This window comes from Microbacterium trichothecenolyticum, from assembly GCF_041938625.1.
GTDB classification, from domain to species: Bacteria; Actinomycetota; Actinomycetes; order Actinomycetales; family Microbacteriaceae; genus Microbacterium; species Microbacterium trichothecenolyticum_D.
The window spans coordinates 1084866-1199548 of record NZ_CP169427.1; the positions used below are offsets into that span (position 1 = coordinate 1084866).

Annotated in this window: 105 protein-coding genes and 1 tRNA gene (2 of these 106 cut by a window edge); 72 read left to right on the forward strand and 34 right to left on the reverse strand. The window is 69.5% G+C overall.

Annotated elements, in window-relative coordinates:
- The 7 genes from ACEYYH_RS04855 to ACEYYH_RS04885 form a co-directional block, all read left to right on the forward strand.
- Nucleotides 1-1074, forward strand: partial view of a fibronectin type III domain-containing protein gene (locus ACEYYH_RS04855; RefSeq protein ID WP_374977131.1) — the 3' portion only. The gene continues 882 nt to the left of window position 1, outside the view; only the last 1074 of its 1956 coding nucleotides appear in the window; its start codon lies beyond the left edge, outside the window; it ends in the stop codon at nt 1072-1074.
- 3 nt (nt 1075-1077) lie between these two features.
- Nucleotides 1078-4344: a metallophosphoesterase gene (locus ACEYYH_RS04860; protein ID WP_374977132.1), complete on the forward strand. Its 3267-nt coding sequence runs from the start codon at nt 1078-1080 to the stop codon at nt 4342-4344.
- A 103-nt stretch (nt 4345-4447) separates the two neighbouring features.
- The gene (locus ACEYYH_RS04865) at nt 4448-4948 is read left to right on the forward strand and encodes a DUF3817 domain-containing protein (RefSeq protein ID WP_374977133.1); all 501 of its coding nucleotides are present in this window, start codon (nt 4448-4450) and stop codon (nt 4946-4948) included.
- A complete protein-coding gene (guaA, locus tag ACEYYH_RS04870; RefSeq protein ID WP_374977134.1) occupies nt 4945-6528 on the forward strand; it encodes a glutamine-hydrolyzing GMP synthase in 1584 nt (527 codons plus the stop codon). Before ACEYYH_RS04865 ends, guaA begins: the two co-directional genes overlap by 4 nt.
- A 76-nt stretch (nt 6529-6604) precedes the next feature.
- Nucleotides 6605-8008, forward strand: coding sequence for a glycosyltransferase (locus ACEYYH_RS04875; protein WP_374977135.1), 1404 nt, complete (start codon nt 6605-6607; stop codon nt 8006-8008).
- A gap of 335 nt (nt 8009-8343) precedes the next feature.
- Nucleotides 8344-8973 carry a ClpP family protease gene (locus ACEYYH_RS04880; protein WP_374978161.1) on the forward strand — a complete coding sequence of 210 codons (630 nt, stop codon included), beginning with the start codon at nt 8344-8346 and terminating at the stop codon, nt 8971-8973.
- The gene (locus ACEYYH_RS04885; RefSeq protein ID WP_374977136.1) at nt 8970-9572 is read left to right on the forward strand and encodes a ClpP family protease; all 603 of its coding nucleotides are present in this window, start codon (nt 8970-8972) and stop codon (nt 9570-9572) included. Before ACEYYH_RS04880 ends, ACEYYH_RS04885 begins: the two co-directional genes overlap by 4 nt.
- A 6-nt stretch (nt 9573-9578) precedes the next feature.
- Here ACEYYH_RS04885 and ligD read toward each other — a convergent pair whose 3' ends face one another.
- Nucleotides 9579-10826: a non-homologous end-joining DNA ligase gene (ligD, locus tag ACEYYH_RS04890; RefSeq protein ID WP_374977137.1), complete on the reverse strand. Its 1248-nt coding sequence runs from the start codon at nt 10824-10826 to the stop codon at nt 9579-9581.
- Nucleotides 10827-10884: 58 nt separating this feature from the next.
- Complete coding sequence (locus tag ACEYYH_RS04895; RefSeq protein ID WP_374977138.1) at nt 10885-11223, reverse strand: helix-turn-helix domain-containing protein; 339 nt, start codon at nt 11221-11223, stop codon at nt 10885-10887.
- Between the two features lie 253 nt (nt 11224-11476).
- Between ACEYYH_RS04895 and ACEYYH_RS04900 the strand changes: the two genes are divergently transcribed.
- A complete protein-coding gene (locus ACEYYH_RS04900; RefSeq protein WP_374977139.1) occupies nt 11477-14599 on the forward strand; it encodes a S8 family serine peptidase in 3123 nt (1040 codons plus the stop codon).
- Nucleotides 14600-14705: 106 nt separating this feature from the next.
- Here ACEYYH_RS04900 and ACEYYH_RS04905 read toward each other — a convergent pair whose 3' ends face one another.
- Complete coding sequence (locus ACEYYH_RS04905; protein WP_374977140.1) at nt 14706-15122, reverse strand: hypothetical protein; 417 nt, start codon at nt 15120-15122, stop codon at nt 14706-14708.
- Nucleotides 15123-15222: 100 nt separating this feature from the next.
- On the reverse strand, nt 15223-16146 hold the full coding sequence (locus ACEYYH_RS04910; protein ID WP_374977141.1) for a Bax inhibitor-1/YccA family protein: 924 nt from the start codon (nt 16144-16146) through the stop codon (nt 15223-15225).
- Between the two features lie 167 nt (nt 16147-16313).
- On the opposite strand from ACEYYH_RS04910, the gene ACEYYH_RS04915 reads away from it, so the two are divergent.
- The 3 genes from ACEYYH_RS04915 (at nt 16314) to ACEYYH_RS04925 (ending at nt 19530) form a co-directional block, all read left to right on the forward strand.
- Complete coding sequence (locus tag ACEYYH_RS04915) at nt 16314-17324, forward strand: glycerophosphodiester phosphodiesterase family protein (protein ID WP_374977142.1); 1011 nt, start codon at nt 16314-16316, stop codon at nt 17322-17324.
- Between the two features lie 95 nt (nt 17325-17419).
- Entirely contained in the window at nt 17420-18442 is a 1023-nt protein-coding gene (locus ACEYYH_RS04920; protein WP_374978162.1) for an ABC transporter ATP-binding protein, read from the forward strand.
- Complete coding sequence (locus ACEYYH_RS04925) at nt 18439-19530, forward strand: ABC transporter permease (RefSeq protein ID WP_374977143.1); 1092 nt, start codon at nt 18439-18441, stop codon at nt 19528-19530. Before ACEYYH_RS04920 ends, ACEYYH_RS04925 begins: the two co-directional genes overlap by 4 nt.
- Before the next feature lie 23 nt (nt 19531-19553).
- Here ACEYYH_RS04925 and ACEYYH_RS04930 read toward each other — a convergent pair whose 3' ends face one another.
- Nucleotides 19554-20129: an NADPH-dependent F420 reductase gene (locus ACEYYH_RS04930; protein WP_374977144.1), complete on the reverse strand. Its 576-nt coding sequence runs from the start codon at nt 20127-20129 to the stop codon at nt 19554-19556.
- Nucleotides 20130-20220: 91 nt separating this feature from the next.
- Here ACEYYH_RS04930 and ACEYYH_RS04935 point away from each other — a divergent pair, with 91 nt between their 5' ends.
- Nucleotides 20221-20706, forward strand: coding sequence for a MarR family winged helix-turn-helix transcriptional regulator (locus ACEYYH_RS04935; protein ID WP_374977145.1), 486 nt, complete (start codon nt 20221-20223; stop codon nt 20704-20706).
- A gap of 279 nt (nt 20707-20985) precedes the next feature.
- Nucleotides 20986-22176 (forward strand): glycosyltransferase, encoded by a 1191-nt coding sequence (locus tag ACEYYH_RS04940; protein WP_374977146.1) that lies wholly within the window; start codon nt 20986-20988, stop codon nt 22174-22176.
- A 172-nt stretch (nt 22177-22348) separates the two neighbouring features.
- On the opposite strand, the gene ACEYYH_RS04945 is transcribed toward ACEYYH_RS04940, so the two are convergent.
- The 9 genes from ACEYYH_RS04945 to glnT all read right to left on the reverse strand — a co-directional run bounded on the left by ACEYYH_RS04945 (nt 22349) and on the right by glnT (nt 31314).
- Nucleotides 22349-23134 (reverse strand): alpha/beta fold hydrolase, encoded by a 786-nt coding sequence (locus tag ACEYYH_RS04945; protein ID WP_374977147.1) that lies wholly within the window; start codon nt 23132-23134, stop codon nt 22349-22351.
- 95 nt (nt 23135-23229) lie between these two features.
- The gene (locus tag ACEYYH_RS04950; protein ID WP_374977148.1) at nt 23230-23823 is read right to left on the reverse strand and encodes a helix-turn-helix domain-containing protein; all 594 of its coding nucleotides are present in this window, start codon (nt 23821-23823) and stop codon (nt 23230-23232) included.
- Nucleotides 23820-25046: an allantoate amidohydrolase gene (locus ACEYYH_RS04955; RefSeq protein ID WP_374977149.1), complete on the reverse strand. Its 1227-nt coding sequence runs from the start codon at nt 25044-25046 to the stop codon at nt 23820-23822. Before ACEYYH_RS04955 ends, ACEYYH_RS04950 begins: the two co-directional genes overlap by 4 nt.
- Before the next feature lie 116 nt (nt 25047-25162).
- Nucleotides 25163-26296 (reverse strand): FAD-dependent oxidoreductase, encoded by a 1134-nt coding sequence (locus ACEYYH_RS04960; RefSeq protein ID WP_374977150.1) that lies wholly within the window; start codon nt 26294-26296, stop codon nt 25163-25165.
- A gap of 10 nt (nt 26297-26306) precedes the next feature.
- Nucleotides 26307-26894: a HutD family protein gene (locus ACEYYH_RS04965; protein ID WP_374977151.1), complete on the reverse strand. Its 588-nt coding sequence runs from the start codon at nt 26892-26894 to the stop codon at nt 26307-26309.
- A gap of 4 nt (nt 26895-26898) precedes the next feature.
- The gene (locus ACEYYH_RS04970) at nt 26899-28224 is read right to left on the reverse strand and encodes an FMN-binding glutamate synthase family protein (RefSeq protein WP_374977152.1); all 1326 of its coding nucleotides are present in this window, start codon (nt 28222-28224) and stop codon (nt 26899-26901) included.
- Nucleotides 28225-28262: 38 nt separating this feature from the next.
- Nucleotides 28263-28985: a protein glxC gene (locus ACEYYH_RS04975; RefSeq protein WP_374977153.1), complete on the reverse strand. Its 723-nt coding sequence runs from the start codon at nt 28983-28985 to the stop codon at nt 28263-28265.
- A complete protein-coding gene (locus ACEYYH_RS04980; protein WP_374977154.1) occupies nt 28982-29908 on the reverse strand; it encodes a glutamine amidotransferase in 927 nt (308 codons plus the stop codon). Before ACEYYH_RS04980 ends, ACEYYH_RS04975 begins: the two co-directional genes overlap by 4 nt.
- A gap of 38 nt (nt 29909-29946) precedes the next feature.
- The gene (gene glnT, locus ACEYYH_RS04985; RefSeq protein ID WP_374977155.1) at nt 29947-31314 is read right to left on the reverse strand and encodes a type III glutamate--ammonia ligase; all 1368 of its coding nucleotides are present in this window, start codon (nt 31312-31314) and stop codon (nt 29947-29949) included.
- Between the two features lie 268 nt (nt 31315-31582).
- Here glnT and ACEYYH_RS04990 point away from each other — a divergent pair, with 268 nt between their 5' ends.
- On the forward strand, nt 31583-32854 hold the full coding sequence (locus ACEYYH_RS04990; RefSeq protein ID WP_374977156.1) for an ammonium transporter: 1272 nt from the start codon (nt 31583-31585) through the stop codon (nt 32852-32854).
- Nucleotides 32855-32956: 102 nt separating this feature from the next.
- Here the strand turns inward: ACEYYH_RS04990 and ACEYYH_RS04995 are convergent, their stop codons facing one another.
- Nucleotides 32957-34000, reverse strand: a complete 1044-nt coding sequence (locus ACEYYH_RS04995; protein WP_374977157.1) for a LacI family DNA-binding transcriptional regulator — start codon at nt 33998-34000, stop codon at nt 32957-32959.
- Between the two features lie 105 nt (nt 34001-34105).
- On the opposite strand from ACEYYH_RS04995, the gene ACEYYH_RS05000 reads away from it, so the two are divergent.
- The 5 genes from ACEYYH_RS05000 to ppk2 all read left to right on the forward strand — a co-directional run bounded on the left by ACEYYH_RS05000 (nt 34106) and on the right by ppk2 (nt 40537).
- Nucleotides 34106-36196, forward strand: a complete 2091-nt coding sequence (locus ACEYYH_RS05000) for a beta-galactosidase (RefSeq protein ID WP_374977158.1) — start codon at nt 34106-34108, stop codon at nt 36194-36196.
- 44 nt (nt 36197-36240) lie between these two features.
- Entirely contained in the window at nt 36241-37590 is a 1350-nt protein-coding gene (locus ACEYYH_RS05005; RefSeq protein ID WP_374977159.1) for an ABC transporter substrate-binding protein, read from the forward strand.
- 107 nt (nt 37591-37697) lie between these two features.
- Nucleotides 37698-38657, forward strand: coding sequence for a carbohydrate ABC transporter permease (locus tag ACEYYH_RS05010; RefSeq protein ID WP_374977160.1), 960 nt, complete (start codon nt 37698-37700; stop codon nt 38655-38657).
- Nucleotides 38654-39571 carry a carbohydrate ABC transporter permease gene (locus ACEYYH_RS05015; RefSeq protein ID WP_374977161.1) on the forward strand — a complete coding sequence of 306 codons (918 nt, stop codon included), beginning with the start codon at nt 38654-38656 and terminating at the stop codon, nt 39569-39571. Before ACEYYH_RS05010 ends, ACEYYH_RS05015 begins: the two co-directional genes overlap by 4 nt.
- Nucleotides 39572-39721: 150 nt before the next feature.
- Nucleotides 39722-40537, forward strand: coding sequence for a polyphosphate kinase 2 (gene ppk2 / locus ACEYYH_RS05020; RefSeq protein WP_374977162.1), 816 nt, complete (start codon nt 39722-39724; stop codon nt 40535-40537).
- On the opposite strand, the gene ACEYYH_RS05025 is transcribed toward ppk2, so the two are convergent.
- A complete protein-coding gene (locus ACEYYH_RS05025) occupies nt 40486-41184 on the reverse strand; it encodes a TetR family transcriptional regulator (protein ID WP_374977163.1) in 699 nt (232 codons plus the stop codon). The genes ppk2 and ACEYYH_RS05025 overlap by 52 nt on opposite strands.
- A 74-nt stretch (nt 41185-41258) precedes the next feature.
- Here ACEYYH_RS05025 and ACEYYH_RS05030 point away from each other — a divergent pair, with 74 nt between their 5' ends.
- A complete protein-coding gene (locus ACEYYH_RS05030) occupies nt 41259-42692 on the forward strand; it encodes a purine-cytosine permease family protein (protein ID WP_374977164.1) in 1434 nt (477 codons plus the stop codon).
- Nucleotides 42689-44299 (forward strand): amidohydrolase, encoded by a 1611-nt coding sequence (locus tag ACEYYH_RS05035; protein ID WP_374977165.1) that lies wholly within the window; start codon nt 42689-42691, stop codon nt 44297-44299. The genes ACEYYH_RS05030 and ACEYYH_RS05035 overlap by 4 nt, the downstream gene beginning before the upstream one ends.
- 69 nt (nt 44300-44368) lie before the next feature.
- Here the strand turns inward: ACEYYH_RS05035 and ACEYYH_RS05040 are convergent, their stop codons facing one another.
- Both ACEYYH_RS05040 and ACEYYH_RS05045 read right to left on the reverse strand, forming a co-directional pair.
- Nucleotides 44369-44851: a hypothetical protein gene (locus tag ACEYYH_RS05040; RefSeq protein WP_374977166.1), complete on the reverse strand. Its 483-nt coding sequence runs from the start codon at nt 44849-44851 to the stop codon at nt 44369-44371.
- 51 nt (nt 44852-44902) lie between these two features.
- A complete protein-coding gene (locus tag ACEYYH_RS05045; protein WP_374977167.1) occupies nt 44903-45370 on the reverse strand; it encodes an Hcp family type VI secretion system effector in 468 nt (155 codons plus the stop codon).
- A 175-nt stretch (nt 45371-45545) separates the two neighbouring features.
- On the opposite strand from ACEYYH_RS05045, the gene ACEYYH_RS05050 reads away from it, so the two are divergent.
- Genes ACEYYH_RS05050 through ACEYYH_RS05060 form a run of 3 tightly spaced genes read left to right on the forward strand, consistent with a single transcriptional unit; the run spans nt 45546 to nt 48320 of the window.
- Entirely contained in the window at nt 45546-46223 is a 678-nt protein-coding gene (locus ACEYYH_RS05050) for a response regulator transcription factor (RefSeq protein ID WP_374977168.1), read from the forward strand.
- A complete protein-coding gene (locus ACEYYH_RS05055) occupies nt 46216-47517 on the forward strand; it encodes a sensor histidine kinase (protein WP_374977169.1) in 1302 nt (433 codons plus the stop codon). The genes ACEYYH_RS05050 and ACEYYH_RS05055 overlap by 8 nt, the downstream gene beginning before the upstream one ends.
- A gap of 56 nt (nt 47518-47573) precedes the next feature.
- The gene (locus tag ACEYYH_RS05060; protein WP_374977170.1) at nt 47574-48320 is read left to right on the forward strand and encodes a PepSY domain-containing protein; all 747 of its coding nucleotides are present in this window, start codon (nt 47574-47576) and stop codon (nt 48318-48320) included.
- 102 nt (nt 48321-48422) lie between these two features.
- Here ACEYYH_RS05060 and ACEYYH_RS05065 read toward each other — a convergent pair whose 3' ends face one another.
- Complete coding sequence (locus tag ACEYYH_RS05065) at nt 48423-49145, reverse strand: alpha/beta fold hydrolase (RefSeq protein ID WP_374977171.1); 723 nt, start codon at nt 49143-49145, stop codon at nt 48423-48425.
- Between the two features lie 132 nt (nt 49146-49277).
- Between ACEYYH_RS05065 and ACEYYH_RS05070 the strand changes: the two genes are divergently transcribed.
- The 10 genes from ACEYYH_RS05070 to ACEYYH_RS05115 all read left to right on the forward strand — a co-directional run bounded on the left by ACEYYH_RS05070 (nt 49278) and on the right by ACEYYH_RS05115 (nt 59352).
- Nucleotides 49278-49925, forward strand: a complete 648-nt coding sequence (locus ACEYYH_RS05070) for a GntR family transcriptional regulator (RefSeq protein ID WP_374977172.1) — start codon at nt 49278-49280, stop codon at nt 49923-49925.
- Nucleotides 49926-50014: 89 nt separating this feature from the next.
- On the forward strand, nt 50015-51403 hold the full coding sequence (locus tag ACEYYH_RS05075) for an AAA family ATPase (RefSeq protein ID WP_374977173.1): 1389 nt from the start codon (nt 50015-50017) through the stop codon (nt 51401-51403).
- Nucleotides 51404-51574: 171 nt separating this feature from the next.
- Nucleotides 51575-53617, forward strand: a complete 2043-nt coding sequence (locus tag ACEYYH_RS05080; RefSeq protein WP_374977174.1) for a VWA domain-containing protein — start codon at nt 51575-51577, stop codon at nt 53615-53617.
- 440 nt (nt 53618-54057) lie between these two features.
- Nucleotides 54058-54651: a hypothetical protein gene (locus tag ACEYYH_RS05085; protein ID WP_374977175.1), complete on the forward strand. Its 594-nt coding sequence runs from the start codon at nt 54058-54060 to the stop codon at nt 54649-54651.
- The gene (locus ACEYYH_RS05090) at nt 54648-55565 is read left to right on the forward strand and encodes a hypothetical protein (RefSeq protein WP_374977176.1); all 918 of its coding nucleotides are present in this window, start codon (nt 54648-54650) and stop codon (nt 55563-55565) included. The genes ACEYYH_RS05085 and ACEYYH_RS05090 overlap by 4 nt, the downstream gene beginning before the upstream one ends.
- Nucleotides 55562-56248, forward strand: a complete 687-nt coding sequence (locus ACEYYH_RS05095; protein ID WP_374977177.1) for a signal peptidase I — start codon at nt 55562-55564, stop codon at nt 56246-56248. The genes ACEYYH_RS05090 and ACEYYH_RS05095 overlap by 4 nt, the downstream gene beginning before the upstream one ends.
- 640 nt (nt 56249-56888) lie before the next feature.
- Entirely contained in the window at nt 56889-57203 is a 315-nt protein-coding gene (locus ACEYYH_RS05100; protein WP_374977178.1) for a TraR/DksA family transcriptional regulator, read from the forward strand.
- The gene (locus tag ACEYYH_RS05105; RefSeq protein ID WP_374977179.1) at nt 57187-57480 is read left to right on the forward strand and encodes a hypothetical protein; all 294 of its coding nucleotides are present in this window, start codon (nt 57187-57189) and stop codon (nt 57478-57480) included. Before ACEYYH_RS05100 ends, ACEYYH_RS05105 begins: the two co-directional genes overlap by 17 nt.
- Before the next feature lie 100 nt (nt 57481-57580).
- A complete protein-coding gene (locus ACEYYH_RS05110) occupies nt 57581-58477 on the forward strand; it encodes an alpha/beta hydrolase (RefSeq protein ID WP_374977180.1) in 897 nt (298 codons plus the stop codon).
- A 161-nt stretch (nt 58478-58638) separates the two neighbouring features.
- Nucleotides 58639-59352 (forward strand): head GIN domain-containing protein, encoded by a 714-nt coding sequence (locus tag ACEYYH_RS05115; RefSeq protein WP_374977181.1) that lies wholly within the window; start codon nt 58639-58641, stop codon nt 59350-59352.
- An 80-nt stretch (nt 59353-59432) separates the two neighbouring features.
- Here ACEYYH_RS05115 and ACEYYH_RS05120 read toward each other — a convergent pair whose 3' ends face one another.
- The 3 genes from ACEYYH_RS05120 to ACEYYH_RS05130 all read right to left on the reverse strand — a co-directional run bounded on the left by ACEYYH_RS05120 (nt 59433) and on the right by ACEYYH_RS05130 (nt 63542).
- The gene (locus ACEYYH_RS05120; protein WP_374977182.1) at nt 59433-59702 is read right to left on the reverse strand and encodes a hypothetical protein; all 270 of its coding nucleotides are present in this window, start codon (nt 59700-59702) and stop codon (nt 59433-59435) included.
- 104 nt (nt 59703-59806) lie between these two features.
- Nucleotides 59807-60517: an ABC transporter substrate-binding protein gene (locus ACEYYH_RS05125; RefSeq protein WP_374977183.1), complete on the reverse strand. Its 711-nt coding sequence runs from the start codon at nt 60515-60517 to the stop codon at nt 59807-59809.
- A 316-nt stretch (nt 60518-60833) separates the two neighbouring features.
- A complete protein-coding gene (locus ACEYYH_RS05130) occupies nt 60834-63542 on the reverse strand; it encodes an AAA family ATPase (protein WP_374977184.1) in 2709 nt (902 codons plus the stop codon).
- 159 nt (nt 63543-63701) lie between these two features.
- Here ACEYYH_RS05130 and ACEYYH_RS05135 point away from each other — a divergent pair, with 159 nt between their 5' ends.
- The 6 genes from ACEYYH_RS05135 to ACEYYH_RS05160 all read left to right on the forward strand — a co-directional run bounded on the left by ACEYYH_RS05135 (nt 63702) and on the right by ACEYYH_RS05160 (nt 69346).
- On the forward strand, nt 63702-64526 hold the full coding sequence (locus tag ACEYYH_RS05135; protein WP_374977185.1) for an alpha/beta fold hydrolase: 825 nt from the start codon (nt 63702-63704) through the stop codon (nt 64524-64526).
- A gap of 32 nt (nt 64527-64558) precedes the next feature.
- Nucleotides 64559-65392 (forward strand): alpha/beta hydrolase, encoded by an 834-nt coding sequence (locus ACEYYH_RS05140; protein ID WP_374977186.1) that lies wholly within the window; start codon nt 64559-64561, stop codon nt 65390-65392.
- Nucleotides 65393-65424: 32 nt separating this feature from the next.
- The gene (locus tag ACEYYH_RS05145; protein ID WP_374977187.1) at nt 65425-66240 is read left to right on the forward strand and encodes an MBL fold metallo-hydrolase; all 816 of its coding nucleotides are present in this window, start codon (nt 65425-65427) and stop codon (nt 66238-66240) included.
- Nucleotides 66237-67067: an alpha/beta fold hydrolase gene (locus tag ACEYYH_RS05150; RefSeq protein WP_374977188.1), complete on the forward strand. Its 831-nt coding sequence runs from the start codon at nt 66237-66239 to the stop codon at nt 67065-67067. Before ACEYYH_RS05145 ends, ACEYYH_RS05150 begins: the two co-directional genes overlap by 4 nt.
- Before the next feature lie 175 nt (nt 67068-67242).
- Entirely contained in the window at nt 67243-67653 is a 411-nt protein-coding gene (locus ACEYYH_RS05155; RefSeq protein ID WP_374977189.1) for a hypothetical protein, read from the forward strand.
- 301 nt (nt 67654-67954) lie between these two features.
- Complete coding sequence (locus ACEYYH_RS05160; protein ID WP_374977190.1) at nt 67955-69346, forward strand: DUF2252 domain-containing protein; 1392 nt, start codon at nt 67955-67957, stop codon at nt 69344-69346.
- 174 nt (nt 69347-69520) lie between these two features.
- On the opposite strand, the gene ACEYYH_RS05165 is transcribed toward ACEYYH_RS05160, so the two are convergent.
- A complete protein-coding gene (locus ACEYYH_RS05165; protein ID WP_374977191.1) occupies nt 69521-70273 on the reverse strand; it encodes a hypothetical protein in 753 nt (250 codons plus the stop codon).
- A gap of 226 nt (nt 70274-70499) precedes the next feature.
- On the opposite strand from ACEYYH_RS05165, the gene ACEYYH_RS05170 reads away from it, so the two are divergent.
- From ACEYYH_RS05170 to ACEYYH_RS05180, 3 genes are all read left to right on the forward strand, one after another.
- Nucleotides 70500-71138 (forward strand): hypothetical protein, encoded by a 639-nt coding sequence (locus ACEYYH_RS05170; RefSeq protein ID WP_374977192.1) that lies wholly within the window; start codon nt 70500-70502, stop codon nt 71136-71138.
- Between the two features lie 216 nt (nt 71139-71354).
- Nucleotides 71355-71858: a VOC family protein gene (locus ACEYYH_RS05175; protein ID WP_374977193.1), complete on the forward strand. Its 504-nt coding sequence runs from the start codon at nt 71355-71357 to the stop codon at nt 71856-71858.
- A 101-nt stretch (nt 71859-71959) separates the two neighbouring features.
- Nucleotides 71960-72511: an AAA family ATPase gene (locus ACEYYH_RS05180; RefSeq protein ID WP_374977194.1), complete on the forward strand. Its 552-nt coding sequence runs from the start codon at nt 71960-71962 to the stop codon at nt 72509-72511.
- A gap of 751 nt (nt 72512-73262) precedes the next feature.
- Here the strand turns inward: ACEYYH_RS05180 and ACEYYH_RS05185 are convergent.
- From ACEYYH_RS05185 to ACEYYH_RS05200, 4 genes are read right to left on the reverse strand one after another with little or no spacing between them, the layout of a single operon-like run.
- Complete coding sequence (locus ACEYYH_RS05185) at nt 73263-73961, reverse strand: SGNH/GDSL hydrolase family protein (RefSeq protein ID WP_374977195.1); 699 nt, start codon at nt 73959-73961, stop codon at nt 73263-73265.
- A gap of 55 nt (nt 73962-74016) precedes the next feature.
- Nucleotides 74017-74949, reverse strand: coding sequence for an ROK family protein (locus ACEYYH_RS05190; protein WP_374977196.1), 933 nt, complete (start codon nt 74947-74949; stop codon nt 74017-74019).
- A complete protein-coding gene (locus ACEYYH_RS05195) occupies nt 74946-75683 on the reverse strand; it encodes an NAD-dependent epimerase/dehydratase family protein (protein ID WP_374977197.1) in 738 nt (245 codons plus the stop codon). Before ACEYYH_RS05195 ends, ACEYYH_RS05190 begins: the two co-directional genes overlap by 4 nt.
- A 36-nt stretch (nt 75684-75719) precedes the next feature.
- Complete coding sequence (locus ACEYYH_RS05200; RefSeq protein WP_374977198.1) at nt 75720-76637, reverse strand: GntR family transcriptional regulator; 918 nt, start codon at nt 76635-76637, stop codon at nt 75720-75722.
- Here ACEYYH_RS05200 and ACEYYH_RS05205 point away from each other — a divergent pair.
- The 9 genes from ACEYYH_RS05205 to ACEYYH_RS05245 all read left to right on the forward strand — a co-directional run bounded on the left by ACEYYH_RS05205 (nt 76611) and on the right by ACEYYH_RS05245 (nt 86583).
- On the forward strand, nt 76611-77309 hold the full coding sequence (locus ACEYYH_RS05205) for an N-acetylmannosamine-6-phosphate 2-epimerase (protein WP_374977199.1): 699 nt from the start codon (nt 76611-76613) through the stop codon (nt 77307-77309). The genes ACEYYH_RS05200 and ACEYYH_RS05205 overlap by 27 nt on opposite strands.
- Before the next feature lie 61 nt (nt 77310-77370).
- Complete coding sequence (locus ACEYYH_RS05210; RefSeq protein WP_374977200.1) at nt 77371-78600, forward strand: ABC transporter substrate-binding protein; 1230 nt, start codon at nt 77371-77373, stop codon at nt 78598-78600.
- Nucleotides 78601-78732: 132 nt separating this feature from the next.
- Nucleotides 78733-79563: a carbohydrate ABC transporter permease gene (locus tag ACEYYH_RS05215; protein WP_374977201.1), complete on the forward strand. Its 831-nt coding sequence runs from the start codon at nt 78733-78735 to the stop codon at nt 79561-79563.
- Nucleotides 79560-80372 (forward strand): carbohydrate ABC transporter permease, encoded by an 813-nt coding sequence (locus ACEYYH_RS05220; protein WP_374977202.1) that lies wholly within the window; start codon nt 79560-79562, stop codon nt 80370-80372. The genes ACEYYH_RS05215 and ACEYYH_RS05220 overlap by 4 nt, the downstream gene beginning before the upstream one ends.
- Nucleotides 80372-81250 carry a hypothetical protein gene (locus ACEYYH_RS05225; RefSeq protein ID WP_374977203.1) on the forward strand — a complete coding sequence of 293 codons (879 nt, stop codon included), beginning with the start codon at nt 80372-80374 and terminating at the stop codon, nt 81248-81250. The genes ACEYYH_RS05220 and ACEYYH_RS05225 overlap by 1 nt, the downstream gene beginning before the upstream one ends.
- A 44-nt stretch (nt 81251-81294) precedes the next feature.
- Nucleotides 81295-82281 carry an NAD-dependent epimerase/dehydratase family protein gene (locus ACEYYH_RS05230; protein ID WP_374977204.1) on the forward strand — a complete coding sequence of 329 codons (987 nt, stop codon included), beginning with the start codon at nt 81295-81297 and terminating at the stop codon, nt 82279-82281.
- Between the two features lie 16 nt (nt 82282-82297).
- A complete protein-coding gene (locus tag ACEYYH_RS05235; protein WP_374977205.1) occupies nt 82298-83299 on the forward strand; it encodes a dihydrodipicolinate synthase family protein in 1002 nt (333 codons plus the stop codon).
- Between the two features lie 102 nt (nt 83300-83401).
- On the forward strand, nt 83402-86323 hold the full coding sequence (locus ACEYYH_RS05240; protein WP_374977206.1) for a hypothetical protein: 2922 nt from the start codon (nt 83402-83404) through the stop codon (nt 86321-86323).
- Between the two features lie 74 nt (nt 86324-86397).
- Nucleotides 86398-86583: a serine dehydratase beta chain gene (locus ACEYYH_RS05245; RefSeq protein ID WP_374978163.1), complete on the forward strand. Its 186-nt coding sequence runs from the start codon at nt 86398-86400 to the stop codon at nt 86581-86583.
- A 73-nt stretch (nt 86584-86656) separates the two neighbouring features.
- Here the strand turns inward: ACEYYH_RS05245 and ACEYYH_RS05250 are convergent, their stop codons facing one another.
- Nucleotides 86657-88339, reverse strand: a complete 1683-nt coding sequence (locus tag ACEYYH_RS05250; RefSeq protein ID WP_374978164.1) for a 2-isopropylmalate synthase — start codon at nt 88337-88339, stop codon at nt 86657-86659.
- Between the two features lie 280 nt (nt 88340-88619).
- On the opposite strand from ACEYYH_RS05250, the gene ACEYYH_RS05255 reads away from it, so the two are divergent.
- Nucleotides 88620-89288 carry a FadR/GntR family transcriptional regulator gene (locus tag ACEYYH_RS05255; protein ID WP_374977207.1) on the forward strand — a complete coding sequence of 223 codons (669 nt, stop codon included), beginning with the start codon at nt 88620-88622 and terminating at the stop codon, nt 89286-89288.
- A 351-nt stretch (nt 89289-89639) separates the two neighbouring features.
- On the opposite strand, the gene ACEYYH_RS05260 is transcribed toward ACEYYH_RS05255, so the two are convergent.
- The 3 genes from ACEYYH_RS05260 to ACEYYH_RS05270 all read right to left on the reverse strand — a co-directional run bounded on the left by ACEYYH_RS05260 (nt 89640) and on the right by ACEYYH_RS05270 (nt 90764).
- A tRNA-Met gene (locus tag ACEYYH_RS05260) sits at nt 89640-89712 on the reverse strand.
- A 117-nt stretch (nt 89713-89829) separates the two neighbouring features.
- Complete coding sequence (locus ACEYYH_RS05265) at nt 89830-90360, reverse strand: hypothetical protein (RefSeq protein ID WP_374977208.1); 531 nt, start codon at nt 90358-90360, stop codon at nt 89830-89832.
- On the reverse strand, nt 90357-90764 hold the full coding sequence (locus ACEYYH_RS05270; protein ID WP_374977209.1) for a DUF4383 domain-containing protein: 408 nt from the start codon (nt 90762-90764) through the stop codon (nt 90357-90359). The genes ACEYYH_RS05265 and ACEYYH_RS05270 overlap by 4 nt, the downstream gene beginning before the upstream one ends.
- Nucleotides 90765-90962: 198 nt before the next feature.
- Here ACEYYH_RS05270 and ACEYYH_RS05275 point away from each other — a divergent pair, with 198 nt between their 5' ends.
- The 16 genes from ACEYYH_RS05275 to ACEYYH_RS05350 all read left to right on the forward strand — a co-directional run bounded on the left by ACEYYH_RS05275 (nt 90963) and on the right by ACEYYH_RS05350 (nt 107970).
- Complete coding sequence (locus tag ACEYYH_RS05275; protein WP_374977210.1) at nt 90963-92261, forward strand: MFS transporter; 1299 nt, start codon at nt 90963-90965, stop codon at nt 92259-92261.
- Between the two features lie 136 nt (nt 92262-92397).
- Nucleotides 92398-93387, forward strand: coding sequence for an NADP-dependent oxidoreductase (locus tag ACEYYH_RS05280; RefSeq protein WP_374977211.1), 990 nt, complete (start codon nt 92398-92400; stop codon nt 93385-93387).
- A gap of 193 nt (nt 93388-93580) precedes the next feature.
- Nucleotides 93581-94597, forward strand: a complete 1017-nt coding sequence (locus tag ACEYYH_RS05285; RefSeq protein ID WP_374977212.1) for a LacI family DNA-binding transcriptional regulator — start codon at nt 93581-93583, stop codon at nt 94595-94597.
- A gap of 65 nt (nt 94598-94662) precedes the next feature.
- Nucleotides 94663-96333: an ABC transporter substrate-binding protein gene (locus ACEYYH_RS05290; protein WP_374977213.1), complete on the forward strand. Its 1671-nt coding sequence runs from the start codon at nt 94663-94665 to the stop codon at nt 96331-96333.
- A 62-nt stretch (nt 96334-96395) separates the two neighbouring features.
- Nucleotides 96396-97373, forward strand: coding sequence for an ABC transporter permease (locus ACEYYH_RS05295; RefSeq protein WP_374977214.1), 978 nt, complete (start codon nt 96396-96398; stop codon nt 97371-97373).
- A gap of 41 nt (nt 97374-97414) precedes the next feature.
- Nucleotides 97415-98398: an ABC transporter permease gene (locus tag ACEYYH_RS05300; protein ID WP_374977215.1), complete on the forward strand. Its 984-nt coding sequence runs from the start codon at nt 97415-97417 to the stop codon at nt 98396-98398.
- Nucleotides 98395-99312: an ABC transporter ATP-binding protein gene (locus ACEYYH_RS05305; RefSeq protein WP_374977216.1), complete on the forward strand. Its 918-nt coding sequence runs from the start codon at nt 98395-98397 to the stop codon at nt 99310-99312. Before ACEYYH_RS05300 ends, ACEYYH_RS05305 begins: the two co-directional genes overlap by 4 nt.
- Complete coding sequence (locus ACEYYH_RS05310; protein WP_374977217.1) at nt 99309-100343, forward strand: ATP-binding cassette domain-containing protein; 1035 nt, start codon at nt 99309-99311, stop codon at nt 100341-100343. The genes ACEYYH_RS05305 and ACEYYH_RS05310 overlap by 4 nt, the downstream gene beginning before the upstream one ends.
- The gene (locus ACEYYH_RS05315) at nt 100340-101833 is read left to right on the forward strand and encodes a glycoside hydrolase family 32 protein (protein ID WP_374977218.1); all 1494 of its coding nucleotides are present in this window, start codon (nt 100340-100342) and stop codon (nt 101831-101833) included. Before ACEYYH_RS05310 ends, ACEYYH_RS05315 begins: the two co-directional genes overlap by 4 nt.
- Nucleotides 101830-103323: a glycoside hydrolase family 32 protein gene (locus ACEYYH_RS05320; RefSeq protein WP_374977219.1), complete on the forward strand. Its 1494-nt coding sequence runs from the start codon at nt 101830-101832 to the stop codon at nt 103321-103323. Before ACEYYH_RS05315 ends, ACEYYH_RS05320 begins: the two co-directional genes overlap by 4 nt.
- A gap of 176 nt (nt 103324-103499) precedes the next feature.
- Nucleotides 103500-104324, forward strand: a complete 825-nt coding sequence (locus ACEYYH_RS05325) for a DUF4397 domain-containing protein (protein ID WP_374977220.1) — start codon at nt 103500-103502, stop codon at nt 104322-104324.
- 11 nt (nt 104325-104335) lie between these two features.
- Complete coding sequence (locus ACEYYH_RS05330) at nt 104336-104965, forward strand: class F sortase (protein ID WP_374977221.1); 630 nt, start codon at nt 104336-104338, stop codon at nt 104963-104965.
- Nucleotides 104966-105002: 37 nt separating this feature from the next.
- Nucleotides 105003-105554, forward strand: coding sequence for an RNA polymerase sigma factor (locus ACEYYH_RS05335; protein WP_374977222.1), 552 nt, complete (start codon nt 105003-105005; stop codon nt 105552-105554).
- Nucleotides 105541-106284 (forward strand): anti-sigma factor, encoded by a 744-nt coding sequence (locus tag ACEYYH_RS05340; protein WP_374977223.1) that lies wholly within the window; start codon nt 105541-105543, stop codon nt 106282-106284. The genes ACEYYH_RS05335 and ACEYYH_RS05340 overlap by 14 nt, the downstream gene beginning before the upstream one ends.
- 167 nt (nt 106285-106451) lie before the next feature.
- A complete protein-coding gene (locus ACEYYH_RS05345; protein WP_374977224.1) occupies nt 106452-107042 on the forward strand; it encodes a fasciclin domain-containing protein in 591 nt (196 codons plus the stop codon).
- Between the two features lie 133 nt (nt 107043-107175).
- A complete protein-coding gene (locus ACEYYH_RS05350) occupies nt 107176-107970 on the forward strand; it encodes an IclR family transcriptional regulator (protein ID WP_374977225.1) in 795 nt (264 codons plus the stop codon).
- Nucleotides 107971-107982: 12 nt separating this feature from the next.
- Here ACEYYH_RS05350 and ACEYYH_RS05355 read toward each other — a convergent pair whose 3' ends face one another.
- Genes ACEYYH_RS05355 through ACEYYH_RS05365 form a run of 3 tightly spaced genes read right to left on the reverse strand, consistent with a single transcriptional unit; the run spans nt 107983 to nt 111456 of the window.
- Nucleotides 107983-108735, reverse strand: coding sequence for an IclR family transcriptional regulator (locus tag ACEYYH_RS05355; RefSeq protein WP_374977226.1), 753 nt, complete (start codon nt 108733-108735; stop codon nt 107983-107985).
- 36 nt (nt 108736-108771) lie between these two features.
- Entirely contained in the window at nt 108772-109917 is a 1146-nt protein-coding gene (gene alr, locus ACEYYH_RS05360; RefSeq protein WP_374977227.1) for an alanine racemase, read from the reverse strand.
- A gap of 24 nt (nt 109918-109941) precedes the next feature.
- Nucleotides 109942-111456, reverse strand: coding sequence for an amino acid permease (locus tag ACEYYH_RS05365; protein ID WP_374977228.1), 1515 nt, complete (start codon nt 111454-111456; stop codon nt 109942-109944).
- Nucleotides 111457-111747: 291 nt separating this feature from the next.
- On the opposite strand from ACEYYH_RS05365, the gene ACEYYH_RS05370 reads away from it, so the two are divergent.
- The 3 genes in view from ACEYYH_RS05370 to ACEYYH_RS05380 are tightly spaced (each overlapping or abutting the next) and all read left to right on the forward strand, a layout consistent with a single transcriptional unit that may run on beyond the window.
- Nucleotides 111748-112803 (forward strand): homoserine dehydrogenase, encoded by a 1056-nt coding sequence (locus ACEYYH_RS05370; RefSeq protein ID WP_374977229.1) that lies wholly within the window; start codon nt 111748-111750, stop codon nt 112801-112803.
- On the forward strand, nt 112800-114212 hold the full coding sequence (locus ACEYYH_RS05375; RefSeq protein WP_374977230.1) for an aldehyde dehydrogenase family protein: 1413 nt from the start codon (nt 112800-112802) through the stop codon (nt 114210-114212). The genes ACEYYH_RS05370 and ACEYYH_RS05375 overlap by 4 nt, the downstream gene beginning before the upstream one ends.
- On the forward strand, nt 114209-114683 hold the start of the coding sequence (locus ACEYYH_RS05380) for an aspartate ammonia-lyase (protein ID WP_374977231.1). 905 nt of this gene lie beyond the right edge of the window; 475 of the gene's 1380 nt are visible here — the first part of the coding sequence; the start codon lies at nt 114209-114211; its stop codon lies off the right edge, out of view. Before ACEYYH_RS05375 ends, ACEYYH_RS05380 begins: the two co-directional genes overlap by 4 nt.

Genomic DNA, 114683 nt, shown 5'->3' on the forward strand with positions numbered 1-114683 from the left:
CAGGTGCTCGCCGACAACCCGAACCCGTGGACCGTCGTCAGCTTCCACCACCCGGTGTTCTCGGTCACGAGCGGCCGCGACAACGCGCAGCTGCGCGAGTCGTGGCTGCCGATCTTCGAGGAGTACGACGTCGACCTGGTCGTGCAAGGTCATGACCACGCCTACGGGCGCGGCAACCTCGTCGCGAACGAGCAGAACCTTCCGGAGGGGACGGATGCTGCGACCAGCCACACCGGACCCGTCTACCTGGTCAGCGTCGCGGGGCCGAAGATGTACGTGCCGGATCCCGAGGACGACAACAACTGGAGCAACAACGGCGCGAACCTCCGGGTGATGGGCCGCGACGTGCAGCTGTTCCAGACGGTCGACGTGACCGACGACGGGCGCATGCACGTCGAGGCGCGCACCGTCGACGGCGCGCTGTTCGACGCGTTCACGATCACGAAGGACGCCGACGGCGACAAGGTCGTGACCGATGACGAGCTGTGGGCGGGCGGCCCCGGATCGAGCCGCGACGGCGTCGAGCCCCCGGCGCTGCCGACCGAGCCCGGTGAGCCGGGAGAGCCCGGTCAGCCCGGTGAGCCCGGTGAGCCTGGTGAGCCCGGAGAACCCGGTGAGCCTGGAGAACCCGGTGAGCCCGGAGAGCCGGGAGAACCCGGTGAGACCGGCAAGCCCACGCTGACCCTGAGCGACTCGTCGGTCGCACCCGGCGACACGCTCTCGGTCACGGCGGCTGGATTCCTGGCGGGTGAGCGCGTCTCGATCGAGCTGCACTCGACGCCGGTCACGCTCGCGCTGTCAACCGCGACCGACGCCGGCGCCGTGTCGGCGACGGTCACGATCCCGCAGGACACGACCGCCGGCGAACACCGGATCGTGATGCGCGGGCTCGAGTCGCAGCGCACCGTGAGCGCCGACATCATCGTGACCCGCCCCGCGGGAAGCGGCGCCGCCCAGCTCGCCACCACCGGCACCGAGCTGCCGATCGCGCTCATCGCGATCGGCGGCCTCCTCGCCGCCGGCGGCGGCGTCCTCATCACCCGCACCGTCCTCCGCAACCGAAAGGCCTCCTGAGCCATGGCTCGTCATCGCACATCCCGGCGCCTTCTCGCCGGCGGCCTCGCACTGGGCGTGATCGCGGCCGGCGTGCTTGTCGCAGCGCCTGCGCACGCGGCATCCGTCCCTGCCGCGGAGCGGTACGCCGCCTCGCGCGTACCCGATCGCATCACCCTCACCCCCGGTGAGGATCCCACCACCGAGCAGGTCGTCGCGTGGCGCACCTCGACCGACGTCACCGACGGCATCGTCGAGTTCCGCACGCTCACCCCGGCTCCCTACCCGGGCGGCGTGCAGCAGCTCGTCGCGCAGCAGCGCACCGAGCAAACGGCCGACCTCGGCTACACGCAGGCGGTGCACACCGCGACGCTGTCGGGGCTGCTCCCCGGCGTCGCCTACATGTACCGTGTCGGCGACGGCACGAACTTCAGCGAGTGGCAGGACTTCGAGACGGCCTCGGCGACCGCCGACAAGTTCTCGTTCGTGTACCTCGGCGACATCCAGAACGGCATCTCGAGCGACGCGTCGCGGGTCATCCGCAACGCGTTCCGCGACCGGCCGAACGCCGATCTGGTGCTGCAGATCGGCGACATGGTCGACGACGCCGAGTCCGACGCGCAGTGGGGCGAGGTGTACGACGCGTTCTCGTACACGCTCGGCACGCAGAACATCCTGACGACGCCGGGCAACCACGAGTACGAGGGTGGGCTCTCGGAGCAGTGGCGGAGCCAGTTCACGTTCCCCGACAACGGCCCCGAGGGTGAGGGCGGTGTCTACGACGAGCTCGAGGGCACCGTCTACTACACCGACCACCAGGGCGTGCGCTTCGTCTCGCTCAACAGCAACATCGTCGACACCGAGGGGCTCAAGGTCCAGGCCGAGTGGCTCGAGGGCGTGCTGGACGACAACCCGTCCGAGTGGACGGTCGTGTTCTTCCACCACCCCGTCTACTCGCTCGACGAGGGTCGCAACAACCTCGGCATCCGCCAGACGTGGGGGCCGATCTTCGAGGAACACGACGTCGACCTCGTCCTCACCGGCCACGACCACGCCTACGGGCGCGGCAACACCCTGGCCAGCGAGGCCGACCTGCCCGCCGGCGCCGACCCGGAGCTCAGCCACACCGGCCCGGTGTACGTGACCTCGAGCGTCGGCTCGAAGTTCTACGAGGCGGGTCCGCGTCACTGGAACGAGAACGACGCGCACCTGCGTCGCCTGGTGACCGGCATGCAGACCTACCAGGTCGTCGACGTCGCTTCGGGCACCCTCCGCTTCGAGTCGCGGACGGCCGACGGATCGTTCCTCGACGGCTTCACGATCACGAAGAAGGATGGGGAGAAGCTCGTCGTCGACGGCGTAGAGCCGCAGGTCATCGACCCGGGCACGCCGTCGCCCTGTCTCGGCTGCGAGCCGGGCGGACCCGATCCCGAGGAGCCTGAGCAGCCGGAGGAGCCGACCGGCGAGTTCGACTACGAGCAGACCGCTCAGCTCGACGCCGTGACGCCGAACAGCGTCGGAGGCGACCACACGGCGGCCCTCCCGGCGGGCGTCGCGTACGACCAGGCGCGCGATGTGCTGTACCTGGGCGATCAGAACAGCCGGAAGATCTTCGAGATCGACCCCGACACGGATGCGGTGCTGCGTGAGATGACGCTGCCCGAAAACATCCGCGACCTTGGTGTCGACGAAGAGAACGAGCTGTTGTACGTCGGGCAGCAGAACCGCAATTGGGTGGTCGTCTCGACGGCCGACGCCACGTTCGGCGAGGTGGTGCGCGGGTCGTACCCGGTGATCGAGTCCAACCGTTCGATCGACGTCGACCCCGTCAACGACTACGTCTATGTCGCAGTGCCGGCGCGCGGTGTCGAGGTGTTCCGTGCCTCGACGGGCGAGTCGCTCGGTGTGATCAATGGCACGGCCGACGCGTACTACGTCGCGGCCGACCCGGAGACGGGCTGGATCGTCACCACGTCGTTCACCGACGTCGAGGAGAACCCCGGCATCCAGGCGTTCGACGCGAAGAACGGGTTCGTCAAGAAGTGGGAGAAGGCGGTGCGCCCGAACGCGCGCCAGCTCGACATCGACAGCACGAACGGGCTGCTCTACATCGGCTACACGGGCACGTCCGCGGACCGCGGCGGCTTCTCGGTGCACTCGCTCGCGACCGGCGAGCTGCTGGTCGACCAGGTGGGCCCGGCGTTCGGCAAGGACGGGTACGGCATCGTCGTGGACGAGGAGGACCAGCGCGTCTTCGTCGCCAACCGCGACTTCCGCCTCAACCCTCCCGGTGAGGAGCTCGACCCGAAGGCCGTGACGGTCAGCATCCGCGTGACGGACGACCCGACCGACCCGACGGACCCGACGGACCCGACGGACCCGACGGACCCGACGGACCCGACCGACCCGACCGAACCGGGTGCCGAGCCGTGGGCGGCGCGCGCCCTGACGGCGATCCCGACGGAGCCGACCGACCCCGAGGTGCGTCCGGTGGGCTCGGCGGTGGACCCGGCCACGGGGCACGTGTTCGTCGCCGACGAGATGCGCCCGGCGCGGGTGCACGTGGTCGACCCGGAGACCGATGAGGTCGTGCGAACGATGAGCGCGCCCACCACCGATCCGGTCGAGGACGGTCTGCGAGACATCGCCTATGACGCGGCGAACGGCTGGCTGTACGTCGGGTTCGGCAGCAACTGGGTCGTGATGGACGCCGACACCGGTGAGCGGGTCCGCGGACCGTACGCCTTCAGCGGCGGGGTGCGGGGTCTGGACGTCGACGTCGAGCGGGGTCTGGTCTACGGCGGCGTGCGCGGCACGGGCTACGACGTCGCCGACGCGGTCACCGGGGAACTGCTGCGCACCGTCCAGGGGCCAGCTGACGCCGGCGCATGGCGCACGCACGGTATCGCCGTCGACCCGGTGCACGACCGGCTGTACGTCAGCAACAGCGATGCGACGGGCTCGACCGAGGGCGTGCACGTGTACGACCTCGCGACCGACACCCTCGTCGCGCGTCAGCTGATCGCCGCGGCCGACTACCGCTCGATCGCGGTGGACGGCGAGGCGGGCATCGTCGTGGCCGGCAACCAGACCGACCTGTACGAGAAGTCCGGGATCACGGTGCTCCGCGCGGGGGACCTGAGCCTGGTGCAGCGTCTGTCGGCGCACGCCTACGGCAACAAGGTCTACGGCGTCTCGATCGACACCGAGCGCGACCGCGTGTACGTGTCGGCGCGCGAGCGGTACCCCGCAGGTCTGATCGAGGTGACGCTGCCGGCATCGATCGACTGAGCCGCAGCATCCGGAACCGCCCTCTCCCGAACCGGGGGAGGGCGGTTCCTCGTCGCGCGCCTCGCGGGAAACGCCCCGGAACCCCGCGGGTAGACTGGGGGTCATGCCCCGCGCCCCGAAGCTCGCTTCCTTTCCGGCGATCCGCGGAGCCCTGAAGTTCTACCAGATCTGCTCGATCATCACGGGCACGATGCTGCTGCTGCTCGTCGCTGAGATGATCATGAAGTACGCGGTCGGCTACGAGCTGTTCCTCGGTGGGTCCGGCGGGTTCCTGTGGTTCGCCCCCGTCGTCGAGACGGCCTCCGGCCTCGAGTCGACCGGCGACGGGTTCAACCTGTCGCTCGGCATCCTCGTCGCCCACGGCTGGTTCTACGTCGTCTACCTGATCTCGTGCTTCCGCGTCTGGAGCCTCATGCGCTGGAACCTCCTGCGCCTGGGCATGCTCGCCGCGGGCGGCATCGTGCCGCTGCTCTCCTTCTTCATGGAGGCGCGCGTCGGCCGCGACGTCAAGACCTACCTGGCCGGGCGTGAGGCAGCCGAGCTGCACTCCCAGGCCGGGCACTCGACCCTCACCCACTCGATCCCGACGGAGAACAAGCGTTGACCGCACAGACCGAGACCTCCCAGCGCCCCGTGCTCGTCGTCGACTTCGGCGCCCAGTATGCGCAGCTGATCGCGCGCCGCGTGCGCGAGGCCGGCGTCTACAGCGAGATCGTGCCGCACACCGCGACCGCCGCCGACATCGCGGCGAAGAACCCGGTCGGCATCATCCTGTCGGGCGGCCCGTCGTCGGTGTACGAAGACGGCGCCCCCGCGCTCGACACCGGCGTCTTCGACCTCGGCGTGCCGACGCTCGGCATCTGCTACGGCTTCCAGGTCATGGCGCAGGCGCTGGGCGGCGAGGTCGCGAACACGGGACTGCGGGAATACGGCGCGACGGATGCTGCGGTCACCGGTGACGGCGGAGTTCTGCTGGGCGGTCAGCCGGCCGAGCAGAACGTGTGGATGAGCCACGGAGACCAGGTCTCGAAGGCGCCCGAGGGCTTCCAGGTGCTCGCCTCGACGGGCGCGACCCCGGTCGCCGCCTTCGGCAGCGACGAGCGCCGCTTCTACGGCGTGCAGTGGCACCCCGAGGTGAAGCACTCCGACCACGGCCAGCAGGTCATCGAGAACTTCCTCCACAAGGCGGCGGGTCTGCCCGCCGATTGGAACAGTGGCAATGTCATCGCCGAGCAGGTGGCGAAGATCCAGGCGCAGGTCGGTTCCGGCCGTGTCATCTGCGGTCTGTCGGGCGGCGTCGACTCGGCCGTGGCAGCGGCCCTCGTGCACAAGGCCGTCGGCGACCAGCTCGTCTGCATCTTCGTCGACCACGGCCTCCTCCGTAAGGACGAGCGCGAGCAGGTCGAGCAGGATTACGTCGCCTCGACCGGCGTGCGCCTCGTGACCGTCGACGCGCGCGAGCAGTTCCTGAACGCGCTCGCCGGCGTCAGCGACCCCGAGCAGAAGCGCAAGATCATCGGCCGCGAGTTCATCCGCACCTTCGAGCAGGCCGAGGCCGCCCTCGTGGCGGAAGCCGAGGCCGACGGCGAGCCGATCCGCTTCCTCGTGCAGGGCACGCTCTACCCCGACGTCGTCGAGTCGGGCGGCGGCACCGGCACCGCGAACATCAAGTCGCACCACAACGTGGGCGGCCTTCCCGAGGACCTGCAGTTCGAGCTCGTCGAGCCGCTGCGCACCCTGTTCAAGGACGAGGTGCGCGCGATCGGCCGCGAACTCGGGCTCCCCGAGGTGATCGTCGGCCGCCAGCCGTTTCCGGGCCCCGGCCTCGGCATCCGGATCGTGGGTGAGGTCACCGCTGACCGCCTCGAGATTCTGCGCGATGCCGACGCCATCGCCCGCGAAGAGCTGACACGCGCGGGCCTCGACGGCGAGATCTGGCAGTGCCCGGTGGTACTGCTCGCCGACGTGCGCTCGGTGGGCGTGCAGGGAGACGGCCGCACCTACGGCCACCCGATCGTGCTGCGTCCCGTCTCGAGCGAAGACGCGATGACCGCCGACTGGACGCGCCTGCCCTACGACGTGCTCTCGAAGATCTCGAACCGCATCACCAACGAGGTGCGCGAGGTCAACCGGGTCGTGCTCGACGTCACGTCGAAGCCCCCGGGGACCATCGAATGGGAGTGAGCATGTGTGCGCCTCGGACTTCGGTCCGGGGCGCCGCTGTTTCTTCCGGCCGTGCGCTCGTGGCAGCGGAGGCGTGGTGAGGAAAGATGGACGGGTGACGGATGCTGCGGACTCACTGCCCGACGCCGACTACGTGTTGCTGGGCAGCCGCGTCGCACTGGGACTCGACGGCGGGTTCGCCGTAGCCGTACCCGCACGGCTACGCCTGCTCGAATCGTCAGGGGCTCGCGAGCCGCTCCTGTTGAGCGTCGACGGGCAGTCTCCCGACGCGCACGCGGCGCAGCGACAGACGTTCGTCGAGGGCGGCCATGTGCCCGACGCGTCGCGCGTGCGCAATCTCTTCGACGACCTCCTGGATCGCGGGGAGTGGCTCGAGCGCGTCGGCGAGCCCGGGGGTCGCACGCCCGGTCTCACCTACCGGATGATCACGGATGCTGCGTCCCGCCCTATCGTCTCGCTTCCGGTCTTCGAGAACGACCCCGAGTGGCACCTGCGCGATGCGGCCGTCGTCGTGCATGCGGAGGCGGGCGACCGCGTGCTCCCCGGCTTCCGCGGGCTCTACATCGCATGGTTGAAGGCGATCGCCGATGAGCGCCGACGGGCCGGCGGCGATCCCGCGCGGCTGTTCGTCGTGGTGTGCGAATCGCGGCAGATCGGCGAGGCCCTCGTGGGATGGGACGATCCCCGGGTAAGGCTCGTGCACACCGTCCACAACTCGCATCTGCCCGCACCCTACGACGACCCCGGCGCGCCGGTCGCCGGACTGTGGCAGCGCTGGCTCCGGACTCTCGACGCGTATGACGCGGTGCTGTGGCCGACGGCCGCGCAGCGGGACGAGGTGGCCGCCCGGTTCGGCGACCCCGGCACGTTCAACGTCGTGCCCAACACGATCGAACTCGGCACCGAGCCGCCGGGCGTGGAGTCGCGCGACCCGCACCGCGTCGTGATGCTCAACCGGCTCGCCCCGCAGAAGCGCGTCGACCTCGCGATCCGCGCCTGGGCGCGGGTCGCCATGGCGGTGCCCGACGCCCGCCTCGACGTGTACGGCGACGGCCCGTTGCGGGACGAGCTGCAGGAGCTGATCGACGAGCACGGGGTGGCAGCATCCGTGACCCTCCACGGGGCCACCGCCGGTCGCGACGCGATCTTCGACCGCGCGGCGCTGTTCGTCACGTCGACGGCGTTCGAGGGCCAGGGGCTGTCGATCGCCGAGGCGCTCGCCCGCGGACTGCCCGTGGTCTCGTTCGACGCCCGGTACGGGCCGCGCGAGGCGATCGCCGGCGCCGGCATCGTCGTGCCGCCGGGCGACGTCGACTCCTTCGCCGACGCGATCATCCACCTGCTGCGCGACGACGCCCGCCGTGCCGAGCTGGCGTCGCGCGCGAGGGCTGCCGCCGCCGCGTTCACGCCCGACGCGGTGCGTCCCGCGCTGGTCGCTGCCCTTCGCGCCGCGGTCGAGAACCCCTCGCGGCGCGCCTGAGCGCTCCCCGGCACTTTTGGCGAGTCGCCAGGGTCTAGGCCCCGCGTGGGCCGTTCTTGGCGAGTCGCCGCCGGCGCCATCCCGGCGGGTCATCTTGGCTGGTTTGGCGACTCGCCATGTCGCGGTCATGCGCGCCCTCGTTCATGGCGAGTCGCCAAGATCGCCGCGGGTGGGGCGTCGTGGCGGCCTTTGGCGAGTCGCCAGGGTCTCGCCCTGGGTGGGTAGGTCATGGCGAGTCGCCAAAATCGGCGGTGTGCGAGAGGGATCCGCTGATGGCAGAGCCGCCGGGAGCGGAAACGGATGCTGCGGCCCGGGCGGGCGCGCAGGCTGAGGGCATGGCTGAAGACAACCGCATCCCCCACTTCGGGGCCGAGGCGCGACGCGAGCTGTTCCATCAGCGCGTGCTCGTGCTCGACGGCCCGCTCGACGACGACAACGGCACTCTGATCGCGACGCAGCTGCTGGCGCTCGCGGCCGAGGACGAGGCATCCGATATCGCCCTCTGGATCCACTCGCCCGGCGGATCCGTTCCCTCGATGCTTGCGATCCGCGACGTCATGCACCTCATCCCCAACGACGTCGCGACCCTCGCCCTCGGCCTCGCGTGCAGCGCGGGCCAGTTCCTGCTGTCGGCGGGGACTCGGGGCAAACGGCGTGCGCTGCCGCACGCGCGGATCCTGATGCACCAGGGCTCCGCGGGCATCGGCGGGTCGGCGGTCGAGGTCGAAGTGCAGGCCGACGACCTCCGCCACATGCGGGACACCGTGCTCGGACTCATCGCCGCCGACACCGGGCAGAGCGTCGAGCGCATCTTCGAGGACTCGCTGCACGACCGCTGGTACACGGCGGCCGAGGCCCGCGACTACGGGTTCATCGACGGGATCGTCGATTCCTTCGCCCAGGTCGTGCCGCGGCGGCGACGGCCCGCGGGGCTCGGACTCGGCCGGGCGGAGGTGGCGGCGTGAGCGCGTACACGATTCCCAACGTGGTGGCACAGCACCCCCGCGGCGACCGCGTCATGGACGTCTACTCGCACCTGCTCGCCGAACGGGTCGTGTACCTCGGCACGGGCATCGACGCGGGCGTCGCGAACGCGCTGATCGCACAGTTGCTGCACCTCGACGCCGACAGTCCTGAGCGTGACATCCAGCTCTACATCAACTGCGAGGGCGGAGACCCGTCGGCGATGCTCGCGGTGTACGACACGATGCAGCACGTGCGGCCCGACGTCGCGACGACGGTCGTGGGGCAGGCGATCGGCGTCGGCGCGGTGATGCTCGCCGCGGGCGCGGCAGGCAAGCGGTCCGTGCTGCCGCACGCCCGCATCGTGCTGCACCAGCCCGCCGGACAGGGGAGGGGCGCGATCCCCGACCTCATCCTCCAGGCCGACGAACTGGTGCGCGTGCGCGGCGAGGTGGAGGAGATCCTCGCGAGGCATACGGGACAGGATGCTGCGAAGCTCAGGTCCGACACCGACCGCGACCGCGTCTTCACCGCCGCCGACGCGGTGGCGTACGGCCTCGCCGACACGGTGCTCGAACGGGCGTCGACGCCCGCTCGCTGAGCGGAGTCAGCGCTCGCTCAGCGGGCCGGGCCAGGTCTTGCCCTCCCAGGGGTCGTAGTCGGCGAGGAGCTCCTCCTGAGGAGGACGCTCGGCTTCGGGCACGTGCTGGAGGTTGACGCGCACGCGGTACCAGAGCGAGCTCGAGCCGCGCATCCCGTCGATGAGCACGTCGGCGGGGTGCAGCTGCGTCACCACGGACTCGTGGCGGCCCTTCCACACCTCGAGGGCGTGGACCGCTTCGGGCTTGGTCTTCGTACGGGCGATCTCGATGAGCGGCATCGTCGACTGGCGCCGCCCCGACCCGTCGCCGCCGCGGGGCGGCTTCTCGGCCGGTCCAAGTTCCTCGGCGAGGCGGAGGAGGCCGTCGAGCGTGCCGACCGCACTGTCGATGCCGGCATGCGGGTCTCCGACTTCGGCATACCGGGTGGGCACGGTGAGCACGGTGAACTCGGCAGGGCGGCGTGAGCGGACCTCGTCCCAGTCGAGCGGTGTCGAGACGCGCGCGTCGGGCAGAGGGCGGATGGAGTAGGCGGACGCCACGGTGCGGTCCTTGGCGTTCTGGTTGAAGTCGACGAACACGCTCTCGCCGCGCTCCTCCTTCCACCAGCGGGCGGTCGCAAGACCGGGAGCGCGGTTCTCGACCTCGCGGGCCAGCGTCTCGGCGGCGAGGCGCACCTGCTTGTAGTCCCAGTCCGGCGTGATGCGCACCAGGATGTGCATCCCCCGCGAGCCGCTCGTCTTCGGCCAGCCCACGAGTCCGACGTCGTCGAGAACCTCGCGCGCGACGAAGGCGACGTCGACGATCTGCGACCAATCCACGCCCGGCATCGGGTCGAGGTCGATCCGCAGCTCGTCGGGGTGGTCGAGATCCTCGGCGCGGACGGGATGCGGGTTCAGGTCGAGGCACCCGAGGTTGACGATCCAGGCGAGGCCCGCAGCATCCCGGATCACCGCCTCTTCGGCCGACGTGCCTCGCGCGTACTGCAGCGTCGCCGTGTCGATGAAGTCGGGGTGGTTCTCGGGCACGCGCTTCTGGAAGAACGGCTCCTGGTCGATGCCCCTCGGGAAGCGCTTGAGCACCATCGGGCGGCCGCCCGCGCCGCGGAGCGCGCCGTCGGCGACGGCGAGGTAGTACCGCACGATGTCGAGTTTCGTGATCCCCGGCTCGGGGAAGACGATCTTGGTCGGGCTCGAGATGCGCACCTCGTTCCCGCCGATGTCGAGGATCTCGGCTTCCGACTTCGCGGGCGTCACTCGGCCAGGCTAGCGACGCCCCAGGACATCGACCAGAGGCAAGGCACCGCCGGGGCCGTCACGCCGCGAGGGCGTAAGTGGCGCGGCATCCGACCACCGCTCGCTCGGTCGCGCGCGAACGGAGGTCGTCGACGACACCCGCCGTCAGCTCGATCAACGTGACCTCGAGCGCACCGGCGACCGCCGCGATCATCTCGCTCGACGGCTCCTTGAGTCCCCGCTCGATCTCGGACAGGTATTGCGGCGAGACCCCGGCGCGGTCGGCCGTGTCGGCGAGACGCTCGCCGCGTTCATGGCGCAGGTTGCGCAGGCGCTCGCCCAGCGCGTCGCGCCAGAGCGGCTCGGGCTCACGAGAGGGGCGCGCGGCTTTCGCCGGCAGCGGGATGATCTCGGCCATGCGATCACGATAGGACGTGAAAGCACCGGAAGCCGAGACCGTTCCGCTCTGAGCAGAATGCGGTGGGACAACGCTCGCCGGCGATGCGCGGTGCGTCCACGGATGTGCGTCGTGCATGAAACGCCGAGTGCCAAACCGGCTCGATTGAGCGGATTGCTCAACCTGGGAGGTCCCTGTTGATCTTTTGAGAGTTCGCGCATAGCGTGCCGCCGTACCCTCGCCGTTCCCCAGTGACGAGAAAGCAGGCCCCCACTTGTACCGACGTTCCCTGGCAGTCGTCAGCGCCCTCGCGCTGGCGATCGCGACCCCCACCGCGGCGATGGCCGCCACCCCTGACGACGACCCGTCGTCGCGCTTCGAGAAGTCAGACACGCAGGGTCCGGTCGGCACGACCGCCCGGCCGCTGAGCGTCGGTGCCGACGGTCGGGTCACCGTCATCGTCGAGATGGCCGGCGATCCGGTCGCCGTGGCTCAGGCGAAGAAAGGCAGCGACCTGACCGCCGCCGAGCGCAAGGCCATAAAGAGTTCCCTGAAGAAGAATCAGGATGCGATCGCCGGGCCGCTCGAGGCCAAGGACGGCGAGATCCAGGCGACGATGCAGTCGGCCTACAACGGCATCCAGGTCTCGATCCCCGCCGAGCAGGTCGATGCGGTCGCCGCCCTCCCCAACGTCGTCGCCGTTCACCCGGTCAAGACGTACACGCTCGACAACGCCGTCTCGGTGCCGTTCCTCGGCGTCCCGCAGGTGTGGCAGGACACCGGCTACACAGGTGAGAACATCAAGGTCGCCATCATCGACACGGGTGTGGACTACACGCACGCCAACTTCGGCGGCCCCGGCACCACCGACGCATTCGCCGCGGCCAGTGCGGCCGAGGCCCAGCCGGCCGACCCCGCGCAGTTCGGCCCGGGCGCGCCGCGCGTCAAGGGCGGGTACGACTTCGTCGGCGACTCGTACAACGCCGATCCGTCGTCGGCGGACTACCAGCCGACGCCGATGCCCGATGACAACCCGCTCGACTGCAACGGCCACGGCAGCCACGTCGCCGGCACCGCTGCGGGCAGCGGCGTCACGGCGGAGGGCGAGACCTACACCGGTCCGTACGACTCCTCGACGGCGTCCGCCGAGTGGACGATCGGCCCGGGCGTCGCACCACAGGCCGACCTCTACGCGCTCCGCGTCTTCGGCTGCGGCGGGTCGACGGACATCGTTGTTCCGGCCATCGACTGGGCCGTCGACAACGGCATGGACGTCATCAACATGTCGCTGGGCTCGCCGTTCGGCCGCGGTGACGACCCGGACGAGGTCGCGGCGGCGAACGCGATCGGCGCCGGTGTCGTCGTCGTGAAGTCCGCGGGCAACGAGGGACCGAGCCCCTACCTCGCCGGCAACGGCAACGGGGTCGTCTCGGTCGCCGCCGTCGACAGCACGGCGACGTTCCCCGGCGCACTGATCACCGTCGACGGGGTCCAGGTGCCCGCCATCAACGCGAACGGCGCGGTGCTGACAGGCCTTCCGGCCATGACCGTCGTGCGGCTCACCGATAACCCCGCCACGCCCGAAGAGAACGAGGCGCTCGGCTGCTCGGTCGCGGCGTACAACTACGCCGGGGTCACCGTCGGCGGCAACCAGCTCGCGGTCTCTACCCGCGGAGTCTGCGCCCGCGTCGCGAAGGCGATCTTCGCTCAGCAGGCGGGTGCGGCGGCTGCGGTGATGGTCAACACCACGAACGACTACCCGCCGTTCGAGGGTGAGATCACCGAGAACCCCGACACCGGCGACGACTACACGGTCACCATCCCGTTCCTCGGCGTGCGTATGTCTGACGGGCCGAAGCTCGTCGACGATGCCGAGGCGAGCATCGCCCCGGCGCCGCTCGAGAACCCCGGCTTCCGCGGCTACGCGTCGTTCAGCTCCAGCGGTCCCCGCAGCGGTGACAGCGCTCTCGGCGTGGACGTCGCGGCGCCCGGTGTCTCGATCGTCTCGACCGGCGTCGGCACCGGCAACGGCCCTGCGACGATCTCGGGAACGTCGATGGCCGCGCCGCACGTGGCAGGTGTCGCGGCGCTCGCCGTCGAGGCCCACCCGGCCTGGTCGGCCGCTGAGGTCTCGTCGGTGCTCATCTCGACCGCCGACCCGGAGAAGGTCGCCGGTCAGAACCTCGTGCGCGGCGGCGTCGGTCTGGTCGACACCGCTCAGGCCGTGTCGCAGCAGGTCACCGCAACCGGCGACTCGTTCCGGACGGATGACGGCAAGCTGCGCGAGACCGCGTTGAGCTTCGGGTTCCAGGAGACCGCGAAGACGTTCCAGGGCACGAAGACGGTGACGGTGACGAACTACGGCACCGAGCCGGTGACGTACGCCGTGAGCACCGCGGCATCCGCCCAGTCGGAGCCGGCGACGGTCACGGCCAGCCCGGCCCAGGTCACGGTCAAGCCCGGTCGGTCCGAGAGGATCTCGGTCGACCTCACTGCCCCCGCGACCGCGGTGGGCAGCTCGGGTGCCGGAGGATTCGCGTTCTACGAGTTCTCGGGCGATGTGGTGCTCACGTCTGCGACCGACACGCTGCGGGTGCCGTACCTGCTCGTGCCGCGCGCCACGACCGACGTGACCGCCTCCGGCGATCTCAAGGTGACGAAGAAGAACACGCCGGTCGACGGCGAGGTGGCGGTCACGCTGAAGAACAACCGGGGTGCCTTCGCCGGCGCCGCGGACTTCTACACGTGGGGCCTCGAAGACAAGAAGGACGCGCCGAAGTCGTTCACCGACACCGGCTACGACCTCCGCGCCGCCGGTGTGCAGTCGTTCCCGTGGGACGACACCGGCGACCAGCTGCTCGTCTTCGCGGTCAACACCCACAACCGGTGGTCGAACGCCGCCGCGAACGAGTTCGACGTCGTCATCGACACGAACGGCGACGCGGAGCCCGACTGGATCGTCTTCTCGGCCGACGGCGGCCTCGTGACCGCCGGGAGCGCCAACGGCATCTCGCAGGTGTTCGAGTACGAGATCGCGACGGGCGAGGTGTTCGCGGCGGGGTTCAACGCCTCGGCGCCCACCGACAGCAGCACGATCCTGCTGCCGGTCATCGCCAGCGACCTCGGCATCACCTCGGGCGCGTTCAGCTACACCGTGCAGAGCTTCTCGTCGGTCAACGACGGCTCCGACGAGATGGACGGCATGGCGAGCTACGACCCGTGGGCGCCGGCTCTCACAAACGGTCAGTTCGAGTCGATCGAGGTCGGCGCCAAGGTCGACGTGCCCGTCGCGGTGAACGGCGCCGCTTTCGCCGCGCAGAAGCCGCTGGGCGTGATGGTCGTCGTGCAGGACAACGCCGCGGGCAAGGACGAGGCGATCCTCGTCAAGGCCAGGTAACAGCGCACGAAACGAGGTGGCGCTCCGTCGGACGGCGGGGCGCCACCTTTCGTTGTGCAGACGCGGAACGGATGCTGCAGCCGGGGGCGGCAGCATCCGTTCGATGTCAGCGGGTGCAGAGCTGGGGGGAGTCCGTCGTGCCGAACCGGTAGTCGTAGCTCTCGCCGTCGACGGTGACGACGACCCGCATGCCGTCGACGAGGGCCTGCGTGTAGGAGACGCCCGGCGACGGGCACCCGAGGGCGCCGTTGTTCCAGGTGACGGCATGGGCCGAGACGAGGTCGGGTGTGCCGGTGACACCCCGCTCGGCGAGGTCGGCGACGATGGCGGCCCACCGCGCGGGAGGAACGGCGACGGGTTCCCCGGTGGGGGCGATCGGGCCACGCGTGGTCGTCTCGAAGGGCGTGCGGGTCGGCGTCGGCTGGGGCTCGGTGGGTTCGGTCATGGCTCCTCCGGAACACGCGGCGAGGCCCAGCGCCAGCACGACGATCGCGCCGGCGGCGTTCCCGCGATGACGAGCCACGCGCCACTCCTCGATTCGGCATCAGCCTAAGCGCCGTGCCGGCAGAACAGAACGGCCGCCCGGAGAACCGGGCGGCCGTTCGGAGGCGAAGCGCTGGGCGTCAGTTGTTGCCGCGCGCGATCGCGAGGATGCGCAGGATCTCGAGGTACAGCCAGACGACCGTGACCATGATGCCGAACGCGCCGAGCCAGCCGAACTGACGGGGAGCGCCGTTGCGCACGCCCTGCTGGATGCTGTCGAAGTCGAGCACCAGCGAGTACGCCGCCATGATGACGACGAACACACCGATGAGCACGCCCCACGGGATGCCGAAGAGCGGGCTCTGCTCGCTCAGGAGGCCGAAGGCGCCACCCGCGATCGGCACGTTGAAGAGCATCAGGAAGATGTTCACCAGCGAGAACACGAGGTAGCCGATCATCGCGATCATGAAGACCTTGGTCGCGCGCTTGGACGCCCGGATCTTGCCGCTCGCGAACAGGGCGAGGGTCACGCCCACGACGGCGAGCGTCGCGAGAGTGGCCTGGACCACGATGCCCGGCCACAGGAACTCGAAGAATGCCGAGATCGCGCCGACGAAGAGGCCCTCGAAGGCGGCGTAGGCGAAGATGAGTGCCGGACGGATCTTCTTGCGCGACGTGAAGATGACGACCATCGCGAGCACGAAGCCACCGAGAGCGCCGATCATCCAGGGGAGGATCGACGGGTTCGGGTTCGTCGGGGTGACGCCCGCCATCGTCCACACCCAGCCGACGGCGGCGGTCACGAGGAGGACCGCGAACAGGCCGACGGTCTTCCAGATGGTGTCTTCGTACGACATGCGGCCGGTCTCGACGGCACCTGCGGACGGCGCCGCGTACATGCCTTCGAGCTGCGCCTGGGCCGCAGCATCCGTCCCGGCACGCTGCGCCGTTGCGAACTGCGACTGCCCGCCCAGGTTCGCCGCCTGCGAACCGCCGGGGTAGGTCTGAACGGCCTTCGGGTCCTGGAAGGCCGGGTTGTTGAACGCGGGGTTGTTGAGGGCCACTGCTCTCACACTCCAATGTCAAGGGAATCCCAGCACGATGCTGTTGATCAACACTATCCGACAGGCCGGGACCGGGCACGGGTTCGTGCTGTGAGCTGACTATGAACGGATGCTGCGACCCCTGCTCTGCGAGCCTGCCGAGGCGAGCCCGTGGTTACGCTGAAGCGGTGCCCCGTCGACATCCCCTCGTGATCGGACACCGCGGTGCCCCCGGGTACCGGCCCGAGCACTCGCGCTCGTCGTACGCCCTCGCCTTCGAGATGGGCGTCGACGCCGTCGAACCCGACGTGGTGGTGTCGAAGGACGGCGTGCTCGTGGTGCGGCACGAGAACGAGATCTCGGGGACCACGGATGTCGCCGACCGCCCGGAGTTCGCCGATCGGCACGCGACGAAGTACGTGGACGGCAGCGAGCTGACCGGCTGGTTCACCGAGGACTTCACGTGGGACGAGCTGGCGACGCTGCGCTGCCGCGAGCGGATCTCCGACGTGCGTCCGACGAGCGCGAGCTTCGACGACGAGCAGCACGTGCTGCGGCTGCGGGACGTGCTCGACGCGACGCGGGACGCCTCGCTCGAGTTCGGCCGCGAGATCGGCGTCGTGCTCGAGATCAAGCACGCGACCTACTTCGCGTCGATCGGGTGGGATGTCGCCGCCCTCGTCGAGGCCGAGCTGCGGGAAGCGGGGTGGGCGTCGGGCGAGCTGCCGCTCACCATCGAGTCGTTCGAGTCGACCGTGCTGTACGCGCTGCAGGAACGCGGCATCCGTGGCTCTTACGTGTACCTGCTCGAAGACGCGGGGCGCCCGTTCGACCTGTTCAGCGCCCACGGCAAGGCCTCGCTCACGTACCGGCAGACGGCCGCGCCGGCGGGGCTCGACGCACTCGTCGGGCGGGTGGACGGGATCAGCGTCGACAAGCGCACGATCCTGCGTCCCGACCGGCTGGGGCGCACTGCCGGTCCCTCGCGCGTCGTCGCCGACGCGCACGAGCGCGGCCTGCGCGTCTTCACGTGGACCTGTCGACCCGAGAACCGGTTCCTGATCGGCCAGTTCCGCACGCGCGGCGGCCCGGCGGCGTTCGGGGACTGGGAGGCGGAGTGGGCGGTCATCCGTGACGCCGGCGTCGACGGCGTCTTCGTCGACCACCCCGACCTCGGGGTCGCGTTCTTCCGCTCCTGAGGTGCGACGGCGACGGGATCCCGCGTGCTTTGACACTCCCCGTCTCATCAAGGCCCGGTCAGCTGCCGTCGGGTCGCTAGGGTGGGGCCGTGAGCATGCCGAGCCCGGCCCCTCGGGCCCCCGCAATCCCCGCCGAGCCCGGCATCGTCGTCCAGGGCGTGCGGCGCTCGTTCGGCGAGGTGCACGCCGTCCGCAACGTGACTCTCCGGGCGCACGCCGGCCGGGTCACCGGCCTCGTCGGGCCGAACGGCTCGGGCAAGACGACGCTGCTCCTCATGCTCGCGTCGCTGCTGGCGCCCGACGCCGGCTCGATCCGCATCGACGGCGTCGACCCGGTCACCGACCCGCAGGCGGCCCGGGCGCTGCTCGGCTGGATGCCCGACGCGCTCGGCGCCTGGAACTCGCTCAGCTCACGGGAGACGCTGGCGGTCACGGCGAGGCTGTACGGGATGCCGCGCGCCGAGGCATCCGTCCGTGCCGATGCCCTCCTCGCCGAGGTCGGCCTGGTCGATCTCGCCGATGCGCCCGCCCGCGTGCTCTCGCGCGGCCAGAAGCAGCGCCTCGGACTCGCGCGGGCCCTCGTGCACGACCCGCGCGTGCTGCTCCTCGACGAGCCGGCGTCGGGTCTCGACCCTCAGGCGCGCATCGACCTGCGCCTGCTGCTGCGGCGGTTCGCCGCCGAGGGGCGCACCGTGCTCGTGTCGAGCCACATCCTGTCGGAGCTCGAGGAGGTCGTCGACGACGCCGTCTTCCTCATGGCCGGTGTGACCGTCGACCCGGCGCGTGTCGAGGCGGCCTCGCGCCGTGCGCGGCCGTGGCGTGTGCGGCTCGCCGGGGTCGAGGCATCCGTCGCCCTCCAGAGCGTGGCGGACGCACTGCGGATCCCCGCCGAGAGTCTGGGCGTCGATCGCCGTGACGTAATGGTGTCGTTCGAATCGGAGGATGCCGCGGCCGCCGCGCTGCGCGAACTCGTCGGCGCCGGACTCGACGTCGTGGAGTTCGCGGCAGCGCAGGGTGCGCTCGAGCGCACGTTCCTCGACCTCGGCGATGGGCGCCCACCGCAGGCGCCACCGCCCGGAGCCCCGGCCACCGAAGACGAGAGCGAGGCGACCTCGTGAACGGGCAGCGACTCGGCACCATCGTCGGCCTCGAGCTGACCCAGCGCACCCGGAGCATCGCCTGGTACGTGCTGCTCGGCGTCTTCGCGCTGCTGCTCGCGATCGTCACCGGCCTGTCGTTCCTCGCATGGGGGTCGGCGCTCGAGCCGGGTGGTGCGATCTACTCCACGATCGTCTACATCACGCTTCTGCTGGTGGTGCTCGTCTCGCCCACGTTGAGCGGCAACGCGATCAACGGCGACCGGGATGCTGCGACCCTCGCGCCCGTGCAGGTCACACTGGCGACGACCTTCGAGATCCTGTTCGGCAAGTTCCTCGCCGCGTGGGTCACGGGTCTCGCGTTCGTGGCGGTGTCGGTGCCGTTCCTCGTGCTTGCGACGCTCGGGGGCGGGGGAGCACCCGCGACGATCACCGTCTCGCTGCTCGTGCTCGTGTTCGAAGTCGGCATCATCTCGGCGATCGGCGTCGCGCTCAGCGGCATCCTGTCGCGTCCGCTGTTCTCCGTCGCCACGACGTACTTGGTCGTCGCGGCGCTCGTCGTCGGCACGCTCATCGTGTTCGCACTCGTCGGCATGACGATGCGGTCCGAGGTGACCAACCACTACCGCTCGATCGATCAGTACTCTGGCGACACCTTCCCGTGCATGCCCGGAGAGGAGCCCAGCGACGAGTACCCTTGCGACGACGATGCCGAGGTCACGTGCGGCGAATGGCAGACATCGACCTACGAGGTGCCGCGGTTCGACCACGTGTGGTGGCTGCTTGCGGCGAACCCGTTCGTGATCCTCGCGGACGCGACGCCGACGCAGTACGACCAGCACGGCTATCCGAACGACCTGTTCGGCCAGATAAAGTTCGGCGTGCGTGCGGCTCAGCAGCCGCCGGAGCTCGAGCAGCGCTGGGACGACTGCGCGCCTTCGCTCCAGGACGAACGACCCACGCCTGCGGAGGTCATCGCCCAGTCGACGCCGAGCTGGTTCGTCGGCATGGCGCTGCAGCTGCTGCTCGCGGCGGGCCTGATGTGGTGGGCGTGGGCGCGGACGCGCACCCCCGCCGGGCGCCTGCCGGCGGGGACGCGCATCGCCTGACGATCCCGGCGGGCGCCGAGGACTCAGCGCACGAGTGCGAGGCCGCCGGTCCAGCCGATCTGCTCGCCGACCGCCAGGGTCAGCTGCAGGAAGCCGATCGACTCGAGCTCGTGCGCCCGGGCGAGGGAGCCCGCGTCGACGGCGTCGAGTCCGCCGGAGGTGATCGCGGCGATGAGGCCGGCCTTCGCGTCGGCGTCGTCGCCCGCGACGAGCACGGTGGTCGTGGCGTCGCCCTCGCGGCCGCTCACGAGCGTCGCGGCGAAGTTGGTGTTGAAGGCCTTGAGCACCTTCGACTCGGGCAGGGCGGACTGCAGCTCCGCAGCCGCCGAGCTGCCGGCGGGCACGACGAGCGCGTCGAAGGTCGAGAAGTCGAGCGGGTTGGTGAGGTCGACGACCGTCTTGCCGGCGAGCTGCGCGCCGTAGGCGGCGGTGATCTGCGCGAGCGCGGGGTACGGCACGGCCAGCACGACGATGTCGCCGTTCACGGTGGCGCCGGTGTCGGCGCTGCCGATGTGCTGTATGTCGGCGCCGCCGCGGGCGAGCACGCCGCTGATGGCCTGGCCCATGTTGCCGTTTCCGAAGATCGTGATCGTGGTCATGGCTGTTCTCCTGTCGGATGAATTGCTTGTAGCTTCAAGCATCTGTCAGGAGAAACTCGCTTGTCGCCACAACTATTCCTAGAATCGGAGAATGAACAGGCCGCGGTTCTACACAGCGGACGAACAGGACACCTGGGTGCCGTTCGCCGCGCTTCTCGAACTGCTCCCGCGCGAACTGGATGCGCAGCTTCTGCGCGACGAGGACCTCACGCACTTCGACTACCTCGCGCTGTCGATGCTGTCGAACGCGGACGACCACCGCCTGCAGATGAAGGAGCTCGCGTCGATGACGAACGCGACGCTGCCGCGCCTGTCGCACGTGATCTCGCGGCTCGAAGCGCGCGGTCTCGTGCGACGCGAGCGCAACGCCGCCGACGCCCGCGCCACCGACGCCGTCATCACCGCCGACGGCCGCCGCAAGGTGCTGCACGCGACCCCCGGGCACGTCGAGACCGTGCGCCACGTGCTGCTCGACGTGATCACCCCCGAGCAGGCGGCGCAGCTGCGGGAGATCACCGCGACCGTGCTCGCCCGGCTCGACCCCGACGGGCGCATGGCCGCGAGCCGCCCGCGCTGACCCGCCAGGGTTCAGCGACCGCTGCAGTTTCCCGCAGGTGCGGTGTCGCGCGACGCCGCGCTCGCCGGAAACTGTCGCGCCGCGGGGAGCACGCAGGCGCACAACTCGAGCGCCCCGCACGGGCGCCGAGCGTTCACCCGATACACCCCGTCCGTTCATCGACATCAGGGCGCGTGGCCCCGACGATGGATCGAACGGCGCCGGCGCCGACAGCGACCGGCCGGAACGACGTTTCCGGCATTCGATCCGTCCGTCGTCCCTCCACCCGAGAGGTGCCACATGACCCTTCGCGTGCTGTCCCTGTATGAAGGATTCTTCGCCGGTGGGGCGCGGATCCTCCACTCCGACGTCGTCACCGGCCTGCACTCCGGCGGCGAGCAGTCCCACGCGGTGCTGTCGCTGTCCGCCCAGGCGCGACGCGACGCGACCGTCCAGTTCGCCCACGAGGATCCGCGTCATCGGCGGCTCGCCGGCGCGGGGGTCGAGATCACCACGCTCGGCGGCACCGCGGGCGCGGATCCGATGGACCCGTCGTCGTTCGGCGAACTCGACCTGCACCGTGCCGCCGAGGCGATGGCCCACGCCGACGTCGTGCTCTCGCTCAAGGAGCAGCCGCTCGGCCTGCTCCTTGCCTTGCGTGCCCACGGGCTGATGCCGTCGGTGCCCGTCGCCGCGTGCCTCCACCGATCGGACCCGACGCACTCGGGACCTGCGCTCGGGTGGCTGCGCGAGGCGGCTGAGACCGGGCTGCTCACGGCCACGATCTCGTGCGCGGGTTCGACCGACGAGGCGTACGCGCAGCACCTGCCGTTCGGCCTGGATCGGCGGGTCGTGCGGAACGGCATCGACATCGACGTGTTCAGGCCCGCGGTCGACGACCACGAGCCTGCCGCGCTGCGCGCGAGCCTCGGCATTCCGCTCGACGCCCCTGTCGTGCTCCTCGCGGCCCGGTTCGACGCCATGAAGGACCCGGGGCTGTTCCTCCGCGCGGCGGCCCGCCATGCCGCGGGCCGCCCGGATGCGCACTACGTGCTGTGCGGAGCAGGCATGACCCACGACAACGCGGGGTTCGCTTCGCTGATGACGGATGCTGCGACCCCGGCCGACCGCGTGCACGCCCTGGGCATCCGCGGTGACATGTCAGACCTCTATCGGATCGCCGACATCGTCGCGCTCACCAGCGCGTTCGGGGAGGCCTCGCCGCTGTGCCTGCTCGAGGGCGCGGCGTCGGGCGCGACGCCGGTGACCACCGACGTCGGCGACGCCGCCCGGAGCGTCGAGGGCGTCGGGCTCGTCACCCCGCGCGACCCCGACGCCATCGCGTCTGCGTGGGAGAGCGTGCTGCACGATCGTGCCGGGTTCCGGGCGGCCGCGCTCGCCGCCCGCCCCGCCCTGTCGCGGGGCCGGATGATCGACGGGTACCGCGCGGCGATCGTGGGCCTCGCCGAGCGTCGCCGCCTCGCCGCATGAGCCGAGGAGAGGTTTTGATCCCGGTCGTTGAGCGAAGGGCGCTCTGGCGCCCGAAGTCGAAACGCGAGGGGTGTCTGGGAGTGTCCGAGGCGGGAACCCGGCACCGCGGGTCGGCGTTTCGACTGTGCGTTTCGACTCGTAAGCTCGCTCAACGACCGCGTTCCTCGCGCGCTCAACGAGCGGGGAGCATCCGCTCCTGCACGACGCGGGCCGTGGCGGCGGGGTCGGGGCGGTGCATGACCGACTCGGGGACGACGACGAGCTCGGCGCCGTCGATCTCGTCGGCCAGACGGTCGGCGGCTGTGATGAGCATCGGGAAGGTCTGCGCGCCGCGGAGAACCGCCACGGGCGCGCCGACCGAGAGCATCTCGGTGCTCGGCGTCGACGCGACCCGCACGAGGTTCGTGTCGTAGACCGTGGACTGCGCGAGCGGCACGAGCGCGGCGAACTGGTCGCTCGCGCGGATGCCGTCGACCATCTCGCGCGGCAGACCGACGCCCTCGAGCTGGAACGTCACGATCGCCTCCTCGGGCTGCCCTGCGTCGACGAGGGCCTGCAGCCGTTCCGCGAGGTCGGCGGCCGGCTCGTCGACGCCGAAGCGCAGCGGCGGCTCCGACAGGAACAGCGCCCGCACCGGCACTCCGCGGGACGCCGCGACCAGCGCCAGCACCGCGCCCGACGAATGCCCGAGCACCGCCGCATCGCCGCCGACCCCGTCGATCACCGCCGCCAGGTCCTCGGCCTCGCGCTCGGGCGTCGAGTCGCGGGCGTCGCCGCTCGAGCCGCGCGCCCGCCGATCCCACGTGACCGCCCGGAAGCCGGCATCCGCCAGCGCCGTCGCCAGCCCCGCCGCGTCGGCGGCCGTCGACATGGCGCCGTTCACGATGACGACGACAGGCCCGTCGCCCGTCTCTTCGTAGGCGATGGGGGTGCCGTCGGCAGAACTCACGGTGTTCATAGGCGCCAGCCAACCACGGGCGTCCGACATGCGACAGGAGCGCAGCATCCGGTATCCATGTGTGCGCGCTCGACATCTGCCGAGTCCGTCGGCGCTCAGCGCGAGCGGATCGCGAGGAACCGGATCGGCACCTCGATGAGCTCGACGGGCCCGTGCGCGGCTTCGCCGTCGAGCAGCAGGGCGTCGCCCGGCTCCATCTCGTACTCGTAGCCGCCGTGTCCGTACTTCATGCGACCCTCGAGCATGTAGAGGAACTCGGTGCCCGGGTGCTGGAAGAGAGGGAACACGTTGGACGCGTCGGTGAGCGTCACGAGGGTAGGCTCGAGGGCGTTCGGGGTGTCTTTGAGCACGCCGAGCATCCGGTACAGATGTCCGTGCTGCGTGCCGCTGCGGACGCTCACGCTGCCGGCGCCGGCCTTCGTGAACGACGCCTCGCGGTCGCTCGCCGACCCGCGGAACAGCGCCGTGACGGGAATGCCGAAGCCATCTGCCAGCCGCTGCAGCGTCGTGAGCGAGCACGAGGTCGTCGCGGACTCGATCTTCGAGATCATCGCCTTCGACAGCCCGGTGCGCGCCGCGAGGTCGGCGGCCGAGATGCCCTGCTCAGCACGGTAGCGCCGCACCTGCTGAGCGATGATCGGCTCGAGCACGCCTCCCGCGCCGTCTGCTCCGGGGATCGCGGCACTCACCTCGCCATCATATGTTCCGTGCCGACAACGGCTCCGGCGGCGAGCCCCTGCAGCACGTCGGCCAGCGCGACGGCGCCGAGTTCGGCATCCGCGTCCTCCACGAGCTCCTCGGGGGAGTGCGAGATGCCGGTCGGGTTGCGCACGAAGAGCATCGCGGTGGGGACGGATGCTGCGAGCACGCCCGCGTCGTGCCCAGCACCTGTGCCCAGCTCGGGGGCGTCGGCGAGGGTCGCGCGGAGGGCATCTCGCAGGCCGAGGTCGAAGTCGACGGTGGGGCTGAGGGACTCCTCCCGCACCTCGGCGCGGCAGCCCTCGTCGAGGGCGGCCGCGACGACCCGGTCGCGGGCCTCGGTCACCAGTGCGGCGGTGACCAGATCATCGGGGTGACGGATGTCGATCCAGAAGCGCACCTGCGACGCGATGACGTTCGTTCCGCCGGGCACCGGCTCGAGGCGCCCGACGGTCGCGCGCGCATCGGGCGTGCGGTGCGCGAGGTCGCGGATCTCCACGATCATGCGCGCGGCAGCGACCATCGGGTCGCGGCGGTCGTCCATGAGCGTGGTGCCGGCGTGGTTGCCCTGGCCGTCGACGGTCACACGCCAGCGGCCGTGGCCGAGGATCGATGAGGCGATCGCGACCGGCTGACCGAGATCGATCAGTCCGCGGCCCTGCTCGACGTGCAGCTCGACGAACGACGAGATGCGCGCGAGCCGGTCGGGGTCGGGGCCGACGTGCGCCGGGTCGAGGCCGTCGCGGCGCAGGGCCTCGGCGAACGTGTCACCCTCGCGGTCGGTCAGCGCGAGGGCGCGCTCGGGGCTGATCGCGCCTGCCATGAGGCGCGAACCGAGGCATGCGACGCCGAACCGCGAACCCTCCTCCTCGGGGAAGACCGCGATCCCGATGGGGCGGTCCGGAACGACCCCGCGCTCGTGCAGCACATCGACCGCGGCGAGAGCGGACGCGACGCCCAGCGGTCCGTCGTATCCACCGCCGCCAGGGACCGAGTCGAGGTGGCTGCCCGTGATCACGGCGTCCGCGGTGCTCCCGCCCGGGTTCCACCACGCCCACAGCGTGCCGTTACGATCGCGGTCGAGGTCGAGACCCCGGGCCTCGGCGTGCCCCGTGAACCACTCCCGGAGCTCGCGGTCGGCATCCGAGAACCCGGCGCGGCTGAACCCGCCCCGCGTGGAATCCGCCCCCACCGCCGCGATCTCACGCAGCATCCCCGCGACGCCATTCCTCTGCTCCGCCGTCACCTTTGGCGACCCGAGGGTCCCGGCACCCGCCGAAAGCGACTGCGGAGCATCGGGGGAGCCCGGGGCGGGGCACGCGGCGACGTTCATGCGCCGGCCAGGGCCGCGAGCGGGCGGAATCGCGCAACCCCCGAGTCGGTGCCGGTGACGAGCCGGGCGGTGAGCTCGCCCAGCAGCGGCGCGAACTTGGCGCCGTGGCCCGAGCACGGCGAGAGGATCGTCACGCCGCCGACGCGGTCGACGATGAACTCGTCTGCCGGGGCGTTCGTGAACAGGCAGGTGGTCTCGGCATAGGGCTCGGGAACGAGCCCGGGCAGTGCCTCGGCGACGTAGGAGACGAGCCGCTCGCGCCGCGCCGGGTCGACGATGCGGTCGTGCTCGAGTGCCGAGCCGATGACGCGCCCGCCGTTGTATTCGGCGACCTTCTGTCCGCGGAAGCCCGCGTCGCGCCCGCCCGGCAGGCCGTACACCTGGATGTCGGCGCGCTTGTTGATGAACGTCGGCCACGCCGTCTCGGGGTCGCGGTAGGGGAAATGCAGCGCCTGCTCCTGCCGCACCTCGAGCGTGGGGAACGCGTCGAGCGCCTCCTGCGGCAGCCCGAGCCCGTCGAGCAGCGCGGGCAGCCAGCCGCCCGCCGCCACGACGACCTGCGACGCCAGGACGGCATCGCCCGCCTCCGACTCCACGAGGTAGTCCTCACCGTGGGGGAGTACGCGGGCCGCGGCCCAAGCCTGCCGCAGCTCGGCGCCCGCGGCGACGGCGAGCCCGACCATCGTCTTCACCGTCTCCTCGGCGTCGATCACGCCGGCGTCCTCGTGCCACAGCACCGGACCGTCGAAGGTGAAGCCCGCCCAGCGGGCCGAGGCCCCGGCGGCAGTCAGCAGTTCGTGCGCGATGCCCGCGTCAGTGAGCACGGCCGCGAGCGCCGCCGGATCGCGGGTCGCGCCGTAGTCCAGCGATCCCGTCGGGGCGATGAGGCGCTCGCCGCGGAGGTCCTCGAGCTCGTCCCAGCCGCGCCGCGCCTCGACCATGAGCCCGGTGTAGAAGGGGTCGGGGTAGGTGTAGCGAAGGATCCGCGCGGAGCCGTGCGAGCTGCCCCACTCGCTCGCGGGAACGTTGCGCTCGAGGATGACGACGTCGTGCCCGCGCCGCGCGAGCTGCCACGCCGTGGCGGCGCCCGCGAGGCCGGCGCCGATGATGGCGATCGGGTGAGGGGACATTCCAGGCCTTTCAGGTGTGCGTCTCGTCGCCGGACGGCGTGAGGTCGAATCGCGCGATGAGTGCGGCCTCGCAGACGATGCGGCGCTCGCGCGGGCTCTGCAGCAGCGCGCTGCCGGGCGGGAGCGGCAGGTCGTCGACGGTGGCTGCTCCCGCCAGCAGCACGGTGAGGGTGGCTGCCGGGTCGACGCGCACCGGGCCGCGATGCAGCTCGATGCGGTACGCGGGTTCTGCGAGCCCGCGCTTGACCATGAGGTTCACGACCGAGACGCCGCCGCGATCCGCGGTCGCGACGACGCGCGCTTCACCGCGGAAACGGATGCCGCGTTCCCGCGTCACCCTCCGCTCGACGCCGTCGACCGCCAGGGCGACCGTGGGCGCACTCAGCGGGATGAGCACGCGGTCGATGCCGGGGAACGCCGAGAACGGCATCCGTCCCCGCAGCTCCGCGATGCTCAGCCGCCACGCGAGCCGCTTCGCGAGTACCCGCGTGACGCCGAGGCCGTTCGCCCACGACTCCGCGGAGGCGTCGGCGGGCGTGACGACATCCAGATCAGCCAAACCAGCGAAACCAGCCTGTGCGCCCAGGTCGGTGGACATGTCGTCAGGTGCGTCCGGGGATCCAGGACGTGCCGGCCAGCGGCACACCCGCCATCGCCGCGGACTCGACCGTGAGGGCCACGAGGTCCTCGGGCTCGAGGTTGCGCAGGTGCGACTTGCCGCACGCACGGGCGATGGTCTGTGCCTCGAGTGTGAGCACGCGGAGGTAGTTCGCGAGCCGGCGCCCGGCAGCGACCGGGTCGAGGCGGGCCGAGAGCTCCGGGTCCTGCGTCGAGATGCCCGCGGGGTCGCGTCCGTCCTGGAAGTCGTCGTAGAAGCCGGCGGCAGACCCGAGTTTCGCGTACTCGTCGGCGTAGCGCGGGTCGTTGTCGCCCAGAGCGATCAGCGCCGCAGTGCCGATGGCCACGGCATCCGCTCCCAATGCCAGCGCCTTCGCGACGTCGGCGCCGGTGCGGATGCCGCCCGACACGATCAGCTGCACGCCGGTGCGGTGCACACCGAGCTCCTGCAGTGCCTGGACCGCGGGGCCGATGGCCGCGAGCGTCGGGATGCCGACGTGCTCGATGAACACCTGCTGCGTCGCCGCGGTACCGCCCTGCATGCCGTCGAGCACGACCACGTCGGCGCCTGCCTTCACCGCGAGGGCGGTGTCGTAGTAGGGCCGGGAGGCGCCGATCTTGACGTAGATGGGCTTGCGCCAGTCGGTGATCTCGCGGATCTCGGCGATCTTGATCGTGAGGTCGTCGGGTCCGGTCCAGTCGGGGTGCCGGCTCGCCGAGCGCTGATCGATGCCGACCGGGAGCGTGCGCATGCCGGCGACGCGCTCGGTGATCTTCTGGCCGAGCAGCATGCCGCCGCCGCCGGGCTTGGCGCCCTGGCCGAGCACGATCTCGATCGCGTCGGCCTTGCGGAGATCGTCGGGGTTCATGCCGTACCGCGACGGCAGGTACTGGTAGACGAGCGTCTTCGACTGGCCGCGCTCCTCGGGCGTCATGCCGCCGTCCCCGGTCGTGGTCGAGGTGCCCGCCTCGCTCGCGCCGCGACCCAGGGCCTCTTTGGCGCCTGCCGACAGGGCGCCGAAGCTCATGCCCGCGATCGTCACCGGGATGTCGAGGTGGATCGGCTCCAGGGCGTTGCGCGCGCCGAGCGTGACGTCGGTCGCGCACTTCTCGCGGTAGCCCTCGAGGGGGTAGCGGGACATGCTCGCCCCGAGGAAGAGGAGGTCGTCGAAGTGGGGCAGCGCGCGCTTCGCGCCCCACCCGCGGATGTCGTAGATGCCGGTGTCGGCGGCGCGCTGGATGTCGGCGATGGTGGCGCGGTCGAAGGTCGCGGATTCGCGCAGGCCGAGTGCGGCGAGATCTTGGGTCATGGTGATGCTCCCTGGATGATGCGTGGTGTCAGTGCCGGTCAGTACGCGCCGGCGTTGTCGACCTTGAAGTGGTAGAGGCCCCGCGCCGAGCCGTAGCGGCGGAATTCCTCGGGCCGCTCGGTGCGGCCGGCGCGCTCGAGCAGGTCGGCGAGTTCGGCCAGGTGTTCGGGGCGCATCTCCTTCTCGACGCAGTCGGCGCCCAGGGAGGCGACCTCGCCGCGCACGTAGATACGCGCCTCGTAGATCGAGTCGCCGAGGGCCTCGCCCGCGTCGCCGCAGACGACCAGCCGGCCGGCCTGCGCCATGAACGCCGAGGCGTGGCCGATGCTGCCTCCCACGACGATGTCGACGCCCTTCATCGAGATGCCGCAGCGGGCGCCGGTGTTGCCGTCGACGATCACCAGGCCGCCGTGTCCGGTCGCGCCGGTCGACTGCGAGGCGTCCCCGGTCACGTGCACGACGCCCGACATGATGTTCTCGGCGAGGCCGACGCCGGCGCTGCCGTGCACGGTGGCGGTGCCCGTCTGATGCATGCCGGCGAAGTAGTAGCCGACGTTGCCCTCGACGGTGACGTCGATGTCGGCGGTGATTCCGACCGCGATGTTGTGGCTGCCGACCGGCGACTCGACGACGAACGCGTCGCCGTCGGCGGCGTCGTGCAGCAGCTGGTTGAGCTCGCGGACAGTCGAGTCGGCAAGGTCGACGGTTGTCGCCGGGCCTCCGCGAGAGCTGGTGACCGGCTGGGCGGCGATGAGGGTCATCGGGCTGCTCCTTCGAGGACGGGCGCAAGCGCCCAGGTGTAGACGACGCCGGGCGACGGCTCGAAGATGCGGGCGTCCTCGATGCCGGGCAGGCCTGCGAGGGCGCGGTACTCCGACGCCATCGCGATCCAGTCGTCGGTCTCGGCGATGATCGCCGGCTTGCACGCGATGGGGTCGCGCACGACCGCCATGCTGTCGGCAGTGGTCACGACGAGCGTGTAGAACCCGTCGAACACCCCCTGCAGCGCCTTCAGCGCGCTCTCGAGGTCGTCGCCGTGACCCATGCGCCACGCGATGAAGCGGGCCGCGACCTCGGAGTCGTTCTCGCTGTCGAACTCGACGCCCTCAGCCCGGAGCCACCGGCGGATCGACGCGTGGTTGCTGAACGAGCCGTTGTGCACGAGGCAGAGGTCTTCGGCGACGGTGAACGGGTGCGCGCCGACGGCGTCGACCGCCGACTCGGTCGCCATGCGGGTGTGCGACAGCGCCTGCGTTCCGCTGATCTCGGTGAGCCCGTACACGTCGGCGAGCTCGACCGGGTGTCCGACCCCCTTCAGCACGGCCACGTTCGATCCGCGCCCGATGATGCTCTCCCCGGGAAGCGCCGCACGCACCGCCTTCTCGAGAACGGATGCCTCGACCTCCGCGTTCACGAGCACCGATTCGGCGTACGCGACCACCGTCGGCCCGGCCCCGTCCGGCAGCGCACCGCGCAGGGTTTCTGCGAGAACCGCGGGGTCAGCATCCGTGATCACCGTGATCGCCGACGATCCTTCCGGAGTCAGCCGATCCGAGCCGTACAGGGCGAGTCCTGCCGAGTCGGGGCCGCGCTCGACGATCTCACACAGCATGCCGTGCATGAGGCCGCCGAGCTCGCCGCGCAGCGCGGGGTTGCGAATCTGCAGTGCAGCGATTCCGCACATGAGGTTACCTTTCGTTCGAGAAACGGATGCCGCGGCGCTCAGTACGCCGTGAGGTAGCGGTCGAGCTCCCACGCGGTGACGGTGTTGTGCCAGCCGAGGAACTCGTCCTCCTTGGCGTCGGCGAAGTACTCGCCGATCCCGGAGCCGCCGTCATCGAGCGCCTCGCGCAGCACGGCGTCGTCGCGGAGCGACTGCACGGCGTGCAGGAGCGTGCGGGGGAGCACCGCCGAGGTCTCGCGGAACTCGCCGGGTCCGCACGGGGCACCGGGGTCGGCCGCGCGCTCGATGCCGTCGAGGCCGGCGTGCACGACGGCGGCGAGGGCGAGGTACGGGTTGGCCGAGCCGTCGGCCGCGCGCAGCTCGATGCGGTTCGCGTCGGGCACGCGGATGAAGTGCGTGCGGTCGTTGCCGCCGTAGGTCGCGTGCTTGGGCGACCAGGTCGCACCCGAGGCGCTCGTCGTCGCACCGCGGCGCTTGTAGGAGTTGACGCTCGGCGCGAGGAACAGCTGCAGGCCGGAGGCGTGGTCGAGCATGCCCGCGACGAACGAGTAGGCCAGCTCCGAGAGTCCGAGGCCGCGCTCATCGCTCGCGTCGGGGAACACGGGGGAGCCGTCGTTCCACAGCGACAGGTGGAAGTGCAGGCCGTTGCCGGCGCGGTCGCTGAAGGGCTTGGGCATGAACGTCGCGGTCATGCCGCGCTGCTCGGCGAGCATGCCGATGAGGTAGCGCAGCGTGATGACGCGGTCGGCTGTGATGAGCGCCTCGTCGTACTGGAAGTTCTGCTCGAACTGACCGGGGGCGTCTTCGTGGTCGTTGGCGTAGTTGCCCCAGCCGAGCGCGTTCATCGCGTCGCTGACCGCGGCGAGGTGGTCGTACATCCGCGTCACGCCGCGGGCGTCGTAGCAGGAGCGCAGGCCCTCGTCCTTGGCGTCCGCGGCCGTCAGCGTGCCGTCTTCGGAGCGGTCGACGAGGAAGTACTCGACTTCGGCGCCGACCTTGGCCGACAGTCCCCGCTCGGCGAGGCGCGCCAGCGCACGCTTGAGGATGACGCGCGGGGCGTAGGGCCACGGCTCGCCCCCGACATGGGGATCGCAGTGGACGATCGCGAGGCCTTCGCGCACGAACGGGATCGGCGCGTACGAGTCGAGGTCGGGGACGGCGATGAGGTCGGCGTCGTGCGGGCGCTGGCCGATGAGGCCGGCCGCGAAACCCGCGAAGCCGAGCTCGCCGGCCTCGAGCTCGTCGGCGGCCGAGACCGGAACGAGCTTGGCGCACGGCTTGCCGTTGAGGTCGACGAACACCGCGAGGATGAAGCGGACGTCGTCGGCCAGCGCCCGGTCGCGCAGCGACTGCGATGCGGTGGGCAGGGTGACGACGTCACCCCCGGCGAAGGCGGGAAGGGTCATGGCGGATCTCCTCAGGTCGGGTTGACTGTTGGTGAAGCGTGTTGAACGACAGTAACAACTCGTACACTCCGAAGAAGTGTCGCCCATGTTTCGGGCGCGTAAAACCGGTCTCACTCGTTGTCACGCAAGGTTCACGTGGCAGAAATCGCCGCTGAGTTGCGCGTGGTGAAAATGGGTTGCACGGCAGTGGTCTGCCGGCAGGCGCAGATCATAGGTGCACCGCAACCCGGCGGTCCCTCCCGCAGCCGCCTGCAGAGAGGCTCGCGTCATGGATCAGGGAAACACCACATTCATCCTGCTGTCGGCAGCGCTCGTGCTCCTGATGGCGCCCGGTCTGGCCTTCTTCTACGGAGGCCTCGTCAAAGCGAAGAGCGTCATCAGCATGATGATGATGACGTTCGGCGCGGCCGGGCTCGTCGGCGTGCTGTGGGTGATCTACGGCTACGCGATCGCCTTCCCCGGCTCCGACGGACTCGTTGCGCCGTGGTCGATCGACTGGTCGGCCATCGGGCTCGAGAGCCTCATCGAGGTGCCCGAGGGTGCGGCCTATCCGCCCATGGCATTCGTCGCCTTCCAGGCCACGTTCGCGATCATCACGGTGGCCCTCATCTCGGGGGCGATCGCGGACCGTGCGAAGTTCGGATCATGGATGCTGTTCGCCGGCGTGTGGGCGACGGTCGTGTACTTCCCGGTCGCCAGCTGGGTCTTCAATTTCGGTCTCGCCGAGGACGGCAGCTTCGCCTACGGCGGCTGGATCACGTACGGCCTGCAGGAGGTCTTCGGCGTCGGCGTCATCGACTTCGCGGGCGGCACCGCGGTGCACATCAACGCCGGTGCGGCGGCCCTGGCCCTCGCCCTGGTACTGGGCAAGCGCGTCGGGTTCCAGAAGGGCGTGCACGTCCCGCACAACCCGCCGTTCGTCCTCCTCGGCGCCGGCCTGCTCTGGTTCGGCTGGTTCGGCTTCAACGGCGGCTCCGAGCTCGCTGCCGACGGCACCGCGGCCCTCGTCTACGTCAACACGATCGCCGCGACCGCCGCCGCGCTCCTCGCCTGGCTCGTGGTCGAGAAGCTCAAGGACGGCAAGCCCACGTCGGTCGGCGCCGCTTCGGGCGCCATCGCGGGTCTCGTCGCGATCACTCCCGCGTGCGCGGCGCTGAACCCGATCTGGGCGATCGTGCTCGGTGTCGTCGCCGGCGCGGTCTGCGCCCTGGCGATCGAGCTGAAGTTCAAGTGGGGCTTCGACGACTCGCTGGACGTCGTGGGCATCCACCTCGTGGGCGGTCTCATCGGCACGCTGTACCTCGGCTTCTTCGCCAACGGCACCGGCCTCTTCATGGGTGGTGACGGCACGCAGCTGCTCGTCCAGGCGATCGCCGCCTTCGCGGTGCTGGGCTACTCGCTGATCCTCACGCTCGTGATCGGCTTCGCCATCGAGAAGACCCTCGGCTTCCGCGTCAAGAGCGAGGACGAGGTCGCCGGCGTCGACCTCGCCGAGCACGGCGAGACGGGCTACGTCCTGGACGAGAAGCAGCTCGCCTGACGGGGGCGCCGGGGCGCAGCATCCGTCCCGGGGTTCCCGCAACTGCGAGAGGGTGGGTTCCCGCACGCCACGGCGTGCGGGAACCTGCCTTCTCGCCTGTCGTCAACGGGCCGGCGCGGGGCCGGAGGACTCCCGCACGACGACGCGCGGGATGTCGATGGGCACGGTGCGCGGCGCAACGCCCTCGATCTGCCCGATGAGCGAAGCGACGGCTTCGCGCCCGCGCGCGGCGTGGTCGACGCGCAGCGTCGTCAGCGGGGGGTCGATGTACGCCGACTCGGGGAGGTCGTCGATGCCGACGACACTCACGTCGGCGGGAACGCGGAGTCCCCGTCGCTTGAGCGCGAGGATGGCGCCGATCGCCATCTGGTCGTTGGCCACGACGTACGCGGTCGCGTCGGGGAGTTCCGCGAGACCCGCGATGGCGTCGTAGCCGGATCGGGCAGACCAGTCGCCGGTGAGTTCCCCGGCGTTGACGAGGCCGAGCTCCTCGACCGCCGCGGCGAACGCGCGCGCACGGTTGCGGCCTGCTGACCAGTTCGCGGGGCCTGCCACGTGGGCGAGCCGGCGGTGACCGAGGTCGCGGAGGTAGGTGATGAGTGCGGGCATGCCGACGCGCGAGACGTCCGTCTTCGCGAGCCGGGTGTCGTCGGCCTCGCTGTGGACGTACGTCGGCATGGAGAAGTGCGCGGCTTCGAACGCGCGCACCATCTCGTCGGTGGATGCGAGCGCGAGGACCCCGGCCAGGGTGGTCGGGCCGATCAACGCGAGGGACTTCGCGATCGAGTCGCGGTCATGGGCATCGAGCGAGATGACGTCGAGCACGTAGCCGGACTCGCGCGCCTCCATGGTCGCGCCATGCGCTGTGAGACTGGGGCCTGTCTCGGACTCGTCGTGGACGAGCGCGCCGATGCGGTGGGACCGCCCGGACTTCAAGCTTCGAGCGGACAGGTTCGGCTGATACTCGAGCTCGGCGAGCGCTGCTTCGACGCGCGCCTTCGTCTCGGGGCGGATGCCCGGGTAGCCCGTGAGGAACCGGCTGACCGTCTGGTGCGACACACCGGCCGCGTGCGCGACGTCGTAGATCGTCGCGGCCCGTGCCGACGCCGCAGGCGTCCCCAGTTGCGGTTGGGTCTCTTTGCTCACGATTCCCGATTGTCCCTTGACAGCGCGATGTTATCGGAAACATACTAACTCCGCCCGGATGTTTCCGGAAACATCAACCCCTCTCGACGACAACGGAGTCCCCAGATGCACCTCGACCGATCCGGCATCCTCTTCGGCGCCGCGTACTACGCGGAGTACCACCAGAGCGACCGCGTCGATCAGGACCTCGACCTGATGAAGGGGGCCGGCTTCACGGTCATCCGTGTGGGGGAGTCGGTGTGGTCGACGTGGGAGCCCCGCGACGGCGAGTTCCACCTCGAGTGGCTGCAGCCGGTGCTCGACGGCGCCCACGCCCGCGGCATCGCGGTCGTGCTGGGCACCCCGACGTACGCCGTTCCGCCGTGGCTGCAGACCGCGTACCCCGAGATCGCCGCTGATGTCCGCACCGGCCAGCCGATGCCGTGGGGTGCACGCCAGGAGATCGACTACTCGCACCCCGCCTTCCGCTTCCACGCCGAGCGGGTCATCCGCGCCGTCGTCGGCAGGTACGCCGATCACCCGGCGGTGATCGGGTACCAGGTCGACAACGAGCCCGGCATGGTGCTCTTCCATAACCGCGGCTCGTTCCAGCGGTTCGTGCGTCGACTGGCAGCCACCTACGGCGACGTCGACACGCTGAACCGCGAGTGGGGGCTGACGTACTGGTCGCACCGGCTGTCGGACTGGTCGGATCTGTGGGCACCCGACGGCAACTCGCTGCCGCAGTACGACCTCGCGTGGCGTCGCTACCAGGCCGAGCTCACGACGGAGTTCATCGCCTGGCAGGCCGACATCGTGCGCGAGTACGCGACGCCCGAGCAGTTCGTGACGACGTGCATCGCCTACCCGCGCCCGGCCCTCGACGACGAGAAGCTCGTCGAGGCGCTCGACATCACCGCGGGCAACCCGTACTACGCGATGCAGGACCACCTCGACGCCACGAAGGAGCTCGCGCCGGTCACCCCGTGGACGACGAGCGGTGTCCCCGCGATGTTCCGTCAGGCCGACCGGCTGTTCTCGTCGAACCAGGGCCGCTTCCTCGTCACCGAGACCGACGCCCAGTCCATCGGCGGGTCGGAGTTCAACCTGCCGCCCTACCCCGGGCAGCTCGCGCAGGCGGCGTTCGCGTTCGTCTCGCGTGGCGCCGCGATGATCGAGTACTGGCACTGGCACACGCTGCCGTACGGCACCGAGACCTACTGGGGCGGCATCCTTCCCCACAGCCTCGAGCCGGGGCGCGTCTACCGCGAGCTCGCGCGCGTCGGCGCGGACTTCGCCGCCATCGGCGACCTGCTCGACGGCTACGAGCCCGACGGCGACGTGGCCATCCTGTGGTCGAACGACTCGCGCTTCGCGCTGGAGTTCTTCCCCACCTTCCCCACGGCGACGGGGCAGCCGGATCGCACCAGCTACACACGCATCTTCGACGCGTTCCATCGCGGCATCGTCGACGGCGGCGCACAGGCACGGATCCTGCATCCCGACCAGGCGCTCTCGTGGGGCGCGACGAAGCTCGCCGCACGGTTCCCGGTGCTCATCGCGGCAGGGCTCTACGTGGCGACCGACGCCCATCTCGACCTGCTGCGCGAGTACGCCGCGGCGGGCGGCCACCTCATCGTCGGCATCCGTACCGGGTACGGCGACGAAGAGGCACGGGCGCGGGTCAGCGTCGCTCCGGCGCGGCTGACGGATGCTGCGGGCGTGAGCTACGAGGAATTCTCGAACCTGCACGACCCGCTGCCGGTGCGGGCCGAGGGAGAGCTCGAGCTCTCCGACGGCGCTGAGGCGACCCTGTGGGCCGACGGACTCCTGCCGTCCGACGCCGACACCCTCGTGCGCTACGTGCACCCGCGGTTCGGCGACTTCGCCGCGGTGACCAGCCGCGGGCACGGCGACGGCCGCATCACCGTGGTCGGCACCGTTCCCTCCGCCCAGCTGGCGGCCGACCTCGTGCGCTGGGCCGCGCCGGACCTCCGCGCCGACGCGATTGCGCCGGACCGCGCACTTCCGGTGACCGTGAGCTCGGGCTCGCTCCCGGACGGCCGCCGCGTGTGGTTCGTCTTCAACTGGAGCGGCGAGCCGCAGGCGTTCACGCCGGCCGTCGACCTGGCGGACGCCGTCACGGCGGAGGAGCTGTCCGCCGACACCGAGATCTCCCTTCCTGCGTGGTCGACACGCTGCCTCGTCGGAAGGTGAGCACCCAGGGGATCACGCGATCCCACCGAGAAGAAAGAGCAATCATGAAGAAGGCACGCAGAACAGCAGCGACGCTGACCGTCGGCGCGGCCACGGTCGCGGTGCTCCTCACGGGGTGCGCCCCGAGCGGCGACGGCGGCGGCACCCAGGGCCCGATCACCCAGGAGCAGATCGACGAGGCGATGAGCACTCCGACGGAGCTCACGTTCTGGACCTGGGTCCCCGACATCCAGAACGAGGTCGACCTCTTCGAGGAGAAGTACCCCGACATCACGGTGAAGGTCGAGAACGTCGGCCAGGGCCTGCCGCACTACCAGAAGCTCCGCAGTGCGATCGAGGCGGGCGAGGGCGCACCGGATGTCGCGCAGATCGAGTACCAGTACATCCCGTCGTTCGTGCTCCCCGGGTCGCTCCTCGACCTCACTCCGTACGGCGCCGACGACCTCGCCGACGACTACGTGGGCTGGGCATGGAACCAGGTGTCACCCGGTGACGAGGTGTGGGCGATCCCGCAGGACGTGGGGCCGATGGGCAACCTCTACCGCGAAGACATCCTCTCCGCGGCGGGCATCACCGAGCCACCGGCGACGTGGGACGACTACGCGACGGCCGCCAAGGCCGTCAAAGACAGCACGGGCTCGTACATCTCCAACCTCGGTGCGACGCAGGCCGGGCAGATGATCGGGTTCTTCTGGCAGGCGGGCGTGAAGCCCTTCGGCTACGACGGCGAGGAGACCGTCTCGATCAACGTGAACAGCGACGAGGCGAAGCAGGTCGCCGACTACTGGACCGACCTGATCCAGCAGGACCTCATCTCGACCGACGTCGACTTCAACGACACCTGGTACCAGGGCCTCGCCAGCGGCAAGTACGCCGGCTGGCTGACCGCGGCATGGGGGCCGATCTTCCTCCAGGGCACGGCCGCCGATACGTCAGGGCTATGGCGCGCGGCGCCGCTGCCGCAGTGGAGCGCCGATGAAGAGGTCTCGGGCAACTGGGGCGGCTCGTCGGACGCCGTGCTCGCGTCGAGCGAGAACCCGATCGCCGCGTACGAGCTCGCGAAGTTCATCAACAACGACCACGAGTCGGCGATGATGCTCGCGACCGAGCAGTTCCTCTACCCGCCGCAGGTGTCGGTGCTCGAGGACCCGGCCTTCGCCGACCAGGAGTCCGAGTTCTACGGCGGCCAGCAGGTCAACAAGCTGTTCGCCGAGATCTCCACGACGGTCGACACCGACTTCCAGTGGCTGCCGTTCATGGACTACGTCTACTCCACCTATGAGGAGACCATGGGCACCGTCATCGCCGACAAGGGCGACATCAGCGGCGCCCTCGACACCTGGCAGGACCAGCTCGTGAGCTACGCCGAAGACCAGGGCTTCACCGTCGAGTGAGACCGCGGAGTGCCCGTCCACATCGGCGGGCACCTCCGCCGCGGCCGATCGCGCCGCCACCGCGACGCGATCGGCCGGTCCGCAGCATCCATTCGAAAGGAGACCCCGTGGCGAACGCATCGACGCTTCCTGCCGCGCGTCCCGCAGCGTCCGCGAAGAAGCGGCGCACCAGTCCCACCCAGCGCAAGCAGTATCGCGCCGCCTACCTGTTCCTCTTGCCGTTCTTCGTCGTGTTCCTCACGATGCTGGTCATCCCGCTCGTCTACGCGGGGTACCTGAGCCTGTTCGAGAGCAAGCTCATCGGCGGTGAGGTCTTCGCAGGGCTGAACAACTACGTCCGGGCACTGACCGACCCCCAGTTCTGGGGAGGCCTCGGCCGCGTGGCGCTGTTCTTCGTCGTGCAGGTGCCCATCATGCTCGGCCTGGCCCTGTTCTTCGCCCTCGCCCTCGACACGTTCCTGGCGCGGGGATCGAAGGGCATCCGGCTGCTCATCTTCATGCCGTATGCCGTGCCCGCGGTCGTGGCGACGCTGATGTGGGGCTACCTGTACGGCCCGGACTTCGGTCCGATCGCGCAGATGGCGCGGGCGCTCGGGTTCGGCACTCCCGACTTCCTCTCACCGGGCAACATCCTCGGGTCGATGATGAACATCGTCACGTGGGAGTTCGTCGGCTACAACATGATCATCATGTACGCGGCGCTGCGGGCGATCCCGGGGGATCTGTACGAGGCGGCCGAGATCGACGGGGCGGGCCAGTTCCGGCTGGCGTGGAGCATCAAGATCCCCGCCATCCGCCCGGCGATCCTCCTGACCGTGATCTTCTCCGTCATCGGGTCGTTCCAGCTGTTCACCGAGCCGAGCCTGCTCAACGCGCTCGCTCCCGACGCGATCACCAACGGCTTCACGCCGAACTATTACGCGTTCAACGTCGCCTTCATCAACCAGGAGCTCAACTACGGTGCGGCGCTCGCGTTCCTGCTGGGAATCGTGATCGCGATCGTGTCGTACTTCGTGCAGCTCGGATCCGAGCGATCTGCGCGCCGTGAGCGGAAGGGGCTCGCATGACCTCCACCGAGACCCGGACGCTGGTCACCGGGGAGCGGCTCGGCCGGCCGCAGACCTCGTACTCCCGCTCCCGCCGGCGCAGCTGGCTGCTGACGATCCTGTTGTGGCTGTGCGTACTGTACTTCGTGCTGCCGCTGTGGTGGCTGCTGGTGTCGTCGACGAAGGACAACTCCGCGCTGTTCTCCACCTTCGGACTGTGGTTCGGCGGTGAGCTCTCGCTGTGGGACAACCTGCAGACGCTCTTCACGATCCGCGGCGGCCTGTTCACTCGGTGGCTGATCAACACGGTGGTGTACTCCGTGACGGCGGCGGCCGGCGCCACGTTGCTGTCGGCAATGGCGGGCTATGCGTTCGCGAAGTACGAGTTCCCCGGCAAGAAGGTGCTGTTCAGCGCGACCCTCGGCGCGATCATGATCCCGCTGACGGCCCTCGCCCTGCCGACGTACCTGCTGTTCGCGCGCGCCGGGCTGACCGACACTCCGTGGGCCATCATCATCCCCTCGCTCGTCAGTCCGTTCGGGGTCTATCTCATGCGGGTGTACGCGGCGGACGCGATCCCCGACACGCTCATCGAGTCGGCCCGCGTCGACGGGGCGGGGGAGTTCCGCACGTTCTGGCAGGTCGGCTTCCGCCTCCTCGGACCCGGGCTCGTGACGGTGTTCCTCTTCTCGCTCGTCGCGACGTGGAACAACTACTTCCTTCCCCTGGTGATGCTGAACACGTCCGACCTGTACCCGATCACCGTCGGCCTCGCGCAGCTGCAGGCGGCGGCATCGGCGGGCGGTGGCACGCAGGCGCTCTTCTCGACCGTGATCACCGGCTCGTTCGTGTCGATCCTTCCGCTGATCGTCGCCTTCCTGTTCCTGCAGCGGTATTGGCAGTCGGGCCTCGCGACAGGGAGCGTCAAGGGCTGATCCACGCGGGATGACGGATGCTGCGCCGCAGCGTCGAGCGGGGGGCCGGATGCGTCGGCCTCCCGCATCAGGCGTTACCGGGGCGTCGCGCTCAGGTGCACCGGAGCCCACCCTTCGCCGCGCGCGGGGGTCGGGTGTACTGTCACCGAGATGAGCGTGTCGCGGCTGCCGAAGAGGATCTACGAGCGCGAGCTGCGGCGACTGCAGGCGCAGCTCGTCGACATGCAGGCCTGGGTCCAGGCATCCGGCGCGCGGATCGTGGTGATCTTCGAGGGACGGGACGCCGCGGGCAAGGGCTCGACGATCAAGCGGGTCGCGGAGTATCTGAACCCTCGCGTCACGCGCATCGTCGCGTTGCCCACTCCGACGGAGCGGGAGAGGACCCAGTGGTACTTCCAGCGCTACGTGCCGCACCTGCCGGCGGCGGGCGAGATCGTGCTCATGGACCGGTCCTGGTACAACCGTGCCGGCGTCGAGCACGTCATGGGGTACTGCACGAACGCCGAGTACCACCGCTTCCTCCACCAGGCACCGATCTTCGAGCGCATGCTGGTGGAAGACGGGGTCATCCTCCTCAAGTACTGGTTCAGCGTCTCGCCCGAAGAGCAGGAGGCCCGGTTCCGCTCGCGGGCAGACGACCCGATGCGACGTTGGAAGCTCAGCCCGAACGACGTGCTCTCGATCACCCGGTGGGAGGACTACTCCCGCGCGAAAGACACGATGTTCGTCCATACCGATATCCCGGAGGCGCCCTGGCTCGAGGTGCCGTCCGTCGACAAGCGCCGCAGCCGGATCAACATGATGTCGCACCTGCTCGCGAGCATCCCGTACGAGCTCGTCCCGCGGGAGGAGGTCGCGATTCCGGTCCGCCCCGACTCCCGCGGCTACGAGCGGCCGCCCCGCAACCTGGAGAACTACGTCCCGGACGTCGCCGCGGAGCTGGAGCGCGCGGCTCGCGACGACTGAGCAGCGGCCGCCGCCTCCACGGCAGCCCGCAGCGCGCCGGGCTCGAGCCCGAGCGCCCACTCGCTCACGTCGGCGACGACGTGCTCGTGCGCGGGGTGGGTGGGCGGTGTCGCGGTGTTCACGTACGAGCCGCCGCCGTCGAGGGCGATGAGGATCCGGATGCAGGCGGTCTCCGCATCCGTGATCCTGAAGTCGCCCGAGGCGATGCCGTCCTCGATGATCGCGGTCAGGCGCTCGCGGTCGAGCTCGTCCTGCTGCTGCAGCGCGATGTCGAGCGCCGGGCTGAAGCGGGCGAGGTGCCGCGCGTTGAGCCACATCCGCGCGAGTGGCAATGAGGCGCCGCGTTCGACGTGCGCCACGAAATGCGCCACGCGCTCCTTCGGGGTGCCCGACCCCGTGAAGAACCGCTCGCGCTCCTGCACGGCGGCGCGCGTGAACGCCTCGATGACGAGCGCCTCGGCGGCGGGGAAGTAGTGCGTGATCAGGCCCGGGCGTACCCCGAGACGGTCGGCGACGGCGCGCAGCGTGATGCGCTCGAGCCCTTCGTCGAGCGCGATCGCCGTCGCGTGCTCGAGGATCTCTTCCCGGCGCTCCTCGGGACGCTTGCGCGTGCGAACCGAAATCTCGCTTGACGTCACGGTGATCATGCTATTGAATGTGTGACCAATAGTCCATTGGGCATGTGACCAATAGCAACGATGCTTCTCCCGGAAGGAACACCGTGACCCATTCACAGACCGAGCTCGATGACGAGTTCGTCGACACCGCGTCGCGTCCCGAGACGCGCGGGATCGAGCTGATCGGCGATGCCGAGCGCCACGGCCGCGCGCGCGACCTCTTCTTCATCTGGGCGGCACCGAGTGTCAGCATCCTGAATCTGACCATCGGCGCGACGCTCATCCTGCTCGGGCTCGAGCTGTGGCAGGCGATCGCGGTCATCCTCGCCGCCTCGCTGCTGTGGGTCTTCCCCGGCATCATCGCCGGCAGCGGACCCGCGTCGGGCACGTCGGGCTCGGTCGTGACGCGGGCCATGTACGGTGTCCTCGGCAACCGGCTGTTCGTCGCCTTCGTCGGATGGTTCATCGGCGCGGTGTTCCTGTCGCTGACGTGGCTCGCCTCGTCGTTCATGGGCGCGGACCTGCTCCGCCGCATGGGCCTCGAGGACCCGGTCTGGGTGCCCATCTGCGTGACGCTGGTGGTGGCGACGATCACGATCCTCGTCGCGATCTTCGGCCACGGCCTGATCCTGCGGACGTACTCCTACATGGCGGCTGCGCTGTTCGTCATCTTCCTCGGGGTCGCCGCCTTCATCCTGCCGACCGTCGACTGGCAGTACACCGCGCCCGTGGCGCTCGAGGGTCCCGCGCTGTGGTCGGCGATGGCCATCGGGTTCACGATCCTCGCCTCGACGCCGCTGTCGTTCATCAACAGCCCCGACATCGCGCGCTACCTGCCGCGCTCCACGAAGCACTCGCACATCGCGCTGGCGACGGCGCTCGGCGGAGCCGTCCCGTTCGTCGTCTTCACGATCGTCGGCGTGCTCCTGGCCACCGGGCTGAGCGATGCCGCGTTCGCCGCCGGCCTCGACGTGGCGCTGCTCGACCTGCTGCCGGGGTGGTTCGGCCCGATCCTCGTGATCGGCGTGGTCATCAACACGATCGCCCTGAACGCGATGACCACCTACACCTCGAGCATGGCGCTGCAGGCGATCGGGTTCCGGCTGCGCCGCATCCCCGCGGCCATCATCGTCGGCGCGGTGGGCACGGCCCTGACCATCTATCTCGTGCTGTCGTCGAGCCTCCTCGAGGCCGCGAACCTCATGCTGCAGTTCCTCGTCGTCGTCTCGGGGCCGGCGATGGCCATCTTCGTCGTGGACGTGCTGCTGCGCCGCTACCGGTACGACGGCGTGGAGCTGTTCGACGACCACCCCGGCGGACGCTTCTGGTACTCCGGCGGATGGGGCATCCCGGGCGTGACCGCGCTGCTCGTCGGCGGCCTCGCGACCGCGCTGTGCCTCTCGACCAGCGTCTGGTCGGGCCCGATCGCCGTGGCCACGGGCTACATCGACCTGTCGGTGCCGGTGGGCATGCTCGTCGCCGCCGCGCTCTACGCGGGCCTCCTGCGCACCCCGCTCGGAAAGAAGGGCCGTCCATGATCACCCGCTACGTCAACGGTCGCGTCTTCACCGCCGACCCCGACCCCGATAACTCCTGGGCCGAGTCGTTCGCCGTCCAGGGCGACGTGATCGCGTTCGTCGGCGACCGCGACGAGGCTCCCGACGCCGACGAGACCATCGATCTCGAGGGTCGGCTCGTGCTCCCCGGCTTCACCGACGCCCACACCCACCTCCTCATGATGGGTGCGGCACTCGGCCAGGTCCACCTCACCGACGCCCGGTCGCTGGACGAGATCCAGTCCCGGCTGCGCGAGGCACGGGATCGGGATCCGGATGCTGCGGTCCTGCGCGGACGCGGATGGCTCTTCGACTCCGTCCCCGGCGGCGCGCCCACCGCCGCGATGATCGACGCGGTGGTCGCCGACATCCCCGTCTATCTCGACGCGAACGACTACCACTCGTGCTGGGTCAATCGCGCGGCGCTCGCCGAGCTCGGCATCACGCGCGACACGCCGGACCCGATCGGGGGCGAGATCGCCCGCGACGCCGACGGCGAGCCGACCGGCATGCTGTACGAGACCGCGGCGGTGCAGTTCGCGTGGGCCCACCGCGACCGGGCCACGACCGACGCCGATCGCGACGAGGCCGTCGAGCGGGCGATCGACGCGTACCTCGCGACCGGCGTCACCGGGGCCGTCGACATGGCGTTCGACGAGTACGGACTCGCCGCCTTCGAGCGCGCCCGCGCGCGTCGCGGCGGCGAGCTGCCGATCCGCGTGGCCGCGCACTGGCTGATCGAGAACACCGGCGATGACGCGAAGAACCTCGCGCAGGTGGCTCGCGCCGCAGAGCTCGCCGCGAGCCCTTCGTCGCCGTGGCTCCGCGTCGTCGGCATCAAGCTCATCCTCGACGGGGTCATCGACGCGTGCACCGCCGCGATGCGGCATCCGTATGCTGACGGCACCAACGCGGGCCCGATCTGGCCGCCCGCGCAGCTCGAGCCCGTGGTCGCGGCCGCCGACGCGGCCGGACTGCAGGTCGCCCAGCACGCGATCGGCGACCTTGCGAGCGACATCGCGCTCGATGCGATCGAGCACGCGATCGCCGTCAACGGCCCGCGCGACCGGCGGCACCGCATCGAGCACCTCGAGTACGCCGCTCCCGAGACCGCGGCGCGCATGGCGGCGCTCGGCGTCACGGCGTCGATGCAGCCCGTGCACTCCGACCCCGCGATCTTCGCCAACTGGGCCGAGATGCTCGGCGACGAGCGCGTCGAGCGTGCCTTCGCCTGGCCCGAGTACGAAGAAGCCGGAGCGCTGCTGGCGTTTTCGACCGACGCGCCGACGGCGCCGCACAGCTCGCTCGCGAACATGTACATCGCCGCGACGCGGGCCTCGGCGCTCGACTCGGGCGTGCGTGCTACGCACCCGCACTATGCGCTGCCGCTCGACCGCGCCATCGGGCACGCGACACGTGACGCCGCGGCCTCGGTCGGCGACGGCGACTGGCGCGGGCGCATCGCCCCCGGCTTCGCCGCGGATTTCGCCGTGCTCGACACCGACCCGTTCGCGGCCGGTGCGGAAGCCTTGCTCGACGCCACGGTGGTCGAGACCGTCGTCGCCGGGCGGTCCCGCCACCGGGGGTAGGGGCCTTGCACGCGCGACGGACCGCGGTCGCGGCGGCTCACACGCCGGGGTCAGCCAGGGGCCCCACGCCTATATCTCCTTGCTGGATGCCTCCGCGAGGTTCTCGGCCATCTGGGCGAACCCCGCCTGCGCGTGCCCGCCGGCCAGCCGCGAGGCGAGCGACGCGAACGCCACCGCGCCCGTGATCTGCGCGGCCGCGACATCCCACGGCTCCGGCTGCGGGCCTTCGCCGCGCGGACCGGGAAGCGGAATGGGCAGCCGCCGCGGCCACCCCGTGCCGCACCAGTCCTCCACCACCTCGGCTACCCAGCCGGGCTGGTCCTCACCCCGCAGGTCGGCTTCGAGCACCGCCGCCGCGATGTAGCCCGACAGCTCGGAGGCCGCCAGCATCCACCGGGGCGGCAGCGGCTGCGGGTTGAGCGCCACCGCGTCGAACCTGCTCCCGAGGCGCCCGCGATGGCTGTGCGGCGGGAAGACGTCGAACATCTCCGGGTTGATGCGCCCCAGCAGGGACAGCATGCGAACAGTGCTGCTGATGTCGTTCCAACTCATCGGTGACTCCTTCTCGGGTGGGTGGACTCATTCGCACGTACGTCCCGCGGGCTACTGCTGCACGCGCCCGATCGTGACGGAGACGGGGTCGCCGAGCGAGCCGTCGGGCAGCGTCGTCTGGTAGGTCATGGTCAGCGTGGCGAAGCCCAGGGTGATCTGCACGGCAGGATCCTCGCCGGCGAAGGCCGTCGTCGCCGACGTCACGACGGCATCCTCCATGCGCACCGTGAAGTAGTCGCCGGTCATGCCCACGCGTCGTGCCGACAGCAGGACTTCATCGAGACGGATGCTGCGCGCACAGGCATCGAAGAGGCGCGGCGTCGCAGCATCCACCCGCAGCGACACCGCGATATCGGTGAGCGTCGGCTTGCCGACGCGACCCCCGCCTCCGCCGCCACCGGCCGGCACGGCGTTCGACACCGCCCAGCTCCAGCTCAGCACCTCGATGGCGCCCGGATGCCGATCGTCGACGAGCTCCCCGGGGATCGACGAAATGGTGAGGAACTGCTCATCGGCCATCGCACACGCTCCCCGCCGGTCTTCGCGATCCACCGCGAACCGCGCGACCACCTCACAGATACTCCCGGCAGACGGCACCCGCAAGAGGGTTCGGTCGTTGAGGACGGATGCCGGTGATCGCCGGAGATCGCGCGCTTCAGGCGGGATTCAGCCCCGGCGAGCCAGACTGGACCCGATGCGGATTCTGGTGGTGGATGACGAGGTGCGCCTGGCCGACGGCATCCGTCGCGGGCTCGAGGCCGAAGGCTTCGGCGTCGATGTCGCCCACAACGGCGTGGACGGACTGTGGCGGGCGCGCGAGACGGCGTACGACGCCATCGTGCTCGACCTCATGATGCCGGGGATGAGCGGCTGGAAGGTCTGCGAGGCGCTGCGCGCGGAGGAGAACTGGACGCCGGTGCTCATGCTCACGGCGAAGGATGGCGAGTGGGATCAGGTCGAGGCGCTCGAGACGGGGGCCGACGACTACGTCACGAAGCCTTTCTCGTTCGCCGTGCTCGTCGCGCGGCTGCGTGCGCTGATCCGCCGCGGCGGCATCGAGCGGCCGACGGTGCTCGACGCGGGAGACCTCCGGCTCGACCCGGGAGCGCGAAAGGTCTGGCGCGGCGACGCCGAGATCGACCTCACCTCGCGGGAGTTCTCCGTGCTCGAGCACCTCATGCGCCATCGTGGGCAGGTGCTCTCCAAGCGCGATCTCATCGCCGGCGTGTGGAACGACGACTTCGAGGGCGACCCGAACATCGTCGAGGTCTATGTCGGGCACCTCCGGCGCAAGGTCGACCGGCCGTTCGGTCGCGAGGCGATCGAGACCATCCGCGGGGCGGGCTACCGACTGGCGGCGGACGGTGGCTGAGCCGCGGCGCCGCTCGCTGCGCACGCGTATCACCGCCGCCGCGACGCTGGTCGTCGCCGCTGCGCTGGTGGTCGGTGCGCTCGCGTTCTCCGGGATCCTCTCCCTCAGCATCCGTGACGCGACCGCTCGTGCCGCCGAGACGCGCGCCGAGCAGCTGGCCGCGCGGGTCGACGCGGAGGGGCCTTCGGGCGTGACCGAGCTCGACGACGACATCGCGCAGGTGCTCGACGACGACGGGCAGGTGGTCGCCGCCTCGGACGAGGCCGACAACGGCACCCTGCCGGATGTCGACGGCACACCCGTCGTCACCTTCGACGACGAGCCGATGCTCGTGGTGCGGGAAGACCTCGACGACGGCGTGCTGCTCTTCGCCGTGCCGGTGGAGGACGACGAGCAGACACTCGCGACAGTAGCGGCGCTGCTCGCGGTCGCCGTGATCGCCGTCACCGCGCTGGTCGCCGGGATCACGTGGTGGGTCGTCGGGCGGGCGCTCCGGCCGGTCGCGCGCATTCGCGCCGAGGTCGACGACATCACCGCCGACCGCCTCGACCGACGTGTGGCGGTGCCGCCGTCGGGTGACGAGATCGCCGCGCTCGCGGGAACGATGAATCGCATGCTGGACCGATTGGATGCTGCCGCCACCGCGCAGCGCCGCTTCGTGTCCGACGCCTCGCACGAGCTGCGCTCGCCCTTGGCGACGATCCGCCAGCACGCCGAAGTGGCCCAGCTGCACCCCGAGGCGACGTCCGTCGACGACCTCGCCGAAGTGGTCCATGACGAGGGCCTCAGGATGCAGGAGCTCGTCGACGCGCTGCTGCTCCTCACCCGACTCGACGAGCGGCCGGCGCTGCAGCGTGATGACGTCGATGTGGACGATCTCGCGCTCGCCGAGGCGAAGCGGCTCCGGGCCGGCGGTGCGGTCGTGGATGCGTCCGGCGTCCACGCGGCGCGGGTCCGCGGCGATGCCCGCCTGCTCGGCCAGCTCGTGCGCAACCTCGCCGACAACGCGGCCCGCCACGCGCGAACAGCCGTCGCGATCGGGGTGATCGAGCACCGGGGACAGGTGCTGCTGACGGTCGACGACGACGGGGCGGGAGTTCCGCCGGGGGAGCGCGAACGCATCTTCGAGCGTTTCGTGCGGCTCGACGAGGCCCGCGCGCGCGATGCGGGCGGCAGCGGCCTCGGCCTGGCGATCGTCCGCGCGATCGCGGAGGCGGAGGGTGGCAGCGTGCGCGTCGAGGACTCGCCGCTCGGCGGCGCGCGGTTCGTCGTCGCGCTTCCGGCGGCCGTCTGAACGCAGCTTCAGGATGCTTCAGGTCTGCTTCAGCGACCGCTCGGCACCATCGAAGCATGGATGACAAGAACAGCACCCCCGAGACTCCTCCCACCCAGCCCGTCGACGCCGGCCGGACCGAGGCGATCGCCCCGACGCCCACGCCCGCGGCGCCCGCTCCCGCACCGAAGCGCAGCCGCACGCGCGGCTGGTTGATCGGCGGCGGCGCGGTGCTGGCCGCCGCGATCCTCGCCGGTGGCGGCATCGCCCTCGGCGCGGAGATGGCCGACGAGGCGGGCGACCTCGCTGCGTCGGCGGCTTCCGACGACAGCGACAACGACTCGCGCGACGTCGACGACTCGAGCGACGACAGCCCCGACAGCGTCGGCGGCGACGTCTCGAACCTGGGCACCGACTCGGCCGACGACCTCGTCGCCATGATCGACGCCGCGTCCGCCGCCGGTGCGGGCGAGCCCACGTCGATCGACCTGAAGCGCGACGGCAGCGCCGAGGTGAAGCTCGAGGCCGATGACGGCGCCGAGACCGAAGTGCGCGTCGACGCCGCCGGCGAGGCATCCGTCGTCTCCACGGAGTCCGCCGACGACGACGGCGCCCCGCGGGACGTCCTCGACGCCGACTCGATCGCCGCGATCGTGGACGCGGCGCTCGCCGAGGCGGATGGCCGCATCGTCGAGATCGAGGCTGATGACGACAGCGCGTCGCCCTGGGACGTCACGGTCCTGACCGCCGCCGGCGAGTTCGTCGAGCTCGACCTCGACGCCGGGTTCGCCGTGGTCGCGACGGCGACCGACAGCGACGACTGAGGACACCATGAAGGACGGCGACCGCTGCAGGCTCACGCCGGCGGTCGCCGTCCTTCGCGTCGATCGGCCGATCGAGTTCCACGAACCCGGTCGGCGCCGTCCTCAGCGTGCGGCTGCGACGACCTGCGTGGACGCCTTCTGCGCCGCGGTCGCGATCACCTCGGCCACCGTGGCGGCCTGCGTGACGTAGAGTGCGTGGCTGGCAGACACGTTGGTGATCTCGGCGCCCATCCGCGCGGCCATGTGCTGCAGCATCGCCTGGTCGAATGACTTGTCGTCAGTGGCGATGACCGCCCAGGTGGGCTTGTTCCGCCAGGCGGCGACTGTGACCGGCGTCGAGAAGACCGACATGTTGATCGGGACCTGCGTGTCACGCAGGAACGCCGCGTCGGCGTCGTCGACATCGGCCGCGAACCCCGCCTGGAACTTCTCGAGGTTGAGGAAGCCGTATCCGTCGTCGCCCACGTCGATCACGAAGTCGGGCGTGGCGGCGAAGCCCTCGTACTGCTGGGCGGTGGTCTCGCCGGCGTCGGGAGCGAGTGCCGACACGTAGACGAGGCCGGCGACGTTCGGGTGAACGCCGGCCTCGGTGATCACGGTGCCGCCCCACGAGTGCCCGACGAGGATCGTCGGGCCGTCCTGGCGATCCAGCACTCGCCTGGTCGCCGCGACGTCGTCCGCCAGAGAAGTGAGCGGGTTCTGAACGATGGAGACGCGCAAGCCCCGTGCCGTGAGGAGGTCGTAGACGCCCCGCCAGCCTGAGCCGTCAGCGAAGGCACCGTGCACGAGAACGACGTTCTTGATGGTCTGGTCTGTCGTGGACATTGTTCTTCCTCTCTTCCGGGCCGCGGCCCGATATGTGTTGACATGTCCAACGCACGCGATGTGCAATATATTGCATAGTGCACCGCATCGCTTCGACTTGCAAGAGGCCGCAGAGGATGCGCAATATATTGCATGCCGGTTCCGCAGAACTCCTCGACCGTCGACCGCTCGCTGCTCCGCGACGACGTCTACCGACGGCTGCGAGACGCCATCGTCGATGGAACGTTTCTGCCGGGCGAGCAGCTCAAGGACGGCGAGCTCGCAGCGTGGCTGGGCGTCAGCAGGACCCCGGTCAGGGAGGCGCTCCTCCGGCTCGGAGCGAGCGGACTCGTCGTGGCGGTGCCCGGCCGGTCGACGACGGTGAGTGAGGTCGACCCGCAAGCCGTGCGCGATGCGCGCGACGTGATCGCGGCCATGCACCAGCTGGCAGTGCGCGAGACCGCGGGCAGGCTCAGCGACGACGACGTCGCCCGGATGCGGGAGGCGAATCGCCGCTTCGCTGAAGCGCTGAGCGCTGCCGACGTGGACGCCGCCATGGATGCTGATGACGAGCTCCACCGGATCCCGGTCGCGGCGCTCGGAAACCACGCTGCCGAGACGGTCCTGGATCAGTTCGGTCCCATCGTGCGTCGCGCCGAACGACTCCGTTTCAGCGCCGACGGGCGCGCGTCGGTGGAGCGCCACGAACAGCTCATCGACCTGCTGTCGGCCGGTGAGGCCGAGGACGCAGCATCCGTCGCCTTCGACATCTGGTACAGCCTGCCGGCCGAGAGCGACTGACAGCGCGCGAACATCGCGAGCACTGGCCGAGCCTGAGGAATTCCTCCGATCCGGCCCACTCACCCGTGTACCAGGCGTAGCGTGCCGACATGACGCCTTCGCCCGCGATCACCACCGTCGGCCAGCTTCGCGCATCGGGGCACACGTACCGCCCGGTCCGCATCGAGATGCGTGAGAATCTCCTCACAGCCCTCGCGAACGGCGACGACCCGTGGCCGGGCATCCACGGCTTCGACACCACCGTCATCCCGCAGCTCGAGCGCGCGCTCCTCGCCGGGCACGACATCGTCCTGCTGGGTGAACGCGGCCAGGGCAAGACCCGCCTCCTCCGCAGCCTCGACGGCCTCCTCGACGAGTACAGCCCGGTCATCGAGGGGTCGGAACTCGGCGAGCATCCGTTCCACCCCATCACCCCGGCATCCGTGCGTCGTGCCAGTGAGCTGGGCGACGACCTCCCTGTCACGTGGCGGCACCGCAGCGAGCGGTACGCCGAGAAGCTCGCCACCCCCGACACGTCGGTGGCCGACCTCATCGGCGACGTCGACCCGATCAAGGTCGCCGAGGGGCGCTCGCTCGGCGACCCCGAGACGATCCACTACGGTCTCGTGCCGCGCAGCAACGGCGGCATCGTCGCGATCAACGAGCTGCCGGATCTCGCCGAGCGCATCCAGGTGTCGCTGCTGAACGTCATGGAGGAGCGCGACATCCAGATCCGCGGCTACGTGCTGCGCCTCGACCTCGACGTGCTCGTCGTCGCCACCGCGAACCCCGAGGACTACACCAACCGCGGCCGCATCATCACGCCGCTGCAGGACCGTTTCGGCGCCGAGATCCGTACGCACTACCCCCAGACGATCGATGAGGAGATCGCCGTCATCCGCCAGGAGGCCGACCTCGTCGCCGAGGTGCCCGCGCACCTCCTCGAGATCCTCGCGCGCTTCACGAGAAACCTTCGGGAATCGGATGCTGTGGACCAGCGCTCGGGCGTATCGGCGAGGTTCGCGATCGCCGGCGCCGAGACGATCGCCGCCGCGGCCCTGCACCGCGCGACGCGCCAGCACGAGGACGTCGCGGTGGCCCGCCCGGTCGACCTGGAGACCGCAGTGGACGTGCTCGGCGGGAAGATCGAGTTCGAGACAGGGGAGGAGGGCCGCGAGCGGGCGATCCTCGAGCACCTCTTGCGGACCGCGGTGGCGGACACGGCGCGGGCGCATCTGCGGGGTCTGGATTCGCGGGCGCTGGCGGACGCGCTGCATACCGGCGCGACCGTCATGACGGGCGAGCAGATTCCTGCGGCGGAGGTTCTGTCGGCGATGCCCGTGCTGGGCGAGTCGGACTTGTACGACCAGGTGGCCGACCGCCTCGAGGCGGTCACACCCGGTGAACGCGCCGGTGCGCTCGAGCTGCTCCTCGAGTCGCTGTACCTCGAGAAGAAGATCGGCAAAGACAGCGCAGGCGGTGAGACGGTCTATGGCTAGGTACTCGGCATCAAACCCCCGCTCGTTGAGCGAGCGAAGCGAGTCGAAACGCCCCGAACGCGGTCGCCACCCGGGTCCACCCGTCCCCAACCCTCGCTCGTTGAGCGAGCGAGGAACGAGCGAGTCGAAACGCCCGGAACGCGGTCGCCACCTCATCCCGAGGCATCCGTAATGCCCCGCTCCTTCCACCGCACGCCCGCGCACACCTCCCGCTATGGGCGCTATGCCGGCGGCGACCCGCTCGCGCCTCCCGTCCCCATCCAGTCCGCGCTCGAGGCGATCGGCCGCGAGGTCATGGAGGGAACCTCCGCCGAGCGTGCGATGCGCGAGTACCTTCGCCGCGGCGACCAGAACCGCCTCGGACTCGACGAGCTCGCCCGCCGCGTGCGCGAGCGCCGAGCCCAGCTCACCCAGCGACACCGGCTCGACGGCACCCTCGAAGAGGTCCGCCGCCTCCTCGATCACGCCGTGCTCGAAGAGCGCAAGCACCTCGTCCGCGACGTGAACCTCGACGACGACACGAGAGCCTTCTCCGAGATGCGGCTCGAGAACCTCCCCACCAGCACCGCCGCGGCGGTCAACGACCTCGCCGACTACGACTGGCAGAGCCCGACCGCGCGGGCCGACTACGACCGCATCCGCGAGCTGCTCGGCCGCGAGCTGCTGGATCAACGCTTCGCCGGCATGAAGAACGCGCTCGAGAACGCGACGGATGCTGATCGCCAGGCGATCCGCGACATGCTCAACGATCTGAACGACCTGCTCGAGAAACGCCGGCTCGGCGACGACACGCAGGAGGACTTCGACGAGTTCATGCGCAAGCACGGGGATCAGTTCCCCGAGAATCCGCAGAACCTCGACGAGCTGCTCGACACGCTCGCCGAGCGCGCCGCGGCGGCGCAGCGGATGCTCAACTCCATGACGCCCGAGCAGCGCGACGAGCTGCTGAGCCTTGCTGAGCAGGCATTCGGCTCGCCGGACCTCATGCAGTCGCTGTCGCGTCTCGACGACAATCTGCGCTCGCTTCGGCCCGGCGAGGACTGGTCGGGTTCGGCATCCTTCTCCGGCGATCAGCCGACGGGTCTCGGTGAGGCGACCGGCATCATGCAGGACCTCTCCGACCTCGATTCGCTGACCGACCAGCTCGGCCAGATGTACCCGGGCGCGCGCATGGACGACATCGATCTCGACGCGCTCGCGCGGCTCATGGGCGAGGATGCCGCGGTCAGTGCCCGCACGCTGCGCGAGCTGGAGCAGGAGTTGAGGGATACCGGGATGCTGCAGCGCGCGTCGGACGGACAGCTCAGGCTGACCCCGCGGGCGATGCGGCAGTTGGGGCGCGCGTTGCTGAGAGACATCGCGACGCGGCAGTCGGGTCGCTCGGGACGTCGTGAGACCCGCAACGTCGGCGCGGCCGGCGACCGGACCGGATCGACGCGTGAGTGGGCATTCGGCGACACCGAGCCGTGGGACATTCCGCGCACGGTGTCGAACGCGGTGCTGCGGACCGTGCTCGACGGGGGAGAGGTCTCGTCCGGCGTGCGGCTCGATACGCGCGATGTCGAGGTGGTCGAGACCGAGGAGCGCACGCAGGCCGCGGTGGCGCTGCTGGTGGACACGTCGTTCTCGATGGCGATGGACGGACGGTGGGTTCCGATGAAGCGCACGGCGCTGGCGCTGCATCACCTGATCTCGACGCGGTTCCGCGGTGACAAGCTGCAGCTGATCGCGTTCGCCCGCCATGCCGAGGTGATCGACATCGAGCAGCTCACCGCGAAGGACGCCGTGTGGGACAAGGGCACGAACCTGCAGCACGCGCTGCTGCTCGCGCAGCGGCACTTCCGCAAGAACCCGGCGGCGCAGCCGGTGCTGCTGATCGTGACGGACGGCGAGCCGACGTCGCACCTGCGTCCGGACGGGAGCGTGTTCTTCGCGTATCCACCGGACTCGCGCACGGTGGCGGTCACGGTGCGCGAACTCGACAACGTGCAGCGGCTGGGTGCGCAGACGACGTTCTTCCGCCTGGGGGAGGACCCCGGGCTGGCGCGGTTCATCGACGCGCTCGCTCGGCGGGCCGGCGGGCACGTCGTGGCGCCGGAGCTGGATGATCTCGGACGCGCGGTGGTCGACAGCTACCTCGGAGCGCGGCACACCGGTCGCGGGACGCCGGAGGATTTCGGCGACATGCTCCACGGGCGGTCGTGGTGGTGGTGACGAGAGAACATGACCGAGACGCCGTGGTGGTCGTGACGGTGCTCACACCGCGGCCGGAGCGCAAGGACGCGCGCTAAGCCCTCCCCGGCGCCGTCGCCGAGCTCGCACGCAGACCTCCCGCAGCCCTCCCCGGCGCGGGAGTCTTGCGCTGATCTTGCGCTTATTGCGGAAGCGCTCCCGGGCTCGAGAGATCCTTCGCGGGATCTTGCGGCACCGCTCACGCTTGCTCGGCGGGACGTTGCGGTGCGCGCCGAAGACTGGGGTCGTGCTCGAGGAGCGATCGGAAATCTCACCGACTGCCCACCCGCACCTTTCGCTCCTCACCAGACAAGCGGGCGCCGCCCGCGAAAGGACACTCCCATGAAGAAGGCCCGGGGGCCCGTCTCCACCCGAGGCGGGTCTCCGGTTCCACGTCCGTCGAACACCGACCGAGGAGCGCCATGAGCCGCCGCACCCGCCGCCACGCCGCACGGCACGGCGCCCGCCGTGCGGCGGCGCCGCGGCGCCTGTTGCTGGGCGCGTTGGCTGCGGCGGGCGCGATCGTGCTCGGCGTGCTGGCCGGCGGCGGCACGTTCGCACTCTGGACCGCCGCCGCGCCGGCCGCGGCCGCGGTCACCCTGCAGTCAGGGTCGGCGACGCTGACCGCCACGCCCCTCGACCTCTCGGCTATCGGCCTCTACCCGGGCCGCATCGTCTATGCCGCAACCACGGTGAGAAACACCGGCACGACTCCGCTCGCCTTGACGATCGACCCGGTCACGAGCACCGCCGCGGCAACACCCTTCAGCACGGCGGTCGCCGTCACCGTGGGCAACACGTCCTCGGTCGCGGATTGCGCCACCGGCCGCGTCCCGGCCACGATCGCCACCACCGTCGGCGCCGCCGGCTCCGACCTGCAGCTCACCCTCGCGCCCGGTGCCTCCCAGCTCGTCTGTGTCGGCGTGGGGCTGCCGCACAACGCGCCGGCCGCCGCGGCCGGGGCCGCAGCATCCGTCCTCACCATCACCATCTCGGGAACGCAGGTGCGCCTGTGAGCCGCCGCCTGCTCGGCCCGATCGCCGCGCTCGTCACCCTCGCCGTTCTCGGCAGCGCCGGCGGCGCGACCGCCGCGTGGATCGCGAGCACGTCGGTGGCAGCATCCGTCTCGTCCACGGCCATCGCCACTACGGCGCAACTGACGAGCGGCCTGGATGCGAACTACCGTTCCGGCACGACCGCGCCCGCAACCGCGGCCGGCCAGTTGACGATCGCCAACACCGGCGGCGCGCCGCTGTCGTATACCCTCGCCACGCAGCTCGGCGCGGGCAGCAGCAGCACCCTCGCCGGGAGGATCACGCTCCGCCTGTGGACGGGCAGCGCGTGCGGCACCACCGCTCCGAGCAGCGCCGTGAGCACGACTCTCGCCGACACCGCTCCTGCCCTGCCGACCGGCGCACGCTCCCTCGCGCCGGGCGCGTCCGTGGTGGTGTGCGTGTCGACGCAGATCGAGGGGCAGACGGATGCTGCGCTCTCGGGGCAGTCCGTCACGGCGGCGTTCCGGGTGACCGGTGCGGTCGGAACGAACTGGACCACCTCGGCGACCACCGCCGCGTTCACCCAGTCGGTCTCGGGACTCGCCGCTGCCGGCGCTCCGACCTGCACGCAGGCACCGCCGCACGGAGTGGCGCTGAGCTGGACCGCCCCCGCGAATCGCACGGCCGGCGCCACCCTGCAGTACCGCGTGGTCGACCGGTCCAACACGGTGGTCAAGGAGGTCTCGAGCAGCGCCGCAACCATCTCGGTTGCCCTCGGCGGAACCGACATCCGCGCAGACGGTGTTCACGAGCTGCGCATCGTCGCCATCGAGACGGCCGGATCGACGACCACCTCGTCCGAGAGCTCGACCCTCACCGTGCGACGGACCGCCGTCGGCAACTCCAACGTCAAGTACGAATGCGTGATCCCATGACCCTCTCCACCTCCGCGTCGACGACCACCCTTCCCACACTCCGCGCCGCCGGGTCGTCGCGCCGCGCCCTCCGCGCCGACGCCCGCCGTCGTGACGAGGGGCAGAGCCTGCTGCACTACCTCGCCGTGTCGGTCAGCGCGTCGATCCTCGTTCTCCTGCTCGGCGTGGCGGTCGCCGTGGTCGGCCTGCCTGTCGTCGTCGGCGGCAGCGCCATGACGGTGCTCACGCAGTCGATGGAGCCGGGCCTGCCGCCCGGAACGCTCGTGGTCATCCGCCCGACGCCGGTGGACGAGATCCGCGTCGGCGACGTCATCACGTACCAGATCAGCTCCGGCGAAGCCGCCGTGGTGAGCCACCGCGTGGTGTCGAAGACGTACGCCGACGGCGAGCTGACCTTCATCACGAAGGGTGACAACAACGACACCGTCGATCCCGCGCCGGTGAAGCCCGTGCAGATCCGCGGCACCCTTTGGTACAGCCTGCCGCTGCTCGGCTGGGTGAACAGCCTGCTGAACGGCGCGAACCGCACGATCGTGCTCGCTGTCGTCGCCGGCGGTCTCTTCCTCTACGCCGCGGTGTCGGTCGGCGGGGCCGTGCGGGATCGACGGAAGAAGTCGGATGCTGCAGCCGCCGTTGCAGAGGACGCCGAGGCCGCGGGTGTGTCGCGGCGCCGGAACCGGTAGCCGGGCTCTCGATGAGGAGCGGGGTCACGGCGCTGGTGTGAGCCGCGAGCGCGTGCCCGCGTCGGGCAGTGATCGAGATGGTGCCGCGGGCTCCTCACGGCGAGGAGCCCGCGCCGTTCGTCAACCGGACGCACCCTTGCGTGGCTTGATGAACGCTCGGGACTGCTGGCTCGCGCGCTTCTCGGCGCGCTTCTCCTTCGGTGACGACTGAGCGACCTTCTTGGCGTCGCGTGTTCGCGGTGACTTTCCTGACATGAGGACTCGCTTCCCCTGGTTGGCTGGCGGGTGAACCCACGACCATAGCCGTCTTCTGAGGAAAGTCAACTGCGGGCCGCACACGCAGAAAAAACCGCTGACTTGCCTTTTTCTGGAAGCAAGCTATGGTGATGGCCATGACCCCGACGGCCCGCCCTCACTGCACGGAGCGTCTCACCGACGCCTCCGTGGTGACGGCAGTTGTCGACATCGCGGGCGCTCGCCACCAGGTGCTGCCGCCCCGGCGGAGCGACGCGGATGGTCTGTCTGTGCAGCCCACCCGTCGCGTCGCGCCCCCGTGATGACCGATCTGAACGATCGGTCCAACCGGACAAACCCCGCGCGTCGCACCTGCGGCGCTTTTTTTGTACCCCGAGGAGCATCCATGCCCATCGAAACCACCGAACCCGTCCCTCTCACAGGCGTGCAGCGCGAGCTCGAGCGGCAGCTCGAGGAACGGCTCGCCGTTCTCCAGGAGCTCGAGCCCTTCGCTCTGCCGAGCGTCGATCCCGTCGCCTTCCAGTCGGCGGCGTCGCACCGGATCGCGATCGAGCAGATCACCGCGGCGCTCAACCGCATCAGCCAGGGCACGTACGGCAGCTGTACCCGGTGCGGAGAGCAGATCGCACCCGCCCGGCTCGAGGTTCTCCCGTACGCGGCCGCCTGCATCGAATGTCAGAGTCATGCCGAAGCCGCGTAACCGCAAGCCCTTCGCCATCCCGTCCGTCCCGCCGATCGCCCACGCGGGCGTCGCCGGCGCCGCGCACCACGGCGCAGCGAGCTCGTACGCCGCCCGGGTTCTCGTGCGAGCGGGCGCACTCCTGCGCCCGCGCGGAGATCGGTGGGTCGTCCACCGCCGACTCGTCGATCGTTCGTCCGAGACGCCGCCGGGCCGAGCGGAAGCTCCGGGCGATCGCCACGTCGAGCACGCCAGCACCTTCCACGGTGCGACTGCCCGTTTCGTCGCTCTCGGCTGAAACCCTGGCGGCTGCGAGCGATCAGCTGGCGGTTCGGAAGCGGCGGTGTGGTGAGGTCGGATGCCTCGTCCCGGGCGTCACCCACCGCTAACCTGTCCGCGTGAGCGCCTACGACGACAGCGGGATCGAGCAGGTGCGTGCGCTCCTCGGCTCGAAGCCGCGGCCGATCGGTTGGGCAGAACGCCGAGCACGAATCGTCGAGGTCGGGTCCGCCTGGCCCGTCGCCGACGACATCGCCTTCGAGCCCGCGGACGCCGGCGGCGTTCCTGCCGAGTGGTCGCGAGCTCCCGGGGCCGACACCACACGCGCCCTGCTCTTCCTCCACGGCGGCGGGTACTGCTCCGGGTCGATCGCGAGCCACCGCACGATGGCGGCCGAGGCGGGCCGCGCCGCGGGCATCCGCACACTCGCGCTGGACTACCGCCTCGCGCCGGAGCATCCGTTCCCCGCCGCACTCGAGGATGCGCTCGCCGCGTGGAACTGGCTCACCGCGACGGGAATCGCGCCGAACCGGATCGTCGTGGGCGGCGACAGTGCCGGGGGAGGGCTCAGCCTTTCGCTTCGGCAGGCTCTGCGCAGCGCGGGACGCGAAGGGCCGGCGTGCCTGTGGCTCGTGTCGCCGTGGACCGATCTGACGATGTCGGGCGCTTCCGTGGACGACAACGACGCCATCGACCCGCTGCTCCACCGGCCGTACCTGGAAGAGCTCGCCGCGGCGTACGTGCCGCCCGGCGTCGCGCGCGATGACCCGCGGGTCTCACCGCTCTTCGCGGACCTGACCGGCCTGCCTCCCACGCTCGTCCAGGTCGGAGCCGACGAAACCCTGCTCGATGACTCCCTGCGTATGGTGCGCGCCGCCGCTCGCGCCGAAGCGGATGTGCGTGCGCACGTACTGCCGCACATGATCCACGCCTTCCCGCTGTGGAACGCCGTGCTCCCCGCGGCGCGCACCGCGCTCGCCGAGTTCGGCGACTTCGCCCGTCAGCACCTCGGCTGAGTCCCGGAGGGGTGGCACGAGCGCGCTCGGAGTTCCATCATGGTGACGTGGGCGCGACGGGGAGCGCTCGGGCTCTCCGCGGTTTCGCCTGCATCCGGCGAGGCTGTTGAAGTTCGCCCGTACACCTGTCGGCACACCTTCGCTGGAGGAAGGAATCACCGATGAACGGAAACGGATGCCGCGTGCCCGGCGCCATCGTGATCGCGGCGGCGGTGCTGGCGCTGTCGGGGTGCTCGTTGATGATCCCCGTCGGGCCGATGACGTCTGAAGAGCGGGACATCGGCGAGGTGTCGCGCGTGGTACTCGAGACGTCCGGTGATCTCGTCGTGTCGGAGGGGGCGCCGGCGCTCACGGTGCGTGCGCCGGAGGGGATGATGGACCGTCTCACTACCGACGTGAGCGACGGCACCCTCGTGCTGGACACCACTCCGGGCGTCACGATGGGGATGGGCGACGTGCGGTACGACCTGACCCTGCCCCGGTTGGAGCGGATCGAACTGAACGGGTCGGGCGACGTCGAAGCGACGGTCTCGGCGGACGACACCGTTCAGCTCGACATCGACGGCTCGGGCGACGTCGACTGGTCGGGCCTGGCAGCCGATCGTGTCGAGGTGCGCATCTCGGGGTCGGGCGATGTGACCCTGACCGGCTCGGCGGCCGAGATCTCCGTCGACCTGGAGGGCAGCGGCAATGTCGACGCCGAACAGGTCGACGCGCAGCATGCCGCCGTCAATCTCTCCGGCTCGGGCGAGGTGGATGTCTCGGCGAGCGTCAGCCTCTCGGTCGACCTCTCAGGCAGCGGTCGAGTCACATACGCCGGTGACCCGAGTACCGATGTGCGCGTGTCGGGCTCGGGCGACGTCGTGCGCCGTTGACGAGCCTCGCAGGCGTTCGCCGGAAGTCCGTCGATGGGGAAGATCTGTCCCGGCATCGAGGTCTGGAGCGCAGGTGTATGTCAGTGGCGGTTCTGCGCGGTGAACGGCACAGGTCCGTCGTCGAGGCGGACATAGACCCGTTGCCATCCGGCGTCGCCGCGAGAAGTCCAGCGGTGGCCGGTGCCGACTGTGTCTTCCGCGAGAAGCACGGTGCCGGAATCCAGGTCGAACCGCTCCCCGTCGCGAGTCACGAACTCCAGGCTGCCGACAAGGGTCAGGACGAACTGGCGGTGGGGAGCGCGGTGCCAGTCCAGCGACGCGCCAGGCGGAGATTGCTCGAATTCGACCAATGTCGCCGTCGCCGGCGGGGTCAGTTGCCCTGGGGCTGCGGCGATCTCACCGACCTCGACCCGTGAGTGTCCCTCGGCGTCCGACCACAGGCGGACGCACCGGATCACGGCTGGTTCCGATCGCCCGCTCCAAGCCATGTGCGGCGCATCATCGGGAGCGACCCTTCCGACTCCCGTGCCGCCTGTGCCTGGGCGAGCGTTGCGCCAAGAGGGTCGCCGACCGCTGTGGCGATCGCGATCTGCTCGACGGAGAGGCCGTGCATCACCACCTCGACATCATCGATGTCGGCGACGAGATTGCGGAGTACGGGATGCAGCTTCATCACCGCGTCGCACGAGCCGGCGGAGACGTCGTGGAGGGCATCATGAATTCGGTGATAGGGATACACCTTGACGCCCGCGATCAGCCCGCTCGCCGCCCATGCCCGCGCGATCGGTTCGCTGGTGTTGCCCGCCTGCACGCCGATCGTCATGCCGGTGAGGTCGCCGGGGTCGTGGATGTCGGGATGCCGCGTGGTGTTCACGGCGAGGGCCTGACCGGAGACGAGGTACGGCGGTCCGAAGTCACCCAGCTTCTGTCGCGCCGCTGTGATGGTTGTGCCCGAGGCGATGCAGTCGTACTCGCGCCCGAGGCCTGAGAAGATGTCATCGAAGTCGTCGCCCTCGAACGGAACGAAGGCTGCTCTGCGGCCGAGGTCTTCGGCAAGTGCGGTCAGCAGCGCCACGTCGAGCCCTTCGGGTCGGGCGGCGGAGCCGTTGAACGGGGGATCGGGGAACGCGGACCCCACCCGCAGGAAGCCGGGCTCCGCTGTCATGGGCAGAACCTAGCAGTGCCCACCGCGAGTGTGAAGGCCCAGGCACTGCGCACCGATGCACCGGAAGCCGGTCGCTGTCCGCGCGCCTGCGGCGATGGCCACGAGCCCACGGTCGCTCGCCCTGACGCGGTAGCCTGCGCACAGAGAAGTGGGGAGAACGTGACCTCGGCCCGGGGACGGTTGGTTTTCCATCGCGCCATCGTCTTGAGCGTGAGGCCACCTTCGTGCGCCAGCTTGCTCGCGCAGTGACTGACCAAGGAGATCAGAACAGCGCACCGCGTCGCCGAGCCCCGGGCCTGACGGGCTCGGGAACCCGTCAATCTCGCGCGAAGCGATCGGTCAATTGTCGCCGGGAGTTGATCTCAAGCTTCCGGAACACTTTGCGCAAGTGGTAGTCGACGGTGTTCGGGCTGATGAACATGGTGGCCGCGATCTCCGCGTTGGTCGAGCCGCGCGCGGCGAGTTCGGCGACCTGCCTCTCCTGGGAGCTCAGAGGGTCCACGGGCATCGGATCGTCGTGAATGGAGCCGCCGCAGGCGAGGATCTCTCGGCGCGTCCGCTCCATGAACCTCGTGGCGCCGACCGAGGCGAAACCGTGGAACGCCACCTGCAACTGCGCGAGGGCCTCTGCCCGGCGGCGGGCACGCCGCAGCCATTCACCGTAGAGGAGTCGCGTCCGCGCGCTGTCGCCCTGGTGGCTCTCCGGCAGCACCTCGACGGCCTCGACGAAGTGTCTCTCGGCGTCAGCGTCGTCCGAGAGCAGCGCGATCGACCGGTACCAGAGGCCGTGCGCGACCGTCGAGCCGCTGGCCCGGGCATAGGACTCGATCTGACCGAGCGCCCACTGTGCCGCGGCTCGGTTGCCGCTGCGCGCGGCGGCTTCGACGTACTCGGGAAGGTGATGAAAGCTCGCCTGCAGGAACGGATGTCGTACGAGCGGCGTCAAGCGCTCGAATGCCGACGCGTACGACCCGTCCGCGATCTCGTTGATCGCGATGGCGCCGGCAGCCATGCGGGAGATGCCTCCCCACCCCGCCTCGTGGATGGCGTGCGCGATCTGCTCGACGGTCGGCGACGGCGCGCCCTCCCAGGCCAGCATCGCCGCATTGACCGCCTGCTCGTCGCCGAAGCCGAGCGCCCGCCTGAGCTCTAGCGATTCGGCGAGGTGACCGGATGCGGCCTTCGGATTCACCCTGCTCAGTTCCACGGCGCTGAGGATCCACAGGCACGCGTCAACGTCGCGGAGCGCGCCGGTCGCGCGACCGGTTTCCGCCGAACGACGGAGGAGCTCGACCGCCGCGTCCCAGTCCCACAGTGCGACGCAGGGCACGGTGACGAAGAACGCGAGCGACGTCAGGCTTGAGCCTGATTCGGCGCGGAGCGCATCGACTGCCTGCCTGAGCACGGGCGCCGCGTCGGCGTATCCATCGAGGATGAAAGATCCCGCAGCCCGCAGCACAACCGCCGTGATGTCTTCGCCTTCGGACGCCTCGCGCATACGCAGGCCCAGTTCGCGGACCGTCGCACCTACCGCCTGCTCCTCGGTCACGGTTGCGGAATTGAGCGCGAGGAGAAGCGCTTGCCGACGCAGCTCGGGTGCCGATTCGCCCGCCAGGTCGGCGGCTGCGACGAGCTTCGCCATGCCGGTGCGCAGGCCCTGCGGGTCGGACAGGAAGAGCCCGGCCATCGCTTCGACGATCAGCTTGCGCGCGTGCCCGATGTCGTTGAGCCGGCTCTCCTCCGCGCGCGCGAGAAACTGCAGAGCCAGACGCGCGGCCCCGGCGCTCAGGGCCGCTTCCGATGCGGCCACGGAGCGCTCGCTGGCGTCGGCAGGATCGGGCGAGAGCTCTGCCGCGCGCGCGAGGAGATGCGCCCGCGACAGCATGCCTCCGCGGGCGCCGGCGGCGTCGGCGGCCGCGGTCAGCTGCGCAGCCACGTCGGCATCCGGTCCACGCGCGGCCGCTGCGGCGTGATGGGCCGCGATGTCGAGGTTGCCGCGGGCCCTCGCATGATCGCCGAGAGCCTGGTGGACGCTTCGGCGCGCTGCGTCGGTGGCCGCTCCATAGACGGCGGAGCGAATGAGCGGATGCCGGAATCGCACAGCGTCGCGGACCGCCACGAAGTCGATGCGTTCGGCGGCCTCGGAGGCTTCGGGAGGTACGCCCAGTGATCGCGCCGCGGAATCGACGGCGGCGGGGTCGCCGGTGGACTCCGCGGCGGCGATGAGCAGCCACAGCCGGCTGGCCGAGGGGAGTTCGGACATCCGCTCGGTGTAGATCATCTCCAGTCGGCCGCCTATCGGCACCGGCGAGTGCGTGATCGCGGTCGAGGTCAGCTCGGCGGCCGACATCTCGGCGCCGAGCTCCCGCAGCGCGAGGGGGTTTCCCGCCGTGTACTGGACGTACTCTGCGGCCACCGTGGGATCGAGCTCCCCCTTCACGCCGCTGCGAAGCAGCGTCGACCCCGCTTCGGTGTCCAGGCCGCCCAGCTCTATGCGCGGGACCCCGGCGAGAGCGCCCTGGACTCCTTCATCGGCCCGCGCCGCCAGTACCAGGCCGACTCGTTCAGCCGAGAGGCGACGGGCGACGAACCCCAGCACCAGCAACGACTCGGCATCCACGTACTGCGCGTCGTCGACGACGCACACCGTGGCTCGATCGGCTCCCGCTCTCGCCAGAAGGGACAGGAATCCGAGCCCGACGAGCAGCGGCTGTGGCGGGGGACCCTCGTCGACCCCGGCAGCGACGCGGAGAGCGGCGCGCTGCAGCTCGGGCAGATCGGACACGTACTCGATCAGGGGAGCGCCGAGCCGTTGAAGCGCGCCGAAGGCGATGCCCGACTCCACCTCGACGCCCTGGATCGCGAGCACGCGGAGGGCCTGCCCGTGATCCCGCAGTGCGGCCTCTATGAGCGTCGTCTTCCCGATGCCCGGTTCACCTGCCACGAGCAGGGAGCCCCCCGACTCGTTGCGGACGCCCGCGAGCAGCGCACGGAGTCTCTCAGACTCGGCCGCGCGCCCCAGCAAACCCTGTGCCGCTTCGATGCAGTCAGAGTAGCGGGGCGCACAGCCGCCAACAAAAGCGTCCTCGTGGTCGTCGAGGCGGTAAGACTACGAGCAACACGTGGTGCGCGCAGGCCGGCGTGCGAGCACGATGGCGGCATCCCAGGACCTCAGGAGGATGCCATGCCCTACGTGACCACCGATGACGGCACCCAGATCTTCTACAAGGACTGGGGCAACGAGGGGTCTCCCGTGCTGCTCAGCCACGGCTGGCCGCTCAACTCGGACGCGTGGGAGGCGACTGCGCTGTTCCTGGCCGAGCATGGCCACCGGGCGATCGCACACGACCGCCGTGGACACGGCAAGTCGAGCCAGACGTGGGCGGGCAACGAGATGGATACCTATGCCGACGACCTCGCGTGCCTCATCGATCATCTGGACCTGAGCGACCTCACCCTCGTCGGGCATTCCACCGGCGGCGGGGAAATCGCCCACTATGTGGGTCGGCACGGCAGCGCCCGTGTGGCGAAGGTCATCCTCGTCTCTGCCGTGCCGCCGCTCATGGTCCGCACCGACGACAACCCGCACGGTGCGCCCATCGAGACATTCGATGCGATCCGTGCTGGTGAGGCCGGCAACCGTTCGCAGCTGTACCGGGATCTCGCGGATGGGCCGTTCTTCGGCAACAACCGCACCGGCGACGTTGCGCAGGGCACGCGCGACGCGTTCTGGCTGCAGGGACTCGCGTCAGGCACCCGCAACGCCTACGAGTGCATCGCCGCGTTCAGCGCCACCGACTTCCGCCCCGATCTCGCCCAGATTGACGTGCCCACGCTCGTCATCCACGGCGACGACGACCAGATCGTGCCGTTCGAGATCAGCGGCAAGCTCTCCGCACAGCTGGTCCCGAACGCGCAGCTCATCGTCTACGAAGGCGGCGCGCACGGACTGCCGGACACGGAGCGCGAGCGGCTCCACAACGACATCCTCACCTTCATCGAATCCTGACAAGCACGCACGCGAAAGGCAGGCATCACGAAATGAGCATCAACGAAGCACCCGACACCATCGTCCTGATCCACGGCCTGTGGGTCACCCCGCGTAGCTGGGAAGGCTGGAAGGAACACTATGAGGCGGAGGGCTACACGGTCCTCACTCCCGGGTACCCCGGCTTCGAGATCGAGGTCGAAGCGCTGCGTGAGAAGCCGGACCTCATCGCGAATCTGACCGTGCCTGACACGGTGGATCACCTGGCGGCAGTCATCGAGGCACTCCCCAAGCCGCCGATCATCATGGGGCATTCCTTCGGCGGAACCCTCACGCAGATGCTCCTCGCCCGCGGTCTCGGCGCCGCAGGCGCCGTCGTCGACTCCGCCCCCACGGAAGGCGTCCGGGTCACTCCGCTCTCCCAAGCACGATCGCTGTTCCCCGCGTTGAAGAACCCGGCCAACGCCCACAGAGCCGTCGGATTCACCAAGGAGGAGTGGCACTACGCCTTCGCGAACACCCTCACCCGCGAGGACTCCGACGCCGCATGGGCGAGATACGCGATCCCCGCCCCGGGCAACTGGGTGTGGGCATACGGCCTCCTGGCCAACTTCATCCCCGGTCACCAGGAGACCTGGGTGGACTACTCCGTCGACCGAGCGCCCCTGCTGTTCATCGGCGGCAGCGAAGACCACATCATGCCGCCCGCCGTGAACAAGTCCAACGCCAAGCACTGGGGCAAGTCGCCGGCGCTCACCGAGTACCACGAGTTCGAGGGGCGCGACCACTGGACCTGCGGGGCGCCTGGCTGGGAAGAGGTCGCCGACTACGCCCTCGACTGGGCGGTCGCACACGCCAAGCCCGTCCCCACCTCCACCACGGCCTGACCGCTCATCCGGCCCCCGGTTCAGGAGACATCATGCAACTCACCCGAATCGGGGGCCCGACCATCCTCGTCGAGATCGACGACTGGCGGATCCTCATCGACCCCACCTTCGACCCGCCGCAGGACCGCTACCCGTTCGCGCTGGGCGCCTCGAGCGTGAAGACGCGCGGACCCGCCATCGACACCGACACGCTCGGGCACATCGACCTGATCCTGCTCAGCCACGATCACCACGCCGACAACCTCGACACCGCCGGGCGAGCGCTGCTGCCCGGCGCCGGACACATCCTCACCACCCGCAGCGGGGCGCAGCGCCTGAACATGCCGCACGCCGAAGGGATCTCGGCAGACCAGGCGACGCTTGTTGAAGCACCCGGCAAGGAGCCCTTGCGTATCACAGGGACCCCCGCACGCCATGGACCTCCCCTCAGCACGGCGATCGTCGGTGACGTGGTCGGGTTCACGATCCGTCGCCAGTCCCGCTCCAGGCAGGACCTCTGGATCACCGGTGACACTGTCCTCACGCGTCGGCTCCGCGACGCCGCCCGACGTCTCGAAGTGGACGTAGCGATCATCAACGCCGGCGGGGTGCAGTTTCCCATCACCGGGCCGATCCGTTACACGATGACCGGCGCGGACGCCGTCAAGCTCGTCGCCGACCTGCAACCGCGTGTCGCCGTGCCCGCGCACTACGACGGCTGGTCGCACTTCCGGGACGGAGAAGACGGCATGCGCACCGCCATCCGCGAAGCACCCGCCGACGTACGCGGCCGCTTCCGCTGGCTCCCCGACGCCGTGTCCATCGATCTCAACGAGGAAACCACCCCACCCGAAAGGACAGCGCCATGATCACCCGCACACGCCGAGGGCGACTCGGCATCGCTGCCGCCGCACTGGCGGCCTCGCTCGCGATCTTCGGATCAGTTGCGGTGCCCGCATCCGCAGAACCGGCCACCGGTGCAAAGCCGAACCCACCCAAGCCGACGATCGTCCTCGTTCACGGCGCGTTCGCCGACTCGAGCGGATGGAACACCGTCGGCACCGCCCTCCAGGCCGAGGGGTATCCCGTTCTCGCATTCTCCAACCCGCTCCGAGGCATCCAGTACGACAGCGCCTACCTCCGCGACTTCCTCTCCACGATCTCGGGCCCCGTCGTCCTCGTCGGCCACTCCTACGGCGGTGCCCTCATCACCAACGCCGCGACCGACAACCCGAACGTGAAGTCCCTCGTCTACATCGCCGCGTACGCCCTCGACGAGGGCGAGAGCGTGCAGGCGGCCAACGCGCTCGGCGGCGGGCATGCCGAAGTCACCGACCACCTCGTGCTCCGCCCCTTCCCCGGCGCCACCGCCGGCGACGCGGATGCCTACATCGACCCGGCCTTCTTCGCCGAGCTGTTCGCCGGCGACGTCCCGAAGGCCGTAGCGAAGAGCATGGCCGGCTCTCAGCGACCCGGCGCCCTGGCATCCCTCGTGACACCCTCAGGGGTTCCCGCGTGGAAGACCATCCCCAGCTGGTACCTGGTCGCCAAGAACGACCGGATCATCCCGCCCGAGGCCGAGCGGGTCATGGCCGCACGCGCCGGCGCCACGACCGTCGAGGTGAACAGCTCGCACGTGCCGATGATCAGCCAACCACTCAAGGTCCTCGCCCTCATCAAGGCCGCCGCCAAGTAGGGACGGCCGCGATCCATCAGCCCCGACGCAGCAGCCGCTGCGTCGGGGCTTCATGACTCGATGAGTAGGTCGGTGTCGCCAATATTGACGGCACGGACGTCGTGCGCGGCACCTCGGACTCTCAGCGGTTCGACGTGGGAGCATCGCGCAGGGCAAGCTCCAGATCGGATCCCACGTGCCGCGGACGACCGTCTCGCCGATCGAGCTGAGCGTGGATGGTGTCGACGGTTTCCCGACTCCGTTCCAGATCGTCATTGCCAGGCTGGCGCGTACTCCATCCCTCGTTGCCGGCTATGCGGGCCTGACGTCTCTGCTCGACTCGACCGACTTTCATCGCATCGGGGAACTCCCACTCGACGAGTGGGTGTTCCACCTGTCGCTCATCTACGCCGGTTCGCTCGATGAGATCGGCTGGCAAGCGCTGGACGATCGCAGTCGACGGGCTGTTGAACCGCGGCCGAAGGAAGTCATCACGAGCGCCGAGTTCGTTTGGTACGCCCACGGGATTGAGCACGTCGAGACGCTCCGGTTTGGAGCCAAGGCAAAGGGCCACGTGCGCACTCCGGCGCCGGTTGAAAGACCCTGACCTTCGCGCGCGCCCCGACTCGGGACACCGGGTCGTCTCGCGTTCACTCCGAGGGTGTCTGTTGCTTCCCACCTGCGCGACGAGGCCGCGATGGCAGTGTCGTCGGCGAGTGGGTCGCTGGGTCTGTCGTTCGGATCGATGATGGTGCGGTGAGGCGCGATCCATGCGCTGAGACCCACCGAGCCTGTAGATCAACTCGATCACGAACTGGCAGACAGGCACGCGAGCCGGTCGCTGTCCGCACACCTGCGGATGTGACCGTCCACGCCCGGTCGCGCGCCGTCAGGCGTAGCCTGCCCACATGGGCAAAGGTGAGCGACGGTCACCCGCGGAAGAAGCCGCGCGACGGGTGCGCAAGCGTCTGCCGCGGCGAGGCTTGGCCGAGCTGGTCCTGCCTGGCGACCGGGATCCCCTCGGAATCCTCGAGGAACAGCACGCGTCGCGACTGAAGGATCTCGTACCAGTGCGGGTGGGACGAATGCTGCAATCTCCGTTCGCGTTCTACCGGGGCACGGCGGCGGTCATGGCAGCCGACCTGCGCGGTGCACCCACCACCGACCTCGAGGTCGTCTCCTGCGGCGATGCCCACCTCTCGAACTTCGGTTTCTTCGCCTCGCCCGAACGCGCGCTCGTGTTCGACCTCAACGACTTCGACGAGGGTGGCGTCGCGCCCTGGGAGTGGGACGTGCGACGGCTCACCGCGAGCGTGCACATCAGCGGGCGCGACATCGGCTTGAGTGAGGACGCATGCCGCGACGCGGCCTTCCTCGCGGCTGACGCGTACCGCGAGACGTTGCGGTCGTATTGCCGCCTCTCCACGCGAGAGCGCTACTACACGCGGGTCGACACGTCCGCGGTCGCTCGTCACCTCGGGGAGAAAGGCGAGCGGACCGTTCGCAAGGCGGCGAAGAAGGCCCGCGCCCGCACGTCCGAGCGGCTCCTGCAGCGCCTGACGACGTTCTCGGTCGACGGCGGCATCCGCATCGTCGATCAACCTCCCGTCTTGCGTCACGTCGACCACGCGACGCTGGGCGAGGTCACCGACCTTTTCACCGAGTACCGCGCGACCCTGCGCGAGGACATCGCGTTCCTTCTGGAGCAGTATCGCGTGGTCGACTTCGCCCTGCGGGTCGTCGGTGTCGGCAGCGTCGGCACCCGCTGCTACCTGCTCGCCGTCGAGGGCCCCACCGGCGACATTCTCTTCCTCCAGGTCAAGGAGGCTCCGCCGTCCGTCTTGGAAACGTACGGGGGGCGGCGTTCGATCATCCCCGGTCGCCCCGGCACGACGGACTTCATCGAGGGCCACCGCGTCGTCGCCGCCCAGCGGATCCTGCAGGCGAACTCCGACCTTTTCGTCGGATGGATGCGCGGCTGGGCCGGTGACTCCGCGGACCGACATCAGGTGGACTACTACTGGCGGCAGTTCAGGGACATGAAGGGGTCGATCGAACCGCACATGCTCGATGCCGACCAGTTCCGCTCGTACGGTGCCCTGTGCGCAGCACTGCTGGCTCGGGCGCACGGGCAGTCGCCCGCCTCGGCCGCGATCGTGGCCTACCTCGGCCGATCCGAGGAATTCGCCGAGGCGACGGCGGCATGGTCGGCCGCCTACGCCGATGTCGCCGAGGCCGACTTCGAGCAGCTGCGCCAAGCCGTCGCATCCGGACGCCTCCCGGCCGAGACCGGCGTCTGAGCCGGATCCGCGTACTTCTCGGCTCCGACTGCTGCGGGCAACTTCCACCGGCTTGCGGCGCCCGAACGCCGGTCGCTCGAGGGCAGTGCGCGCTTGAGGCGCGTGGCGTGCCGGCCGGAGTGCGTTCGGTTGTGGCTCCGCTTGCGGGCAGTGCCCGGCTTGTCGCGCGGTGGCTCACCGCTCCGAGAGAAGCAGGGGCATGAGTTGCAGACCGATCGCGCTCGCGACGTATCGGTGACGTCGATTGCTGGTGAGCTGAGCCACCCAGTCAAAGACCCCGAGGTCGACGATCTCGCGGAGCTCACCCGCTCGATCGTGAACCCCGTATCCCACGCGCAGCCCGCGGTAGTAGCCCGATGCGAGGGGTTCCTCTCGGATCTCGACGTCAGGAAACGCGCGTTCGAGCGCGGTTCGCACGCGGGGGCCGATCGCCGGCAGGGCATCGTCGTACCTCACGACGGCGACCGGCCGCTCCCACGCAAGTCCGTGAGCGTGGGCTGCCGATTCGAGCAAACGCCGGTACACGCGGAGCTGCGCGACCACGGCGTCGACTTCGAATCCGTCCTCGGGTAGACCGGCTCCAGCCTCAGCGAGCATCAACAGTCGGAAGTGCTTCGTGTGTCCGGTGCCGTCGCCGGTGGGCTGCATGCGAAGCAACTGATGCACCGTGCAGAGCCGGACATGCGCGGTCGGAGTCCGACGAAGCCGTGTGGCGCACTCGAGCGCCAGGACGTTCGTCGCGTCTGACACCACCTCGCTTCCACGGATCGTCGAAAGGATGCGGTCCTGCGAGCCCGGTGCCAGCACCGAAGAGACGCCCAACGGTGCGACCGGCGACAGCAGCACGGCCTCATATCCGCCTGCAGCCTCGAGCGCCAGCACGTCGTACGCCACGCTCGTACGAAGGTCGATGGGACTGGGGCGCACTGTCGGATCCGTTGTCCACTGCGTGAGGAGGTCCGATGGGCGACGCTTGCCGGCCTCGGCACGAGCCGCGGCAAGGAGCCCACCACGGCGACTGCTCGGCGAAGTACGGCCCCGATGCTCCATCGATACATCATTCATTCGATCGGCGCCCGCCACAACGGGCGCTCAAGCCGGTCCTCGCCTGGACGTTTTCGTGGGCTCGCGACGACGCGGCTAGTTTTGGGTCATGCACGGGCGCAGACTCAGCTGGCGGATAGGCGGCATCGGACTCATCGCGTGCGGGGTCGTCGCCATTCTCCGCGGGTCTGTTCTCGGGATTCCGATCGCGGGAACCGTTCTCTCCTTGCTGGCCGACGCGCTGTGGGCCGCCGCGATCCTTGTTCTCGCATTCGGACTTCACCGCGAAGGCAGCGTCGTTGCGCGTAGACCGCTCGGCCTCGCGGCGGCAGCGATCGTCGCGCTGTGGCCCGCGGTAGCAACCGTCGTCAACCTGCTCACCACACCCATAGATTCCACGGCCGCCGGCTCAGACGCCTGGTTGTCGTGGGTCTACATCTCGATCGTCCTGCCTGTGCTGGCGGGACTCATTGCCGCGGTACAGGTCGGTCGAGCGCAGGTGGTTCCTCGCCCATGGAATTGGGCGCCGCTGTGGGTGCTGGCAGCACAGGTCGCGCTGTGGGTCTTGCCGCAGCTACTGGGGATCGCCGCACCGTCGACATTGCTCCAGATGGTTGGCCTGCTCAGCGCGCTGAGCACTCTCGGGTTCCTGGCTGGCACGCTGGGTCTGGGCATCCTCGCTGTCGTACTGGCGAGTCGTGCCGGCGCGGGCACCGTCGCTGTCTTCAGTTCTTCTGCGCCTGAATAGCAACGCCCGAAACCGGTCCGTGTGCGCGCGCTTGGGATCCCGGCTTCAGTGGATGCTGCCGCGCGCAATTATCGCCGATGCGAGCGAATGAGGACATCACAGGTCCGGGAAGCGTGCCAATCTGGGGGCGATTACGAAAGGACCCCCATGCCCTCTTCAGACGCTTCCCCTGTTCCGGCCGCACCCGCGGGCTCCAACACCGTCAGCCCATTCATCATGACCGACAACGCTGCCGGCTTGATCGCATTCGTAGTCGATGTGTTCAGAGCGGTCGACGTGGCTGACGCGCGGACGCTCGACGCGGACGGGCTCGTCCTCCACTCCGAGTTGCTGATCGGCGATTCCCTGATCACCATCGCCGACCGCAAGGCCGATTGGCCGTACACTCCGGCGTTCACGCGGGTCTACGTGGACGATGTGCACTCCACGCTTGAGCGCGCCGCGGCCGCTGGAGCCCGGATCGTGACGGAGCCCACGGATTTCTGGGGAGACGTTCTCTCCCGCTTCGCTGACCCGTTCGGAAACCTGTGGTGGGTCTACAAGCACAGTTCGCAGGCCGCCTGGGATGACGAATCAGGGAGCGAGCCAGCCGAGCAGGCGTGGGGTGAGAATGATGACGACGCCTCCTGGGAGGCTTACACGACGCCAGAACTCGAGTACATCCACTCCACACTCGTCAAGGCGATGAAGGAGCTCCACGACCCTCGGTCCCAAAGGTAGTGATCCCGGCTACCGCTGGACGACTGCCCGTCCGCCGGTCGCTGAACGGTCGAAGGGCGGGTCGTTGCGCGAGTATTCTCGTGGCGTTCTAGAGTCGCGGGATGCGGATCGTCGTCTCAGGGACTCATGCGAGCGGAAAGAGCACGCTCATCTCCGACTTTGCCGCTCGGCACCCCGAGTTCACTGTGCTGCCAGATCCGTTCGAGCTGGTGGATGAGAGGTGGGATAGCCCCAGTGCCGCGCTGTTCGCCGCGCAGCTTCGCATCGCCGCTGCCAGGCTCGATCCAGACGAGTCCGCCGAGCACCTCATCGCCGAGCGGGGTCCGATCGACTTCCTTGCGTATCTACTGGCGCTGGATGACCTGATGGGTTCATCCAGCTCACGCGAACTTCTGCAGCGTTCGACGGCGATCACCCGCGATGCGCTGCAGCACATCGACCTCCTTGTTGTGCTGCCGCTCACCGCAGTGGATGGAATCGTCGCCGATGTCGACGAGTACGTGGCGCTTCGGGACGCGATGAATGATGTCCTCGTGGACCTCATTGAAGACTCGGACCTCGTCGGCGAACATGCGCAGGTCGTGGAGATCACCGGAGATCGGGACCAGCGGCTGGCCGCGCTGGAGGCACTGACGACGGGTCCGACCGGTTGACGGCTGCACCGACGGGTCGGCGAGCGTGCGGATGCCGGTCCTCCTCCGCGCCCGTGTGCGGCTGGGTTGGCGATAGGTAGGGCATGCTCTGAGGTATGGCCGGTTCGCCGAGCGATTTCGAGTACGTAGTGCGGGGTGGGGTCGTCGAGATACGCCGCGACGGCAGACTGGCGACGAGGTTGCGTAAGTCGGCCGCGCTCAAGTTCCTCGATGATGTCGAGCGAGGTGACCCCCAGGTTGTGATGGCTCGTGTCACTGGGAATTACAGGCGTGGCAACGAACGGTCGCACACCACCCGACCCTGAAGCGCGGCGAGGCAGTCGACGGTCCGTCACGGCGCGGACGCCGGTCGCGCGCGGCGGCACGAGAAACGGCTCTGCGAGACCGCAGCTTCCTGCAATGAAGAGCGAGACGCTCGTTTGCCCTGCCCGCTGGTCCGCGGGGGCGGAACGCCAAACGTGCCTTGCTCGGGGCATCGGTGAGGCACGGGGATCACGCCTCTTCCTGCACCGGCGAGTGGTAGGGGCGCGTGGCGGGCCGGTTCCGAGCGCTGAGCGAGTCGCTGCCGCTCCGTCGCGCGGGTGCGGCGAGGTCGTTCTGCCGCGTAGGCCCGCATTCGGTGCTCGGGTCTCGTGGCGTCCGGTCTCGATGAGCGAAATCGGGCTCGATCTGCGCGGCTTGTGTCCACATGGTGTCCATAGAAAACGCCCAGCGCCAGGGGGCATTCGTTCTCGGCTGCCAGAACGCGGCTTCAGGCGCCGGCCTCCACCAGACGATGCAAGCCGGGCAGTACTCGCGACGGGGAGGGCTGGAGGCCGAGTGCCTCCGCCACCCCGAGCGCAAGCAGGGCATGACCCGCGGCGTTGGGGTGGAAGGGATCGTTCAGCAGACCCCAGGCGATGCGCCCGGGATGAGCCGAACCGAGCTCCGCAAAGCGGGCGAAGTGATCGACGAGGATCGTCTGCTGCTGCGCGGCGACGTCGCGCACCGCCTGAGCGAACTCAGCGATGCGAGCCCGTTCGGGCGCGTTGGCCACGTCGATCGGGGGTTGAGTGAGCAGCACCGGGATGGCGCCGAGGTCGCGAACGCGAGTGACGAACTCGGTGACGTCCGCCGCGAACTCGGCAGGTTCGATGGCCGGCAGTACCCCGCCGGTGGAACAGTCGTTTGTGCCGATCATCAGTGTCACGACGTGCGGGCGCCACGCGGCGACTCTGCCATCGAAGTCGTCGAGCAGCTGCACGATGCGCCAGCCGCTGATGGCGGTGTTGATGACCGCGTCCTTCACGCGCACCATGTCGCCGCGGATGAGCTCGTGCAGGTGCTCGACGTAGTTGCGCGAGCCCTGGGTGTGCACGAGGCCGTGTGTGACCGAGTCTCCGGTGAGCACCCATGTCAGCGGCTCGGCCGCATCGAGCAGTGTGCGCAAGCGTGTCAGGTCAGCGTTCATTGCGATCCTTTCGGGACGTGGGGTCGTGAGTGCGGCACGAAGGGATCGGTGGGCGTCATCCGGGGATGGAACCCGTCAGTGCGCCGACGGCGGCGAGCGCTGCCCCCACCAATGGCGCGTCGGTGCCCAGCGCGGCCGCGCGGACCGGCACCTCGCGGACCGGGCCGTATGCACTCTCGGCGAAGCACTGGCGCAGTGACGACCAGTAGGGGTCGCCGGTGCCAGCAGCGCCTCCGCCGACGATCACCGCGTCGGGATCGAGAGTGGTGGCCAGGTGTGCGAGCCACCTCCCGAGGAGTCGGCCGCCGGAGGCGAGGGCTTCGCCGGCGAGCGCATCGCCATGGCGACTCGCGTGGGCGATCTGCTCCAGTCGGGTGTCGACGCCGCTGAGGTTGCGGTAGGTGCGCTGCATGCCGGGGCCGCTGACATACGGCTCGAGATGGTCGACCTCACCGCACGCACACCTCCGACCCTCATCGAGCCCGGAAGGGAGATGGGCGAAGGTTCCTGCGAGTCCGGTGCGCCCGTGCGCGAGCCGCCCGCGCGACACGATGGCGCCTCCGATGCCCGTGCCGACAGCCACGATGAGTGCGGTCTCCAGTCCGCGGGCGCTCCCGAGCGCGTGCTCCGCCACCGCGGTCGCGTGGACGTCGTTGAGAGCGGTCGTGGGTGTGCCGAGCGCGCGCTCGACGTCACCCGCGAGATCCCGCCCGGCCCAACCTGGCAGCAGGTCCGTGGCAGCGACCACGCGGCCCTGCCGGTCGACGACGCCCGCGGTCGCGATTCCGATGCCGTCGACAGGGCGTTCGGCGCGCTCCTTGGCCGCGGCCGCTTGGTCGATCACGGCGCGCACGATGCCCTCTCCATCGCGGGGCGTCGGCCTCCGCGAGACCGGGCTTCGGCGGGCGCCGGTGTCGTCGACGAGCGCGCTAGCGATCTTCGTTCCGCCGATGTCGAGCGCGACGATCATCCGGTTCTGTCGTGTCATGCCGTCGGCTTCCCCCACGACCGCTCGAGATTCTCGATGGTGGGCGCGAGTCGCGAGTCTCCGGCCAACGCCGTCTTCAGGTACCTTCCGCGACGCGGGGACAGGATCTCGATCGCACGAGCGAGGTCGGCGATTCGGAGTGCGGTGTAGGTGGTGCCGTCCGTGGTGAGTGGGACCGGAACCCTGTCCGACGGACGCAGCCAGAGCGGCCAGATGTCGTCGGGGGTGGGAAAGGCGATCCGGATCGACGTCACGGTGGGGCCGACGTCCTCCAGTGCGGCGCACGCGTGCTCGGCGAGCCGCTTGGAGAGCCCGTACGGGTCGAGCGCGTTGCCCTCGCCGTCGGTGGTGTCGGACCGGGAATCGGCGAACACCGACATCGAGCTCACATGGATGAAAGAGCCGACGCCGGCCGCAGCACAGGCGCGGATGCCCGCGTACACGGATCCGACGTTCACAGCGAACGCATCCCGCAGGCTGGAAGCGGCGTACGGGGGAGGAGTCCTGACGGGGACGTTCGCGAGGTGGACGGCGACGTCGACTCCCGCCAGCTCGGCAGCCAGCGCGGCTTCGTCGAGGACGTCGACGATCGCCACCTCCTGATCCTGCGCGGGGCCCGTGGGGGGCTGAACATCGATCTGAGTGACCTGCCATCGGCGCGCCCGCACTCGGAACAGCTCTGCGCCGACAAGGCCCGCCCCGCCCAGCAAGGCGACTCGAGGTGTGGATCCCATGACGCTTATGTATACACCAATTTCGGCGGGCAAGCGTCAGGGGAGTCGGTCAGGCGGAGCGTAGAGCGTCGTGTGATACGAATAGCGATCGCCGCGGTAGAGAGACTGGGAAAGCTCGATCGGGTCGCCGAGCTCGTCGCGCAGAAGTCGTTCCACGACCAGCGCGGACGAGCCGGGGCTCAGCCCGAGCAGGGCCGCCTCCTCGTCGGTCAGGGCCTTGACCCCGAGTGTCTGGTCCGCCTGGCGGGGGTGCTGGTTGTAGTTCAGGACGAGTGTCTCATAGAGCGACCCGTGAACGTCCAGGTCGGCAAGGCCGGGATACCTCTGCGTCGAGAAGTAGCAGGTCTCGAGCGCCATCGGTTCTCCGTCGGCCAGTCGAAGGCGCTGGATGCGCGTGACGGGCTCCTGTGCGGCGAGCTGCAGCTTCGCAGAAACGCTGGTGGGGGCGGGTTCCTCCAGCTGTGCGAGCACCTGTGATGTGGGAATGAGGCCGCGTCGTCGCATGTCCTCTGTGAACGAGGTGAGCTCGCCGGCCTTCTGTACGACGGCTGGTGTGGTGAAGGTTCCTGCGCCCTGGATGCGGTACACCCGCCCCGCGCTCGCGAACTGGTCGACCGCGCGCCGCACGGTGCTCCGGCTCACGCCGAAACGGTCCATGAGTTCCTGCTCCGTCGGCAGCTTGCTGTTGGCGCGCGGTGCCGAGTCGATGAGTGTCTGCAGGTGCTCGCGCAGCGCGTCGTGTTTAGTCGCCTGCTTGTCTTTCATTTGCTCTCCAGAGTTGACAACGATGGCGAACTCGTCTAGATCTAAACGTATGTACAAATCTGTCGAGTCGTATCGACGGTAACTCAACTCTAGGGATGTGCATTGAACATCGGTGAAGATGAACGCGCCAAAAGGCTCGAACGAATCCGCGGTGGGTTGGTCGTGTCGTGCCAGGCCGCGCCCGGTCATCCGATGCGATCGGTCGACGCCATCGGCCGATTCGCCGCCGCAGCTGAATTGGGGGGTGCGTGCGGCCTCCGGATCGAGGGGACGGAGGACATCCGTCACGTTCGGGTTCGGACAGGACTTCCGATCATCGGGCTGAAGAAGAGCCGCTCCTCGATCGGGCGACCGGGCATCACCCGCTCGGTGGACGACTGCCTCGCGGTGGCCTCCGCGGGCGCCGATGTCGTGGCGCTGGAAGTCGTGGACGACGAGGACCGTCCCGTCGTCTCTGCCCTCGAGGTGCTGAAGGCCGCGCGACGCGAACTGTCGATTCCGCTGCTCGCCGACATCTCGACGTTCGCCGAGGCGATCGCGGCCATCGACGCCGGCGCGGACGCGGTCGCGACCACGCTGGCCGGCTACACGCCGTCCACCGCGCAGACCGAAACGCCGGACCTCGATCTCGTCGAGCGCATCTCGTCGGTCGGCATCCGTGTGATCGCCGAAGGCTCGCTCACGACGCCCGCCCACGTGTCGCAGGCGATCTCTGCAGGGGCGTGGGCGGTGGTGGTCGGCGGGGCCATCACCGACCCATTGCAGATCACGGCGCGGTTTGCCCGTGCCGCGCGCAGCGTGGAGGCTGTGGCTTCGACTCCTGCGCACGTGGCCACCCCGTCCGGGCACCCCATCTCGTGACGTCGCCGACGGTGACGATTCCGCCCATGCACCACCAATCAATGCACCACAAGGAGGAGAAGTGAAAACCAGCAGGAAGATGGCAGCCGCGGTGGCCGCCGCAGCAATGGTCTCGCTCGCCGGCTGCTCCGCCGGGTCAGCCCCGGGGTCGACGTCGGAGGAAGTGACGATGTGGATCTACCCGGTGATCGCCGACGAGGCCGAGCACCGGGCGTTCTGGGACAAGCAGATCTCCGAGTTCGAGGCCGAGCACGAAGGTGTGACCGTGAACCTCGAGATCTTCCCATGGGCCAATCGTGACGAGGGTTTGACGACGGCGATCCTGTCGGGCACCGCGCCGGACGTGGTCTACTTCGTGCCCGATCAGATCCCGGCCTACGTCAACACGCTGCGCACGCTCGACGATGTGGTCGGTGACCGTGACGGCGAGTACCGTTCGTCGGCGCCGGCGGGCGTCACCTACGATGGGCATGCGTACGGTGCACCCGTGCTGATGAACTCGTACGCGCTGCTGTGCAACAAGAGCGTGCTGGATCAGGTGGGGGTCGATGCCCTCCCGACCACGTGGGACGAATTCACCGAGCTCGGTGCAACGCTCAAGGAAGCCGGCTTCGAGCTGATGCCGTACAACGGCAACAGCGCCTTCAGTCTCAACATCTCGTTCTACCCCTGGCTCTGGCAGGCGGGTGGCAGCGTGTTCACCGAGAGCGGGGACGACGTCGCCTTCGACTCGCCCGAAGGGCTGGAGGCGATCACGTACCTCCGCGGCCTCGTGACCGACGGCTACATGGATCAGGACGCCTTGACGGTGGCGCCGCCGATGGAGCAGAGCGGCCTCGCACTGGGCACCACCGCTTGCACGACGCAGCACGTGCCGCAGGAGGTCGAGCCGTTCTGGGGCGAGGAGAACATCCTCGTGGGCCTGCCGCTCTCCGAGGAGCTCAGCGTCGGGTACGGTGCGGTCTCGTCGCTCGCCGTGCTCAAGGATGCTCCGGATGCCGCGGCGGAGTGGGTGGCGTTCGCGACCCGTCCGGAGGCGCTGGAGGAGTTCAATGAGCTCTCCGGCTACTTCAGCCCGTACGCGGACTCGACGCTCCACTCGGATTCGGAGACGTATGCGGCGCTGGAAGCCACACTCGATTCGACCACTGTGGGCGAACTGCACGTGGCGTCCCGCAAGGTCATGGGTGCCGTGTCTCCGGAGCTGCAGGCGGCGCTCCTGGGGCAGACGACCCCCGAGGACGCCCTCGCGGCGGCCGCCGAGGCGGCGCGCCAGGTACTCGCGAAGTAGAACCGCCGGAGGCTCCCGCAGCCACACGGCTGCGGGAGCCCCCGCTTCACCGAAGTGGAATCGTCGATGAATCAGACAATGGCCGGTGCTCCGGCACCAACCAGGGCCCGCCGAAGGCGACGGCAACGCGGAATGTGGATCGGCCTCGCGTTCGCTGCACCCGCATTGGCGCTCTTTCTGGTGTTCCGGGTGTTCGCGTCGGGGGCTGGGCTGGGCCTCTCGCTGTTCAGCGTCGGGATCGACGGGTCGGCGCTGTGGGTGGGGGCGGCCAACTTCGTGCGCCTGCTGGAGGACCCGGTCTTCTGGGGCTCGCTGGGCGTCACGATCCTGTACACCGTCCTGACGGTGCCGCTGTCGATCGGGGCGTCGTTCCTGCTCGCCCTTCTCGTTCGCGGCCGGTTCCGCGGCGTCGGGTTCTTCCGCTCCGTGTTCTTCCTTCCCACCGTCACGAGCCTCGTGGTCGCCGCGACGATCTTCATCTGGATCTTCTCCGTCGACGGCCCCGTCAGCGGACTGCTGGGAACCGGCTCCTGGCTGGCGTCCCCGCAGCTCGTGGTGCCCGCGCTGGTCGTGGTCTCGGTCTGGGTGCGCTTCGGCTACGGCATGCTCATCCTGCTCGCCAGCCTGAACGAGATTCCGGAGGAGATCGAGGAGGCGGCGCGGCTCGACGGTGCGAGATGGCGCCATCTGGTGAGGTGGATCATCCTGCCGCACGTGCGCCCCGCGATCTTCTTCCTCGCGATCACCGAGACCGCTGTCTCGTTCCAGGTCTTCGACCTCATCAACGTCATGACCGGCGGAGGCCCGGGCCGTTCCAGCTACGCGCTGGTGATGTTCCTGTACGACCAGGGATTCCGGTACTTCGACTTCGGCTACGCGAGTGCGATCGGCGCCGTCCTGTTCATCATCGCGCTGGCGTTCGCCCTCTTGCAGCACTTTGTGATCGGACGGGAGAAGAAGTGACTCGCAGCGCTCGGATCTGGCGGTGGGTCGCCCTTATCGGCGCCCTCCTGCTGGCAGTCTTCCCCTTCTACACGATGGTTGTCCTGAGTCTCAAGCCCGGGCAACCGCTGGCCTTCCCCCAAGCTCTGGCACCGTGGCCTCTGAGCATCGACGCGTACGACGCGGTGCTCAGCGACGGCCGCATCGTGCGCTGGCTGATCAACACCACGATCTACAGTGTCGTCAGCACGGTGATCGTGCTCCTGATCTCCGCGATGGCGGCTTACGCGTTCGCCCGCCGGCAGTTTCCCGGCAGCACCGTCGTCTTCTGGGTGATCATCGCCATGATGATGGTGCCGTACCACATCACGCTGATCCCCACCTTTCTCATCGTCGCGGAGTTCGGCGGCGTGAATCAGTACTGGGGCCTGATCGTCCCGACCCTCGCGAACGCCCAGGCGATCTTCCTCATGCGGCAGTTCATCGCCGGGCTGCCGGACGAGCTCTTCGAGGCCGCGCGGATCGATGGTGCGGGCGAGTGGCGGGTCTTCGCCACACTGGTCCTTCCCCTGTGCAAGCCGATCCTCGCGACCCTGGGGGTGTTCGTGTTCCTGTGGCACTGGAACGACTACCTGTGGCCGCTGATCATCGCGAAGAGCGACGCGATGCGCACGCTGACGGTGGGCCTTGCATCGATGCAGCAGGAGGTCGTCCCGCTCAGTGTGCTCCTGGCCGGCGCGACGCTCTCCTTCCTGCCGATCTTCGTCGCCTACCTGTTCGCCCAACGCTCCTTCCGGCAGGGCTCCTCCATGGCGGGGATCAAGGGCTGATGTCGCGCAATCTTCGACGCGCGGCGGAAGGCGATATCGCGGTCGTCGGCTCGGCGACATCCCACGCACTCGCCTCCGTGCGGGCGATCCGCGCCCTGCAGCCGTCGCGCCGCGTGCGGGCGGTCGCGTTCGATGCGGATGCCTCGGCTGCCGCGCGGGAGATCGACGGAGTCATCGCGACCGAGGAGCTGCCGGCGCCCGATGCGGTGGACGGTGTGATCTTCGCGACCGACATGGCCCCGCGCTTCGAGCTGCTCGCATCACTGCTGGATGCCGGGGTGCCCGTCTTCATTCACAAGCCCGCGGTGGCCGACCTCGATGGTCTCCACCGCCTGCAGCGTGTCCTCGAGGCTGCCCCGCACCTCGCGGTGACTGGATCGATCCTGCGGTACGCGGATGTCGTGCGGTCCCTGGATCTCGGGGATGCCGCCGAGGTGGAGGTGACGGTCGAACATCTGCTGTGCCGGCGGCGCGAGGGGGAGGCGCCGCCGGAATGGGGCGGTCGGGTGGCCCGGGATTTCGGCATCCATGGCCTGGACCTGCTCGATCAGCTGGGCCGGCGCCCGCGAACGTGTCCGGCGGTGACGTGGGACTCTGCCGCGTGTGCGATGACCGTGCACGTCGGCCATGCAGGCGGCACGGACCGAGTGGTGCTGTCGGCGCGTGCGCGGGGCGAGAGGTATCGCATTCGGGCGCAGGGGCAGGAGTGGTCGCTTCCCGCGGGCGGCGTCGATCCGCTCGGACACGAGCAGATGCACCGGGTCTTCCTGGGCATGATCCGAGGCGATGGGCCGCCGGTGCCGATCGAGGACAGCCTCGCGCTCATCGCGGCGACCCTCGAGGCCGCAGACCACGCACAACTCGCAGTCACATCGTGAAGGGAACACTGCACATGAAAGAGCTGAGTCACAGCAATGATGAGATGGTCGTCGCCAGCGACGGCCTGATCGACTGGTTCGGACAGCAGACGGGGCGGCTGCTCGTGGTCGGCGCCGGAGGAAAGCTGGGGCCGAGCCTTGTGGCTCTGGCGGCGGATGCCAACCGGCGTGCAGGGCTGCCGGTCGAGATCGTGGCGGCATCTCGCTTCTCATCCGCTCGGACGCAGTCCGAGATCGAGAGCCTCGGTGTCACCACCGTCGCCGCCGATGTCACCGACGTCGACGACGTCCGGTCGCTGCCGGATGCGAACCTCGTCGTCTACCTGGCGGGGGCGAAATTCGGCACCGACGGGAACGAGTCCGCCACGTGGGCGGCCAACACCTTCGCCCCCGGGCTCGTCGCCCACCGCTACCGCGGGTCGCAGATCGCCGCCCTCTCGACCGGCAATGTCTACCCGCTGAGCGCCGTCGACAGCGGCGGCCCGGATGAGTCCGTCGCGCCCGATCCGGTCGGCGAGTACGCGATGTCGTGCTTGGGGCGGGAGCGGATGTTCGAGTACGCGGCTCATGCGTTCGGAACCCGGGTGTCGCTCATCCGGCTGAACTATGCGGTGGAACTGCGCTACGGAGTGCTGGTCGATCTCGCGCAGTCGATCGTGGCGGGCAAGCCGATCGATCTGGCCATGGGTCACGTGAACCTCGTGTGGCAGGGGTATGTCAACGAGGTCATTCTCCGCTCGCTCGACCACGCAAGTCCGCAGCCATTCCGCCTCAACCTCACGGGCGATGCAGTCCTGAGCGTCCGGGCGCTGGCGCAGTCGCTGGGCGAGCGCCTCGGCATCGAACCGGTGCTGACCGGGCAGGAGGCAGCCACGGCCCTGCTCTCGGACGCGGCCCTGTGCCACCAGCTGTTCGGTTCGCCGCGTGTGTCGATCGACGAGCTGGTCGTGGAGACCGCGGCGTGGATCGGCGAGGGCGGCGAGACGCATGGCAAGCCGACGAAGTTCGAGCGACGCGATGGGAAGTTCTGAGGTGGTGGGGACGCAGATGTCCGCGCTGTCCCGTCTTCGAGCGGGCGGCGTCATCCCTGCGCACCCGCTCGTCCTCGACGAGCAGCGGAACCCGGACTGGGTCGCGCAGCGCGCGCTCACCGAGTACTACCTCGACGCCGGGGCGATCGGCCTGGCCGTCGGCGTGCATTCCACGCAGTTCGAGGTCCGTCACCAGGAGGGGCTCCTGCGACAGATCCTCTCGGAGGCGGCCGCCGTCGCCGATGAGCGCGCGGAGCGTCCGATCCTGGTCGCCGGCGCGGCGGGAACGCTGCCCGAGGCGCTCGCCGACGCGGCCACCGCCCGCGACTGCGGGTACGACTTCGTGCTCCTCGCGCCGTACGGCGCGGGTGATGTGTCGGAGCAAGAGCTCGTCGAACGGACGCGGGCGATCGGAGAGATCCTGCCGGTCATCTCGTTCTACCTGCAGCCGGATGTCGGTGGCCGGCTTCTCAGCGAGGATTACTGGCGGGAGATCGCCGACCTCGACTGCGTCGTCGGGGTCAAGGCGGCGCCGTTCAGCCGGTATCGCACGCTCGAGATGCTGCGAGGAGTCGCCACGTCCTCACGTGCGACGCAGATCGCGCTTTACACCGGGAACGACGACAGCATTGTCGCGGACCTGCTGGCCGACTTCCACCTGCCGGGCCGTGACGGCGCGATGACGCATCTGCGCTTCGTGGGCGGACTCCTCGGGCAGTGGGCGGTGTGGACGCGGGGCGCCGTCCGCATGATGTCGCTCGTGCACGACGCACGCGCCGGTGACCATGCCGCCCAGATCCGTCTGCTCGCCATGGCCTCGGACCTCACGGAGGCCAATCGGGTCATCTTCGATGCCGCCAACGGTTTCGCGGGCTGCATCCCGGGCATCCACGAGGTGTTGCGGCTTCAGGGTCTGATGGCGAACACGCACTGTCTGAACCCGCGCGAAACCCTGTCATCGGGGCAGCGCGAAGCCATCGCCCAGGTGTGGGATCTGTACCCCGCACTGCGCGACTAGTAGTTCGTCATTGACAGCGGGTGCGGCATCCGCTACTAAAGGTACATACGAATACGAACAGGGGAGCGCTGGCGTATGAAGCGATACGGAACCATGCGAGGGATGGCGCTCGCCGCGATCACCACCGTCGTCAGTGCCATCTTCGTAGCCGGGGGCCCGGCTATCGCTCCGGCGTCGGCCGAGGCTCCTCTCGCGGTCGCGAATCCGAGCTTCGAGTCCGCCCTCGTCGGCGGCGCGATACCCGGGTGGACGCAGCCGTACGGCACGTTCTCGCTGTCATCGGATGCCTCGGCCGGAGCGACGAGCGTGGAGCTGGTGGACACGAACGCCACGGCCGCCGCGGGGCTCCTCTCCGCTCCGATCGCCGTGACGCCGTCTCACAACTACCGCATGGTCGTCGACTCGCGCCGCATCGACACCATCGGCAATGCGTACATGCGGTACTTCGACGCGAACAACACCCTGATCAGCTCATCGGTGGTACAGCTGAGCGGGAGCGTCGGGGTCTGGTCCACCACCACCCTTGCCTTCAGGCCGCCCGCGGGGACGGTCAGCGCATCCGTACTGCTCTACATCGGCGCCGCACAGGTGGGGTCGATCCGGTTCGACAACGTGCGCATTCTCGACGACGGACGCGTCGCCAACTCCGGCTTCGAGACGCCGTTGTCGGCCGGAGCGATTCCGGGGTGGAGCGTCGCGTACGGCAGCATCTCGGATTTCCAGACCAGCGGTGCGCAGAAGCTCACGGGCGGCGCCTCGCTGAGAATGCTCGACGGCTCCTCGAGCGCGGCGTCGGGATTGATCTCGGACTCCGTCGCCGTGGCTGCCGGTGACCGGTTGCGCGTGAACGCGGGCGTGTACCGGATCTCGGGAGCTCCCGCAATGTATGTACGTTTCTACAATGCATCGGGTGCTCAGCTGGCCAACCAGAGCGTGGGTTACAGCACGGTGCAGAACTCGTGGGACAGCCTGGCGATCGATGTCGTCGCGCCCGCATCGGCGGTGAGCCTTCGGGTTCTCCTCTACTCGGCCTCCACCTCCGTCACCGAGGCGTTCTTCGACGACGTATCGGTTTCGTCCCAGCTGACCGAGGAGACGAGCGCGGGCGTCCCGCTCTCCACCGTCAACTCGGCGATCTCGCTGGTGACGACCACCTCGGGCGGCGATCAGGTCGCCTACGTCGCGTCGTACGGCTCCCCGGCACGCATCTCGCAGATCGACGCTGTCACGGGCGAGCTGTTGCAGATCAGCCCGCTTCCGGGATCCGGGGGAGCGTGGGGCCTTGCCGTCGGCCCGGATGATTCGGTGTACATCGGCGGGTTGTCGTCGGGCCAGCTCTACCGCTGGGTGCCCGGGAGCGGGAACGCGGTGCAGCTCGGAGCCCCCGTCGCCGGCGAGACCTACATCAACGCGCTCTCGGTGGACCCCGCCACCGGGGTTGTCTACGGTGGCACGTTCCCGAACGGGCACCTGTTCGCTTACGATCCCGCGATCGACGCGACCGGATCGTTCGCGTCGGCCGTCACCGACTACGGCCAGCCGATCTCCGGAGCAACGTACGTGCGGTCGGTGGAGGTGGCCGGTTCGAAGGTGTTCGCCGGGACCGCGACCAATGCCGGACTGGCGGTTCTGGACATTCCGACACAGTCAGTCAGTCCGGTGAGTCTTCCGTCGGCGCTCACGGGTTCCGCGTTCGCGTACGGACTCACGGCTGCCGGAGGTTACCTCTTCGTCAGAGCGGAGACACCCGGCAAGGCAGCGGCCATGAAGCTCGATACCGGGGCGTGGACGGTGCTCGGCGACAGCCTGGGCCTGTTCGCCTCGCCGGCGAACGACGACGGCGATGTCTATCTCCTCGGAGGCGACAACTCGACGCTCCTCGTCTTCGACACGGCGACCGCGACGACGACGACGGTCGCTCTGCCCGACGGCGTGATGACCATGCGGAAGCCGGCCTGGATCGAGATTACCGGCGATGCCGATTACCCGGGCCAGACGTTGACGTGGCTGAATACGATCGGACAACTGCATCACTTCAGTCCCGACACGGGCGAGTTGCGGGTGCTCGAGACCGAGGTCCCGCAGGAGCCCGCGACCATCCATGGAGCTTCGGCGACTCCCGATGGCGACGTGCTGCTCTCCAAGTACGTGTCAGGGGGAGTGTCCTCCTACGACCCGGTCACGGCGTCGGTCACGAACTATGCCTCGAAGGTCGGGCAGGTCGAGGGGTGGGTGCACGCGGGCTCGACGACGTGGATGAGCTCGTACACGAAGGCGAGCGTCTGGGAGTTCGATCGCGCGGCGGCCAACACGGGTTCCAACCCGGCGAAGCTGTTCGATCTCGAGAGCGAGGACCAGGACAGGCCGATGGCGTTCACGGGGCTTGCCGACGGAAGGCTCGCGGTCGGCACGGTGCCGGTCTACGGCGCGCTGGGCGGAACGATCGCCGTGTTCGACCCGTCGGCGACTCCTGCGGCCCCGACCGTGTATCCGGCGCCCACCGCCGACCACAGCGTCGTCGCGCTGACGTCGCGCAGCGAATCGGGGAGCGAATACCTGTACGGCGGAACGAGTATCGACGGGGGATTGGGTAGCGTTCCGACCGGTGTCTCGGGCACCGTGTTCAAGCTCGATCCGGCAGACGGTTCGGTCGTCTGGTCGGTGGCCCCGGTCAGCGGCGAACGGGCATTCCCGGGCGTGACCATCGGCAGCAACGGCAACCTGTGGGCGATCGGGACCGGCACGCTCGTCGAGCTCGATCCATCGACGGGTGCCACGCTTCGCACGCGGCAGCTCGCCCCGGTCTCCACAGCGATCACGTGGATCGGGTCGAGCATCAGCTCGGACGGCGCCGGCAAGCTCTTCGTCCACGCGGGCAAGCGGCTCTTCGCCGTCAACGAGTCCGACCTTGGCGTGTACACCGTAGCCACCGGGGTCGACGTCGTCGCGATGGACTTCCTGAACGATCGTGCCTGGCTGGCGAGGAACACGGCGCTGTCCTGGGTCGACATCTCCGCACTCTGATGGTGCCGGAACAATCTCGCAGCACAGCCGCCACCAGGTCCGGCGTCTACGTCTCAGCGCTGTAGCTGTTCTCCATCGGGATCGGCCCGTCGTCGTCTCACACGGTGGGTCCGATGCGGGCGGCCAACGACTTCGCGGGCGAAGCGGCAGGCTGCAAAGACCTGACTCGGACTGTCGTGACCCTGTACGGTTCCCCCGCGTCGACCGCCGCTACTCCGAGCACTCCCTGGCGCTGCCGCTCACCGAGACTGAGGAGGTGAGCATCCCGGAACCCGGCAACGCTCGACAAGCCGATGCGCCCCTCAGGAGTGAGGGACGCATTCCGGTGGCTGTTCACTGCGGGAGCACGCCCGTCTTGGTCATCGTCGTATTCATGACGGCTGTGAGGGTGGCGGTGAGCACGGACCGGTCTTTGCCGGCGATCCATTCGATGCCCTGAGCATCGCGGTATTCGAGGAGGGTGAGCGCCTCGCTGTCGTTGCCGGAACTTGTGCTGGTCTGGTGGAGGGCCAGGATCTGGACAGCGAATCCGATCTGCGCGAGCGCTGCGGTGAGCGCCTCGACCGGGCCGATGCCGTCATGCCGGCTGGTCCGCTCGGCGCCGTTCGTGCGAAGCGTGATCGCGGTGCCCTGGTCGGTTGTGGCGAAGCCGGCGAGTTCGACCGGGGCCTCGGGTGGGGTGGCGAGGTAGGTGTCGTGGAAGATGTCCCAGAGTTGTTCGGCGGTGACTTCGCTGCCGGTGGCGTCGGTGTGCTGTTGGACATGGCGGGCGAAGTGGATCTGGAGGCGGCGGGGCAGCTCGATGCCATACGCCGTTTCGAGCAAGTAGGCGATGCCGCCTTTGCCGGACTGTGAGTTCACGCGGATGACGGCCTCGTAGCCGCGCCCGATGTCGGCCGGGTCAATGGGCAGATACGGCACCCGCCACTCGACTTCCCGCTCGGGCCGCCCCGACTTGACCGCGCGGGCGCGGTGCTCGGCAAAGCCCTTCTTGATCGCGTCCTGGTGGGTGCCGGAGAAGGCGGTGTGCACGAGATCTCCGACGTACGGGTGCCGGGGGTGGATCTCGATGCGGTTGGCGTATTCGACTGTGCGGCGGATCTCGTCGATGTCGGAGAAGTCGATCATCGGGTCGATACCCTGGGCGTGCAGGTTGAGCGCGAGTGTGGCGAGATCGACGTTTCCGGTGCGCTCCCCGTTGCCGAAGATGCACCCCTCGACCCGCTGCGCGCCGGCAAGAACGGCGAGCTCGGCGCAGGCCACCCCTGTTCCCCGATCGTTGTGCGGGTGCACGGAGAGGATCACTGCGCTGCGGCGGGCGAGGTTCTTGTGCATGTACTCGACCTGGTCGGCGTACACGTTCGGCGTCGCGACCTCCACCGTCGCGGGCAGGTTCAGGATCACTGGCCGCTCCGGCGTGGCGTCCCATAGTCCGGTCACGGCGTCGCAGACCTCGAGGGCGTAGTCAGGCTCGGTGAGGTTGAATACCTCGGGCGAGAACTCGAACCGCACGTTTGGAAGGTGCCCCGCGAACCTCAGCACGTCTCGGCCACCGGCGAGGATCAATTCCTTCAGCTCGCCACGGCGGTGGCCGAGGACAACGTCGCGCCAGATGGGTGCGGTGGCCGTGTACATGTGGATCACGACGGGGTTGCGAATGCCGCGGATGGACTCCACCGTGCGCTCGATCAAGTCGCGGCGGGCTGGGGTGAATACCACGATCGTCACATCCGCCGGTGCGATATCGCTCTCGGCGATGAGGCGCACGAAGTCGTAGTCGGTCTGTGAGGCGGACGGATAGCCGACTTCGATCTCCGTGTAGCCCATCGCGATCATGAGCTCGAAGAAGCGACGTTTGCGCGCCGGGTCCATCGGCTCGGTCAGCGCCTGGTTGCCGTCGCGCAGGTCCACCGGCACCCACAGCGGGGCAGCGGTCAGGCGGTGGGCAGGCCAGTCTCGTTCGGTGAGCGGGACGGTGACGCGCGAGTGGACGTCGCGGTAGCGGTGCGAGGGCATCTGCGAGTGACGCTGCCGATTCCAGGCGGGCGCCTGCGGCGGGATGGGGCCTCGAGGCGTGGAGAGGGACTGGAAGGCGCTGCTGGTCATCGTTTGGTTCCTGTCGGAGTCGTTCACATTCGATCGACCGGCGCGCGTTTCGGCTCCACGTCGGGGGAGCCGGTCTGGCTAGGCCCCGCCGTGGCAGCGAAGGAGAAGGAACGATGAGTTGAGCACGGGACAAAACTACCACAACTCCTCAGACAAGTAGAGAAGTTCGGGCGGATGAGAGAATGACCGCATGACGATGGTGCGCCGAGAGTCCCTCGCCGAACAGGCCGCCGAGCTCCTTCTCGCCCGCATCCGGGACGGCGAATGGGAGGTCGGCGAGAAGCTGCCGGGCGAGACGAAACTCGCACCGCAACTCGGTGTGGGGCGATCCACTGCGCGCGAAGCGATCCGCACCCTCGCCGGCCGCGGCATCCTCACCACCCGCCAAGGTGCAGGCGTGTTCGTCACCGCTGCCGATATCCCCGAAAGCTGGGACGAGATCCTTCAGCGCGCCGACATCGTCGCCGTCCTTGAGGCGCGCACCGCGATCGAAGTCGAGGCCGCCGCCCTTGCCGCAGAACGCCGTACCTCCGTCGAGCTGAAGAAGATCCGAGGAGCGCTCGACGAGCGCGAGCGCCACCGCACCCACCTCGACGAGCACGTCGAGACCGACATGGCCTTCCACCGCAGCATCGTCGCCGCTGCGCACAGCCCGATCCTCCTGGACCTCTTCGACAGCTTCGCGCCTCGCAGTCGCCAGGCAATGATCGAGATGCTCCGCCACCGCAGCCATCACGGAGGTAACACCGATCACAGCATCCATGAGCGCGTCTACCAGGCGATCGCCTCACGCGACATCGAGGCCGCCGCGGCTCTGGCCAGGGCCCACCTCCACGCACTCAGAGAACTGCTCAGCTGAAACCGTAAACAACCTTTGCCAGCAACAGCTAACCGGTCCGTCAGGGCGCGGACGCCGGTCGCGCGCGGCGTCAGGAGGGACGGCTCTGCGAGACCGCAGCTTCCTGCAATGAAGAGCGAGACGCTAGGGGCACCGGTGAGGCACGGGGATCCCGCCTCTTCCTGCACCGGCGAGTGGCAGGGGCGCGTGGCGGTCCGGTTCCGAGCGCTGAGCGGGTGCTGCCGCTCGGTCGCGCGGGTGCGGCGAGGTCGTTCTGCAGCGGTGTCCAAATTGTGCCCAGACCGGCCGCAGCCGTGACGCCGAGGGGCGCGATCCCAGCGTTTCCGACGGGGTGCGGTCCTCCCGGGTTCGACGCGACGGCGGGAGTCGAACCCGCAACGCTGCCGGGTATGAACCGGAGCCCGGGACCGCCCGGATCGCCGCGATGACCTCCACGCTAGACGCCGCGCGCTTGGATCGCCGGTGAGTGTCGGAGCGTGTCGGGTCATGACGCGATGTGACGCTGCCCGAGCCTCTCTAGAGCGCACAGGCGCGGCATCCGTCAATGTCCGTCGTGGGTGACGACAGGAAGCACGGTGCCGTCGGCGTCGAGGAGGGCGGCTCCCTGGCAGGCACCGAGCGCGGGCACCACGACGAGTGTGACCAGCGCCGCCGCGCCGATCAGGCCCCACAGGCTCGAGCGCGGGGACGGATGCCGCGTGCCTCGGAGGATCCCGCAGGCCACGGCGACGCCGAGTCCCAGCAGCAGAGCCACTGCGAGGATGCTCGCTCGCCCCGGCCCGGTCGAGAGCAGCGCGATGGCAACGCCCATCCCTACGAAGAGGGCGGCGACTGCCGCCCGTGGCGTCGGAGTGCGGTCGAGGTAGAGAGTCGTGGCGCCCCACCCGAGACCACCGAGTCCCACCGCGACCGACACTGCACCGAGCGCCTGCGAGAGCGTGTCGGCCTGCACGGCGACGATCGCCGCGGCACCGAGTCCGACGGCGACGAGCCCGAAGCCCCACGCCCCGACCGGAACCCACGACGGGGCGCGGCTGACACGCCCCGTCGTGGACCCCTGAACCATGGTCACGCCGTCGCGACCTGCGACGAGCGCTCGGCGGCCAGGCCGACGCCGAGCAGCACGATGGCGCTCGCGAGGTGCAGGAAGTGGTCGGGCGCGTTGAGCGCCAGGATGTTCGCCGGCGTGCCGACGAGGAAGAAGCCGATGACACCCAGCAGCAGGTATGCGGCGCCGACCGTGATGTTCACGATCTTGGCCGGGCGCGCGCCGGCGATGCCGGCGATCAGCAGCGCCGCTCCGATCAGGAGGTGCGCGACGTTGTGCAGCGGGTTGACCTCGAAGATGCCCAGGAGCAGTCCGCCCTCGGTTGCGATGAAGCTGATGGGACCGGTGACGAAGAAGCCCAGAAGACCGACGATGAGATAGACGGCGCCGAAGACCGTGGCGACGATGCGATTCGGTGACGAGCCCATGAGAGACCTCTCTTTCCCAGCGGCGATCTGCCGTGCTGTGAGGGTTGTTCGGGGCGGGTGCGAAAACGGATGGGGTGCGCCGGGAAGAGGTTGCTCGCTGGATCGGGGCTTTCGACTCGCTCGTTCCTCGCTTGCTCGGCGAACGAGGAGTCGGGAGAGGGGAGCGGGGCGGAATTCGCCGGTCGGTACGCTGGGGACGTGCGCGAGGAGGCAGCGGGCGGCGGATCGGCCTCCGCTCCGTCGTCGCGCGAGGTCCTCCGGCTTCCGGGGTTCGGCTACTTCTGGAGCGCGACAACGATCCGTGCGTTCGGCGGTGCTGTCGCCGGCGTCGCGGTCCAGATCCTCATCGTGACCGTCATCGTGGCCACCCCGATGCAGATCAGCGTCTTGAGCGCTCTGAGCGTCGTGCCGTACCTCTTCCTCGGGTTGATCATCGGCGCACTGATGGATCGCTGGCGTCGGCAGCGAACGCTGGTGATGACCACGATCGGACGGGCGCTGGCCCTCGCTTCGATTCCGGTCCTCCTTCTTCTCGAGGCGCTGAACTTCTGGTCGCTGGCAGTCGTGATCCTGACTCTCGGCGTCCTCACCCTGTTCGCGGAATCCGCAGCTCAGTCGTTGCTGCCCCGCCTCGTTCCGCGAGGTTCGCTCATCATGGCGAACGCACGGCTGGGTCAGAGCGAGACCGTTGCGACGACCGCGGGGCCGGTTGTCGGTGGGGCACTGATCAATCTGCTCGGCCCATCGATCCTGTTCGCCCTCGACGCGCTCATCAACGCCGTCGCGGCGTTCCTGCAGTGGCGAATCAAGGTGGTCGAGCCGAAACCGGAGCCGCGAGCGGCGGGGCGACACGTCGGGCACGATATCGCCGAAGGCATGCGATACACCTATCGCCACCTGACGCTCCGGCCTCTCGCGTTGTCTGTGCACGTCTGGTTCCTGGGCAACAGCATCGTGTCGACGGTCTTCGCCGTCTTCGTCCTGCGCGAACTCGACTTGCCGTCGTGGGCGTACGGCGTCGCCCTGGCGTTCGGAGGGGTCGGCGGCTTCGTCGGCGCGATGATCGCGCCTCGGATCGGGTCGTGGCTCGGCGCTGGGCGGGCGATCCTGCTCGGCCGGTCTCTGGTGGTGGTCCCGTGGTTACTGCTGGCGGTGGCGCCGCTGACGGCCGGAAGCGGTATCGGTGTCGTGCTGGTGGTCGTCTCGGCATCGCAATTCCTCTACGGCTTCGCCATGGGCATCGAAGACACCAACGACATCTCCTATCGGCAGGCGGTGGCCCCCGACGGAATACAGGGGCGAATGAACTCGACGATCCGGACCGTGAACCGGGTCGTGTTCTTCTTCGGGGCCCTGCTGACCGGCGTCTTGATGACCTCTCTCGGTTATCAGCTGACCATCGGGATCGGCGCCGGCGTCTTTGCGAGCGCTGCGCTTGTCATCGTGTTCTCACCCCTGCGCGACGCCCGACACGACGATCGCGCGGATCCGCGCTGAGCCGAGAGCAGCAAGCTCGCTCGACGGCCGAGGGATGGCGACTGCGGTGCGGGCGCATCCGTGAACGCATCTTCGCCGGAATAACTTCTGGGAGGCCCGACGACGAGCCTTCGAGAGACGGCAGGAGGGGAATGTCATGCGCGCACCCACCGAGGCATTCGCATACCGCTACACCCACTACGGCGACGCCGATGTGCTCAAGCGCCATCACTACCCGCTGCCGGTTCCCGGGCCGGGCGAGGTGCTGGTCGAGGTCATCTCGACGGCTATCAACCACATGGACGCGTTCCTGCGCAACGGCAAGGAAGACACCTGGCGCGACGACCCGTGGCCGCGCTCGTCCGGCAGCGACTTCGCCGGGATCGTGCGCGCGTGCGGCCCTGGCGTGACCGCACTCAGGGCTGGCTCCGACGTCGTCGGCCACACCCGGACCGGCGCCCACGCCAGCCATGTCGTCGTGCCGGCCGACCAGCTCGTGCTCAAGCACAGGGACATCGAGTGGGAGGTTGCCGGCGGCCTCTTCCTCGCGGGAGCCACGGCGCTCGAGACCCTCGACGACCTGCGGATCGGGGCATCCGACACCATCGTCATCTCCGCCGCGGCAGGCGGCGTCGGCAGCATCGAGGCGCAGGTGGCGAAGTACCGCGGTGCGCGGGTGATCGGCACGTGCGGCGAGCGCAACTTCGACTACCTGCGGCAGCTCGGCATCACGCCCGTGAAGTACGGCGACGGGCTCGTGGAGCGTATTCAGCGGGTCGCGGGCGGGCCGGTCACCGCGTACATCGACAACTACGGCAAGGACGGAGCCGATGTGGCCGACGCGCTCGGTGTTCCCCCCGGCCGCTATCGCTCGAGCGCCTCCCGGCGCGAGGTCGAGCTTCGCCTGCTCCGGGACGACCCCGACTCCGTCGCGCATGCGACCCAGGTGCTGCAGCGCGTCGTCGACCTCGCCGGCACGGGTGCGTTCCGGCTGCTCGTGTCGGGCCTCTATCCGATCGACGACATCGTGGACGCGTTCGACGACCTGGCCAGACTGCACGCGCGCGGCAAGGTCGTGCTGGCCACGCATCCGGTCACGCGGGTGCGGACGCTGCGCGCGCGGGAGGTATTCGAGCGGATGCCGTGAACCTCCGCGCCGCCACCACTGGCGAGCGCTCGTCGGCTCGGATTCGACCTCGCCGCCCTTGAGGCCCACCGGGCTTCCGTGCCGGGGCACAGGCGTGGACGTCTTGCGCCCGCTCGCTAACTCGCGTTAGTATCGCTCTGGCTACCAACTCACGCGCGTTAGTTCCCTTCGCGCGTCCAACGAAGGACACGACATGTCAGAGACGACCAGGCGCGCGGTGACCATGGCGGACGTCGCCCGTCACGCCGGCGTCTCGCGCTCTGCCGTCTCGTTCGTGCTCAACGACCGGCGCTCGGTCAGCATCGCCGAAGACACGCGGGACCGCGTGCTCGCCGCCGCGGCCGAGCTCGGCTACCGCCCCAACGCGGGCGCTCGTGCGCTCGCGAAGAAGCAGAGCGACTGGTACGGGCTCGTGACCGAGATCGTCACCGCGCCGTTCGCCGTCGAGATCATCAAGGGGGCCCAGGACCGCGCCCTCGTCGATGAGAAGTACCTGCTCATCGCGTCGACGGAGTCCGACCCCGCCGTCGAGACGGCGGCGATCGAGAGGCTGCTCGAGCAGCGGGTCGAGGGACTCATCTATGCCGCCACCTGGCACCGCGCGGTCGAGCTGCCCGAGATCGCCCGCGAGGTGCCGACGGTGCTCGTGAACTGCTTCGACGCCGAAGGCCGCTATCCCGCGGTGGTTCCCGACGAGCGCACCGGCGGGCGCCGCGCGACGGAGCGCCTGCTCGCCGCAGGGCACCGCCGCATCGGGTTCATCAACCTCGATCCTGAGATCCCCGCCGCCGTCGGCCGGCTCAGCGGCTACCACGAGGTGCTGCAGGAGGCGGGCATCGCCGCCGACGCGAACCTCGAGATCTCGGGACACGCGACCGCTGACGGCGGTTATGACGCAGCATCCGCTCTTCTCGATCTCACCGACCCGCCCACCGCCATCTTCTGCGCGAACGACCGCATGGCGATGGGAGCGTACGACGCGATCAAGGAACGCGGCCTGCGCATCCCGCACGACGTCGCCGTCATCGGATTCGACAACCAGGAGCTCATCGCGGGCTACCTCAGGCCGGGTCTGACGACGGTTGCACTGCCCTTCGACAAGATGGGCGCCCTCGGCGTGGAAATCCTCGCCGGCATGATCGCGGGTCAGTCGACCGGCACGGGAACCGTGACGGTCGACTGCCCGCTCCTCGAACGCGCATCGGTGTGACTGGACATCTCCTCCGACGCGCAGCCCCCTTCGGCTTCAACGAAGAAGAAAGGAACACCCTCATCATGACAGTTCACCGCAAAGCGGTGCTGATCGCCGCCGCCCTGGCGGCCGCAGCAGCACTCGCCCTCTCCGGCTGCAGCGCCGGCGGAGGCGAACCCGCCGACTCGCTCGACGGCTCGCAGCTGTTGACCATCCCCCGTGAGGACATGGGGACGTTCGACCGCAACTTCAACCCGTTCGCCAACCCCGACTTCCCGATGACCCACGTGGCCATCTACGAGTCGATGCTCGTCTACAACCCCGCCGATGGCTCGACCACCCCGTGGCTGGCGACCGAGTGGGAGGTCGCGCCCGACAGCATGGGCATCACCTACCACCTGCGCGAGGGCGTGAAGTGGTCCGACGGCGAGCCTCTCGTCGCCGACGACGTCGTGGTCTCGTTCGACCTGCAGCGCGAGGTGCGCGGCGGGTTCGACTACATCGAGTCTGTGACGGCGGTCGATCCGCTCACGGTGCAGTTCGACTTCACCGAGCCGTTCTCGCCCGCGCTGCTCGACATCGGTCAGCAGGTCATCGCTCCCGCGCACGTCTGGAACGACGTCGACGACCCGACCAAGTTCGCAAACGAAGAGCCCGTGGGCACCGGCCCGTACACCGAGATCACCAACTTCCAGGCGCAGTCCTTCGACCTGGGCAAGAACCCGAACTACTGGCAGCCCGAGAAGCAGCAGATCGAGGGCATCCGCATGCTGGCGTTCGCCGGCAATGACGGCGCGAACCTCGCCGCCGCCAACGGCGACGTCGACTGGGCTCCGCAGTTCATCCCCAACATCGAGGAGGCGTACGTCGCGAAGGACCCGGAGCACCGGTTCTACTGGTTCCCGACGACCGGGTCGATGATCAACTGGCAGTTCAACACCACCAAGGCGCCGTTCGACGACGCGAACGTGCGCAAGGCGCTGTCGATGGCGGTCGACCGCGAGCAGGTCACCGAGATCGGCATGCAGGGCTACACGCACCCCGCCGACTGCACCGGGCTGTCGGGTTCGTACGACGCGTGGCGTGACGAGGCCGTCGTCGATTCGTGCACGTGGACCGAACGAGACCTCGAAGGCGCAGGGGAGCTGTTGGATGCCGCGGGCATCACGCTCGCCGCCGACGGCACGCGCGTGCTTCCCGATGGTTCACCATTCGCCTTCGACTTCTCGGTCGGCTCCACCTCGAGCGACTGGGTGTCGGTCGGCAACGTCATCTCGCAGAACCTCGCCGAGCTGGGCGTGACTGTCACGGTCGCGGCGAAGGACTGGGGCGACGTCGTCGCCTCGTATGAGAACGGCACCTTCGACTCGGGCATCGTGTGGAGCGCCAATGCCCCCACGCCGTACCAGTTCTACCGCGGTGTGATGTCGACCGAGACGGTCAAGCCGGTCGGTGAACAGTCGTTCGACAACTATCACCGCTACGGCAACCCGGAGGCCGACGCGCTGCTCGCGCAGTTCGCCGCGAGCTCCGACGAGGCCCAGCAGCAGTCGATCATGAACGATCTTCAGGCTCTGTTCGCCGAGGTCGCGCCGGTGGCGACACTGTTCCCCGGACCCGAGTTCGGCGCCGCCAGCACCCTGCGCTTCACGGGCTGGCCGACAGAGGACGACCCGTACGCACCCCTGGGTGGCGTGCGCTCGCGCACCGCCGTGCTGATCCTGACCAGCCTCGAGCCGGTCGTCGCCGACTGACACATCGTGTCGTCCTGCTGCGCCGCCCGTGCGGTGCAGCAGGACGACCGTGGAGACGCATCATGGGCTACATACTGCGACGGCTCGGGTTCTACCTCGTCGCGTTCTGGGTGTCGATCACCCTCAATTTCTTCCTTCCGCGGTTCATGCCCGGAGACCCCGTCTCGCGCATGGTCGCGCGGCTGCAGGGGCAGATCCGCCCCGACCAGATCGAGGCGCTGCGCGAGACGTTCGGCCTGAGCGACGCCCCGCTGTGGGAGCAGTACCTGCGCTACCTCGGCCAGATCTTCTCCGGCAACCTGGGATTCTCGATCTCGCGGTTCCCGACACCGGTGATCGACGTGATCTCGAGTGTGCTCGGCTGGACGCTGCTGCTCGGCTTCGTGTCGCTGATCGTCGCCGTCGTCATCGGCAATGTGCTCGGCATCCTGGCGGCCTGGCGCCGTGGCGGCATCCTCGACTCCGTCGTGCCGCCGGTGCTGATCTTCATCGGCTCGTTCCCCTACTTCTGGCTCGCGATGGGTCTGCTGTATCTCTTCGGGGTCACGCTCCAGGCGTTCCCGCTGCGGCACGCGTACGAGGTGGGCACAGTGCCCGAGTTCTCGCTCGCCTTCGTCGGCGACGTCGCGTATCACCTGATCCTGCCCGCGACGTCGATCGTGCTCGTCTCGATCGGCGGCTGGATGCTCGGCATGCGCAACACGATGATCGCCACCAACGCCGAGGACTACATCGTCATGGCCGAGGCGAAGGGCCTGCGCCCGAACCGCGTCATGATGCAGTACGCGGCCCGCAATGCCCTTCTCCCGTCCGTCACCGCATTCGGCATGTCGCTCGGCTTCGTAGTCGGCGGCGCGCTGCTCACCGAGGTCGTCTTCGCCTACCCGGGCGTCGGCTACACGCTGCTCGCCGCGGTGCAGAACCTCGACTACCCCCTCATGCAGGGACTCTTCCTCACGATCACCACGGCCGTGCTGATCGCCAACTTCCTCGTCGACATCGTGTACGTGCGCCTCGATCCGCGCGTGCGCGTGAGCTGAACGGAGGGTGCGACATGTCACTCGCGCAAGATCCTCGCGTCATGGCCGAGCTCGATCTCGGCTCGCCTCCCGGTCCCGACGGCCAGGTCGTCGCGGCCCCGCCTCCGCGCCGCCGACGCGGCGGGGGAGGGCTCCTCCGAGGCCTCCTCGGCAACGGGAAGTCCCTCTCGGGCGTCGTCATCCTGGTGCTCTTCGCGCTCATGGCGATCTTCGCCCCGGTCATCGCCCCGGGCGACCCCACCCTGATCCAGGGCATCGGCTCACAGCCGCCGTCCGCCGAGCACTGGCTCGGCACCACCGCGAAGGGGCAGGACGTCTTCGCCCTCAACGTGTGGGGCTCGCGATCATCGCTGTTCGTCGGATTCACGGTCGGCATCGCCGCCACCTGCGTCGGCCTCCTCGTGGGTCTCGCGTCGGCCTACCTCGGCCGCACGGTCGACAACCTCCTGTCGCTGGTGACGAACGTGTTCCTGCTCCTTCCCGGTCTGCCGCTGCTGGTCATCCTCGCCGCGTTCCTGCCGCAGGGCCTCGGCACCGTCATCGTGGTGCTCGTCATCACGGGCTGGGCCGGCTCCGCCCGCGTGCTGCGCTCGCAGGCGATGTCGATCCGCGGCAAGGACTTCGTCTCTGCCGCCCAGGTCACCGGTGAGAGCGGGCTGCGCATCATGTTCCGCGAGATGCTGCCCAACATGGCGTCGATCGTCATGAGCACGTTCCTCGCGTGCGTCATCTTCGGCATCGGCGCCCAGGCGGGTCTGGAGTTCCTCGGACTCGGCGACATCAGCACCGTCAGCTGGGGCACCAACCTCTACTGGGCGAGCAACGACGGTGCCCTGCTGACAGGTGCTTGGTGGGTCTTCGTCCCTCCCGGCGTGTGCATCGCGCTCGTCGCCTTCGCGCTGGCGCTGGTCAACTACGGCGTCGACGAGACGACGAACCCGCGCCTGCGCCGGCCGCGCCGCCGGACCACCCCCGACGCGCCGACGCCTGTCGCCGCGCGCACGCGGAAGGAGGCGGCACGATGACCGCTCCGCTCCTCGAGGTCCACGACCTGTCGGTCGAGTATGTGACCGAAGCCCGGACGGTGCGCGCCGTCGATCGCGTGTCGTTCTCGATCGCCGAACGCGAGGTGTTCGGTCTGGCCGGTGAGTCCGGATGCGGCAAGTCCACGATCGCCAACGCGATCCTGCGGCTGCTGCGCGACCCCGCGCTCATAGCCGGCGGCTCGATCCGCTTCGCCGGCACCGATGTGCTGGCGCTCACCGCCGAAGAGCTGCGGAAGTTCCGCTGGCGCCAGGTGGCGATGGTGTTCCAGAGCGCGATGAACTCGCTCAACCCGGTGATGACCATCGGAGACCAGATCGCCGACATCTTCACCACGCACGAAGGCGCGTCGCGCAAGAGCGCGCTGGCACGCGCGGGCGAGCTGCTCGATCTCGTCGGCATCCCCCGCCAGCGGCTGACGTCGTACCCGCACCAGCTGTCGGGCGGTATGCGGCAGCGCGTCGTCATCGCGATGGCGACGGCGCTGCGACCGCCGCTGCTCATCATGGACGAGCCGACCACGGCGCTCGACGTGGTGGTGCAGCAGGAGATCATGGCGCAGATCAAAGACCTGCAGCGCGAACTCGGGTTCGCGATCCTCTTCATCACCCACGACATGTCGCTGATGGTCGAGCTGTCCGACCGCATGGCCGTCATGTACGCGGGACGCTTCGTCGAGACCGCCCGAGCCGGAGAGATCTTCGCTGCGCCGCAGCATCCGTACACCCGCGCCCTCATGAACGCGTTCCCGCCCATGTCGGGTCCCCGGGCACGACTGCAGGGGCTGGGCGAAGGAGTACGGTTCCGCGACATCCCCGACCTCGAACAGGTCGGCCCCACGCACTGGGTCGCACCGAGCGACGGCGCATCCCTCATGACGGAGACGATCTCATGACCGCACACGACACCCCCGTGCTCTCGACACGCGGACTCGAGAAGACCTTCACCATCGGCGGGACACTGTCCCGCAAGCGTGTACGCGCCCTCGGCGGCGTCGACCTCGACATCGCCCACGGCGAGATCGTCGCGCTGGTCGGCGAGTCCGGCAGCGGCAAGTCCACCCTCGCCCGGTGCCTCGCGCGTCTGGAGCAGCCGTCGGCCGGCACGTTCCTCTTCGAGGGCGAAGACATCATGGCGACCTCGAAGCGACGGGCGACCCGGGAGTATCGCTCGGCGGTGCAGATGATCTTCCAAGATCCCTTCGGCTCGCTGAACCCGGTGCACCGCGTCGGCCACTTCCTCGAGCGTCCGCTGCGCATCCACGGAGCCGCGTCCGGACGCGCCGCGATGGAGCAGGCCAAGCAGCGACTGATGCAGAAGGTCGGCCTTCCCGCCGAGATGCTCGAACGCTACCCGCACGAGCTCTCCGGCGGTCAGCGTCAGCGCATCGCCATCGCCCGCGCGCTCGCCGTCAACCCGCGGCTGATCCTGGCCGATGAGCCCACGTCGATGCTCGACGTGTCGGTGCGGATCGGGGTGCTGAACCTGATGCGGACGCTCTGCGAAGAGCAGGGCATCTCGATGCTCTACATCACTCATGATCTCGCCTCGGCCCGCTACCTCGCCGACCGCATCGTCGTCATGTTCGCGGGCGAGTTCGTCGAGGGCGGCGACGCGATGGAGCTGCTGGCGAACCCGCAGCACCCGTACACGCGGCTGCTGATCTCGGCGGTACCCGACCCTCGGCGCACGGAGCCGTTCGACGCTGTCGAACGCGCTCACCTCCGCCGTCAGGTGCTGACGCCGTCTTCCTGCGCGCTGGCCCATACCGCCGCCGAGCCGTGCTCCGACACGAAGCCGGTCTTCCATCGTGTCAGTGAACAGCCCGAGCACTGGGTGCGGTGCGGGCTCTACGCCCCGCCCTCCGATGCGCCCGGCACCGCCCTGGAACCGTCCGACGACCTCGAAGAGAGCCCTGCCGCATGACCGCGACGTCCACATCCACACTCGTCCCCGCGGAGTTGATCGCGCGCGCCGCCGCCGACCCGCACCGTCCCGTCTACCACTTCACCGCGCCGGCGGGGTGGCTCAACGACCCCAACGGCCTCACCCAGCGTGACGGCGAGTACCACCTCTTCTACCAGTTCAATCCGTACGAGCCGCTGCACCACCGCATCCACTGGGGGCACGCCGTCAGCACCGACCTGGTGCACTGGCGCGATCTGCCCATCGCGCTGACCCCGAGCGACGGCCCCGACGTCGACGGGTGCTGGTCCGGCGTGCTCGTGTACGACGGCGACACCCCCACAATCGTGTACTCCGGTCGGCACGGTGAGAGGGAGCTGCCGTGCGTGGCGACGGGTTCCCCAGATCTCGTCGAGTGGACGAAGGTCGCCGAGAACCCGGTGATCGCGGCGCCGCCCGCGGGTGTCGAGGTCACGGCCTTCCGTGACCACTGCGTGTGGCGCGAAGGCGACGCCTGGCGCCAGCTGATCGGCTCCGGCATCCGCGGCCAAGGGGGAACGGCGTTCCTGTACGAGTCCACCGACCTGCGCGAGTGGGCGTACGTCGGGCCCCTGCTGGTCGGCGACAGCGCGGCGGGCGAGGCGGGCGCTCCCGACTGGACCGGCACCATGTGGGAGTGCGTCGACCTGTTCCGGATCGGTGGCGAGGATGCCGCGCACCGCGACATCCTCGTGTTCTCGGCGTGGGACGACGGTGTCACCCACCACCCGCTCTACTGGTCCGGTCGGTACGAGGACGACCGCTTCACGCCGACCGCGCTGCATCGCCTCGATCTGGGCGGACGCTACTTCTACGCGCCGCAGTCGATGCGCGACGAGTCGGGCAGGCGCCTCATGTTCGGCTGGTTGCAGGAGGGGCGACCCGACAGCGCCGCCATCGCAGCGGGGTGGTCTGGAGTCATGTCGCTGCCGCGCGTGGTGACGGCGGCGCCGGACGGGTCCCTCCGGCAGGCGCCGGCTCCCGAGGTCGACGCGCTGCGCGACGAGCAGGTGGCGTCCCTCTCGGCGGTGCTGAGCACCGAGCCGGTGGAGGTCGTCCGTGGGGACGAGCTCGACCTCGAGCTGCGGCTGACGCTTCCCGACGGCGGTGCCGTCACGATCGCCCTCCGGGCCACCGACGACGACGCCGAGCGCACAATCCTGCACCTGCAGCGGCACGGCGGCCGCGCCGAGCTGACGCTCGACCGCACGCGGTCGAGCCTGGACCCCGCGGTCGACGCGAGCCCGCGCGCGGGAGAGGTGCCCGTCGAAGCCGACGGCCGCCTGGACGTGCGGATCCTCGTGGATCATTCGGCGCTCGAAGTCTTCGCGGGCGGAGTCCCGCTGACGACGCGCGTGTACCCGACCCGCCCGGACGCCCTCGGCATCCGCCTATCCGGGGACGGCGTCCCGGCGCAGCTGCGCGTCTGGTCCATGCACACGGTCGCCCGGGACGCGGCGGGCGGCGCATGAGCAGCGGCACAGGGCAGCCGGCCGGGCGCACCATGCGGCCGGAGTTTCATTTCAGCGTGCCCGACAACTGGAAGAACGACCCGCAGCGGCCGGTCTTCGTCGACGGCGAGTACCACTACTACTACCTGTACAACGCGCACTACCTCGCCGGCGGCATCGGCACGTCGTGGCGTCGGGCCACCACCCGGGACCACGTGAGCTTCGTCGATCATGGCGTCGCCATCGAGAAGTTCACCAACGGCAACGGTGACTGCTGGTCGGGATCGCTCGTCATCGACACCGAGGACACCGCCGGGTTCGGACGCGGAGCCGTGGTCGCCGTGGTCACGCAGGCCCGGGTCGACCAGGTGCCGGAGGGAGGCCAGGCGCAGTACATCTGGTACTCCACCGACGGCGGCCGATCCTTCCGGCCCGGCGCGAACGACCCAGTGCTGGCCGACCCGCAGCGCACGGAGTTCCGCGACCCGAAGGTGATCTGGGACAGCAGCCGCGACCGGTGGTTCATGGCCCTCGCCGAGGGATACCGCCTCGGCTTCTACGCGTCGCCCGATCTCGCCACATGGACACGGGTCGGCGAGTTCGCCCGAGGCGACCTGGGACTGCTCGAGTGCCCGGACATCTTCGAGATGACCGCCGACGACGGATCGTCGCGCTGGGTTCTGGGCGTCAGCGCCAACGCGAAACACCGCGGCCTTCCCGCCACCTACGCCTACTGGACGGGCGCCTTCGACGGCAGTCGATTCCTTCCCGATGCGCATGAGCCCCGCTGGCTCGACTGGGGCTTCGATTTCTACGGCGCCGTCACCTACCCCCACCACGACGCCTCCGGCGAGGAAAACGCCTCCCTTCGCCACGCCATCGGCTGGGCGAACTTCTGGGACTACCCGCACAACACCCCTACCCTCATGACCGACGGCTACAACGGCGACGACATGATCGTCCGAGACCTCCGGCTGGTGCGCGAGCACGACGGATACGCCCTCGCGGCCGCTCCCACCGCTGCGCTGACGGGGTACACCACTCGCACGCACCGCCTCGGTGATGTCGAGGTCGACGGCGACCTCGATCTCGGCATCCGCGCGCCCGCGTACGACCTGAGCTGCGAGATCCAGTGGGATACCGAGGCCGCCGACCATGCCGGCGACATCGGCTTCGAGGTGTGTCGCCCCGTCGGCGGGGCGCGCTTCGTCGCCGCCGGGCTCAACCTGTCCGGTCCGCACGCCTATCTGGACCGAACGCTGACCGTCAACCCCACGCGGGGCCGCACACAAGCGCCGCTCGATCCGTCAGCCGGGCGGGTGGGGATCCGCCTCCTGGTCGATCGGACGAGCGTCGAGCTGTTCGTGGACGACGGGCGGAGCGTGCAGTCGCACCGCGTCTTTCCGGCCCCCGGAGATGACGGGATCCGGCTCTTCGCCCGCGGCGCGACTGCGGTCTTCCGTGATGTGACGATCAGCGAACTCTCCGTTCCACCGACACCGCGAGCCTGACCCGGGCGACGGCGTGCTCGTGAGCGGCGAGGCACACGCCGACACTCGCGACCGACGACCACGGCCACGGCCACGACATTCCAGAAACCTCGACCCTCCTGCATCCGAACCTGCGCCTCCGGGGGAACAACTCTTCACACGGCGGCGACAGAGCCGCTCGGAGAAGGAGGAACACCATGCGAAAGAAGGTTCTCGCGGGGCTCGCCGCCGGCATCGTCGCCGCCCTCAGCCTGGGCGCTCCCGCAACCGCAGCCACGACCGGCAACGCGGTGCTCTCGGTGCTGCACGGCATCCCCGACACGCCGGTCGACGTCTATGTCAACGGCGAGCTCACACTCGACGACTTCCAGCCGGGCGACCTGGCAGGGCCGCTCGATCTGCCCGCAGGCGCCTACGAGGTCGCGCTCACGGCACCCGACGCGACTGACGCCAGCGCGCCGGTGCTCGGCCCGGCGACGCTGACGCTCGAAGCCGGCAAGAACTACACGGCGGTCGCTCATCTCAACGAGTCGGGCTCGCCGACGCTCACCCCGTACGCCAATGACACGTCGCCGACCGCGGCGGGGCAGGGGCGTCTCACCGTGCGGCACGACGCGGCCGCGCCCGCGGTCGACGTGCTCGCCGGCGGGACGGCCGTGATCGAGGGACTCGCCAATCCCGACGAGGCGACCCTCAATCTCGCCCCCGGAACCATCGACGCCTCGGTGGCCGCGGCGGGTACGACGGAGCCCCTGATCGGACCGGCGCCCGTCGACGTGCAGGAGGGCGCGCTGACCATTGTCTACGCGTGGGGCAGCCTCGAGGACGACAATCTGGCGCTCGCCGTGCAGACCGTCACCGGCCTGCACTCCGCTCCCGACGGCGTGAACTCCGGAACCGGCGGCCAGCTGGCGCAACGCGACCTGCTCGTGCAGTCGATGTGGGTGCTCGGCGGTCTCGCGGTCGCCGCGGCGGTCGCAGCATCCGGTGTCGTCGTCGCCCGCAGCCGGGCACAGCGCTGAACGGCTGCACCATGGCCAGGGCGGTCGCAGGGTATGGAGCTTCCCTTGCGATCGCCCTCGCGCTGACGGCGTGCGGCTCACCCCCACGAGTCGCCCCGTCGGCGTCGGCACCTTCGGCGACGGCGACGGCGCTCCCCACGCCCGCCGTCCAGGTGCCGGTCGCGGCGGCCACCCCACCTCCCGCACGGCAGCCGGTGCCGCCGGTCAGGGTGGTCGCCGCCTCCATCGATGTCGACGTGCCGGTGGTTCCGGTCGGCGTGGAGACCGGCGGATTCATGGAACTGCCGGCCGACCCCGCGATCGGCGGGTGGTATCGCTTCGGCGCCGACCCCGCGGCATCCGACGGCAATGTCGTGATCTCGGCCCATGTCGACTCGCCCGAGTACCCGATCGGCCCGTTCAGCAGGCTGCGCGATCTGGCCGTCGGGGAGGTGGTGGAAGTGACGGATGCTGCGGGGGACGCGCGCCGCTACGCGGTGCAGAGCGTCACCTATTACCCGAAGGCTGATCTGCCGGTCGACGACGTGTTCGCCCGATCGGGTGCGCGCAATCTCGTCCTGATCACGTGCGGCGGGGAGTTCGACTCCCGCACGGGCCGCTACGCCGATAACGTGGTCGCGATCGCGACCCCGATCACGTGAGCCGGCGACGGTGCCGGACGAACAGAGGGGAATCAGCGTGGACGACGAGGAAGAGCGCGAGCTGTGCGGCCGCTTCGCCGCCGGCGACGAGCGCGCCCTCGAGCAGATCTACCGCCGCTGGTCGCCGATCGTGTTCACCCTCGCGCTGCGGGTCCTCGGCGACAGAGGCGATGCCGAAGACGTGACGCAGAAGACGTTCGTCTCGGCGTGGACATCGCGCGCCTCGTACGATCCGGCGAAGGGGCGCCTGTCGACCTGGCTCGTCACGATCACCCGTCGTCGCATCGCCGACACCCTCGATGCGCGCCGGCGCGTGCGCGAGCTGCAGGAGAAGCTGCAGCGGTTCGCCATCGCCGACGACCCGAGCTCGTCCGGCATCGACCTCGGAGACCGCCTGCTGCTCGCCGACGAGATCGAGCGCCTCGAGCCCGACGCTCAGCGTGTGGTGCGGCTCGCGTTCTACGACGACCTCACCCACCAGCAGATCGCCACGCGTCTCGACATGCCGCTGGGTACCGTGAAGAGTCACATCCGCCGAAGTCTCACCCGCCTGCGCGACCGATTGGAGGTGCCGCATGTCGCATCTTGACCCCGAGCGCCTTGCGCTGGTCGCCGTCGGAGAGACGCTGACGGAGGCGGAGACCGCCCACCTCACGACGTGCGACGTCTGCTCGCTCGAGCTGGCAGAGCTCGAGCACACGGTCGCGGTCGGACGGTCCACCGTGAGCCTGGGCGAGCTCGAGACGCCGCCGGAGCGCGTCTGGGATCGCATCCTGGACGAGGTCCGGTCGCAGCCGGAGGCCGCAGCATCCGTGATCCCTGCCGATGCTTCCGTTGTCTCTCCACCGGCTGTCGCGGAGAGCCAGCCGGAACCGGGCCGCAAGAGGCGGACGGGACGGATGCTGTTCGCCCTGGCCGCGAGCATCGCTGCGGTGCTGGCGATCGCCGGCGTGTGGAACCTCGTCCGTACGACGCAGCCGGTCGAGATCGCGTCGGCGACCCTCGACGCCTTCCCGGACCACCCCGGCGCGGTCGGGACGGCCGAGGTGACCGAACAGCCGGACGGGGAGCGCGCCCTCACGGTGAGCATCGACGATTTCGACGAGAGCGACGGGTTCCGCGAGGTCTGGCTGATCACCGCGGATGCCTCCGACCTCGTGAGCCTCGGCGAGCTCGACGGCAAGAAGGGGACGTTCATTGTTCCCGCAGACGTCGACCTGCGCGACTTCGTGCTCGTCGACGTCTCGCAGGAGCCGCGCGACGGCGACCCCGCCCACTCCGGCGACTCGATCGTGCGCGGGCAGCTCGACTTCAGCTGACCGCGCGCGGCTCGGGCGTGCGGGAGAGGTCCGCCCCGGGGCCGGCCGGGTCCGGATTGAGGACGAACTTTCGGCTGCTGCATCCAACTCCGCGGTTGCGGGCGAATACCTCTCTGGCACCCTCCGTTCGGACCGTGCCGGGCATCGCATCGAAGGAGATCGGAACCATGAAGAAGTCTCGCCTCGCCGTCGCGGCCGTCGCCGCGCTGGCGCTCGTCCTGACGGCCACGCCCGCGCAAGCCCACGGGGGCTCCGCCCCGACGGGCACGGTCGTCGACGTCGCGGTCGCCGCCTCCGGCGGCGGAACCCCCGACGACAACCCGTGGGACTACGACATCCTCGTCCAAGCGCTGGTCGCCACCGGCCTGAACGGCGCGCTCGCGGACGCGAGCCAGACCTACACGGTCTTCGCGCCGAACGACCGCGCGTTCCTGCGGCTCGTGACCGACCTCACCGGCACAACGCCGGCCAGCGAGGCCGACGCACTGGCGGCCATCACGTCGACGTTCACCGGTGAGCAGATCTCGAACATCCTGCTCTACCACGTGGTCGCGGGCCAGAAGCTCGGCTTCATCAAGGTCCTCACCGCGGGCTCGCTCAAGATGGCCAACGGAGGCGTCGTCGAGCCGCGCGGCATCAAGCTGCGCGACGAGACTCCCGCGCTCAGCGACCCGCGGCTGGTGGTCTGGGCGATCAATATCCCCGCCACCAACGGCGTGATCCACACGATCGACCGCGTGCTGGTTCCCGCCTCCTGACGACCGGCGGGCGTGCCGTGGTGGGCCTCGCTGACGGGGGAGGCCCTCCACGGCGCCGCGCACTCCCCGCACGGTCGCGGCCGGATCGCCCTTCTCGGCGACGCACCGCAGATCCGCTGGATATCCTCTCCTTGTGTCGCTTCGTGAGGATCTCGTTCCCGAGCGCACCAGCATGGGCCGAGGGATCGAGGTGCTGTCCTGCGTCGCGCAGCTGTCGGCGTCGGGTGCGCACGGTGCGTCCGTTCAGGACATCGCCCGCGAGCTGCAGCGCGACCGCTCGCAGATCTCGCGCACACTCGCCGCGCTCGCGGCCGAGCGGCTCGTGACGCGGGGTCCGGACGGGCGCTACCGCCTGGCGTGGGGCTGGTATGCGACCGCGGAGCAACTCGTCGACCGGCGTCTGCGCAGTGAGGGTCTGACGATCCTCGACGACCTCTCCGCGACCATCGGGGAGGCATGCTTCCTCGGTGTCCTCGAGGGTGACGCGACGGTCACCGTCGTCGAGAGCGTGCCCGCCGCGGCACGCATGATCGGCTCCTGGATCGGCCGGGCCTACCCGGCGTTCTGCAGTGACGCAGGTCAGGCGGTGCTGTGGGATGCCTCGGACGACGAGATCCGCGGGGTGTTCAGCCGCACCGAGTTCCGAAGCACCGGCCCGAACGCCGCCACGTCGGTCGACGAGTTCCTGGCGCGGCTCGCCGGGGCGCGGACCAGGGGCTACGCGATCGTGGCGGAGGAGGCCGAACCGGGGCTGTACTCGGTGTCGGCGCCCGTCTGGGATTTCCGGGGCGAGGTCATCGCGGGTCTGCAGATCGTCGGAGAGCGCCACAGGCTCGAGCCGAGGTCGGCGGCTCTGGGGGCGGCGTGCGTCGACGCCGCGCACCGACTCTCCGTGGCGCTGGGGGCCGCTGCCGCGCGCATCAGCTGAACCCGCGCCGCGTCAGGGCTCCCGGACGAGTCGGGTCAGATGCGCGTGGGCATCGAGAAGCGCGCCCTGCGCTTCGCGCGCACGGCGCGCCGAGAGCGCCCCGCCGCTGACGCCGATGGATGCCACGATGCCCCGGCTATCGCGGATCGGCAGTGCGTACTCCTGCACGCCTTCGACGTACTCCTCGTGCGCGTTCACCATCCCGCGCTCCCGGTCCCGTTCGAGCAGCCGGTGGAGCTCGTCGACCGATCGTGCCGCACCGGGACCGCCGACGCCGACGAACTGGACGTCGTCGAGGAGGACCTGCAGCTCTTCACGGGTGTGGTCCCAGAGCAGTGCCCTGCCGGGACCCGTGCACCAGATCGGGGTCACGATGCCGGGGCGAAGGTAGTCGGCCGACACCCCGGGACCCTTCTCGGACCGCAGCAGGATCGCGCCCGGTCCCTCGGCCGCCATCAGCTGGGCCGAGACGCTCAGCCGGGAGGCGAGGACGCGCAGGTCCTCCCGAGCTGCGCGCAGCCATGGGCGGCTCAGCGCGCCGGCGGCACGGAAGTACTCATCACCTGCGCTGAAGACCGCGGTGTCGTCCCGCTCGAGATATCCCAGGTCGAGCAGTTCCCGGGTCAGACGCGAGACGCGGCTGCGTTCGATCCCCGTCGCCTCCGAAAGGCGGGACGCGTTGTGGCCCTGGCGCCCGGATCGCTCCTGGGCGACGGCCGCGTCGAGCAGCGCGATGCCCTGCAGCAGCGAGGAGGGAGCGCTCATGGTTCGTGCTTTCTGGGCCGTCGGGGTCGCCGTGTGTCACGGAGTGGGAGTCGGCTCGGAGACCGGCACGTTGACGACGACCCGCGGGTTCAGCCGACCCCACGCGGTGTACGCGGCGGCGGCGATGGTGCCGCTCGCCCGCTCGATGTCGGCCGAGTGGATCTGTGCCGATCCCTGCCGTCCGTAAAGTACCACTTCGTCTCCGGCGCGGGCCGCGGGCACGTGGGTGACGTCGACGATCAGACTGTTCATCGCGAGGCGGTCGACCACCGGCGCGACTGCGCCGCGAACGAGCACGCTCCCGCGGCCGCCGAGCGCGCGCGGATAGCCGTCGGCGTACCCGAGAGGCACGACGGCCAGCCGGCCGGCGCGGTCGAGCCGTCCGGCTCGGTCGTACCCGACGGTGCTGCCGGCCGGGTACGGGTTGATGGCCGCGATGCGGGAGACGAGGCGCATGGCTGGACGCAGACCGGGGAGTGCAGCCGAGGTGTCCCCGTAGAGCGCGGCACCGATCCGGACCATGTCCATGCGTGAGTCGGGGACGCTCAACGCCGCGTAGGACGTGGCGCAGTGCTTCTCCAGGAGCCCGCGAGGTGCGCCCAGCAGACGCTCCGCCGCGCCGGCCTGATCCCGGAAGGTGCGGGCGCCGGCGATCACGTCATCAGCGTCCTCGCACGGGAAGTGCGAGCAGACTCCGACGACGGTGAGCTCGGGGCTCGACGCGATGCGACGAAGGTGAGGCGGCGACTGCGGGTCGTCCCAGTCCATTCCGTCGCGACTGAGTCCCGTGGAATTGAGGGAGAGGTGGATGCGGAGAGGACGCCCGAGCGAGCGGGCGGCAGCGATCACGACACGCGCGTGATCGCCGCCGCCCACCCACTCTTCGATATCGAGGGGGCCACCCTCCTCGATCTCTTCCCGCAGCGCCGCCCTCAGCCGGATGATGCGTCCGCCGAAGCCGCATCGGCGTGCCTCGTCGGCCTCCGTGTTGGAGGTGACCCCGATGACGTCGACGCCCGACGCCATCAGGATCGGAAGCACCACCGACATGCCGTGTCCGTAGGCATCGGCCTTCACCACCCCGCACAGCCGTGTCGTGGCTCCGAGCTCGCCACGGACGAGGTCGAGATTGTCAGCGATCGCACCGGCGTCGATCTCGACCCAAGCAGGCGACGTGCTCATGGGCGCAGCATCCGTCTTCCGTATTCAGGCGCGGGGCCGGCGGACCGGTTCTTCCGCGACAGGGTCGTCCGCCTCGTCGACGGGGGCTTCCTCCGACACCGCGACGACCTGGCGCGCGCCGCGGCGTCCGTAGCGCCACCAGAAGTACAGGTAGCAGAGGCCGACGAACGGAACTCCGAAGTACAGGGCGGCGACCTGATTCGGGTCGAACGCGATGGCGACGAGCGAGATCAGCAGGAGCACGAACGCGAGGATCGGCAGCGCGGGGTAGAGCGGTGTGCGGTAGGGCAGTGCCGAGACGTCGCCGCCTTCGCGCACGAACCGGCGGCGGTGGAAGAACTGCGACGCGACGATCGACATCCACACCGCGACCACGGCGAATCCCGCGATCGACACCAGCACGAGATAGACGGTCTGCGGGGCGATCACGCTCGAGATCAGCGACACCAGGCCGAGTCCGAGGCTGACGGTGAGGGCGACCAGCGGGATGCCGCGGCGGGTGAGGCGCTGCAGCACCCGCGGGGCGTGGCCTTCCTCGGCGAGCGAGAAGAGCATGCGCGCGCAGGAGAACAGGCCGCTGTTGCCGGCGGAGAGCAGCGCGGTGATGATGACGAAGTTCATGATGTCGGCGGCGTACGGGATGCCGACGTACTCGAACACGTCCACGAACGGGCTGCTGGTGAGGCCCGCGTCCTCGTAGGGAAGGAGCGCGGCGATCACCGTGATCGACCCGACGAACAGGATCAGCAGGCGGAAGACGGTCGAGCGGATCGCCTTGGGGATGTTCTTGCCGGGGTCCTTGGTCTCGCCGGCGGCGACGCCGATCAGCTCCGAGCCGCTGAACGCGTAGAAGACGGCGAGGGCGGTGACGACGACGCCCGCGACGCCGTTCGGGAACAGACCTTCGGGGGTGACGAAGTTGCTGAACAGGGGCGCAGCGGGGTGTTCGCTCGAGAGCGGGGTGAAACCGAAGATCGCCATGCCGCCGAACACGATGAGCGCGACGATGGCGACCACCTTGATCAGTGAGAACCAGAACTCGGTCTCACCGAAGACCCGCGCCGAGATGGCGTTGATGCTGAAGAGCCCCAGGGCGAAGATCAGGCACCAGACCCAGACGTCGACACCGGGGAACCAGCGCTGCATCAGGATGCCGGATGCCGTGAACTCCGACCCGAGCGCGACGACCCAGCACAGCCAGTAGAGCCACGCGGTGGTGAAGCCGGTTGCGGGACCGATGGAGCGGGCCGCGTAGATGTGGAACGCGCCCGAGACGGGATAGGCCAGAGCCAGTTCGCCGAGGCAGGCCATCACCAGCCAGACGACGAACGCCCCGATGAGGTACGCGATGATCGCGCCCAGGGGGCCGGCCTGGCTGATGGTGTAGCCCGAGCTCAGGAAGAGCCCGGACCCGATCACGCCGCCGAGGGCGATCATGATCAGGTGGCGCGCGTCCATGGAACGCTGCAGCCGGCGCAGCGGCACCTGCGTCGCCGTGGTGTGGGGGAGAGCGTTCGGAAGCGCACGCTCTTTGGACATCGGTTTCATGGGTTCTCGCATCCGAGGTGAGGAAACGGGTGTGGGTCTGTGCCACATCATCACAACAATGTGTCTATGGTGCACGCACAATGTGTCGGGCACGTTACCTGCCGCGGAGACCGCAGCACAAGAGACCCACGGAAATCCGCGGACCGCGACCGCGGCTCCGACAGACCCTCCGCGGGGCGTGCAGTTTGACATCCCGCATGGGCGATCTGGCAGGCGCGCACTGACGCGACTGCCGGCGATGCTGAGTCGAACCTCTTCCCGAACCTCTTGAAGGAGCCCGACGTGGACCGTCATGACATCGCGCTGATCGGCTTCGGCGGCGTCAACCGTGCGCTGGCGCAGATCATCCTCGACCGCGGCGACGAACTCGCCGACGACCTCGGCTTCACACTGCGCGTCGTCGCCATCACCGACCTCCGGCTGGGGTCGCTGATGCAGGCCGAAGGCATCGACCTGGCCGACGTGTTCGCGATGTCGGACGGCGAGACCTTCGCAGGCAAGCCGGGCGGAACGGCGGCGCCGCAGAACGATTACGTGATCCGCAACAGCACGGCCGACATCGTCGTGGAGGCCACCTTCACCAATCCGATCGACGGCGAGCCGGGGATCTCCCACGTGCGCGCCGCGCTGGAGAGCGGCAAGAGCGTGACCACGACGAACAAGGGACCGATCGCCCTGGGCGGGCACGAGCTGAACCGCCTCGCGGCCGCGAACGGTGTCACCTTCCAGTACGAGGGATCGGTGGTCAGCGGGACCCCCATCCTGCGGTTCGCGTCCGAGACGCTCAAGGGTCTGCGCATCAGTGCGGTCGAAGGCATCCTCAACGGCACCAGCAACTACGTGCTCGGTCAGATGGAGTCGGGCATGACGCTGGACGCCGCCGTCGCGGAGGCTCAGGCGCTCGGTTACGCCGAGGCGGACCCGACCGCCGACATCGAAGGTTCCGATGTGCAGCTGAAGGTCGTGATCCTGGCCAACGAACTCCTCGGTGCCGACATCACCACGGCCGACGTCACCCGGCGGGGGATCTCCGAGGTCTCCGCTGCCGACATCATCGAGGCCGCCGCGCAGGGCAAGCGCTACAAGCTGATCGGATTGGCGTTCCGCGACGCCGCCGGAACGGTCACCGCCAAGGTCGAGCCGGTGGCGCTGCCGCTCACCCACCCGCTCGCCAGCGTGAGTGGCCCGACGAACGCGGTCTCGTTCGACACCGATCTCCTCGGCACCGTGACCGTCTCGGGACCCGGTGCGGGGCGCGTCGAGACCGCCTACGCGCTGCTGTCCGACATCATCGCGATCGACGCGCACCAGCGTGCTCGCGCCGAGGCCGTCCGGTGAGCATCGTGGAGAACACGCAGACCATCGGCTTCGGGTATCCGGACCTGGTCGTCACGGATCCGTTCGATGGACGGGTGATCGGCGCCGTCCCGCAGAACGGACCCGCCCAGCTCGAGCAGATCCTCGGGCGCGCCCGCACCGGGTTCCGGCTGTCGCGGTCGCTGTCGCGGTTCTCGCGGCACAAGATCCTCGAGCGTGCGTCCACGCTGCTGGGGGAGCGCGCCGAGGCGGCCGCCGACCTCATCGTGCGGGAGGCGGGGAAGACCGTCCGTCAGGCGCGGAAAGAGGTCGCCCGTGCGGTCATGACGCTCTCGCTGTCGGCGGACGCGGCCCGCTCCGATTCGGGCGAGGTCGTCCCGTTCGACGCATTCGAAGGCTCGGAGAACAGGCGCGGGTGGTTCACCCGCGAGCCGCTGGGCATCGTCGTCGCCATCACCCCCTACAACGATGCGCTGAACCTGGTCGCCCACAAGCTGGGTCCGGCCATCGCCGGTGGCAACTCGGTCGTGCTCAAGCCGTCGCAGCTGACCCCGCTGACCGCGCGGTTCCTGGTCGACCTGCTCATCGACGCGGGCCTGCCCGATGAGATCATCACGGTCGTGCACGGCGACCGTGAACTGGCGCAGGCGCTCGTCTCCGCCCGCGAGGTGCGGATGGTGTCGTTCACCGGAGGGTTCGCCACGGGTGAGGCGATCGCCCGCAACGCCGGTCTCAAGAAGCTCGCGATGGAACTGGGTGGGAACGCTCCGGTCATCGTGTTCTCGGACGCCGACATTCCCGCTGCGGTCGAGGCCTGCGTGTCCGGCGCGTTCTGGGCAGCCGGGCAGAACTGCGTGGGTGCGCAGCGCATCCTCGTGCAGAGTGCGGTGTACGAAGAGTTCCGCGATCGCTTCGCCGCGCAGACGATCGCCCTCAACGCGGGTGACCCGCGCGACGAGGCCACCGACGTCGGGCCGATGATCTCCGTCGCGTCTGCGGAAGCCGCCGAGCGGCTCGTCGACGACGCGGTGGCGGCAGGGGGCCGCGTGCTGGCGGGGCACCGCCGGGAAGGCGCCGTGTACTGGCCGACCGTCGTCGAGGGAGTGCCGTTCTCCTGCGAGCTCTGGGCTGACGAGGCGTTCGCGCCGGTGGTCGTGCTGTCGCCTTTCGAGACGGAGGAGCAGGCGATCGCGCAGGCGAACGAGATCGACTACGCGCTGCACGCCGCCACCTTCACCCGTGACATCACCCGGGCGCTGCGCGTCTCGGAGCAGCTCGAGGCCGGGGGAGTGATGATCAACGACTCCTCCGATTACCGTGTCGACAGCATGCCGTTCGGCGGCGCGAAGTACGGCAGCATGGGCCGCGAGGGCGTGCGATTCGCGTACGAGGAGATGACCCAGCCCAAGGTCATCTGCATCAACGCATGAGCACGGTCGCAACGCGGCTCGAGCGCGATTCGCTCGGCGAGCTGGAGGTGCCGGCCGAGGCCTACTGGGGCATCCACACGGCCCGCGCCCGGGAGAACTTCACGATCAGCACCACGCCGATCTCGCAGCATCCCGATCTCGTCCGCGCCCTTGTCACGGTGAAGGATGCTGCTGCCGCCGCCAACGGCGAGCTCGGGCTTCTGCCGGCGGGCGTGACGGAAGCCATCGCCTTCGCCTGCCGGCGGGTGCGGGACGGCGAGCTGCACGACCAGTTCTGCGTCGACGTCCTCCAGGGCGGTGCGGGTACCAGCACGAATATGAACGCCAACGAGGTCATCGCGAACGCCGCCCTCGAACATCTGGGGCTGCCGCGGGGCCGCTATGACGTCGTGCACCCGATCAACGACGTGAACCGGAGCCAGTCGACCAACGACGTGTACCCGACCGCGGTCAAGATCGCCGTGGCGAATG

Bases quoted from the DNA above. Each gene is read 5' to 3' on its own strand.
- ACEYYH_RS04860 (WP_374977132.1), top strand. From the start codon at position 1,078: ATGGCTCGTCATCGCACATCCCGGCGCCTTCTCGCCGGCGGCCTCGCA.
- ACEYYH_RS04865 (WP_374977133.1), top strand. From the start codon at position 4,448: ATGCCCCGCGCCCCGAAGCTCGCTTCCTTTCCGGCGATCCGCGGAGCC.
- ACEYYH_RS04880 (WP_374978161.1), top strand. From the start codon at position 8,344: ATGGCTGAAGACAACCGCATCCCCCACTTCGGGGCCGAGGCGCGACGC.
- ACEYYH_RS04895 (WP_374977138.1), bottom strand. From the start codon at position 11,223: ATGGCCGAGATCATCCCGCTGCCGGCGAAAGCCGCGCGCCCCTCTCGT.
- ACEYYH_RS04920 (WP_374978162.1), top strand. From the start codon at position 17,420: ATGCCGAGCCCGGCCCCTCGGGCCCCCGCAATCCCCGCCGAGCCCGGC.
- ACEYYH_RS04930 (WP_374977144.1), bottom strand. From the start codon at position 20,129: ATGACCACGATCACGATCTTCGGAAACGGCAACATGGGCCAGGCCATC.
- ACEYYH_RS04935 (WP_374977145.1), top strand. From the start codon at position 20,221: ATGAACAGGCCGCGGTTCTACACAGCGGACGAACAGGACACCTGGGTG.
- ACEYYH_RS04940 (WP_374977146.1), top strand. From the start codon at position 20,986: ATGACCCTTCGCGTGCTGTCCCTGTATGAAGGATTCTTCGCCGGTGGG.
- ACEYYH_RS04945 (WP_374977147.1), bottom strand. From the start codon at position 23,134: ATGAACACCGTGAGTTCTGCCGACGGCACCCCCATCGCCTACGAAGAG.
- ACEYYH_RS04955 (WP_374977149.1), bottom strand. From the start codon at position 25,046: ATGCTGCGTGAGATCGCGGCGGTGGGGGCGGATTCCACGCGGGGCGGG.
- ACEYYH_RS04960 (WP_374977150.1), bottom strand. From the start codon at position 26,296: ATGTCCCCTCACCCGATCGCCATCATCGGCGCCGGCCTCGCGGGCGCC.
- ACEYYH_RS04965 (WP_374977151.1), bottom strand. From the start codon at position 26,894: ATGTCCACCGACCTGGGCGCACAGGCTGGTTTCGCTGGTTTGGCTGAT.
- ACEYYH_RS04970 (WP_374977152.1), bottom strand. From the start codon at position 28,224: ATGACCCAAGATCTCGCCGCACTCGGCCTGCGCGAATCCGCGACCTTC.
- ACEYYH_RS04975 (WP_374977153.1), bottom strand. From the start codon at position 28,985: ATGACCCTCATCGCCGCCCAGCCGGTCACCAGCTCTCGCGGAGGCCCG.
- ACEYYH_RS04980 (WP_374977154.1), bottom strand. From the start codon at position 29,908: ATGTGCGGAATCGCTGCACTGCAGATTCGCAACCCCGCGCTGCGCGGC.
- glnT (WP_374977155.1), bottom strand. From the start codon at position 31,314: ATGACCCTTCCCGCCTTCGCCGGGGGTGACGTCGTCACCCTGCCCACC.
- ACEYYH_RS04990 (WP_374977156.1), top strand. From the start codon at position 31,583: ATGGATCAGGGAAACACCACATTCATCCTGCTGTCGGCAGCGCTCGTG.
- ACEYYH_RS05000 (WP_374977158.1), top strand. From the start codon at position 34,106: ATGCACCTCGACCGATCCGGCATCCTCTTCGGCGCCGCGTACTACGCG.
- ACEYYH_RS05005 (WP_374977159.1), top strand. From the start codon at position 36,241: ATGAAGAAGGCACGCAGAACAGCAGCGACGCTGACCGTCGGCGCGGCC.
- ACEYYH_RS05015 (WP_374977161.1), top strand. From the start codon at position 38,654: ATGACCTCCACCGAGACCCGGACGCTGGTCACCGGGGAGCGGCTCGGC.
- ppk2 (WP_374977162.1), top strand. From the start codon at position 39,722: ATGAGCGTGTCGCGGCTGCCGAAGAGGATCTACGAGCGCGAGCTGCGG.
- ACEYYH_RS05025 (WP_374977163.1), bottom strand. From the start codon at position 41,184: ATGATCACCGTGACGTCAAGCGAGATTTCGGTTCGCACGCGCAAGCGT.
- ACEYYH_RS05035 (WP_374977165.1), top strand. From the start codon at position 42,689: ATGATCACCCGCTACGTCAACGGTCGCGTCTTCACCGCCGACCCCGAC.
- ACEYYH_RS05040 (WP_374977166.1), bottom strand. From the start codon at position 44,851: ATGAGTTGGAACGACATCAGCAGCACTGTTCGCATGCTGTCCCTGCTG.
- ACEYYH_RS05045 (WP_374977167.1), bottom strand. From the start codon at position 45,370: ATGGCCGATGAGCAGTTCCTCACCATTTCGTCGATCCCCGGGGAGCTC.
- ACEYYH_RS05050 (WP_374977168.1), top strand. From the start codon at position 45,546: ATGCGGATTCTGGTGGTGGATGACGAGGTGCGCCTGGCCGACGGCATC.
- ACEYYH_RS05060 (WP_374977170.1), top strand. From the start codon at position 47,574: ATGGATGACAAGAACAGCACCCCCGAGACTCCTCCCACCCAGCCCGTC.
- ACEYYH_RS05065 (WP_374977171.1), bottom strand. From the start codon at position 49,145: ATGTCCACGACAGACCAGACCATCAAGAACGTCGTTCTCGTGCACGGT.
- ACEYYH_RS05070 (WP_374977172.1), top strand. From the start codon at position 49,278: ATGCCGGTTCCGCAGAACTCCTCGACCGTCGACCGCTCGCTGCTCCGC.
- ACEYYH_RS05075 (WP_374977173.1), top strand. From the start codon at position 50,015: ATGACGCCTTCGCCCGCGATCACCACCGTCGGCCAGCTTCGCGCATCG.
- ACEYYH_RS05080 (WP_374977174.1), top strand. From the start codon at position 51,575: ATGCCCCGCTCCTTCCACCGCACGCCCGCGCACACCTCCCGCTATGGG.
- ACEYYH_RS05085 (WP_374977175.1), top strand. From the start codon at position 54,058: ATGAGCCGCCGCACCCGCCGCCACGCCGCACGGCACGGCGCCCGCCGT.
- ACEYYH_RS05095 (WP_374977177.1), top strand. From the start codon at position 55,562: ATGACCCTCTCCACCTCCGCGTCGACGACCACCCTTCCCACACTCCGC.
- ACEYYH_RS05100 (WP_374977178.1), top strand. From the start codon at position 56,889: ATGCCCATCGAAACCACCGAACCCGTCCCTCTCACAGGCGTGCAGCGC.
- ACEYYH_RS05105 (WP_374977179.1), top strand. From the start codon at position 57,187: ATGCCGAAGCCGCGTAACCGCAAGCCCTTCGCCATCCCGTCCGTCCCG.
- ACEYYH_RS05115 (WP_374977181.1), top strand. From the start codon at position 58,639: ATGAACGGAAACGGATGCCGCGTGCCCGGCGCCATCGTGATCGCGGCG.
- ACEYYH_RS05125 (WP_374977183.1), bottom strand. From the start codon at position 60,517: ATGACAGCGGAGCCCGGCTTCCTGCGGGTGGGGTCCGCGTTCCCCGAT.
- ACEYYH_RS05135 (WP_374977185.1), top strand. From the start codon at position 63,702: ATGCCCTACGTGACCACCGATGACGGCACCCAGATCTTCTACAAGGAC.
- ACEYYH_RS05140 (WP_374977186.1), top strand. From the start codon at position 64,559: ATGAGCATCAACGAAGCACCCGACACCATCGTCCTGATCCACGGCCTG.
- ACEYYH_RS05145 (WP_374977187.1), top strand. From the start codon at position 65,425: ATGCAACTCACCCGAATCGGGGGCCCGACCATCCTCGTCGAGATCGAC.
- ACEYYH_RS05150 (WP_374977188.1), top strand. From the start codon at position 66,237: ATGATCACCCGCACACGCCGAGGGCGACTCGGCATCGCTGCCGCCGCA.
- ACEYYH_RS05160 (WP_374977190.1), top strand. From the start codon at position 67,955: ATGGGCAAAGGTGAGCGACGGTCACCCGCGGAAGAAGCCGCGCGACGG.
- ACEYYH_RS05170 (WP_374977192.1), top strand. From the start codon at position 70,500: ATGCACGGGCGCAGACTCAGCTGGCGGATAGGCGGCATCGGACTCATC.
- ACEYYH_RS05175 (WP_374977193.1), top strand. From the start codon at position 71,355: ATGACCGACAACGCTGCCGGCTTGATCGCATTCGTAGTCGATGTGTTC.
- ACEYYH_RS05180 (WP_374977194.1), top strand. From the start codon at position 71,960: ATGCGGATCGTCGTCTCAGGGACTCATGCGAGCGGAAAGAGCACGCTC.
- ACEYYH_RS05185 (WP_374977195.1), bottom strand. From the start codon at position 73,961: ATGAACGCTGACCTGACACGCTTGCGCACACTGCTCGATGCGGCCGAG.
- ACEYYH_RS05190 (WP_374977196.1), bottom strand. From the start codon at position 74,949: ATGACACGACAGAACCGGATGATCGTCGCGCTCGACATCGGCGGAACG.
- ACEYYH_RS05195 (WP_374977197.1), bottom strand. From the start codon at position 75,683: ATGGGATCCACACCTCGAGTCGCCTTGCTGGGCGGGGCGGGCCTTGTC.
- ACEYYH_RS05200 (WP_374977198.1), bottom strand. From the start codon at position 76,637: ATGACCGGGCGCGGCCTGGCACGACACGACCAACCCACCGCGGATTCG.
- ACEYYH_RS05215 (WP_374977201.1), top strand. From the start codon at position 78,733: ATGTGGATCGGCCTCGCGTTCGCTGCACCCGCATTGGCGCTCTTTCTG.
- ACEYYH_RS05225 (WP_374977203.1), top strand. From the start codon at position 80,372: ATGTCGCGCAATCTTCGACGCGCGGCGGAAGGCGATATCGCGGTCGTC.
- ACEYYH_RS05230 (WP_374977204.1), top strand. From the start codon at position 81,295: ATGGTCGTCGCCAGCGACGGCCTGATCGACTGGTTCGGACAGCAGACG.
- ACEYYH_RS05235 (WP_374977205.1), top strand. From the start codon at position 82,298: ATGTCCGCGCTGTCCCGTCTTCGAGCGGGCGGCGTCATCCCTGCGCAC.
- ACEYYH_RS05240 (WP_374977206.1), top strand. From the start codon at position 83,402: ATGGCGCTCGCCGCGATCACCACCGTCGTCAGTGCCATCTTCGTAGCC.
- ACEYYH_RS05250 (WP_374978164.1), bottom strand. From the start codon at position 88,339: ATGCCCTCGCACCGCTACCGCGACGTCCACTCGCGCGTCACCGTCCCG.
- ACEYYH_RS05255 (WP_374977207.1), top strand. From the start codon at position 88,620: ATGACGATGGTGCGCCGAGAGTCCCTCGCCGAACAGGCCGCCGAGCTC.
- ACEYYH_RS05270 (WP_374977209.1), bottom strand. From the start codon at position 90,764: ATGGGCTCGTCACCGAATCGCATCGTCGCCACGGTCTTCGGCGCCGTC.
- ACEYYH_RS05280 (WP_374977211.1), top strand. From the start codon at position 92,398: ATGCGCGCACCCACCGAGGCATTCGCATACCGCTACACCCACTACGGC.
- ACEYYH_RS05285 (WP_374977212.1), top strand. From the start codon at position 93,581: ATGTCAGAGACGACCAGGCGCGCGGTGACCATGGCGGACGTCGCCCGT.
- ACEYYH_RS05290 (WP_374977213.1), top strand. From the start codon at position 94,663: ATGACAGTTCACCGCAAAGCGGTGCTGATCGCCGCCGCCCTGGCGGCC.
- ACEYYH_RS05295 (WP_374977214.1), top strand. From the start codon at position 96,396: ATGGGCTACATACTGCGACGGCTCGGGTTCTACCTCGTCGCGTTCTGG.
- ACEYYH_RS05300 (WP_374977215.1), top strand. From the start codon at position 97,415: ATGGCCGAGCTCGATCTCGGCTCGCCTCCCGGTCCCGACGGCCAGGTC.
- ACEYYH_RS05305 (WP_374977216.1), top strand. From the start codon at position 98,395: ATGACCGCTCCGCTCCTCGAGGTCCACGACCTGTCGGTCGAGTATGTG.
- ACEYYH_RS05310 (WP_374977217.1), top strand. From the start codon at position 99,309: ATGACCGCACACGACACCCCCGTGCTCTCGACACGCGGACTCGAGAAG.
- ACEYYH_RS05315 (WP_374977218.1), top strand. From the start codon at position 100,340: ATGACCGCGACGTCCACATCCACACTCGTCCCCGCGGAGTTGATCGCG.
- ACEYYH_RS05320 (WP_374977219.1), top strand. From the start codon at position 101,830: ATGAGCAGCGGCACAGGGCAGCCGGCCGGGCGCACCATGCGGCCGGAG.
- ACEYYH_RS05325 (WP_374977220.1), top strand. From the start codon at position 103,500: ATGCGAAAGAAGGTTCTCGCGGGGCTCGCCGCCGGCATCGTCGCCGCC.
- ACEYYH_RS05330 (WP_374977221.1), top strand. From the start codon at position 104,336: ATGGCCAGGGCGGTCGCAGGGTATGGAGCTTCCCTTGCGATCGCCCTC.
- ACEYYH_RS05340 (WP_374977223.1), top strand. From the start codon at position 105,541: ATGTCGCATCTTGACCCCGAGCGCCTTGCGCTGGTCGCCGTCGGAGAG.
- ACEYYH_RS05345 (WP_374977224.1), top strand. From the start codon at position 106,452: ATGAAGAAGTCTCGCCTCGCCGTCGCGGCCGTCGCCGCGCTGGCGCTC.
- ACEYYH_RS05355 (WP_374977226.1), bottom strand. From the start codon at position 108,735: ATGAGCGCTCCCTCCTCGCTGCTGCAGGGCATCGCGCTGCTCGACGCG.
- alr (WP_374977227.1), bottom strand. From the start codon at position 109,917: ATGAGCACGTCGCCTGCTTGGGTCGAGATCGACGCCGGTGCGATCGCT.
- ACEYYH_RS05365 (WP_374977228.1), bottom strand. From the start codon at position 111,456: ATGTCCAAAGAGCGTGCGCTTCCGAACGCTCTCCCCCACACCACGGCG.